Annotated in this window: 111 protein-coding genes and 1 tRNA gene (2 of these 112 cut by a window edge); 12 read left to right on the forward strand and 100 right to left on the reverse strand. The window is 39.8% G+C overall.

What is annotated here, in order from left to right; all coding sequences use genetic code 11:
* Positions 1 to 129 carry the 5' portion of a sensor domain-containing diguanylate cyclase/phosphohydrolase gene (locus tag RT761_RS00315; protein WP_218112106.1) on the reverse strand. It extends 1,518 nt beyond the left edge of the window, so the window shows 129 of its 1,647 coding nt (coding positions 1-129); its start codon is at positions 127 to 129; its stop codon lies off the left edge, out of view.
* Between the two features lie 329 nt (positions 130 to 458).
* Between RT761_RS00315 and RT761_RS00320 the strand changes: the two genes are divergently transcribed.
* Positions 459 to 653, forward strand: coding sequence for a hypothetical protein (locus tag RT761_RS00320; RefSeq protein WP_218112107.1), 195 nt, complete (start codon positions 459 to 461; stop codon positions 651 to 653).
* Positions 654 to 1,858: 1,205 nt separating this feature from the next.
* On the opposite strand, the gene RT761_RS00325 is transcribed toward RT761_RS00320, so the two are convergent.
* The 4 genes from RT761_RS00325 to RT761_RS14150 all read right to left on the reverse strand — a co-directional run bounded on the left by RT761_RS00325 (position 1,859) and on the right by RT761_RS14150 (position 9,005).
* Complete coding sequence (locus RT761_RS00325; RefSeq protein ID WP_218112108.1) at positions 1,859 to 3,331, reverse strand: IS1182 family transposase; 1,473 nt, start codon at positions 3,329 to 3,331, stop codon at positions 1,859 to 1,861.
* Between the two features lie 354 nt (positions 3,332 to 3,685).
* A complete protein-coding gene (dprA, locus tag RT761_RS00330) occupies positions 3,686 to 4,774 on the reverse strand; it encodes a DNA-processing protein DprA (protein ID WP_218112109.1) in 1,089 nt (362 codons plus the stop codon).
* Positions 4,775 to 4,776: 2 nt separating this feature from the next.
* Positions 4,777 to 6,309 (reverse strand): YifB family Mg chelatase-like AAA ATPase, encoded by a 1,533-nt coding sequence (locus tag RT761_RS00335; protein ID WP_218112110.1) that lies wholly within the window; start codon positions 6,307 to 6,309, stop codon positions 4,777 to 4,779.
* Between the two features lie 1,091 nt (positions 6,310 to 7,400).
* Positions 7,401 to 9,005 (reverse strand): AAA family ATPase, encoded by a 1,605-nt coding sequence (locus RT761_RS14150; RefSeq protein WP_281388053.1) that lies wholly within the window; start codon positions 9,003 to 9,005, stop codon positions 7,401 to 7,403.
* A gap of 1,017 nt (positions 9,006 to 10,022) precedes the next feature.
* Here RT761_RS14150 and RT761_RS00345 point away from each other — a divergent pair.
* The gene (locus tag RT761_RS00345) at positions 10,023 to 10,460 is read left to right on the forward strand and encodes a hypothetical protein (RefSeq protein WP_218112112.1); all 438 of its coding nucleotides are present in this window, start codon (positions 10,023 to 10,025) and stop codon (positions 10,458 to 10,460) included.
* 90 nt (positions 10,461 to 10,550) lie between these two features.
* Here the strand turns inward: RT761_RS00345 and RT761_RS00350 are convergent, their stop codons facing one another.
* From RT761_RS00350 to recG, 24 genes are all read right to left on the reverse strand, one after another.
* On the reverse strand, positions 10,551 to 10,925 hold the full coding sequence (locus RT761_RS00350) for a YraN family protein (RefSeq protein WP_218112113.1): 375 nt from the start codon (positions 10,923 to 10,925) through the stop codon (positions 10,551 to 10,553).
* The gene (locus RT761_RS00355) at positions 10,909 to 11,502 is read right to left on the reverse strand and encodes a ribonuclease HII (protein WP_218112114.1); all 594 of its coding nucleotides are present in this window, start codon (positions 11,500 to 11,502) and stop codon (positions 10,909 to 10,911) included. Before RT761_RS00355 ends, RT761_RS00350 begins: the two co-directional genes overlap by 17 nt.
* 2 nt (positions 11,503 to 11,504) lie before the next feature.
* Positions 11,505 to 12,047, reverse strand: a complete 543-nt coding sequence (gene lepB, locus RT761_RS00360; RefSeq protein WP_218112115.1) for a signal peptidase I — start codon at positions 12,045 to 12,047, stop codon at positions 11,505 to 11,507.
* Entirely contained in the window at positions 12,025 to 12,378 is a 354-nt protein-coding gene (gene rplS, locus RT761_RS00365) for a 50S ribosomal protein L19 (protein WP_218112116.1), read from the reverse strand. Before rplS ends, lepB begins: the two co-directional genes overlap by 23 nt.
* A 141-nt stretch (positions 12,379 to 12,519) precedes the next feature.
* A complete protein-coding gene (gene trmD / locus RT761_RS00370) occupies positions 12,520 to 13,233 on the reverse strand; it encodes a tRNA (guanosine(37)-N1)-methyltransferase TrmD (RefSeq protein WP_218112117.1) in 714 nt (237 codons plus the stop codon).
* Complete coding sequence (gene rimM, locus RT761_RS00375; protein WP_218113378.1) at positions 13,230 to 13,745, reverse strand: ribosome maturation factor RimM; 516 nt, start codon at positions 13,743 to 13,745, stop codon at positions 13,230 to 13,232. Before rimM ends, trmD begins: the two co-directional genes overlap by 4 nt.
* Positions 13,736 to 13,966 carry a KH domain-containing protein gene (locus RT761_RS00380; protein ID WP_218112118.1) on the reverse strand — a complete coding sequence of 77 codons (231 nt, stop codon included), beginning with the start codon at positions 13,964 to 13,966 and terminating at the stop codon, positions 13,736 to 13,738. The genes rimM and RT761_RS00380 overlap by 10 nt, the downstream gene beginning before the upstream one ends.
* The gene (gene rpsP / locus RT761_RS00385; RefSeq protein WP_218112119.1) at positions 13,963 to 14,214 is read right to left on the reverse strand and encodes a 30S ribosomal protein S16; all 252 of its coding nucleotides are present in this window, start codon (positions 14,212 to 14,214) and stop codon (positions 13,963 to 13,965) included. Before rpsP ends, RT761_RS00380 begins: the two co-directional genes overlap by 4 nt.
* Positions 14,215 to 14,284: 70 nt before the next feature.
* The gene (gene ffh / locus RT761_RS00390; protein ID WP_218112120.1) at positions 14,285 to 15,622 is read right to left on the reverse strand and encodes a signal recognition particle protein; all 1,338 of its coding nucleotides are present in this window, start codon (positions 15,620 to 15,622) and stop codon (positions 14,285 to 14,287) included.
* A gap of 76 nt (positions 15,623 to 15,698) precedes the next feature.
* Positions 15,699 to 16,634, reverse strand: a complete 936-nt coding sequence (gene ftsY / locus RT761_RS00395; protein ID WP_218112121.1) for a signal recognition particle-docking protein FtsY — start codon at positions 16,632 to 16,634, stop codon at positions 15,699 to 15,701.
* A gap of 70 nt (positions 16,635 to 16,704) precedes the next feature.
* The gene (locus RT761_RS00400; protein WP_218112122.1) at positions 16,705 to 19,872 is read right to left on the reverse strand and encodes an AAA family ATPase; all 3,168 of its coding nucleotides are present in this window, start codon (positions 19,870 to 19,872) and stop codon (positions 16,705 to 16,707) included.
* Positions 19,863 to 20,579, reverse strand: coding sequence for a ribonuclease III (rnc, locus tag RT761_RS00405; RefSeq protein WP_218112123.1), 717 nt, complete (start codon positions 20,577 to 20,579; stop codon positions 19,863 to 19,865). Before rnc ends, RT761_RS00400 begins: the two co-directional genes overlap by 10 nt.
* 14 nt (positions 20,580 to 20,593) lie before the next feature.
* Positions 20,594 to 20,827, reverse strand: a complete 234-nt coding sequence (acpP, locus tag RT761_RS00410) for an acyl carrier protein (RefSeq protein WP_218112124.1) — start codon at positions 20,825 to 20,827, stop codon at positions 20,594 to 20,596.
* A 29-nt stretch (positions 20,828 to 20,856) separates the two neighbouring features.
* Positions 20,857 to 21,606 (reverse strand): 3-oxoacyl-ACP reductase FabG, encoded by a 750-nt coding sequence (gene fabG / locus RT761_RS00415; RefSeq protein ID WP_218112125.1) that lies wholly within the window; start codon positions 21,604 to 21,606, stop codon positions 20,857 to 20,859.
* Positions 21,607 to 22,545 (reverse strand): ACP S-malonyltransferase, encoded by a 939-nt coding sequence (fabD, locus tag RT761_RS00420; protein ID WP_218112126.1) that lies wholly within the window; start codon positions 22,543 to 22,545, stop codon positions 21,607 to 21,609.
* A 7-nt stretch (positions 22,546 to 22,552) separates the two neighbouring features.
* On the reverse strand, positions 22,553 to 23,497 hold the full coding sequence (fabK, locus tag RT761_RS00425; protein WP_218112127.1) for an enoyl-[acyl-carrier-protein] reductase FabK: 945 nt from the start codon (positions 23,495 to 23,497) through the stop codon (positions 22,553 to 22,555).
* A 557-nt stretch (positions 23,498 to 24,054) separates the two neighbouring features.
* Entirely contained in the window at positions 24,055 to 25,041 is a 987-nt protein-coding gene (plsX, locus tag RT761_RS00430; protein WP_218112128.1) for a phosphate acyltransferase PlsX, read from the reverse strand.
* Between the two features lie 12 nt (positions 25,042 to 25,053).
* The gene (gene rpmF, locus RT761_RS00435) at positions 25,054 to 25,233 is read right to left on the reverse strand and encodes a 50S ribosomal protein L32 (RefSeq protein ID WP_218112129.1); all 180 of its coding nucleotides are present in this window, start codon (positions 25,231 to 25,233) and stop codon (positions 25,054 to 25,056) included.
* A gap of 796 nt (positions 25,234 to 26,029) precedes the next feature.
* Positions 26,030 to 26,569, reverse strand: a complete 540-nt coding sequence (locus RT761_RS00440; RefSeq protein ID WP_218112130.1) for a YceD family protein — start codon at positions 26,567 to 26,569, stop codon at positions 26,030 to 26,032.
* Positions 26,570 to 26,571: 2 nt separating this feature from the next.
* The gene (locus RT761_RS00445) at positions 26,572 to 27,783 is read right to left on the reverse strand and encodes an acetate/propionate family kinase (protein ID WP_218112131.1); all 1,212 of its coding nucleotides are present in this window, start codon (positions 27,781 to 27,783) and stop codon (positions 26,572 to 26,574) included.
* A gap of 119 nt (positions 27,784 to 27,902) precedes the next feature.
* On the reverse strand, positions 27,903 to 28,898 hold the full coding sequence (pta, locus tag RT761_RS00450; RefSeq protein WP_218112132.1) for a phosphate acetyltransferase: 996 nt from the start codon (positions 28,896 to 28,898) through the stop codon (positions 27,903 to 27,905).
* Positions 28,899 to 29,052: 154 nt separating this feature from the next.
* Positions 29,053 to 29,532 carry a pantetheine-phosphate adenylyltransferase gene (gene coaD, locus RT761_RS00455; RefSeq protein ID WP_218113379.1) on the reverse strand — a complete coding sequence of 160 codons (480 nt, stop codon included), beginning with the start codon at positions 29,530 to 29,532 and terminating at the stop codon, positions 29,053 to 29,055.
* 60 nt (positions 29,533 to 29,592) lie between these two features.
* Entirely contained in the window at positions 29,593 to 30,144 is a 552-nt protein-coding gene (locus RT761_RS00460) for an RsmD family RNA methyltransferase (RefSeq protein WP_218112133.1), read from the reverse strand.
* An 85-nt stretch (positions 30,145 to 30,229) separates the two neighbouring features.
* Complete coding sequence (gene recG, locus RT761_RS00465; protein WP_218112134.1) at positions 30,230 to 32,578, reverse strand: ATP-dependent DNA helicase RecG; 2,349 nt, start codon at positions 32,576 to 32,578, stop codon at positions 30,230 to 30,232.
* Between the two features lie 152 nt (positions 32,579 to 32,730).
* On the opposite strand from recG, the gene rpmB reads away from it, so the two are divergent.
* The gene (gene rpmB, locus RT761_RS00470; RefSeq protein WP_218112135.1) at positions 32,731 to 32,916 is read left to right on the forward strand and encodes a 50S ribosomal protein L28; all 186 of its coding nucleotides are present in this window, start codon (positions 32,731 to 32,733) and stop codon (positions 32,914 to 32,916) included.
* A 53-nt stretch (positions 32,917 to 32,969) separates the two neighbouring features.
* Here the strand turns inward: rpmB and rpe are convergent, their stop codons facing one another.
* From rpe to RT761_RS00525, 11 genes are all read right to left on the reverse strand, one after another.
* Positions 32,970 to 33,635 carry a ribulose-phosphate 3-epimerase gene (gene rpe, locus RT761_RS00475; RefSeq protein WP_218112136.1) on the reverse strand — a complete coding sequence of 222 codons (666 nt, stop codon included), beginning with the start codon at positions 33,633 to 33,635 and terminating at the stop codon, positions 32,970 to 32,972.
* A gap of 22 nt (positions 33,636 to 33,657) precedes the next feature.
* Positions 33,658 to 34,695 carry a PASTA domain-containing protein gene (locus tag RT761_RS00480; RefSeq protein WP_218112137.1) on the reverse strand — a complete coding sequence of 346 codons (1,038 nt, stop codon included), beginning with the start codon at positions 34,693 to 34,695 and terminating at the stop codon, positions 33,658 to 33,660.
* Positions 34,692 to 36,035, reverse strand: a complete 1,344-nt coding sequence (locus tag RT761_RS00485; protein WP_218112138.1) for an RsmB/NOP family class I SAM-dependent RNA methyltransferase — start codon at positions 36,033 to 36,035, stop codon at positions 34,692 to 34,694. Before RT761_RS00485 ends, RT761_RS00480 begins: the two co-directional genes overlap by 4 nt.
* A 180-nt stretch (positions 36,036 to 36,215) precedes the next feature.
* Positions 36,216 to 36,896 (reverse strand): zinc metallopeptidase, encoded by a 681-nt coding sequence (locus RT761_RS00490; protein WP_218112139.1) that lies wholly within the window; start codon positions 36,894 to 36,896, stop codon positions 36,216 to 36,218.
* Between the two features lie 14 nt (positions 36,897 to 36,910).
* Complete coding sequence (gene fmt, locus RT761_RS00495) at positions 36,911 to 37,846, reverse strand: methionyl-tRNA formyltransferase (RefSeq protein WP_218112140.1); 936 nt, start codon at positions 37,844 to 37,846, stop codon at positions 36,911 to 36,913.
* Positions 37,843 to 38,352: a peptide deformylase gene (def, locus tag RT761_RS00500; RefSeq protein ID WP_218112141.1), complete on the reverse strand. Its 510-nt coding sequence runs from the start codon at positions 38,350 to 38,352 to the stop codon at positions 37,843 to 37,845. Before def ends, fmt begins: the two co-directional genes overlap by 4 nt.
* Before the next feature lie 210 nt (positions 38,353 to 38,562).
* Entirely contained in the window at positions 38,563 to 40,635 is a 2,073-nt protein-coding gene (locus RT761_RS00505; protein ID WP_246465262.1) for a primosomal protein N' family DNA-binding protein, read from the reverse strand.
* The gene (gene coaBC, locus RT761_RS00510) at positions 40,632 to 41,855 is read right to left on the reverse strand and encodes a bifunctional phosphopantothenoylcysteine decarboxylase/phosphopantothenate--cysteine ligase CoaBC (protein WP_218112143.1); all 1,224 of its coding nucleotides are present in this window, start codon (positions 41,853 to 41,855) and stop codon (positions 40,632 to 40,634) included. Before coaBC ends, RT761_RS00505 begins: the two co-directional genes overlap by 4 nt.
* Positions 41,852 to 42,046, reverse strand: a complete 195-nt coding sequence (gene rpoZ, locus RT761_RS00515) for a DNA-directed RNA polymerase subunit omega (RefSeq protein WP_218112144.1) — start codon at positions 42,044 to 42,046, stop codon at positions 41,852 to 41,854. Before rpoZ ends, coaBC begins: the two co-directional genes overlap by 4 nt.
* 313 nt (positions 42,047 to 42,359) lie before the next feature.
* Complete coding sequence (gene gmk, locus RT761_RS00520; protein WP_218112145.1) at positions 42,360 to 42,962, reverse strand: guanylate kinase; 603 nt, start codon at positions 42,960 to 42,962, stop codon at positions 42,360 to 42,362.
* Between the two features lie 9 nt (positions 42,963 to 42,971).
* On the reverse strand, positions 42,972 to 43,844 hold the full coding sequence (locus tag RT761_RS00525) for a YicC/YloC family endoribonuclease (protein WP_218112146.1): 873 nt from the start codon (positions 43,842 to 43,844) through the stop codon (positions 42,972 to 42,974).
* A 316-nt stretch (positions 43,845 to 44,160) separates the two neighbouring features.
* Between RT761_RS00525 and RT761_RS00530 the strand changes: the two genes are divergently transcribed.
* A complete protein-coding gene (locus tag RT761_RS00530) occupies positions 44,161 to 45,879 on the forward strand; it encodes an Rqc2 family fibronectin-binding protein (RefSeq protein WP_281388016.1) in 1,719 nt (572 codons plus the stop codon).
* Here the strand turns inward: RT761_RS00530 and RT761_RS00535 are convergent.
* The 21 genes from RT761_RS00535 to mraZ all read right to left on the reverse strand — a co-directional run bounded on the left by RT761_RS00535 (position 45,835) and on the right by mraZ (position 67,091).
* On the reverse strand, positions 45,835 to 46,779 hold the full coding sequence (locus tag RT761_RS00535) for an RluA family pseudouridine synthase (RefSeq protein ID WP_218112148.1): 945 nt from the start codon (positions 46,777 to 46,779) through the stop codon (positions 45,835 to 45,837). The genes RT761_RS00530 and RT761_RS00535 overlap by 45 nt on opposite strands.
* Entirely contained in the window at positions 46,751 to 47,254 is a 504-nt protein-coding gene (gene lspA, locus RT761_RS00540) for a signal peptidase II (RefSeq protein WP_218112149.1), read from the reverse strand. The genes RT761_RS00535 and lspA overlap by 29 nt, the downstream gene beginning before the upstream one ends.
* Complete coding sequence (locus tag RT761_RS00545) at positions 47,254 to 47,829, reverse strand: DivIVA domain-containing protein (protein WP_218112150.1); 576 nt, start codon at positions 47,827 to 47,829, stop codon at positions 47,254 to 47,256. Before RT761_RS00545 ends, lspA begins: the two co-directional genes overlap by 1 nt.
* A 5-nt stretch (positions 47,830 to 47,834) precedes the next feature.
* Complete coding sequence (gene proC / locus RT761_RS00550) at positions 47,835 to 48,641, reverse strand: pyrroline-5-carboxylate reductase (RefSeq protein ID WP_218112151.1); 807 nt, start codon at positions 48,639 to 48,641, stop codon at positions 47,835 to 47,837.
* Positions 48,642 to 49,346, reverse strand: a complete 705-nt coding sequence (locus tag RT761_RS00555) for a YggS family pyridoxal phosphate-dependent enzyme (protein ID WP_218112152.1) — start codon at positions 49,344 to 49,346, stop codon at positions 48,642 to 48,644.
* 27 nt (positions 49,347 to 49,373) lie between these two features.
* Positions 49,374 to 50,933, reverse strand: a complete 1,560-nt coding sequence (locus RT761_RS00560) for a radical SAM protein (RefSeq protein WP_218112153.1) — start codon at positions 50,931 to 50,933, stop codon at positions 49,374 to 49,376.
* A gap of 17 nt (positions 50,934 to 50,950) precedes the next feature.
* Positions 50,951 to 52,021 carry a cell division protein FtsZ gene (gene ftsZ, locus RT761_RS00565; protein WP_218112154.1) on the reverse strand — a complete coding sequence of 357 codons (1,071 nt, stop codon included), beginning with the start codon at positions 52,019 to 52,021 and terminating at the stop codon, positions 50,951 to 50,953.
* Positions 52,022 to 52,039: 18 nt separating this feature from the next.
* Positions 52,040 to 53,305: a cell division protein FtsA gene (gene ftsA, locus RT761_RS00570; protein ID WP_218112155.1), complete on the reverse strand. Its 1,266-nt coding sequence runs from the start codon at positions 53,303 to 53,305 to the stop codon at positions 52,040 to 52,042.
* Entirely contained in the window at positions 53,302 to 53,946 is a 645-nt protein-coding gene (locus RT761_RS00575) for a cell division protein FtsQ/DivIB (protein ID WP_218112156.1), read from the reverse strand. Before RT761_RS00575 ends, ftsA begins: the two co-directional genes overlap by 4 nt.
* Before the next feature lie 67 nt (positions 53,947 to 54,013).
* Positions 54,014 to 54,949: a UDP-N-acetylmuramate dehydrogenase gene (gene murB, locus RT761_RS00580; protein WP_218112157.1), complete on the reverse strand. Its 936-nt coding sequence runs from the start codon at positions 54,947 to 54,949 to the stop codon at positions 54,014 to 54,016.
* Complete coding sequence (gene murC, locus RT761_RS00585) at positions 54,874 to 56,295, reverse strand: UDP-N-acetylmuramate--L-alanine ligase (RefSeq protein ID WP_218112158.1); 1,422 nt, start codon at positions 56,293 to 56,295, stop codon at positions 54,874 to 54,876. The genes murB and murC overlap by 76 nt, the downstream gene beginning before the upstream one ends.
* A 1-nt stretch (position 56,296) precedes the next feature.
* A complete protein-coding gene (locus tag RT761_RS00590; RefSeq protein ID WP_218112159.1) occupies positions 56,297 to 57,379 on the reverse strand; it encodes a UDP-N-acetylglucosamine--N-acetylmuramyl-(pentapeptide) pyrophosphoryl-undecaprenol N-acetylglucosamine transferase in 1,083 nt (360 codons plus the stop codon).
* Positions 57,372 to 58,550, reverse strand: coding sequence for a putative lipid II flippase FtsW (ftsW, locus tag RT761_RS00595; RefSeq protein WP_218112160.1), 1,179 nt, complete (start codon positions 58,548 to 58,550; stop codon positions 57,372 to 57,374). Before ftsW ends, RT761_RS00590 begins: the two co-directional genes overlap by 8 nt.
* A complete protein-coding gene (gene murD, locus RT761_RS00600) occupies positions 58,537 to 59,877 on the reverse strand; it encodes a UDP-N-acetylmuramoyl-L-alanine--D-glutamate ligase (RefSeq protein WP_218112161.1) in 1,341 nt (446 codons plus the stop codon). Before murD ends, ftsW begins: the two co-directional genes overlap by 14 nt.
* A 4-nt stretch (positions 59,878 to 59,881) precedes the next feature.
* Positions 59,882 to 60,853: a phospho-N-acetylmuramoyl-pentapeptide-transferase gene (gene mraY / locus RT761_RS00605; RefSeq protein ID WP_218112162.1), complete on the reverse strand. Its 972-nt coding sequence runs from the start codon at positions 60,851 to 60,853 to the stop codon at positions 59,882 to 59,884.
* Positions 60,828 to 62,243 carry a UDP-N-acetylmuramoyl-tripeptide--D-alanyl-D-alanine ligase gene (locus RT761_RS00610; RefSeq protein ID WP_218112163.1) on the reverse strand — a complete coding sequence of 472 codons (1,416 nt, stop codon included), beginning with the start codon at positions 62,241 to 62,243 and terminating at the stop codon, positions 60,828 to 60,830. The genes mraY and RT761_RS00610 overlap by 26 nt, the downstream gene beginning before the upstream one ends.
* Positions 62,240 to 63,745, reverse strand: a complete 1,506-nt coding sequence (locus RT761_RS00615; protein ID WP_218112164.1) for a UDP-N-acetylmuramoyl-L-alanyl-D-glutamate--2,6-diaminopimelate ligase — start codon at positions 63,743 to 63,745, stop codon at positions 62,240 to 62,242. Before RT761_RS00615 ends, RT761_RS00610 begins: the two co-directional genes overlap by 4 nt.
* On the reverse strand, positions 63,742 to 65,436 hold the full coding sequence (locus RT761_RS00620) for a peptidoglycan D,D-transpeptidase FtsI family protein (protein ID WP_218112165.1): 1,695 nt from the start codon (positions 65,434 to 65,436) through the stop codon (positions 63,742 to 63,744). Before RT761_RS00620 ends, RT761_RS00615 begins: the two co-directional genes overlap by 4 nt.
* Positions 65,433 to 65,762: a hypothetical protein gene (locus tag RT761_RS00625; RefSeq protein WP_218112166.1), complete on the reverse strand. Its 330-nt coding sequence runs from the start codon at positions 65,760 to 65,762 to the stop codon at positions 65,433 to 65,435. Before RT761_RS00625 ends, RT761_RS00620 begins: the two co-directional genes overlap by 4 nt.
* Entirely contained in the window at positions 65,759 to 66,658 is a 900-nt protein-coding gene (gene rsmH / locus RT761_RS00630; RefSeq protein ID WP_218112167.1) for a 16S rRNA (cytosine(1402)-N(4))-methyltransferase RsmH, read from the reverse strand. The genes RT761_RS00625 and rsmH overlap by 4 nt, the downstream gene beginning before the upstream one ends.
* 1 nt (position 66,659) lies before the next feature.
* Positions 66,660 to 67,091: a division/cell wall cluster transcriptional repressor MraZ gene (mraZ, locus tag RT761_RS00635; protein ID WP_218112168.1), complete on the reverse strand. Its 432-nt coding sequence runs from the start codon at positions 67,089 to 67,091 to the stop codon at positions 66,660 to 66,662.
* Between the two features lie 440 nt (positions 67,092 to 67,531).
* Here mraZ and RT761_RS00640 point away from each other — a divergent pair, with 440 nt between their 5' ends.
* On the forward strand, positions 67,532 to 67,708 hold the full coding sequence (locus tag RT761_RS00640) for a hypothetical protein (protein WP_218112169.1): 177 nt from the start codon (positions 67,532 to 67,534) through the stop codon (positions 67,706 to 67,708).
* 214 nt (positions 67,709 to 67,922) lie between these two features.
* Here the strand turns inward: RT761_RS00640 and RT761_RS00645 are convergent, their stop codons facing one another.
* The 26 genes from RT761_RS00645 to RT761_RS00770 all read right to left on the reverse strand — a co-directional run bounded on the left by RT761_RS00645 (position 67,923) and on the right by RT761_RS00770 (position 93,203).
* A complete protein-coding gene (locus RT761_RS00645; RefSeq protein WP_218112170.1) occupies positions 67,923 to 68,693 on the reverse strand; it encodes a PHP domain-containing protein in 771 nt (256 codons plus the stop codon).
* Positions 68,662 to 69,015, reverse strand: a complete 354-nt coding sequence (locus RT761_RS00650; protein WP_218112171.1) for a DRTGG domain-containing protein — start codon at positions 69,013 to 69,015, stop codon at positions 68,662 to 68,664. The genes RT761_RS00645 and RT761_RS00650 overlap by 32 nt, the downstream gene beginning before the upstream one ends.
* Positions 69,002 to 70,342 (reverse strand): [Fe-Fe] hydrogenase large subunit C-terminal domain-containing protein, encoded by a 1,341-nt coding sequence (locus RT761_RS00655; protein WP_218112172.1) that lies wholly within the window; start codon positions 70,340 to 70,342, stop codon positions 69,002 to 69,004. Before RT761_RS00655 ends, RT761_RS00650 begins: the two co-directional genes overlap by 14 nt.
* A 61-nt stretch (positions 70,343 to 70,403) precedes the next feature.
* Positions 70,404 to 70,883 carry an ATP-binding protein gene (locus RT761_RS00660; RefSeq protein WP_218112173.1) on the reverse strand — a complete coding sequence of 160 codons (480 nt, stop codon included), beginning with the start codon at positions 70,881 to 70,883 and terminating at the stop codon, positions 70,404 to 70,406.
* Entirely contained in the window at positions 70,883 to 71,236 is a 354-nt protein-coding gene (locus tag RT761_RS00665) for a DRTGG domain-containing protein (protein ID WP_218112174.1), read from the reverse strand. The genes RT761_RS00660 and RT761_RS00665 overlap by 1 nt, the downstream gene beginning before the upstream one ends.
* Before the next feature lie 14 nt (positions 71,237 to 71,250).
* A complete protein-coding gene (locus RT761_RS00670; RefSeq protein ID WP_218112175.1) occupies positions 71,251 to 71,847 on the reverse strand; it encodes an SPOR domain-containing protein in 597 nt (198 codons plus the stop codon).
* Entirely contained in the window at positions 71,844 to 74,501 is a 2,658-nt protein-coding gene (locus tag RT761_RS00675; protein ID WP_218112176.1) for a valine--tRNA ligase, read from the reverse strand. The genes RT761_RS00670 and RT761_RS00675 overlap by 4 nt, the downstream gene beginning before the upstream one ends.
* Before the next feature lie 14 nt (positions 74,502 to 74,515).
* Positions 74,516 to 75,778, reverse strand: a complete 1,263-nt coding sequence (gene clpX, locus RT761_RS00680) for an ATP-dependent Clp protease ATP-binding subunit ClpX (protein WP_218112177.1) — start codon at positions 75,776 to 75,778, stop codon at positions 74,516 to 74,518.
* Positions 75,765 to 76,403 (reverse strand): ATP-dependent Clp endopeptidase proteolytic subunit ClpP, encoded by a 639-nt coding sequence (gene clpP, locus RT761_RS00685; RefSeq protein WP_218112178.1) that lies wholly within the window; start codon positions 76,401 to 76,403, stop codon positions 75,765 to 75,767. Before clpP ends, clpX begins: the two co-directional genes overlap by 14 nt.
* Entirely contained in the window at positions 76,403 to 77,713 is a 1,311-nt protein-coding gene (gene tig / locus RT761_RS00690) for a trigger factor (protein ID WP_218112179.1), read from the reverse strand. Before tig ends, clpP begins: the two co-directional genes overlap by 1 nt.
* Before the next feature lie 908 nt (positions 77,714 to 78,621).
* A complete protein-coding gene (locus RT761_RS00695) occupies positions 78,622 to 79,359 on the reverse strand; it encodes an ABC transporter permease (protein WP_218112180.1) in 738 nt (245 codons plus the stop codon).
* Positions 79,356 to 80,342: an ABC transporter ATP-binding protein gene (locus tag RT761_RS00700; protein ID WP_218112181.1), complete on the reverse strand. Its 987-nt coding sequence runs from the start codon at positions 80,340 to 80,342 to the stop codon at positions 79,356 to 79,358. Before RT761_RS00700 ends, RT761_RS00695 begins: the two co-directional genes overlap by 4 nt.
* 360 nt (positions 80,343 to 80,702) lie before the next feature.
* Positions 80,703 to 80,990, reverse strand: coding sequence for an ArsR/SmtB family transcription factor (locus RT761_RS00705; RefSeq protein WP_218112182.1), 288 nt, complete (start codon positions 80,988 to 80,990; stop codon positions 80,703 to 80,705).
* A gap of 838 nt (positions 80,991 to 81,828) precedes the next feature.
* Entirely contained in the window at positions 81,829 to 82,848 is a 1,020-nt protein-coding gene (locus tag RT761_RS00710; RefSeq protein ID WP_218112183.1) for an HNH endonuclease signature motif containing protein, read from the reverse strand.
* 84 nt (positions 82,849 to 82,932) lie between these two features.
* Positions 82,933 to 83,553, reverse strand: coding sequence for a class I SAM-dependent methyltransferase (locus RT761_RS00715; RefSeq protein WP_218112184.1), 621 nt, complete (start codon positions 83,551 to 83,553; stop codon positions 82,933 to 82,935).
* A gap of 200 nt (positions 83,554 to 83,753) precedes the next feature.
* Complete coding sequence (locus tag RT761_RS00720) at positions 83,754 to 84,542, reverse strand: TRM11 family SAM-dependent methyltransferase (RefSeq protein WP_218112185.1); 789 nt, start codon at positions 84,540 to 84,542, stop codon at positions 83,754 to 83,756.
* Positions 84,515 to 85,456, reverse strand: a complete 942-nt coding sequence (locus RT761_RS00725; protein ID WP_218112186.1) for a type II restriction endonuclease — start codon at positions 85,454 to 85,456, stop codon at positions 84,515 to 84,517. Before RT761_RS00725 ends, RT761_RS00720 begins: the two co-directional genes overlap by 28 nt.
* Entirely contained in the window at positions 85,453 to 86,397 is a 945-nt protein-coding gene (locus RT761_RS00730) for a DNA adenine methylase (RefSeq protein ID WP_218112187.1), read from the reverse strand. Before RT761_RS00730 ends, RT761_RS00725 begins: the two co-directional genes overlap by 4 nt.
* A gap of 618 nt (positions 86,398 to 87,015) precedes the next feature.
* Entirely contained in the window at positions 87,016 to 87,510 is a 495-nt protein-coding gene (locus tag RT761_RS00735; protein WP_218112188.1) for a DUF4411 family protein, read from the reverse strand.
* On the reverse strand, positions 87,510 to 88,652 hold the full coding sequence (locus RT761_RS00740; RefSeq protein WP_218112189.1) for an ImmA/IrrE family metallo-endopeptidase: 1,143 nt from the start codon (positions 88,650 to 88,652) through the stop codon (positions 87,510 to 87,512). Before RT761_RS00740 ends, RT761_RS00735 begins: the two co-directional genes overlap by 1 nt.
* Positions 88,653 to 88,954: 302 nt before the next feature.
* The gene (locus tag RT761_RS00745; protein WP_218112190.1) at positions 88,955 to 89,119 is read right to left on the reverse strand and encodes a hypothetical protein; all 165 of its coding nucleotides are present in this window, start codon (positions 89,117 to 89,119) and stop codon (positions 88,955 to 88,957) included.
* A 155-nt stretch (positions 89,120 to 89,274) separates the two neighbouring features.
* Positions 89,275 to 89,904, reverse strand: coding sequence for a hypothetical protein (locus RT761_RS00750; protein WP_218112191.1), 630 nt, complete (start codon positions 89,902 to 89,904; stop codon positions 89,275 to 89,277).
* Positions 89,905 to 89,964: 60 nt separating this feature from the next.
* Positions 89,965 to 90,402 (reverse strand): DUF4145 domain-containing protein, encoded by a 438-nt coding sequence (locus RT761_RS00755; protein WP_218112192.1) that lies wholly within the window; start codon positions 90,400 to 90,402, stop codon positions 89,965 to 89,967.
* A 68-nt stretch (positions 90,403 to 90,470) separates the two neighbouring features.
* Positions 90,471 to 91,007 (reverse strand): hypothetical protein, encoded by a 537-nt coding sequence (locus RT761_RS00760; protein ID WP_218112193.1) that lies wholly within the window; start codon positions 91,005 to 91,007, stop codon positions 90,471 to 90,473.
* 1,058 nt (positions 91,008 to 92,065) lie between these two features.
* Positions 92,066 to 92,203, reverse strand: a complete 138-nt coding sequence (locus RT761_RS00765) for a hypothetical protein (RefSeq protein ID WP_218112194.1) — start codon at positions 92,201 to 92,203, stop codon at positions 92,066 to 92,068.
* A 61-nt stretch (positions 92,204 to 92,264) separates the two neighbouring features.
* Positions 92,265 to 93,203 (reverse strand): uroporphyrinogen decarboxylase family protein, encoded by a 939-nt coding sequence (locus tag RT761_RS00770; RefSeq protein ID WP_218112195.1) that lies wholly within the window; start codon positions 93,201 to 93,203, stop codon positions 92,265 to 92,267.
* Between the two features lie 764 nt (positions 93,204 to 93,967).
* Here RT761_RS00770 and RT761_RS00775 point away from each other — a divergent pair.
* From RT761_RS00775 to RT761_RS00800, 6 genes are all read left to right on the forward strand, one after another.
* Complete coding sequence (locus RT761_RS00775) at positions 93,968 to 95,548, forward strand: tetratricopeptide repeat protein (RefSeq protein WP_218112196.1); 1,581 nt, start codon at positions 93,968 to 93,970, stop codon at positions 95,546 to 95,548.
* 271 nt (positions 95,549 to 95,819) lie between these two features.
* Positions 95,820 to 96,200, forward strand: coding sequence for an IS110 family transposase (locus tag RT761_RS00780; RefSeq protein WP_218112197.1), 381 nt, complete (start codon positions 95,820 to 95,822; stop codon positions 96,198 to 96,200).
* Positions 96,201 to 96,320: 120 nt separating this feature from the next.
* A complete protein-coding gene (locus tag RT761_RS00785) occupies positions 96,321 to 97,040 on the forward strand; it encodes a transposase (RefSeq protein ID WP_218111573.1) in 720 nt (239 codons plus the stop codon).
* A gap of 327 nt (positions 97,041 to 97,367) precedes the next feature.
* Positions 97,368 to 97,586: a type II toxin-antitoxin system HicB family antitoxin gene (locus tag RT761_RS00790; protein ID WP_218112198.1), complete on the forward strand. Its 219-nt coding sequence runs from the start codon at positions 97,368 to 97,370 to the stop codon at positions 97,584 to 97,586.
* A 61-nt stretch (positions 97,587 to 97,647) separates the two neighbouring features.
* A complete protein-coding gene (locus RT761_RS14090) occupies positions 97,648 to 97,803 on the forward strand; it encodes a type II toxin-antitoxin system HicA family toxin (protein WP_281388055.1) in 156 nt (51 codons plus the stop codon).
* Positions 97,804 to 98,044: 241 nt separating this feature from the next.
* Positions 98,045 to 98,596, forward strand: a complete 552-nt coding sequence (locus tag RT761_RS00800) for a transposase (protein ID WP_218112199.1) — start codon at positions 98,045 to 98,047, stop codon at positions 98,594 to 98,596.
* Positions 98,597 to 98,846: 250 nt separating this feature from the next.
* Here RT761_RS00800 and RT761_RS00805 read toward each other — a convergent pair whose 3' ends face one another.
* Positions 98,847 to 100,268, reverse strand: coding sequence for a DUF1254 domain-containing protein (locus RT761_RS00805; protein WP_218112200.1), 1,422 nt, complete (start codon positions 100,266 to 100,268; stop codon positions 98,847 to 98,849).
* 765 nt (positions 100,269 to 101,033) lie between these two features.
* On the reverse strand, positions 101,034 to 102,488 hold the full coding sequence (locus tag RT761_RS00810) for an IS4 family transposase (protein ID WP_218112201.1): 1,455 nt from the start codon (positions 102,486 to 102,488) through the stop codon (positions 101,034 to 101,036).
* A 255-nt stretch (positions 102,489 to 102,743) separates the two neighbouring features.
* Here RT761_RS00810 and RT761_RS00815 point away from each other — a divergent pair, with 255 nt between their 5' ends.
* Entirely contained in the window at positions 102,744 to 103,601 is an 858-nt protein-coding gene (locus RT761_RS00815; protein ID WP_218112202.1) for an MBL fold metallo-hydrolase, read from the forward strand.
* 351 nt (positions 103,602 to 103,952) lie between these two features.
* Here RT761_RS00815 and RT761_RS00820 read toward each other — a convergent pair whose 3' ends face one another.
* From RT761_RS00820 to RT761_RS00870, 11 genes are all read right to left on the reverse strand, one after another.
* Positions 103,953 to 104,495, reverse strand: a complete 543-nt coding sequence (locus RT761_RS00820) for a YtfJ family protein (RefSeq protein WP_218112203.1) — start codon at positions 104,493 to 104,495, stop codon at positions 103,953 to 103,955.
* Positions 104,496 to 105,052: 557 nt separating this feature from the next.
* Positions 105,053 to 105,226 (reverse strand): hypothetical protein, encoded by a 174-nt coding sequence (locus RT761_RS00825; protein ID WP_218112204.1) that lies wholly within the window; start codon positions 105,224 to 105,226, stop codon positions 105,053 to 105,055.
* A gap of 3 nt (positions 105,227 to 105,229) precedes the next feature.
* Positions 105,230 to 105,991, reverse strand: a complete 762-nt coding sequence (locus tag RT761_RS00830; protein WP_218112205.1) for an ABC transporter permease — start codon at positions 105,989 to 105,991, stop codon at positions 105,230 to 105,232.
* Positions 105,992 to 106,757: 766 nt separating this feature from the next.
* Positions 106,758 to 108,191 (reverse strand): FAD-dependent oxidoreductase, encoded by a 1,434-nt coding sequence (locus RT761_RS00835; RefSeq protein ID WP_218112206.1) that lies wholly within the window; start codon positions 108,189 to 108,191, stop codon positions 106,758 to 106,760.
* A gap of 209 nt (positions 108,192 to 108,400) precedes the next feature.
* Positions 108,401 to 109,717, reverse strand: coding sequence for an ABC transporter substrate-binding protein (locus tag RT761_RS00840; protein ID WP_218112207.1), 1,317 nt, complete (start codon positions 109,715 to 109,717; stop codon positions 108,401 to 108,403).
* Between the two features lie 187 nt (positions 109,718 to 109,904).
* Positions 109,905 to 111,293 (reverse strand): FAD-dependent oxidoreductase, encoded by a 1,389-nt coding sequence (locus tag RT761_RS00845; RefSeq protein WP_218112208.1) that lies wholly within the window; start codon positions 111,291 to 111,293, stop codon positions 109,905 to 109,907.
* A 37-nt stretch (positions 111,294 to 111,330) separates the two neighbouring features.
* Positions 111,331 to 112,179 (reverse strand): carbohydrate ABC transporter permease, encoded by an 849-nt coding sequence (locus RT761_RS00850; RefSeq protein WP_218112209.1) that lies wholly within the window; start codon positions 112,177 to 112,179, stop codon positions 111,331 to 111,333.
* A gap of 36 nt (positions 112,180 to 112,215) precedes the next feature.
* The gene (locus RT761_RS00855) at positions 112,216 to 113,094 is read right to left on the reverse strand and encodes a carbohydrate ABC transporter permease (protein ID WP_218112210.1); all 879 of its coding nucleotides are present in this window, start codon (positions 113,092 to 113,094) and stop codon (positions 112,216 to 112,218) included.
* Between the two features lie 239 nt (positions 113,095 to 113,333).
* Positions 113,334 to 114,395: a LacI family DNA-binding transcriptional regulator gene (locus RT761_RS00860; protein ID WP_218112211.1), complete on the reverse strand. Its 1,062-nt coding sequence runs from the start codon at positions 114,393 to 114,395 to the stop codon at positions 113,334 to 113,336.
* Positions 114,396 to 114,669: 274 nt separating this feature from the next.
* A tRNA-Leu gene (locus RT761_RS00865) sits at positions 114,670 to 114,753 on the reverse strand.
* Between the two features lie 17 nt (positions 114,754 to 114,770).
* On the reverse strand, positions 114,771 to 115,343 hold the 3' portion of the coding sequence (locus RT761_RS00870; protein WP_218112212.1) for an aspartate-semialdehyde dehydrogenase. It continues 447 nt past the right edge of the window; only the last 573 of its 1,020 coding nucleotides appear in the window; its start codon lies off the right edge, out of view — the gene reads right to left on this strand; its stop codon occupies positions 114,771 to 114,773.

The raw sequence follows: 115,343 nt of genomic DNA on the forward strand, positions 1-115,343 counted from the left end.
AGAAGGATCAATTGTCCTGGGGCTTTTTGATATATAGAGTCCCAAGTTTATGATTGAGTAAGTTGCAGCGATCAAGCCTCCCGTTAACCCCCATACCATGGTTGATAAAAAAATTAAAATGGTTCCCATGATCCCTCTCTCGGGAATACCAAAATTAACAGATAAAAAGGGGATTAAGACTCCATAGGAGACAACTACGATAATGAATAATAACTTTTTATTTTTGTTCAAAATTCTAAAAAATGGGCCCATAGAGTAAATATCGTCAAAAAAACCAATTTTATTAGTAAAATGAAGCTATTTTTAATAACAAAATTTAGTTTCTCATATTCTTAAAAATAAAATACTGTCCATTAAATTCCCAACTATTCTTAACCCAGCACCCCTGCAAAAATATTTTTGCGTATTTTCCACAAAACCAAAAAACCATTCTATGATGTTTTTAGGAGGTAAAATTTATGCCAGAACTCACTCAAACCCAAAATTATGTTGCTCGCATAAAGGCTGATCTTTATTGGATTGAAAGAACCATTGAAAAATCACAACTTAATGATATTGATTCCATAAAAGTCATTCACCGGCTTGCCAATGCAGGCTATTTATCAGCGCAAGCCATAAGTGATCTCAGCAAAGAAATGATTGGGAAGAAATAAAAAAATCCCCCGGTTTTTACACCGGAGGTTATATAGTATCTATAAAGCCACCCTCGGCAGAGGGAGCCCGTCTCCACCAAGGGCGAAGGAGGATTGCAACGAGAATTAATCGTTAGAATTTTATCACTTTGAATCCTACCAACAGAATTAAAGTTATTGCTGGTACAAATTATAACCAGAACGCAAGACTACGGGTTGTTTTGATTTGAATTATTCCTTTTTTAGTATTTAACATGTTTCCTTGTTTCATAGTTTTTTATATTTATAATATTTTATTGACTTACTAAACCAACTTTTGAATTAAAATCTCTGTTAAAATCCATTATTTCAAAGAATTTATGAATGGAAACACCTTTCTTTCTAGCCAAATTAGCATAGAAAAAAAGTAGATCTCATAAAGAGCAATATCTTCAATAGTCCTTCTTAAACTTTATAATGGAGCTTTGCAATAATGTCAGTTGGTTCATACCCTCTTTGATTGCTGGTTTAGTTTCCCACCCTTATCTTGAAATTTGCTGTTTGTTAATTATCATTCGTTAATATAATCAAAAACACACCAAATATTTACTATTCTTTGAGCGTAAGTCCCTTTCTCTTTTAACTCTTTTCAACCAAATTCAGAAAAAACCACAAAGGAATATCATTGGTTTAGACTTGAAAAACTTCATTTCCAAAAGGTAAACCTTGGTCTGTTCGGATTATCTTCTTCTGGAGTGAAAAACGAATTTTTCAATGATTGGCTTGTTTTCGGTCGATCTTATTCTTTTTTGGGACCATAATCATCACCCAATATAGAAGGTGATGGAAGTGAGGCCTCCTTCAAAATGGTAAATTCTATCCTGAAAATACCATCTTATAAATTCCCCCATTGAGGGGGGATAAAGGGGGGTGTGCCTTTAATCGGTCATCCTGAGCCCTCGCTTTTTGAGGGCGTGAGGATCTCATCTTTTAAGTTTTTTCTTCATAAATACTTTAAATGATGAGATTCTTACGTCGTCCGGCAAAAACACCGGACTCCTCAGAATGACTAAGTGGATGGTAGAGATTGCCACGTCGCACAAGACGCTCCTCGCAATCAGGCTGTGTCACATCTGTCACTATTTAGCCGTAATCTTTCGTAGATTCAAAAAATTTCAGATAAAAGTTAAGCTAAGAATAGATCTCGGCTGGTATTAGACTCGATCTTAGCTAATTCTGGTTGGTTTTTATCCGATACCCCCTAAAGAGGTGGGATATTTCCCTCCTATCTCTTTCAAGAGACTCACTAAGGTGGTTACCCCGAGGAGGGTGATCATCCGAACCAGGTTAAAACAGGTCCCAAAGAGTGACGCTTCGGCTTTGACTCCTGGCAGGCCTCTTAAGAGGAAGGCATTCACACCTAAGTTACGTTTGATATGTCCAAAGGGAAGCTCGACTTTGGCTTTTCTTTTTCGGTAAATTGCTTGGGACTCAGGCTCTTTATACTGGGCCTCGAACTTTTCTCTGAGTTCTTCATTCGCCAGTCGGATGACTTTCCTCCCGTGTTGAGAGGAAGTACAAACCCCATAATGGGGACAAGCTAAACAGATTTTCTTGGCTGAGATCAGATAGTGTTTATGACCGTTTTTTTTATTCTTATTAAGATGAGAAAAGGTGAGTGTGTGTCCTTCGGGGCAGATATAGCAATCATGGATCTTATCATAGCTAAACTGGTCTTTGGCAAAAGGAGACGGTATTTTTTCTGAGGCCTGTCTTTGGGAGGGAACGACGACTTTGATCCCTTGCTGGTCAATTTTCGCTAATTCCGTGGTCGAGGCATAACCGGAATCAGCACAGGCGACCTGGCACTTATGCTCTAAGAGTGCATTGGCTTGGTTGATCTGTCGGCTGAACTGATTGAGATCGTTATTCTCACTGACGACATCAGCGGAGAGAATCAGACCGTGCTTTTCATCAACGACACTTTGGACGCTGTAGCCGGCGTGAGTTCCAGCAAGACTATTGATCCGGGTACAGTCCGGATCAGTGGTGTTCAGGGATGTTTGCTTTTTGGTTTCCAGTTCTTTTAAGATACCCTGGACTTTGGTCTTTAAGACGTCTTGGTCTTGTAATTCCTGATCCATTTTGACCAAAGAGCCACACCCCTTTTCAGCCTCATCGACCGTCTCACACTGGTTGAGGATATCAGCAATCCGCTGATCGATCGCTTTGAGGACTTTGTGGGCTTTTTTCTTATCCCAGCTCTTTTTGATGGAGGCATTGGCTTTGAATTTGCTGCCATCGACAAAGAGGGTGTTGCCTTCGATCAGATTGAGCTGGATACACATCTTCGCACACTGTTTTAAGACCTCGGCTAACTGAGAGCGGTTTTTTCTTCTGAATTCAGCAATGGTCTTATGGTCGGGTGTGAGCCCTGAGGTCAGCCAGATAAAGGAGAGGTTATGATGGTTCGCTCGTTCCAATTTTCGGGAACTCCGGATCCCATAGGCATAGCCATAGACCACAAGTTTCAACATCACCTTGGGGTGGTATTGGGGGTTCCCGGCTTGGTGGGGATCCAGGTTCAATCCCAACTTTTCAAGATCGAGTGCTTCGACAAAGGCATCATAGGCTCTGACCGGATCATCGAGAGGAATGTAGTCTTCGATACTCGACGGGAAGAGTTGGAGTTGGTTTCTATTCGCATATCGATATGCCATGATCGGGGTATCCTTTCTTGACTCTCATACTTTTATCTTACCCTTTTATTGTACCATATTATGGGCTAAATGCCTTGTAGAATAAGGATTTTATTGAGTTTTTAGTTATTATTTTTGTTCAAAAAAACCGATAATTGTGACACAGTCTGAATGACGGATTTAGATAGGTATATTCATCTTCATCTGGTGCTGCTATGCAGCATGAGGGTCTATCCTGTAAACGAACAAGGATACCAGCTTACGACGTAAGATTGAAAAGATTAAAAAACTGAAACTGATTAGGATAGATCCTCTCCATTTTCATCGTTATGTGGCGTCACACAAGTGACACGAGGGTCAATCCTGTATTTTACATCAAACCAATCCTATCTTCCCACCGGCAAAGGTTTGAATGACTTTTTTCATCTCCAGGGATAAGAGAACTTTGTAAAAGCGGCCGGAATCCCAGCCAGTTTTGGTTAAAAGTTCTTCAAGATAACAACCGGAAATATCCAGAAAATTGAGGAGTTCTTTTTCGTCTTCATCCAAATCGGGGAGTGCTGTTTTTTTCTTCATTTTTGAGTGGGGTGAGGCTAGAAATCCCAATTCCTCAACAATATCGGCGACATTGTGGACTAAGCGCGCCCCTTGGTTGATGAGTTGGTGGGTGCCTTCGCTCTGGTAGGAAAAGATTGATCCTGGGACGGACATCACTTCTCTCCCCTGTTCCAGGGCAAAGTTAACGGTAATCATTGCTCCACTTTTTAAAGGAGCTTCAACCACCACCACTCCCAAAGAAAGACCGCTAATGAGTCGGTTTCGGACCGGAAAACTTTCCTTTTGTGGTCCAAAACCGGGAACAAATTCGCTGATCAAGGCACCCTTTTGATGAAGAATTCGCTCGGCTAATCCTCGGTTCGAGCCTGGATAGACGATATCAACTCCAGTTCCTAAAACGGCAACGGTTTTTCCCTCTCCCTCCAGGGCACCATAATGGGCTTCTCCATCAATTCCCAGAGCTAAACCACTCACAACTATCCAGCCCTCTTCAGCCAGAGAGCGAGCCAAGTACCTGGCAACTTTTTTCCCATAGGTAGTCGCTCGTCGGGTTCCAACCATAGCAATCCATTTTTTAGAGGAACGAAAATCAAAATCTCCTCGTTGATAAAGGAGATAGGGCGGATAGGTTATATCTCTCAATAAAGCCGGATATCGTTCATCGGAAATGGGGAGGATGTGGATTCCCCGCTTGAGGATTTTTTGGAAAACCTCTTCCGGCTGAAGTGACAGTTTAACCGGAAGAATTTCTTCAACGATTTTTTCTCCGAGACAGTGGATGAGGTCTTTGGGGGATGCCTTCCAGGCGTCACTTGCTGATCCAAAAGTCTCGATTATTTTCTGAAAACGAACCGGACCGATACCTGGTAAATGATTAAACGCCACCCAGAAAGGAAGGTCTTTCATCTTTAAAACTCCAGATATTTTCGATCCAGGGTTCGATACTGAATGGCTTCGGCAACGTGCTCAATATCAATTTTTTCTGAGCGGTCAAGGTCGGCGATGGTCCGGGCAACTTTTAAAATCCGATGATAGGCTCGAGCACTCAAGGCCAAGCTTTCAATGGACTTTTCAAGAAGATCGTGAGCTTCTCGGCTACAGACACAGAACTTTTTCATATGCCGGACTTTCATCTCTCCATTGAGATGAATTCCCTCTTTTTGATACCTTTCTCTTTGGATAAGCCGAACTTGCTCAACTCTTTTTCTCACCACTTCTGAATTTTCACCAGTGGCATTCGAGGAAAGATCGGAAAAATCCAATCGGGGAATCTCGACTTGGAGGTCCATCCGGTCTAAAAAAGGACCGGATAACCGGCTCCGATAGCGGATGATTTGAGAGGTGGAACAAGTACAGGTTTTCTTGGTATCACCTAGGAAGCCACAGGGACATGGATTACATGAGGCGACCAGAGTGAATTTAGCCGGATAGGTGGTGGTCATGCTAGCTCGGGAGATGGTTATCTTCCCTTCCTCAAGGGGTTCCCGCAGTGCTTCCAATACATTTCTCTTAAACTCCAGAACTTCATCCAAAAAGAGTACTCCATGATGAGAAAGACTGATTTCTCCAGGGCGCGGCCATTGACCGCCACCGATAAGAGCCACATCGGAAATGGTATGGTGGGGAGATCGAAAAGGTCGGCTAATAACCAAGGGTCGGTCACCGGATATCAGACCGGCAACGCTATGAATCTTTGTTACTTCGATTGCTTCTTCTAAGGATAATAAGGGGAGTAATCCAGGTAACCTTCTGGATAACATGGTCTTCCCTGATCCTGGTGGACCGACAAAGAGAAGGTGATGGCCACCGGCAGCTGAAATTTCTAAGGCTCGCTTTCCGTGGCGCTGCCCTTTAACCTCTGATAAATCATCATCACGGTTGGTATGGTGAAATAAACTTTGAGGATCGATAGTAACTGGATTTTTAGCTTGATTTCCATTAAGAAAATCCGCCAGTTGGTTGATGTCACGAAAACCATATACCTCAACTTTGCCAGCAATAGCCCCTTCGCGAGCATTGGCATTGGCAACAAATAAACGATAGGAACTGGCTTCTTTTGAAAGAGCATGAGCGATCGGTAGAATTCCGTGGACTGGTCGTATTTCACCGGAAAGAGATAACTCGCCAACTACTATGGTTCGATCGGAATTAAAACGTGTCTGATCGGTAGCGGTTAATATTCCCAAAGCAATAGCCAAATCAAAATCACTTCCGGTTTTTCGAAGCGATGCCGGTGCCAGGTTAACGGTTACCCGACGAGCTGGAAAAATAAAACCAGTATTTTTTAAAGCACTGCGAACTCTTTCTCGTGCCTCCTGAACTGCTGTGTCAGGTAGCCCAACAATGTTAAAGGAAGGCATACCTGGACCAACATCAATTTCGGCTTCAACTATCGTCGCATCGATTCCAATGGCAGTCGCACTTAAGATTTTCGCTAACAATTCGCATCCCCCTTCACTGGTTTAGACAGAACAACAACTTTATAATCATTATTCTTTTATTAATTAATGATTTTAATTACCTCATAATATTTATTATATAAAATATAATAAATAATGACTATCCATTAAAAAACCATTTCTCGTGACTTTTTTTGTATAATCTCATTAATTTTTTTTCTTTCCTCGCCATAGTCTCATTATTAATTTTAGATGCTACCAATCAATAAGGTTCTTTTATCTCTAAGAAAATTTCCTATAAGTTAAATGGCCTGAAATATTTATATATCAACCTGGACTATTAAAGGCAATCGATAGATTTGAGATTAAAGAAACCTCTGTTGACCAAATCTGAAGTGTAGAATTTTTTCTTTAAATGTGATATTAATTACCTATTAATTATTTTTTAAAGTTATTTAATAACTTTAAAATTTTAGTAGGAGGGGAATTTCATTATCTTTTCAACTTCTTGGATTTTATCCTACACAAACAATTTGGCCTCAATTTCATTTACACCAGAAAATCAAATAAACCTGTGTACCCTTTTCTTCTATATCTTGCTTATATCTCTTCCTTTATTATTCCTTATTCTCATCAACCACCGTATTCGCAAGATCAATAAAGAAATAAACCAGTTAAGCCAGGAAATAATCAAGGTTTCTTCAAAAAAGGTTGATAAGCCTGAGAAAGCTGGTAATAAAAAGCAGTAAAACCAATACAATTTCAATCACTTTCAACTTTCGCTATGTAACCAATATTTTCACCTTAATGGCCTTTCTTCACATCGAATTCTGACTTCAATTCCCCAGCAAGAAAAACAAGATCAAATTTACAAGCCACCCAACACTCATGAAATTGGTTAAATGAAATTTTAGGGTTATGATCCATTACTACGGGCTTATGTTAGTGGATAAACAGTGGATAATTAGTTAAAAACAAGCAGTAATTTAGGGAAAGGCTTCGTTTTTTCTTTTTGTGACGGCATTTCAAGGCACCGCTTATTTCAAGAATGAAAGGTACATCAGCGGTGTAAAACTTTTCAATTATTCATTCATTACAATATTTTCTCAACAAATTAGTCATATTATGAATTATTAGATTTCAACTTCTTTCATATCAAGAATTCGGTCGACTCGAAAATGTCTCATCTCTTTTCTTTTAAAACAATAGGCTTCGAGTCCGAAAAAGTTTTTTCCTTGGTATTCGAGTTCACCTAAATAAAATGGTTCGATTATCCGTTTTGATTTTTCATCGTTGGTTTTGAGATAGACAATTTCCAATTTTCTTTTGGCTTCAATAGCCTCTTGAAGAAAACGCAGCTTTTTCTCTAATGGCATCTTTTCATCGGATATCCGGTATTGATAGCGGGTGAGAAACTCCGATACTTTCCAGTCGGCAAAGATATGTTTTTTCTGGATAGGTTGTTTGAGTACAATACCTGTAAGTGAGGTACATCGACTCAAAGCCACATAGACCTGCCCGGGTGAAAAAGCCCCTCTCTCAAGATCAAGAACAATCCGATCAAAAGTCTTTCCCTGGCTTTTATGGATGGTGACCGCCCAAGCCAGCCGCAAGGGAAGCTGGGTGAAAGAACCCAGAGTTTGGGTTTTTATCAAAGAATCACCTTCATCATACTGGTATTCGAAGATCTCCCAGGTGTATGGCTCCACTTTAACCAGATCTCCATCGGTTAATTCAACTATCACTGAAGATGACTCATTTTTTTTATCTTGATTACACAAAACAACTTTCCCGACACTTCCATTCACCCAGCGACCAGAGGGATCATTGTTTAATAGCATGACTTGAGCGCCCTCTTTTAAACCGATAATCTCTTCGGTAGGAAAGTTCTGGGGTTCAAAATTCCCTTCGATTTGGGAATCAAAATAATAGAGCGTCCCGGAAATCTTTTCCAGTTGCTCCTGATTGATTTTATTTGCCGTACTGTTACGGGTGGTGAGGGATATGCAAAAGTCGTCCGGGTTTGGTTTATAATCCGGATTATATCTGGTATTAAGAGTATTTAAATGTTCATCGGTAACCGTTCCATTCCGTATGGCATTGAGAATTTCAATGAATTTTTCATCTTTCTGACGGAAAATCTTATCCAGTTCAATTAATGTGAGAGGAAGGTCGTTAAAGGCTTGAGCTGAGAAAAAATATCCGGTCTTATATTTGTTTCTAAAAATATCCTTTTCCCCTCTTTTGATCACCGGAGGAAGCTGATAAAGGTCTCCAATGAAAACCATTTGCTTCCCACCGAAGGGTTTTTCCCTTTTCTTGCAATTAAGCCGTAAAAATCGGTCTATGCAGTCTAAAAGGTCGGCTCTCACCATTGAGATCTCATCAATAATGATTGTGCCAACCTGTTGGTAGATGTCAATTAAATCGCTGTGTAGCTTTTCGACTTTATCCAGAGTAATATCCGGTCTAAATCGAAAAAAAGAATGGATCGTTTGTCCTTTGACATTTAAAGCGGCAACTCCGGTTGGAGCCAAAACCACTACTTTTTTTGAAGTGTTATTTCGAAAAATTTCAAGCAAGGTCGATTTTCCTGTACCAGCTTTTCCGGTGATAAACAGATGGGAGGAGGTTTTTTCTAAAAGATTTAACGCCGTATCAAATTCTGCAGTTATTTCAATCAACCGACTGGAATGGTTCCGGTTATTTAGTTTTAAATGAGAATTCGGGGGATTCATTTTTACCAAGTCAATAGCTTCTCCATATTTTAAAAATTATCTTGATTGTATCACCAAGATAGCTTATTGAGTTCCAATTGGTCAAGCTTTAGGATACTATCCTGAAAATATCATCAAATGAATTCTTTAATCGGTCATTTTGAGCCCTCTTCCCTTCTCCTTTTTCTCCCTATCTCGCCCTCTCCTCTGTATCTAAGGACGTGAGAACCCAATCTGTCATTGCGAGACCTCGTTTTTTGAGGTCATGGCAATCTCACAAGCCTTTTCCGTCATCCTGAGCCCTCGCTTTTCGAGGGCGTGAGGATCTCATCCTTTAAATGCTGTGGAACTGGTGAATTGTGGAACTGTGAAATCGGAAATGATGAGATTCTCACGTCGTCTGGCAAAAGACACCGGACTCCTTAGAATGAAAAAATGGCTAAATGAGATTGCCACGTCGCACAGGACGCTCCTCGCAATCAGACTGTGTCACAATTATTCTGTAAATTTTTTACCACCACTTAGGTTAATATTTTACAGTAATATTGGGAATAGATAACCAAAAAAATGAAGATAAATGGAATATATCCTCCACTTTCAAGCTCTTCTTGGTGTATGAAAGGGATTGTGACACAGTCTGAATGACGAAAATTAGAGTGGTTTGATAAAACAAACCACATTAAAATACTTTTTAAAAACGTAAGGGCGAGAATTTATTGCGCCCGATGATTAAAAGATGAGATTGCCACGTCGCTGCGCTTTTCGCAATGACGGAGCAGAAAAAATTCAAATCCCCCTTACCCCTTTTCTAAAGGGGGAAATTGATCAGCGAATACATATATTCATCCTCATCTGCTGCCAAAACTTAGTACCAGGTTCCAACTAGCAATAAGAGGTACGAGTTCAGTATTTTTTCTTCTTACTCACTTCAACCTTCTCCTGCCTAAAAAAATATAATAAAATAAGCCAAAGCTTATCCCTGCTCTAATATAGAAGAGGTTTAATAAGAGGGAGCAGAAAAAATTTGGAGGATTACCTATGAAAAATTATCAAAACAGGATTTTTCTATTGGTTTTCATTGCTGTGCTTTGTTTTTTTACTGGCTGTACCTCGTCGGTTCCGCAAACTGAGGAAATAACCCTCAAGCTAAAAATTCAGGAATTTGTCGATTATTTAATTAAATTAGATTATTCCAATGCTCAAGCCTGTCTGATTGTCGATGGACCCACCTATTCCCAACTGGATACTCTGTATAATAAAGTGAGATTAATTACGGTGAGTGGAGGTTTTTCTAATTGTTTTGCCAAGGGGGAAATATACGTCAAAAATATTACCATTTCGGGAAATGATGCACAATTTTCCCATCAACCAGCAAAAATTTATTTTAATTGTATTTCGAGTTCAAATCGAGTCACTTTTGAGGATTTAAATCTTACTGCAGCTCAAAAAATTGGGGATGATTGGTTTTTATGGTAGTGATCGATTTTGGTTGGGAGAAATGGATTGCCCTTCAATTAGTTCGCAAAATTCTGAAAAGGAGCTTGACGTATCGAATCCGGTTAAAGATTAGAAGGCGTTTTTATAATATTTAATACTCGGATGAGCAAAGTCATTGCCGGTGAAAGTAATAGAAACCACATCGAATCGGAAAACAATGGAATTGGGATTATATCCATGACTCATGAGGTAATAAAGAGCAACTTTGCGAATTTTCTCTTGTTTATACTGAGTAACTGAATCCTCTGGAAAGCCAGCGTTTAAGACAGCTCGCGTTTTTACCTCTATAAAGACCAAGGTATTCCGGTCCCGAGCAATAATATCGATTTCTCCTATCCGAGATCGATAATTTCTTTCAATAATTTTCATTTTGCCTCTCCGAGTAACAATTCGAGAGGCAATTTCCTCACCCATCTGACCGATTCTTTTAGAGGTACTTTCCACAAAAGCTCCTTCTATGACAATTCGCAATGCCCAGCTGAGCGATTTTATCCCGATGCAGTTTAGTACCATATCCTTTGTGATGGATAAAGCCATACTCAGGATAAAGTTCTTGATATTGGTTTTCCATAAGGGAATCACGAACCACCTTGGCTACGATTGAAGCAGCCGCAACCGAATAGCTTTTTAATTCCGCATGGGGAGTTGAAATCGAGGGTATATCTAATCCAGGAATCTTTAACCAATCAAAAATTACAAAATCGGGAGCTCTTCTTACTGTAGCTCGCATTACGGCTTCTCGAAAGGAATAAAGATTGGCGTTTTGTACTCCCAGACAATCAATCATTTTCTCCCCAACAATACTTACTCCGAGGCTAAAAGCAGTCTTACAGATAAGCTGATAATAATGGTTTCTTCCCGAGGGTCTTAAAAGTTTGGAATCAGTTAAACCAGAAGGAATGCATCCGGGAGAAAAAATAACACAACACGATACGAGAGGACCAGCTAATGGCCCTCTCCCTGCTTCATCTACTCCACCAACATATTGATAGCCTTTTAACCAAAGGTCTTTTTCCAGCATTTTCAACGTAAAATTTGAATTGACCGGGGAGGCCAATAAATTAAAAAAGCACGTCCTAAAATGTTTTTAAACGGAACATAACCCCAAAATCGACTATCATCACTATTATGACTATTATCTCCTAAAACAAAATAGGAGTTTTCCGGTATAATCTGCTCTCCTCTTCCGTAACTCCCAACGTTTACATACTCTCGATTAAATTGATCTCCTTGAATGGAAACCCCATTAATATATACCAAGCCGTTTTCTATTCGGACTGTTTCACCAGGAAGAGCAATTATTCTCTTTATTAAATTTTTCTTCTTATCAGAGGGATAACGGAAAACAATTATATCACCACGATGAGGTTGATAAAGGCCATAGTAAAATTTTGCCACGAGAACCCTATTGCCTGGTACAAGAGTCGGTTTCATTGAACCGGAAGGAATATAATATCCTTCTATTACAAAATACCGAACAACAAAAGCAATCAGGAGTGCCCAAATAACGGTTTCAACTATTTCTCTCAAGACACTGATCGAATTACCTTTCGCGTTTTTCCTCAATTCTTGATTCTTTGGTGCTTTTCCCACGGAGATAATAAAGCTTTGCTCTCCGCACCTTACCCCGACGAATTATTTCAATGGTTTCGATACGGGGCGAATGGATTGGGAATACTCTTTCTATACCAATACCAAAGGACATTTTCCGCACCGTTATGGTTCGACTAATTCCAGAGCTTTTTAGTGCGATAACCAATCCTTCAAAAACCTGAATACGTTCTTTGTCGCCTTCGACGACTTTTAAATGAACTCTCACCGTTTGTCCTGGTTCAATATCAGGAACTTCTTTCATATAAGCTGATTCAACCGAACGTAACAACCTTGCTTTATCCATTATGGACCTCCTCCTGAAAACCAACTGTTCATTCTATTGAAATGGTACAATCAGTTTCTCAAACAAGTAATCGATCAATAAATAAATTATTCTCAAAAAGCCGAACAATACTATACCATTCTGATTAAAACTTGACAACAGTTACTGTTCCTGAACCACTTCATCGTTTGATCGCTCAAGTAAATCCGGACGAACCAACCGGGTTTTTCGGAGGGCTTCCTTTCGCCTCCACTCTTCAATCAAACTATGATTCCCACTGGTTAAAACCTCCGGCACCTCTTTATCCTTAAAAATCCGAGGCCGGGTATATTGAGGTGGACCCAATATCAGATCGTAAAAGGAATCAAAATGAATCGATTCTTCGTCACCCAGAACCTCGGGAACTAAACGGGTTATCGCTTCGGTGATTATCATTGCCGGCAATTCGCCACCCGATAGGATATAATCGCCAACCGATATTTCTTCTCCCTGGCAGAGTTCAACCACCCTTTGATCAATCCCCTGGTAGCGTCCGCAAATAAGAATAACATGAGAACACAGAGAAAGATTTTCTGCCAAGGACTGGTTAAAAACTCTTCCCTGGGGACTGGTAATCAAAACCCGAGGCTGAGAATCAGTGATCCCTTTGATAAATTCAACTGCTCGGTAGATCGGTTCTGGTTTGAGTACCATTCCAGGCCCGCCACCATAGGGATAATCGTCAACAGTCCGATAACGGTCAGAAGAAAATGCTCTCAAATTATAGGCTTTGATGAATACCAGGCCTCGGTCTTGTGCTCTTTTCACAATTGCTGTTTCGGCAAAACATCGAATCAGTTCCGGAAACAGGGTAATGATATCAATCCGTAATTTCATTCCCAAAAACCCACCGGACACTCGACAGTTATGTATCCTCCCTGAAGGTCAATATGTTTAACATAAACCCGGATAAAAGGGATTAAAAACTCTCTATTTTCTCTATTTACCTGCAGGTAGTCATAGGCTGACCCTTCAACGACATCGCTAACGATACCACAAAATTGGCCATTTTCCATGATTTTCAAATCTATTAGCTGGTAAACTAAATAGGTATCTGGATTATCAGGTCTAGTAACCTTGGTCTTTTCTCTCCAGATCAACTGACCAGATAACCATTCGACTTCTTCTTTGGTGCTCAAATCTATCAGCCACAAAAGAACAAACCGGCCCATGGGTTGAAAATTCTTGACAACCAGGGCACGGTATTGATCTTTGTCTTCAATAAATAAAGTCTTTCCAGGAGAAAAACTATCTAATGTTTCTCCAAATGGAAGGGCCTTTAACCCTCCTGCTAATCCATGAGGTTTAATAAATTTTCCGACAGCAATCTTATTCTTTTCTATTCCAATATCTCAACAACCGCCTTCTTGCCGCTCTTAACGCATGCAGCTTTAACAATAGTCCGAATCGAGCGAGCGATTCTTCCTTGTTTCCCTATGACTTTTCCCATATCTTCGGGAGCAACTCGCACTTCATAAATCACCGATTGTTCGCCTTGGACCTCGGAAACCTTCACTTGTTCCGGATTGTCAACTAAAGCCTTAACCATGTATTCTACGAGATCCTTCACTCTATACCCGGCCTTTCCGTCTGTTTTAACAAAGCCTTGACCTTGTCAGACATCGTTGCTCCATTGCTAAGCCAATACTGAATTCGGTCGAAATTGACTGACCAAAGAGGTGGGTTGACTATCGGTGAATAGTTCCCCAATATTTCAACTGGTTTCCCATCTCGTGCTTTTTGTGAATCGATCGCAACTATCCGGTAATAGGGCGCATGCTTTCGCCCAATTTTAGTGAGCCTTAATTTCACTGCCATCGTTATTCTCCTTTCTTTTTATATCAGATATATTCTGCTGGATGAAATCCAAATGAGATAATGAAGTTTTCTATGCGTTCCACCCAAACCATCCTTTTCGTTTAGAAAAGGGATTTTTTCCCGTACGGTTCATCTGCTTCCAAAGTTTCCGAAAATCTTCAAACTGTTTTAATAATCGGTTAACATCTTGAATGGTCGTTCCGCTTCCCTGAGCTACTCTTCGCCGTCGGCTGGAGTTAATTAGGGATGGATTGGTTCTTTCAGCTGGCGTCATCGACTGAATAATTGCCTGAACCCGCTTAATATTTTTCTCTCCATCAATCTGAGAAATCCCGCCTCGCAGATTACCAGGTAACATTCCAACAATTTCGTCAAATGAGCCAATTTCTTTTACTCTTTTTAACTCCTCCATAAAATCATTTAAATCCAGTTCTTTCTTCCCAAATTTTTTTCCAATTTTCTGCTTTTCTTCTTCGTCAATCGACCTTTCGATCTTTTCGATGAGGGTTAGAGTATCACCCATCCCCATGATACGACTTGCCATTCTGTCGGGGTGAAAAACTTCCAGCTGATCAACTTTTTCACCCACTCCGGCAAATTTAACCGGCCATCCGGTTTGAGCAACGATAGACAATACGGCTCCACCTCGGGCATCGGTATCAACCTTTGATAAAATGAGCCCGGTAGGATTGACCCATTCTTTAAAAGATTGAGCAACCTTAACCGCTTCCTGACCGGTCGTCGCATCTAAAACCAGTAAAATTTCTTTCAATGGTATTGTATCAACTACCTCTTTGAGTTCAGCTAAAAGCTCTTCTTCAACATGAAGCCTCCCGGCAGTATCGATAAAGATGAGATCATAGCTTTTTTCCCGAGAATGAAGTATAGCACTTTGAATCATTTGTAATGGAGTCAAGGCTTTGGTATCGTCATAAAAATCAATCCCCGAATTGTGACACAGAATCGCTAACTGCTCTTTAGCAGCGGGACGGCGAGTATCAGTTGAAATCGCCAAAGGAAAAAGTCCTTGATTTTTTAAACGAACCGCCAATTTGCCAAGGGTGGTTGTTTTTCCCGATCCTTGGAGCCCAACCAACATAATCAGAACCGGCATCGCACCACCGGTTTCCAAGGAGCTGACATTACCGCCTAACACCTTACGAATTTCATCCCATAAAATCTTTATGACCATTTCCCCCGGTGTAACACTTTCTAATACTTCTTTTCCCACGGCTCGTTCTTTCACTTGAGCGATGAGGTCTTTAACCACCCGGTAATGGACATCGGATTCCAAGAGAACCATCCGTAATTCTTTTAATATTGCATCGACATCTTGTTCGTTCAGCTTTCCTTTGCTTCTTAACTTTTTAAATATTCCGGAAAATTTATTAATTAATTGTTCAAACATGCATTGACTCCATAACTGGATTTCTTTATTTAATTATGAAAGACAAATAAGATAATAATCGTCACTGCTTCGGCTGTCAAGGAACTTCTTCGTCATATACAATGGCTTTAACAAATTGATCGGGATCAAAAGGCTGAAGATCTTCGATTTTTTCACCAACTCCTAAATATTTAATCGACAACTCTAATTCTTTTTTTATACGGAAAACGATTCCTCCCTTGGCCTGACTATCCCATTTCGAAAGAATGACACCATTCAAGGGAATAGCTTTACCAATCGATTCGGCTTGAAGGAAGGCATTTTGTCCGGCCATGGCATCAATTACCAGTAAATTTTCAATATTTTCCGGAGAGAAATTCTTTTGGACAATTCTTCCCATTTTTTCCAATTCCGCCAAAAGATTCTTGTTGACATGCGATCGACCAGCCGTATCGATTATCACAAAACCTCGGTTCTTTTTTCGTGCTGCTTCGATCCCATCAAATATAATTGACCCCGGGTCGGCACCAGGAGAACCTTTAAAAAAGAAACATCCTGCTCTTTCGGCCCAGATCTCCAATTGATCGACTGCCGCAGCACGAAAAGTGTCAGCTGCGACCAAGGCAACTTCTTCGCCCAGCAGTGAATAGTATCGTGCTAATTTGCCAGCCAAGGTGGTTTTCCCTACACCATTAATCCCGGCCAATAAAATCGCTTTCATTGCTCCAGCTTGAGCAGATGAAAATAGGCTTGAATCATTTCCATCTAAAATGCTCGCTAATTTCCCATACAGCCAATCCTGCCAATTTCCATTTTCTGTTTTTTGTTTTTTTAATTCCTGAAATTCTTCGACCAACTCCATAGCTAAAATTGGCCCCAAATCCGCTTGTACCAACATCTCCTCCAAGGCTTCCCAATCTTCTTCTTGGAGTGAATCAGCTGACCATAAACGGGTAAATTGCTGTTTTACTCCTTCTTTAATTTTTTCAACACCTTTGAACCACTTATGAAAAATACCTTTCTTTTCTTCCATGTAATACCTCTCAATATTGGATAGATGGTAATTATTCGTAATGAGTTTTAAAATTTTACATCATAGTCGGTTAATTTTGAGATGATAAAAGTGATAAATTTTTGCCTGAAAGAGGAACAACTCGTGAGATACCCGGTTCATCCATAGTCACTCCTATGATCCGGTCAGATACTTCCATGATTTCTTCTTGATGGGTTACGATAATAATTTGGCACTCACGAGAAAATTCTTTCATAAGGTCCGCTAACCGGATACTGTTGAAATGATCCAGGGTCGCATCAACTTCATCAAAAAAACAAAAACGATAACCGCCGGATTTAAATAGGGCGAAAAATAGACAGAGAGCGGTAAGAGCCTTTTCTCCGCTGGATAAAAGTGACAACCTTTGTTTCTTCTTTCCGGGTATTTGAATAACGATTTCCAAATTTTGTTCTTCAATTTCGATCTTCGCCCGACCTCCATTAAATACCCGTTGAAAATTTTTCTGAAAGTGGAAATTGACCTCTATCAAAAATTCGCTAAACAATTCTTGGCACAAGAGCTCACATTCAAACCGATTCTTTTCAAATTGAACCATAGCATCCTGGAAAAAAGTTAATTTTTCGTTTAGGTAACTTTGCCGTTCTTCCAAATCACAAAGCTGCGATATAGAACCTCTGCGGATATCCCAGGTTTTTAAATGGCTCTCTTTTTCGGTAATTATCTGTTCTAAGTGATGAAGATCAGCATAAGAGGGTAAAAGGATGTCGTCGGTCTTCCATTCCTGGTATTCATCAAGTCGAGCGGTATACTCTTGAATTTCAAAATCCCATTTTTCTTTCTGTAAATACAATTTTTCCCTTTTACGAGAAAGCGAATCTTGCTGATTTTTCCACTTTTCTCTATAGAGTTCAATATCGGTACACTTTTCTCTGATTTCATCAACTTCCACCAAAGACGCTTTTTTTCTATTCAGTTCAAACTGATATTCTTCATTTAATTTCTTTACTTTAAAAATAATCTCCTTCCAGACATCCAGCGATTGCTTGCGGCTGGTTTCAATGTTTTGAAGAGAAGAAACCGATTTTTCAATGAGGGTTTCGATGGTAGCAAGCTCTCCCCGCAGTCTTTCTTCGGTTGATCGGAGCTTTTCTCTCTCAAATCGTTTGTTGTGTATTTCTCTTAGTTCATCTTCCAATTGGTTGACTTCGTTGTCTATATCCTCTTTTTCCCATCCTAACCGATCCAGTTGATCGCCAAGGACTTCTTTTTCGCTCAGAAAAGATTGCTTTTTCAGATTAATAAGTTCGATTTTTTCAATTTTCTTCTTTTTTTCCTGTTGCAAGTCATCATACCGAAGCCGCAAAATTTGCAATTCTCCTCTTATTTCGGTCAGCTCTTTTTCCAGTTGATTCTCTTTGGTAAGAAAAGCTGAAATATCTTTTTCTCCTTCTTGTATCCTCTTTTGAAGGGTAGATCCCTTTTTCTGCCAACTTCGATAAAATTGAACCCCACTCTGATTAGTAATGAGTTTTCGTGGAAATACCAACACTCCGTCTCTACGGTAAACAATATTTCCATCAGAGCTGATCATATTTACCTCTGGAACTTTCGTGTTTTCCAATGCAGCTATTATTTGCTTCTTGGTGAAAATATCCCAGCAATCCGATGGAGGCAAAACATCCAAATAGATAAAACCCTGCCCAGCCTTCGATGAAATGGCGTTCAAATTCAGATTCTCATCAGCTCTTAGAATAGCAGTATAATCCTTGAAAAGCCAATTGAATGCATAAACAACTTTCCCCGGCCAACCCTTTTGAATGAGACTTTTAGACCGGTCGGCTATATTCTGGTCGATTTTCCCCTCTGGCTCATATTCACGAAGACCATTTCGTATTTTACCCAACAAGGCTTTTTTTCTGTCTAACTTCTCTTTGAGCTGCTCTTTCTTTTTGAAAATTTTTCGGTTTTCTTCCTGAAGGGCTAACAGCTGTTTTTGTAAGCTCTCGATTTGTTGGAACAGCTTGGTTGATGACGAATCGAGAGAGCTCTTATCTCGATCGATCGATGCCAATTCTTCAGTAAGATATTCAATTGAGGTTACCAGCCGAGACCATTCCTGTTTGAGTTGGTTGATTTGCTCATTATTGGAGTCCTTGCGAATTCTAAACTCTGAAATCTTTTTCTCTAATTCTTTTTCTTTTCCTTCTAACTCATCCAAGGTCTCTAAATATAAGGGGTTATTTCGTAGATCTTCAACGTTCTTCCGAAGAAGAACTAATTTTGGCTGTAGTTCATTTAAGGCTTCTCGATTTAACAACTTGTTTTTTTCCCTATGTCGTGCTTCAGTGAGATGAAAATAAATCTGTTGCTCAAGGGAGCGTTGTTCTTCTCTTAAGCTCTCTATTCGTTCAAGGATTTGTGATTTAAATTTTTCCTTTTCTTGAAGCAAATCTTTTTGTTTATTGAACAAAAGATCAAGGTTGGTTCCTTCTTCCTCCAACCGTTTTAACTCTTTTTCAACTTCTTCTTTTTCAGTCTCTAATCCTTTTAACTTTTTTAATCGCTGTTGAATAAGAAGATTAAAATATTCTTTACGCAGAGCAATAAATAATTTTTCCTCAGAAAGGTATTTTTCTTCCTGCCGTGCATGTTCAGCAACTTTTTCAATCTGTAGATTAAGCTCATTTTCCCTTTCTTTTAAACGAAATACTTTCTCACCAATTCGAATTAAAGAAGATTTCACCGATGAGAGTTTTTCTTTGACAGCATAAGTGCCGCTGGCCATTTCAAAGAGGGAAAATTTGTCACTGGGTCGAAATTCAAACAAAGTCTGGAGTTTGGTGTTATCAACTACTGCTACACCGATACTATCAACCAAAAAACCTATCTTCCGTAATTCTTCTTTTAAATCTTTTAAGCGAAGCCGATTTTGATTTAAAAAATACTCTGACTCTCCCGACGCAAAGATCCGCCTTCCAATAGAATAAGGAGAATTTTCGCTATCTGACCATTGGGTTTCAATAAAAGCCATTCCTAGCGGTTTTGCTCCGGCTGCTCCGTGAAAGATAACTTCTTTTCCCTGGGAAACTCTCATTTCCCGAAAATGATCTCCCAACACCCAGCGGAGAGCGTCAATGACATTACTTTTTCCTGAACCATTTGGACCAACAATAACATTTAAACCGGGGTGGAACTCAATGGTAATCGGATGGGCAAATGATTTAAAACCCTGAACATTTAAATGAGTTAAAAACATGGATTATCACGATGGTCATATTTTTCTTCAATGATTTTTTCCCACGCCTTACGCGCCGCTTCCTGCTCAGCCTTTTTTTTATTGGTGCCCTCACCAATGGCTAATTCCTTCTCATTAATCAAAACAGCGATACGATAATTCTTTCGATCCAAAGATTCTTCAATTACTTGATAAAATGGGAGAGTTTCGTGTTCCTTAAGTGACCAGGTTTGTAAGAGGCTTTTATAATTAACCGAAAGGAAAACCAATTCAAGGCCGCCTTCAGAAGAAAAAATGGTATCTAATACATTCTTTGTCATATCAAAAGATTTTGAATCCAAATATACTGCACCAACCAAGGCTTCCAGCGCGCTGGAAATGATCGAACTTTTTTCCCGTCCTCGACCCTTTTCTTCTCCTTTCCCGAGAAGGATAAATCGTTCCAAGTGTATATTACGAGCTACCTGAGCCAAGCTTTCTTCGCTCGCCCATTTCGCTTTCATTGCAGAAAGCCAGCTTCGTGGTTTTTCGTACTGAGAAAAAAGGTAGTCGGCAATATATAAACCGACTACCGCATCACCTAACCACTCAAGCTTATCATTGCAATGCCCTTCTTTCCCTTCTAACGCCGACTTGTGTAATAAGGCGGTTTTTAAAAGAGAACGATTTTCAAAATGATATCCAATCCGACGTTCAAGTTCGATAAGTTCGGCTTCATTAAAAGGCATTGTCAATTCTGTAATTAGCTTAATTTTGATTCAATGTACTCAATTGCTTCTTGTACGGAAGTAATCTTTTCGGCATCTTCATCAGGAATTTCTATATCAAATTCTTCTTCAAATGCCATAATGAGCTCAACGATATCAAGAGAATCAGCACCCAGATCATCAATAAAGGAAGCATCTGGTGCAACATCATCTTCTTCAATACCGAGCTGATCAACAATTATTTCTTTAACTTTGGAATAAACATCCATTTCCAGCACCTCCAACCATTCAATTAGTTTTAATACATCACCATACCACCGTTAATATGAAGCGTTTGACCGGTAATATAAGCGGCGGCTTGTGATGAAAGAAAGGCAACGGCCTCAGCTATTTCTTCTGGTTGTCCTAATCGCCCAACCGGTATTTGATTGATCCACCCTTCCTTAATTGCTTCAGGTAAATTCCGGGTCATATCAGTATCAAAAAAACCAGGTGCAATTGCATTAACGGTGATTCCACGGGATGCAATTTCTCGGGCAAGTGATTTGGTAAAACCAATGATAGCTGCTTTGGCGGATGAGTAATTTACCTGTCCGGCATTTCCAATTACCCCCACCACTGAAGAAATATTAATGATCCGACCATACCTCCTTTTTACCATGGACTTCAAAACACTTTTGGTGCATTGATATGTACCTTGAAGACAAACATTGAGCACCAGGTGCCAATCTTCATCTTTCATCCTTAATAGGGCCGCATCTCTGGTTAAACCAGCATTATTCACCAAGATATCAATGTGACCCCATCTTTCTAAAACATCCTGTACCATTTTATCAATTTGTTCTTTGTTGGTTACATCAACCCGATAGGAAAAGGAATCAATACCATTTGATTGTAAATGATCTATCGTTTTTGAGAGTTCCGACTCCGGCAAAACATCACAGATTATGGGAGTTGCTCCATAACCACCTAATATTTTCGCCGTAGCAAAACCAATTCCTCTTCCAGCTCCGGTGATTATAGCAATTTGGTTTCTTAAGTCAACCATTTATGACGCCTCTTTCATCCATTCATTTAAAACTGATGCTGATTGAATTGAACGAGTCTCAACCTGACCGTATTCCCGTTTGAACAACTTTGATAACACATTTCCCGGTCCAATTTCAACAAATCTCCGATAACCATCTTGGTAAAGTCGATCCATTATATCTTTCCATTTTACTGGGGAAACCATTTGTTGGTTCAGTAATTCTCGTATTTTTTCTGGATCGTTTAAATAATCGGCAGTAACATTACTTAAAAACCTTACCTGAGGTTGAGCTATGGAAATTTGTGACAAAATAGTTTGAAATTCATGGGCGGCTTCCCTCATAAAAGAAGAATGAAAGGGAGCACTAACTCGCAACTCAATAATTTTTTTTGCCCCTCGCGATTTGGCATTTTCCATTACCGAAGGAACCAGGGTTTTTTCCAAGGAAAAAACCACTTGCTCTGAAGAATTATAATTGGCTATTTCAATCTTTCCGTTGTGTGAGAGTTCCTCTATCAGTGGCTTTAACTGTTGGTCTGGAAGGCCTATAACCGCAACCATCGTTCCATTCCCTGCCGGAACCGCATTCTGCATAATCTCTCCTCTTTTTCTAACTAAAAAAACGGCATCAGAAAAGTTGATCGAACCAGCGGCAACCAACGCCGAATACTCGCCCAAACTATGGCCTGCCACAGCAACCGGCGTAAATGAAATCTTTGAACTCATTATCTGATAAATGAGCGCGCTTAGAGTTAAAAGTGCTGGTTGAGTATTATAAGTCAGGTTCAATTCCTCCTCTGGACCTTCCTGAGAAAGTTTGAGGAGGTCAACACCAATTTTTTCCTGAGCAATATTAAAAAACTCTTGAGTTTGCTGAGGGTAGTGATTTAAAAAATCTTGTACCATACCCACTCGCTGCGATCCTTGTCCAGGAAAAAGAAATACCCATTGGTCCATTAAACGCCTACTCCTTCCCCAAAAGGGTGAGTCGAGCAAGGGTATTTTGAAATTCTACCAGCATATCTTGGATAATTTCAGAAACAGGCTTAATATCATGAATCAATCCAGAAATTTGACCGGCCATTACCGAACCCTCTTCAACATCGCCTTCACAGACGGCTCGCCGTAAACTCCCTGAACCTAAAGCTTCTATTTCTTCCCGGCTTGCTCGATGTGTTTCCAGTTCTTCAAACTTTCTGGTCAATCTATTTTTTAAACAACGAACTGGATGACCGGTACTCATTCCGGTCATTATTGTCGATCGATCTTGGGAATTGACTATAGCTTCTTTATAAAAAGGATGGATACTACATTCATTCGAACAAACAAAACGGGTTCCAACCTGTACTCCTTCTGCTCCCAAGGCAAATACTGCCGCCATCCCACGACCGTCACCAATGCCTCCAGCAGCAATCACCGGGATATCAAGAGCATCAACCATTTGCGGCACCAGGCACATGGTAGTAATTTCTCCGATATGACCTCCCGATTCCATTCCTTCTGCAATAATGGCTCGAATGCCATGACGTACAAGTCTTTTTGCCAATTGAACGGAAGCAACAACTGGGATGGTTATTATCCCTCTTTCGGAAAAATCATCAATTAAGCGAGAAGGGTTCCCGGCGCCGGTGGTGACGATTGGGACTCGTTCTTCTTTAACAACTTCGATTTGCTCGTTGATATGGGGAGAAAGAAGCATGAGGTTCACTCCGTAAGGTTTCTCAGTTAGAGTTCGAACCTGGTGAATATTTTCCCGAAGCTCATTCGCATCCATTCCACCAGCTCCAATAATCCCCAACCCACCTGCATTGGAAACTGCTGCTACCAGGGGTGCTGTTGAAACCCAAGCCATGCCTCCTTGCAGAATGGGATAATTTATTCCTAACACTTTGGTGACACGAGTCTCCATCCTATCTCTCCTTCGTTTCAGGTCAGCTATAATAATCAATATCCCTTATCTTTACATATGTTAATAGGTTCTAATAGAATATTTTCCTTAAAACAAAACCTCCCACTACGAGGTCACGGTTTGCATATTTAATAGTAAAGTCGTTTACCTGAACGGCGCTATTCCGAATTAAGATTTCATCTGACACAGCAGGTGTCATCCTGAACTCTCCTTATTGAGGACGCGAGGGCCTCACCTTTTAATTCTTTACTCTTTATAAAAATATTTTAAAGGATGAGATTCTCACTCGTCCGGCAAAAACAACGGACTCCTCAGAATGAGGAAATGGGCTTAAGAGATTGCCACATCGTCCAGCCAAAGAACGGTTGGACTCCTCGCAATGACGGATTTAGATAGGTATTTTTCATCCTCATTTGATACCATCAAGTGGGATGAGACCCTGTTCTCAATATCATCCGTTGTCAATATGCGTTATAAATAACTTCTCTCTCTATATATCATTATCTATCTTTTTAAGCAATGTTTTCGCATGGGAAATAGCATCTCTTTTAATCCTTTTACTGAATACAGTTAAGATGTGATAACCCGTCACGAATTCTTTCTGCCATTTTTTGCTCGACTAAATCTTTCGCCCGGAAAATAGCACTGGTGAGGTCTCGAGCTCTTGATTTTCCGTGACAAACCATACAAATACCTTCAACACCTAGCAAAGGAGCACCACCAATTTCGCTTCGATCAAATCTTTTCCATACTTCTTTCAGTCTTTTTCTGAGCTCTTCATCGACTATGTGCAAAAACAACATATTATTAATAAATTCAAGAAGTCCTTCTCCAAATTTTAACAAGGCATTTCCGGTAAAACCATCACAGACAACGACATCAGCTTTCCCATCGATAATGTCATGGCCTTCTACATTTCCAATAAATTCAAAATTGAGGAAATCGCAGCGGTTTTTAAAATATTGATAAGCACTTTTTACCAGCTCGTTCCCTTTTCCTTCTTCTTCTCCAATAGTTAAAAGCCCTACCCGAGGGCGTTCGATGTTTAAAGCCGCTTTGGCGTATTCGGCTCCCATAACACCGAAATGAAGGAGTTGCTTTGGTTTGCAATCAACATTGGCCCCAACGTCAAGCAAGACTGTGCTTGAATCGACATTCGGTATCAAAGTGGCAATCGCCGGACGCTCAATATCGGCTATCCGTTGCAGACCAAACCAAGCAGCGGCCATTAAAGCTCCACTATTCCCAGCTGATATAAAAGCATCGATTTTTTTCTGAGCTAAAAGTTGCACTCCCCGAACAATAGTTGATTGCGGTTTTTTTCGAATAGCTTCAGCTGGATGTTCTTTCATTTCAATGACTTGGGGTGTGTCTTCAATCGGGAAAAGGTCTTCGTTCATGTTTAATTCGCTATAGAGAGGAGATAATTTCTGTTTCGAGCCAATAACAATTAACTCCAAGTCATTGAAAACCGCATTTTTAATACCCTTCAATATTTCTACCGGGGCATAATCTCCTCCCCAGGCATCAACAGCTATTTTCATACTGGTCTCCGGTTACTCTTTAGATTTGATAACCTGCTTCCCCTTATAATAACCACAGGCTGGGCAAACCCGATGCGAAAGACGTAGAGCGTGACAGTGGGAACATTCAATCAGATTTGGAGCCTTTACCACCCAATGAGTTCTTCTTTTGTCACGATTTGATCGTGAAGTTTTATTAGTAAGATTTGCCATGTATATGTCCTCCCTTAAACGTATACCTTTTGAGTTCTGGTAATCGTTTTATTCTAAAATCATCCACATATTATAAGCAATCTATTCTATCCTGAAAATCCACTAATGCTTAAAAATGCCGTCATCCTGAGCGGTGCTTTTCCGCGTGAGGATCTCATCTGACACCTCGGGTGTCATCCTGAGCCCTCGCTTTTCAAGGACGTGAGGATCTCATCTTTTATTTATTTTAAAAAAATTCTAAATGAGATTGCCACGTCGCACAGGACACTCCTCGCAATGACGGAGCGAAAAAAATCAAATCCCCCCTTACCCCCTTTTCTAAAGGGGGAAATTGATCAGCGTATACATATTTTCAATTTTCATCTGGTGCCACGAAAGTGGCATTAGGGTTTATCCTGAAAACACCGGAATGATTTTTTATTGGTAAACCATATTGAACAATTAACCAGGATCACATTCTGGGCTTTCACCCTCATCCTCACCTTCCCATCAAGGGAGAAGGAACTCTGAATTCTTTTGTTCTTTTTTCCCTCGCCCCTCCGTGGGAGAGGGTCAGGGTGAGGGGGGCAACTCATTTTCATCCTCATCTGGTGCGGATAACGACACCAAGTTTACCCTTTTATATTAAAAATGAAAACTCATTATAATAGAATACCCTTCCAATAATCAAGAGTAACTAATTATGGGAAAATACACATCTCAAATTGGGGTCGGTTTTGATTGCCCCATAGTATAAAATACTTTATTCTATATTGCAAACTATGGTAAATAGTTATGATATCAGTTCATTTAAACTTTATTTTTCAAGTTTAATTTTTCTTAAAGCTGCCAGGCGCGGATCGATATTGGTTTTTTTGCAATCACAATGACTTTGATTGAGATTTATTCCACAGATTGGACACAATCCCTGACACTCTTCAGCACAAATCGGTTTCATTGGAAAATAAACCAACAAAGCATCGATAACTCCTCTTTCTATATCTATTTCCGCATCCTCTTCATGATAATAATACATATCATCAGCACTTTTGGCTTCTGCTTCGAAATCCGATTCTCGGGTAATCCGGTCAAGATTACGAAATTCAAGTTTTAGAGGAGCTTCCATTTTATGGATAAAAGGTTCGAGACATCGAGAACAAGGAAAAATCAAAGCAGTTTCAATTTTTCCTTCCAGCAACAGTCCCGGACCAAAATTGGTTACTGTCAAATCCACTCGAACTGGCTGAGCAAAGGGAATTTTTTCTTCACCAAAAGAAAGCGGCGGAAAGTTTTTACTGAGACTTTCTTTGCTTGTCCATCCCACCTCTTTCTTTACATCACCGATATAAACCTTCATAATCATCTCTCCAAATCATGAACTAACTGGTAGGTATCCAAGGCAATCATGAACTCCTCATTGGTTGGAATAACCATAAGTTTAACCTTCGATTGTTCAGAGTTTATGAAAGCCTCCCTCCTCCTTACGGTATTTTTATCTTTATCTATAGAAATTCCTAAAGGTTCAAGACCCTCACAAATGGTTTTTCTAATATAAGATGAATTTTCTCCTATGCCAGCTGTGAAAACAATTCCATCCAGATCTCCAAGAATAGCATAATAAGCTCCAATATATTTTTTGGCTCGATAGGCTATGATATCGAGCGTTAGCTGGGCACGATGATTGGTTGGAGCTGCAGCTTCGATATCACGAGTATCGCTTGAAATTCCCGATATCCCAACTACACCACTTTTCTTATTTAAGATCTGATCCATTTCTTTCGTCGAAAGGTTCTCCTTCTCCATCAAATAGAGGAGAATATAGGGGTCTAAATCTCCGGAACGAGTTCCCATAACTAAACCTTCCAAGGGAGTAAAACCCATTGATGTATCAATTGATTTCCCGTTTTTAATCGCGGTAAAACTAACTCCGCTACCCATATGACAGGTTATCAAACGCAGCTTGGAAGGGTCTTTATCCATCATCTTAGCTGCTCTTCCAGCCACATATCGATGCGAAGTACCGTGGAAACCATAACGACGGATACCAAATTTTTCATAATATTCATAGGGTATAGCATAGATATAGGCATACTCAGGAATAGTGCCATGAAAAGCAGTATCAAATACGGCTATCTGAGGGGCTTTTGGCATAAGAGCCTGACAGGCTTCAATTCCAGAAATATTTGGTGGGTTATGAAGGGGTGCTAACTCTGAACAGGCTCGAATGGTTTTCAAAACCTCATCATCAATAAGAATTGAAGCAGTAAACTTTTCTCCCCCATGGACAACCCGATGACCAACAGCATCAATTTCTGATGGATCCTTAATAACCCCAATTTCAGGATCGGTCATCACTTCGATAATCCATTCCAATGCAATCCGGTGGTTCGGAACCTCCCTCTCTTTGGAATAGGATACTTGATGGTTGGTTTTATATTCGAGACGAGAACCTGGAATGCCGATCCTCTCTACTAATCCTTTGGCAATAACTTGATTATCGGTATTATCATTCATGCTGAGCAACTCATATTTAACCGTTGAACTCCCGCAATTTACCACTAAAATATTCAATTTCAATCATCCCTTTTCTTCGAATTATTTTCCTTCAAATTTATTCCAAAGATGAATTCTAATCAATAAATGTCCTTCCCCTCACAAAAATGAAATACCTTCTTTGAAAAAAAAATAACCTAAAATTGCGTTTGCAAAACCGTCACGGCAATTTGATCAACGATGTCTTGCGCTTTACATCCTCGCGACAAATCATTAACCGGTTTAGCCAACCCTTGCAATATTGGTCCTATGGCAGTTGCTCGAGCCAAGCGTTCGGTTAGTTTGTAACAAATATTTCCAGCATTGAGATCGGGGAAAATAAGAACATTCGCTTTCCCTGCTACCTTACTTCCAGGAGCTTTTTTGTCCCCGACTGAGGGAACCAAAGCAGCATCTCCTTGCAGCTCACCGTCGATAAGCAGTTCGGGTTTTAAAGAATGAGCAATTGCCGTCGCTTCGATAACCTTATCAACCAACTCGTGTCGGGCGCTTCCTTTGGTAGAAAAAGAAAGCATGGCGACTATCGGCTCAACACCTAAGAGCTGAATTGCCGAACGAGCGGTCGTGAGGGCAATATGAGCAAGTTCTTCCGAGTTAGGGTTAGGATTGAATCCAGAATCAGCATAGAGAAATACTCCATTTGACCCATATGGACAATCAGGAACAACCATCAGGAAGCAGCTTGAGGCCAATTTTACTCCAGGAGTAGTTTTAATGATCTGCAAAGCCGGACGGATAACATCGGGACTGGAAAGTGATGCTCCCGATACAATCCCATCTATGCGATCATGGTAAAGCATCATGCACGCATAATACATGCTGCTTTCTAGCCATTGCTCAGCCTGTTCTTGGGTAAGACCCTTTCCCTTACGCAACTCGTAAAGTGATTGAACGTATTCGGATCTTTGTTGGTCTTTTTTATGATCGATTATTTCAACTCCGGATAGAGAAATTCCTAAACTTTTTGATTTTTGTTCGATAATGGTTGGATCACCAACTAATTGAATAGCTGCGACTTGATCTCGGGTTGCGATTTCTGCCGCCTGAAGAACTCTTTCGTCGTCATATTCGGGAAGCGCTATGGTTTTTTTAAGGCTTTTCGCACGGTTACGGATTTCTTCCAAAACATTCATTCCATCCTTGTCTCCCTTCTCAATCCCCTATTGGGTTTTTATTAAATCTCTAACCTAAAAAAACCTTAATTTTCTAAAAAAGAATATGAAACAAGCTTTTTAGTTTACCATAAAAAGACTCATTTCTCTAAGAACTGTCATGCAACCACCTGCCCTAAACTCGGAATTTCTTCCTTAAATTTTTTTCCACGATCTCCGGGACCAACCCTCGAATACATCCCCCGAACTGGGCAATTTCTTTAACGACGGTTGAGTTCAAGTAGGAATATTCAGTACTGGTTGGGAGAAGAAATGTTTCTACCTCTGGGCATATTTTGCGATTAGTAATGGCAATTTGAGTTTCATATTCGTAATCAGATATTGCTCTCAAACCACGTAGAATAATACGGCAATTTTTTTGTCGCGCAAATTGCACCAAAAGACCCTGAAATATCTCAACCGTAACATTATTTAGGCCTTTGGTTGCTTCCAACATCATAGCTTCCCGTTCTTCCACGGTAAACAGAGGCTTTTTGTTAGGATTTTTTAAAAGACCCACAATCAAGCTATCAAATATTTTACTTCCACGAATGATAATATCAAGGTGTCCATTGGTCACCGGATCAAAACTACCAGGATAAATCGCTATCAATATACCTCTTCCTTTCTATAAGTTTCCCAAGTTTCCTCAACCTGATGGCAGCCCTCCCATTTATCAAAAACTACCAAACATTAAAACACTGTCGCCGTAGGTTCGGCGATTAGCCTGATAAAAAGAACATTCAAATAATGCGCTGGATTTTTTTGAAAAACGGATAACAATTAAACTGTTTTTTACCAACTCAAATAAATTATACATTTTTTCCAATACTTCAACAGGATTAGTCGAAAAGGGAGGGTCAAGGAAGACGATATTTGGAGGATCAACTTTGGGAACCCAGCGTTTTAAGTTGAAAAAATCTGCATAGAGAACTTGGGTTTGGTCCCGAAAACCACACAGCTCAACATTTCTTCGAATCACGGTAGTCATTTTCAAATCCTTTTCAACAAAAAAAACCTTGCCAGCTCCTCGGCTTAAGGCTTCAAGGCCTATCACCCCTGATCCGGCGAATATATCCCATACAATAGAATTTTCTAACGATAAAGGAGGTATTAAATCAAACAAGGTTTTTCGAAGAAATGACTGCATCGGACGAGTCTTTTGATTCCGAGGTCCGATAATTTTTCGATTTTTGATTAACCCTCCGGTTATATGCAGATACCCCATGCTAAACCTACCCGTCTTTTTAGATTAACACGATGAGTGACGAATAAATACATACCCACTCCTTTCCTTAAAATATTGGTTTCGTTCAAGCTTCGATCAGTAATTCATCTGATGAAATCTGGAAAAACCGTCTTTCAATTTCTTTTTTGAGAATTTGATTTTCCGGTTTCTGTAGTCGGGGATCATCTTGGAGAATAAAATTCGCTTCTTCATGAGCTTTTTCCAAAATTTTCCAATCCCGAAAAGGGTCGGCTAAATGAAATTCCAAAATTCCCGATTGCCTAACCCCATAAAATTCTCCCGGTCCTCTCATTTTGAGGTCTTCCTCAGCAATTAGAAACCCATCATCGGTATTGACCATTATTTCCATTCGTTTTTGTATATCTTGACTCTTCCCCTGGTAGAGCAAAACACACAAACCAACTTGATCTCCTCGACCAATTCTCCCCCGCAGTTGATGAAGTTGCGCCAAACCAAAGCGTTCGGCGTTTTCAATGACCATTACATTGGCATTGGGCACATCAATTCCCACTTCAATCACCGATGTAGCAACCAAGATTTGAATTCCTCCCCGAGAAAATCGAATCATGATATCATCCTTCTCTTTTGAAGGAAGTTTTCCATGTATCAACTCAACTCGGGAACGAGGAAACCATTTATTCTTAAGCTGTCCATAAACCTCATTCACATTGCTTAACTCGAGATCGCTTTCCTCAATTGCCGGACAAACCACGAAAGCTTGCTGTCCCTTCTCTAAAAAAGAGCCTACCTGTTGAAAGGCTTGAGCCTGTTCTTTCATAGAAAAAGCGACGGTTTCAACCGGTTTCCTCCCCACTGGTTTTTCATCAAGAACCGAAATATCCAGGTCTCCATAAAGAGTTAAGGCTAAAGTTCGGGGAATGGGCGTTGCCGACATCACCAAAAGATGAGGAACGACAGCTTTTTCTTTTAATCGGGAGCGTTGCTTTACACCAAAACGATGCTGCTCATCGACAATGACCAATCCCAATTGATTAAATTGAACATAATCCTCCAACAGAGCATGAGTCCCGATAACCAAATGTACCTTCCCCTCACTGATTTTCTCTATTATTTCATCTTTTTCTTTGCTTTGACCACCAGTTAATAAACCTACTTCGATCCCAAAATCCTTTAATACTTGGCTCCAACGCAGATAATGTTGATCAGCGAGGATTTCGGTTGGTGCCATCATAGCAACCTGCTGTCCGGCTTTTACAATATACAAAGCCCCTATGATAGCGACCAAGGTTTTCCCAGAACCAACATCTCCCTGGAGCAACCGATTCATGAGGCTGCCACTGGTCAGATTATTTTCTATTTGTTTTATTACTTTTTTCTGAGCGAAAGTCAACTCGAAAGGAAGTTTTTGAACAAAATGATCAATGAATTTCCGATCGAGAACAATAGGTTGGACTCGACAAGCTTGAATTTGATGTCGTCGAACCTTAAGACTTAAAGCAAAAAGAAGAAATTCCTCAAAAATGAGGGCAATTTGTGATCGAGATCGATGCTTATTCAATTCAGAAAATGAAGATCGGCTCGGATGGTGAAGCTCTAAAATTGCTTCGGGTTTTCTTTGAAGATGATATTTTTCTCGAATAGGCTGAGGAATAGTATCTTGAAAAACGGACAATGTTGTCTTAAGCGCTGTATCGATTAAAGAACGTAATTTTTTAGTAGTAAGCCCATCGGTTAAACCATAAACCGGTAGGATGGATTCAAATTGAATATCTTCAGAATCGATAATTTCATACTCAAAACGACTGGTTTCTTTCTTTCCATAAGCCATTTGAAAAAAACCGGTGAGGAGGATTTTTTTCCCCGGTGTGAGAATTCGAGCCAAAAAATCTCGGTTAAAACAAACCAAAGAGACTTGCCCAGTTTTGTCTTGAATCACTATTTTCAATAATCGCCCTCTCCGGGTCGCTATTCGTTCGTGTCGAACCACCATTCCCATTACTGTCTGTAAAACTGAGCTTCCTACCTTGGCAATAGGAATAATCTGTCCTCGGTCTTGGTAAAGACGAGGAAAATAAAAAATGAGGTCTTCTCGGGTATAAATATTCAATCGATTGAGCTGTTTTTCAACAACTGGTCCAACTCCATTTATGGTTCGAACCGAAAGCTGAGAATCCACCGACTTGGTGGGTGGCGAAGGTTGGGGTGTAAAAGGTTGTGATTGATGACCATCTTTGAGGTAGGTTTCCAGATCTCTCAGAAAAATACTCTTGGCTGAGTTCGACATTTGGGGATACCTATCGACATCGATTAATAGTTCTTCAGGAACTGAAATAGAGAGCTTTTGGATCATTTTTTTTAGGTATTGATCAAATCCACCAAATACAGTTTGATTATCCAGTCGTTGAGATTCTTGTTCGATGATTTTTTTTAGTCGTTCTCTATCCATCTCCATTTTGATTGCACCCGATGGTATTGTAACCTGATATGAGAGCTAAGACAACGGAAAGATTTTTATCACTTGGTAAGAATGAGTTGAATTTACCATTTCCTTTGTGCTATATTACTCGTCGAAACGTGAAAATGACGAGAAAGGGTGAATTCAAAATGGCAACCTGCGAAGTTTGTGGGAAAAAACCGGTTTTTGGTAATAAGATCAGCCACTCCCACCGAGTTACAAGAAAAATGTGGAGACCAAATATTCAGAAAGTCCGAGTACGTTTGAATGGTCATTCGGTAAAAATGAACATCTGCACCTCTTGTTTAAAGGCTGGAAAAATAAAAAAAGCGTAAGTTTGCTTACGCTTTTTTTATTACAAAAAACTTTGCTTTCCTCTAAACCCATATTAAAACCTCTTGATTTTATCCGATATTTCGCGTACTTTTTGGGTAATTTTGTCTTCTTGGGAAAATATCAATGAACCAGCAGCAATAATCGATGCACCGCAAGATGCTAAATACTCAATATTGTTTTCATGAATACCACCATCAATTTCAATTAAAGTATTCAACCCTCGCAATTTAATTTTTTTCTTCAATTGAATAATTTTCTGGTCCATACCGGGGATGATTTTCTGTCCTCCAAATCCCGGATTAACGGTCATCAGCAACACCATATATAATTTCGGGAGAATCTGGTCGAGCATGTGTACTGGTGTTCCAGGAGCAACAGCCAATGAAGCTTTGGCACCAGCTTTTAGAATAAGATTGATTAAAAAATCAAAATCGGGAACAACTTCCAAATGAAAACTAATATTGTCAGCACCAGCATGAATAAAATCAAGGTAACAATCCTGGGGGTTTTGGATCATGAGATGGACATCCAGAAAAGCTTTCGGTAGTATTTTCCGAACTGCTTCGACAATTAAGGTCCCAAAGGTAATGTTGGGAACAAAATGCCCATCCATAACATCAATATGAATCACCTCTACTCCGCCCTCTTGAGCCATGAGTAATTGTTCTTTAAGACGAGAAAAATCGCAAGACAAAATTGAAGGGGCTAATAGTGCCATAAACACCACCTATTCAAGCATTTTATAATTCTTTTTCCCAATAATAATAACCGTTTAAATAAATCAGGACTTTCCCTTTCCCCTTCGTTCGTGATAAAATTTCCACCGTTTCTCCACCCTGATGTTCTTCTTCGTAAACCACCCGTTCTCCCAATTCATCATTTACTACGATTCTCACTATAATTGGGACTCTGGCATCAGGTAAAGCGAATCGAAGGCTTAAATCTTGTAAGTCTTGAACTGCCTGCACAATTTGAAGATTTATAGTTTGTCCTGGAGAAGCTTCCTGGCCGGATTCTGGAATCTGGCCGATGATAATGCCAGGATTTCTTTCCGGCATGACAACTTCTTCAATCTGACCAACCGATAAATCCATTTCAGCCAAAAGCCGCCTGGCTTCTTCAACTTTTAATCCAATTAAATCTGGAACCAGTATTTTTGCCGGTGGAGTTGCAACAATTGCCTCGGTACCACCTTTGCTAATCAAAAGACTGACTTGATTTCCTAATGGAAGTGTGCTCTCGGCGGGCGGATCCTGAGATATAACCGTACCTTTTAATACATCTTCATGGGTCACTTCCACCACTCGACCCAGTCGATATCCATTGGTTTCTAAAAGGTTCTGGGCTTCGCTTAAGCTTAAATCCCGGACATCCGGTACTCTGCTCATCGTGACTTCTTGAGTTACCGCTGGAGTGACAGCCACTCCTCCAGTTTGTGCTTGTCCAATATAACCGTTTATTACAACCCTAACCTTTCTTCCTCTTTTGGCTTCAGCCCCCGGAAGCGGATCTTGTTCCAATACCTGGTTCGCAATCCGATCAGAGCGATTTTCTATTCGGGCTACTTCAACCTGTAAACCCATTTTTGATGCTAAATTCACCGCAGTCACCAAGTCTTGGTTGCGGAAATCCGGCACCGCTAGTGATGTCGCACTAACCGAATACTGCAAAAGCATTAACCCAAAAAAGCCGCTAAGAACCACTCCTAAACCGAAGGCAATTACTGTTAGCAGTATTCGTAAAAAAAGGTTTGGTGTTTTTCCCTTTTTCGCCGTCACAGTTTCCTCCAAGCCCTCCCAAAAAAACCATCGGAATTAAAATAATGAGGCCATATTACATATGATTTATCATCGGATAAGATAGTTGGTTTCAATTCAGGTTGTAACAAACTATTTCCAGGTAAATTTACTTCCCATTCTCCAGGATTCAGTTTTTCAAAGGCTCCAACTACTCCCTCGGTTTCTTCCGGTGTCAAAGTACAAACACAATACAATATAATACCACTTTTTTTTATTAATGCAGAGGCATGGCATAAAAGTTGAAACTGCTTTTCAGCAAAAGGTCGGTTATCAGATTTTTTTCTAATAATTCCAATTTCAGGATTTCTTCGTAGTGTTCCCCAGCCGGAACAGGGAGCGTCCACAAAAACCCGATTGGCATCAATTAGTTCTTGAGGAAGGGACTGGGTTGCATCAACTGCAATGGTTCGGATAATATCAATTCCTTGGCGATGAGCCAAAGTTTCAAGAGTCTTTAATTTTTCCGGGTAAATGTCAACCGCATATATGCAACCCTTATTTTTCATCATCTGAGCCATCATTAAGGTTTTTCCTCCTGAGCCGCAACCAATATCAACAATCTTCTCACCTGGTTGAGGATCAAAAAGATGGACCATGACCTGAGAGCTTAAATCGTGGATAGAAAAATATCCTTTTTGATATTCGTCAGTTTCAACTAATTGAGTGTAATCCAAACCAGTATTAAGAGCATTGGGCAGCAAGGGCAGTGAATTTGAGACGATAGAATACTTTTTTAATAAAATCGTAATGAGTTTTTGTGAATCCGTTTTTAAAGGATTCACTCGAAGATAAAGAACTGGAGGAAGAACCAGGGATTTTTTCAGTTGGTTCATTTCGCCCTCGGTCAAAAACCTTCTCCAATATCCTTCTAACCATTGAGGAAGAACCATGCCCCACTGTTCCGCTTGTTTGCACCAACGGACTCTTTCCGATGCCGCCTTGCGTAAGACAGCGTTGACCAGTTTAATCCAAGGATGGGAATGAGTATGACGAGCTAATTCGACAGTCTCCGACACCACCGCATAATCCGGAATGCGGGTATCCACCGCCAGTTGAAAAAGCCCCAAATACAATATGATTTGAACCTTTTTGGGAAGACCCTTGGGTTTTTGAAGATAGACTGAGGCAATTTCCTGAAGTTGGGGATAAAATTTCACGATTCCTCGAACCAAGTGAACTAAAAAGGAACGGTCGGGAATTGAAAGCTCACCAGTTTTTATTGATAATGAATAGTGTTTATCTAAAAAAATGGGTTCTCCTCGAAAAAGTCGGTTCAAGATAAGAAAAGCTTCTAAACGAACGTTCACAGTTATGGGCATAAATCCTTTCGGCACTTTTTAAAAACTATTTGGTTCAATTCTCCTATTCCTCTTTGCCGCTGGTGAAGATGAAAATACCGATCCCCTCGCCTTAGATAAAATGAAACCAGGAAGAAAAGAAAGCAAGGTGGAGTTCGTCTTTTGGCTTCCCTCACATAATATTTTCACCAGTCAATACTTTTAGTCTCGGCTTTGACGAAGAAGAATTAAACGTAATAATTGTAAAGCAGCCATGGCGGTTGCAGCTACATAGGTTAACGCTGCCGCATTTAGCATTTTTTTAATATCCGGCTGTTCGTCCCCGGCAACTATACCAGAATTGGTTAAGGCTGCATAGGCTCGACGGCTCGCATCGTATTCCACTGGGAGAGTAACCACCTGGAATAAAACTGCCGCGCTAAAGAAGATAATCCCAATATCCATGAGAAATCGAAAAGAAAAGATTAATCCTACAAAAAAGAGCGGAAAAGCGGCTCGTGAACCGATACTGGCCACAGGAACCAAAATCGAACGCAAGGCAAAAGCCCCGTATTTCTCGCGCTTTTGCAATGCATGCCCAACTTCGTGCGCAGCAATACTATAATCAGCTATTGAACCACCCCGAGCTACACCGGTAGAAAGTCTGAGTATTTCTCGAGATGGATCATAGTGATCGGTTAGCTGTCCTGGGGTCTCTTCAACCCGCAGGGAAAGATTATTTTGTTGAATAAGCTGTTGGGCAACTTCTAATCCACTCAAACCTGCCCGAGAACGTTTCTGTGAAAGAGTTGCATAGGTGTTCTTTACTTTTGATTGGGCATAAAAAGCCAGGATGAGTGCCGGAATCAATAAAATAAACGTATAATCAAAAGGATAAAACATATTCCGTGTACCTCCTAATAAAATTCATCTCCCGGTTGAATATGATATCCACAACAAAATTCTTGCCCGGATTGAAGTTTCCTATTTTCTGGATGCAACTCTTCTATCGCTAATATTCCCCTTCCGGTTCCCACTAATAGCCCAACATCGGGTTCATACCGAATGATTTGACCAGCTTTTACTTTTTCCTCTGGTTTGTAAACGTGTGCTTTAATAATTTTCAGGCGTTTTTGATGAAAATACCCAAAAGCACCTGGGCATGGAGCAAAAGCCCTAATTTGGCGAACGATTTCTTCAGCTGAACGATCCCAATTGATTTGATAAAGATCTTTCGGAATTTTTCCTGCATAACTCGCTCGATCATCCGATTGTGGAATCGGTTTGATCTTCCCGGCAATCCAGTCGGGAAGAATTTCCACTAACAATTCTCCACCAATTTCCCCTAATTTTTTTTCCAAGGTATTGCTATCATCAGAACTTTCAATCTCTACTTCACGAACCGCCAAAACTGGACCAGTATCTATTCCTTCGTCCATCAACATGATGCTGACGCCAGTCTTTTTTTCGCCATTCAGAATCGCCCATCGAATTGGATCAGCACCACGATAACGAGGAAGGAGCGAGGCATGTACGTTTATGCATCCAAAGGGAGCAATCTCTAATAGCGATGAACGTAATATTTGTCCAAAGGCAGCTACTATCATAACATCTGGAGCAACATCATTCATTACTTCTAAAAATTCTTTCCGATTCACTTTATCCGGTTGTAAAACTGTGAGATCATGATCTTGGGACCAAACCTTGACCGGTGGAGGGGTTAATCTTCTGCCTCTTCCACATTCGCGGTCAGGTTGGGTAATAACTGCAGCAATATTATACTGGGCATCGAAAAGAGAGCGTAAAACTCCAATCGATAAGGGAGTTGTTCCTAAAAAAACGACTTTTGTCATCCATTATCACCATTCGAATTTATTCTTGATAATTTACTGGCTAAAACCAAACGACGAGTCGGACTCAATCGGTCAATAAAAAGAATTCCATTGAGATGATCGACTTCATGCTGAACGATCCGTGCCAATAAACCATCAGCTAAAAAATCCAGTTGCTTCCCTTGAACATCTTGAGCTGTAACCTGAATTTTCCGGAATCGGTTGACCTTTGAATATATTCCAGGAACACTTAAACACCCTTCTTCTCCCGTTTCTTTTTCGGTATCGACTTCTTTCCATTCGGGGTTAATTAAAGCCATATCTTCATTGATGTTTGGATTGTTTAAAACAACCAATCGTCGAAGAATCCCCACTTGATTGGCAGCTAATCCCAAACCAGACTTTTCATGAAGAGTGTCATACATATCCTGTATGATTTTTTTGACTTTAGCATCAATATTTTGAACAGGTTCGGCTTTTTGCCTCAAAACTTGGCTTCCATATATCTCAATATTTAAATCCGCCATTTATACCACCTTTTTTCTAATATTTCTTATCAACAAGACCATAATTTATCAATCTTATTCTAAAAACATCAAACCTGTTTTTAATCAGAACTTTCACCCTCATCCCACCCTTCCATCAAGGGAGAAGGAGCAAACGAATCTACGAAGAAAGAAGTTAACCAAACTACTCAGTCTTTACCATCGGTTGTCATAAATTGATACCAAGCCCTATCAGAGGTCATCCGTTACCTTATGCGGCAGAGTATTATAAACTTTAAAATCAACCTCAACCCCAGTGCTTTTTCTGGCTTGAACTACAGCTGTAACTTTATCATAAAGAATGCTCAAAACCGCTGGTTCAAATTTTATCACCAGTTGGTCACTCCATCCTGCTTTCTTAAGATAGCTGTCTCCCGGAAAAGGACCATCTATTATAAACGACTTCTCATCCAATTCATTTTTTACCTTATTTAGAACCATCTCACGGTTTAACTTATTCCTTGAACGAGCTATCACCTGAAGAAGGCCCTGACTGGGAGGATATCTATATTTTTTCCTTTTTTCCAATTCTTGTTTATAAAATTCTGCAGGGGGATGGAAAAATGGATCAATATATTTTTGATACTGATTGGAGGTTTCGATAATAACTCTTGTCTTGGTTGGTTTTGATGCACCCAAAAAATAAAGTGCTCGCTGGATGTTTTGGTAAAATTTTTCCCGTACTTGAAATTCCGGTAAAAATAACCAATCTTCAAAGGAATGGATGATAAAAAGAGTCGAGTGAGCTAAAAGTTCTTCATGCAAAGCTGCTGAAGTTCCAACAATAATCATCGGCTCCTCTTCTTTCACATTTAGTTCACTTCTTTCTTGATCCGAAGCGATTTTTACAATGTGTACTCCGGAAAATATTCTTTTTAAAAATTGATACACTTTCTCAATACCATCACCCCAAGTTTTCATCCAAGGCCCGTGACATTCCGGGCAAAAGCTCTCCGGGACAACCTTCTTCCCGCACCGAGGGCACCGAAGAATTCTCTCTTTCTGGTAAAATCTCAATGCCACATCGCAATCGGAACAGGAGTAATAAAAACCGCAATCGGAACAACCCAAAGCTACCGAATATCCGGTTTTTTGGACCCAGATAATGCTATTTTGCTGACTGGTGATATTTTGAGCAATGGCTTTTTGTATCAATTGCGGGAGAATCGTTTTTCTCTGTTCATAGGTTACTAACTCCAACTTGTGTTCTTTGGTAAATCGTTTTATTTGTCCCGTTTGGGATTCAAAATACCCCTCCTGCAATCCAAAATAAATGGTTAAATCGGGTATAGTTCCAATAATATGCAGGTCCCCACCGGTAATATTAACTTTCTCTATTAAAGAATGGAAAGAATGATAATGCGGCTGCTGATCAGAATAATGGCCAAAGTCGTTGGGATCAAACAAGACTTGAACACCAATTTGGTGAATCGGTAAAAACTGAGCTAAACGAGTCCCCAGTAAAACGTCATAATATCCTTCTCTTATCATTTGATAGGCTAGCATCCTCTTCCGAGCTGTTAATCTTCCATCAAATGAAAGAAAACGAACCAAGGGATATAGAGTTTTTAAATTTTCCAAAAAATAATCTAAAACTTTCGGACCGGGAAGCAAAATGAAGACTTTCAAGCCCCGACTGAAGCTATCTTCAATCAGCTTTCCCAAAAGATTCAAGCTTTCGGTTATAGTTCCCCTTTGCCACCATTTTTTTGCCCATTTTTGAGGAGGCAAACGATATTGATTTTTCTGAAAGTCTTCATCAACAATTGTGATCCGATTTTTTTTTATCAATTGGTCGATTTTTTTTGAAGTGATACCCAATAAATCTTTAAAAATAAATAAATTCATTCCTTGGGAAAAGTGATCGACACCATATTTTTTTAAATCAAGAAAATATTCGTCATCCTCATTTGCTAAAAATATTCGTCGACTGGTCCATTTTTCCCATGACCTATGATACTTGGGAATAAATAGCTCCAGTGCCTCTCCCAAACTTGAAAAGGTTTGATTAGCAATTCTTTTGGCCCATTCCAACTGCCAGTCGGCTAAAGGTTCAAGCGGAAGACAAGATAGAATACTTTTTAATTCATATTCTTTATCCTTTTCAATCGAATTAACCGACCAAACACACCCAAAACGATGGGATCCGTGAAATTCAACTTCAACCATTGTTCCTGGTTGAATTTTTTCGCTAATATTTTGTGGCACATCATAATCGAACACTTTGTAAATCGGAAGTGGGAGGGCAACTGACACAGACTTCATTTTAAACAAGATAAAAGAACAACCAGATGATCGATGATCGTTTCAGCCAAATCCATTTTATCCATTAAAGGAAAATCAAGCGTTACACCATTCTTATCGAGAACCCAGGCTTTATTGTTATTTACTTCGAAACCACTTTCTCCTGGTAAAATATGATTGGCAACCATCACATCACAATCCTTTTGCCGCAATTTTCGACGAGCTTCTGAAACAATATCTCTATCTTCAGCACAAAACCCGACTAATAATTGAGAAACCTTTCTGCGTCCTAGTTCAGAAAGAATATCGGGATTTTGGGTTAAATTAAGAACCAGTTCATTTTTTCCTTGTTTTTTTATCTTTGCAGGAGAGGGAATTGACGGTCGATAATCAGCTACAGCGGCATTCATGATACAGATATCTGCCTTATCAAATTGTTCAAGAGTTGCTTTTTCCAAATCCTGGGTTGAAATGATGGGAAGGTAATCTACGCCCGATGGAATTCTCACCGACATTGGACCGCCAATCAACATCACAGAAGCTCCACGAGCCCGAGCAGCAGCCGCCAGCGAACATCCCATCAAACCGCTGGAAGAATTGGTTAGATAACGGATGGGGTCAAGGTATTCACGAGTTGGACCAGAAGTAATTAATACTCTTTTTCCTTCTAAAGATCGATTCGAACCAAGGAAATAGTAAAGAGCTTCTAAAAACTCCTCTTGTTCGGGAAGCCGGCCTGTTCCTCTTTCTCCACAAGCTAAATTTCCCGATGAAGGATCCATGACTCTGACCCCAATCGCAATAAGTTTTTTTATGTTTTCTTGCACGATTGGATTATTCCACATATCAACGTTCATCGCCGGAACCAAAATGACCTTTTTCGGGTCAACCAAAAAACAGCTGCTTAATAGGTCATCACCTATTCCCCCTGCCATTTTACCGATGATATTCGCTGTAGCTGGTGCTACCACCAGGTTGTCATATTCTCTCATCAAATGAATATGGAGAATTTTTTCGCCGTAATCAAATAGATTGGAATAAACCGGCTTACGGGTTAATGCGTTGATGGTAATTTCTCCAATAAATTTTTTTGCAGCTTCGGTCATAATGACTTGGATTTCCGCTCCTACCTGAACTAGGTGACTGATAAATCCAGCAACTTTATAAGCAGAAATCCCCCCGGTCATTCCAAAAAGTATTTTTTTATCTTTCCAGAACTGCGGAGGATAATAAATATTCATGTCGTCTCCTTTGACCACTTAATTTTATCTTCAGCAACTTCATTTAAGGCAATAAAAAGCGGCTTGTCTGGTTCTTGAATTTCGATCAACGGTTTGGCGCCTTGATTAAGTTGTTTAGAGCGCTTCGCCACTATTGTAGTTAAATAATAACGGTTTTCAGTTTTCTTTATCAATTCATCAATGGACAGCATAATCTCACTCCAATCTATCAATTTTATTCTGTAATAACAGGGGCTTGATCAATCAAGCTTCTACAAATAAGATAAAATGTAGGAGCGCAATTTATTATGCCCTATTAACAGTGCGACATACCATGGCATGTCAAATCCCGGGTTTTCATCCCCATCCTGGCTTTCTCCCATCAAGGGAGGAGGAGCGAAAAAACCAAAGGGAAAAGGTATTAAAATCATCATTACCAGGATCGAAGCGTTAAATTCAAAGGACCTCCAGACTTAGTCATTATTGGATACCACTCAATAACATCGAATTTATTGAAAGAAAAAATCATTCCGATAAAAATTCCTGATTCTCATTATCTCCATAACGAATACGGCAGCGCTCGGCAATAATAACCGAATGGAATTTATGAACAGTTTCTTCAAGTATATTATTAATAATCAAATAATCATAATCCCGAATCGATTTCATCTCACCCAAAGCATTCATCATCCTAAGATAGATAACGTCTTCTCTGTCAGTTTTACGATTGCGAAGTCGTTCTCCAAGAGTTTCTAAGGATGGAGGAGCAATAAAAACAAATATACCCTGAGGATAATTTCTTTTTACTTGGAAAGCTCCCTGTACGTCAATTTCTAATATGACATCAAATCCGCTTTGTAACCATTCTTCCATTTTCAAACGAGGAGTTCCATAAAAGTTACCATGAACCTTAGCCCACTCAATAAACATATGATTCTCTTTCATATGCTTAAAGGTATCATCATCAACAAAATAGTAATCGATGGCCTCTCTCTCTCCTTCTCGTCTTAACCGGGTCGTGTAAGATATAGAATATTTCAGCCCCTTGCATTGTTTCATTACCGCCTTTCTCACCGTACTTTTTCCAGCACCAGAGGGTCCAGAAAGAACAAAAAGGAGGCCGGACATAACTATTTTTTACTCCACATTCTGAATTTGCTCTCTCATTTTTTCTAAAACCGTTTTTAAATCAATAATGATTGAAGAGATTTCAACATCTGAAGTTTTTGAACCAATTGTATTCACTTCACGATTCATTTCCTGCAGTACAAACTCGAGTTCACGTCCTATCGAACCTTGATGGGAAAGAATGTCATCAAAGCGACAAATATGTGCCTTCAGGCGGATAATTTCCTCATGGACATCACTTCGATCAACATAAAATACAATTTCTTGCGCTAATAGGTTTTCGTTAATGGGAACGGTTGGAATAACTTCTTTTAATCTCTGGTTAAGTTTTTCTCGATAATATTCCGGAATATTCTTTGATTTTTCCTCAACCAAAGCCACCAACTCTCGAAATATTTCCATCTGCTTTAAAAGATCGTGAAGTAATTTTTCTCCTTCGCGGAGTCGATACTGCAAAAAGGCTTCCACGGCCTCTTGAAATACCGGAAAAAACCGTTGGTATTCATCAAGCCAGCGGTGATCGTCTTCTTTCAGTTTGATTATTTCCGGAACTTGCATTAAATCTCGCAGGTCAGCTTCATAGGGAATGTTCAAGTCACCACTCAATTTGTGAAGCGCTTTCAAATAGGCTTTGGCTAAAAGTGAATTGGCTTCGACCGAAAAAGCTTCTTCGCTCGGTTCAAAATTGAGTTTTAGCTCAACCTTTCCTCGAGACACTCGTTCTTTGAGATAGGATACTAAATTTTCTTCCCAAACACTTAATTCACGGGGTAGCCGTAAATTAATATCTGAAAAGCGATGGTTAAAGCTTTTTATGGATATTCGATAAAATCCAATCGAACCCTCACCTTCAGCATGTCCAAATCCTGTCATACTTTTCATTTTTTCACCTTTTCTTAACCTTTTTAAATATATCGTCATGTTTCTAAATATTATCATTATAAGGAAAGATAAAATGATTATTGGGGAAAATAATTTTTATCAGTACTCTCTCCAACGCAATGCGGCATTTCTCCAAAAGAACAACTATTCTGCCTGTAGCCACCTTCTTTGTTTTTATACTCATGACTCAACTTGGTATTTCTACCTTTCACTTAAACCGCATTCGCTGGAAATTAAACAAAGCTTGCAATTGTGCAACTGGAATAATATTATTTAATATTATTGAACGTGTCAACAAAGTCAGGACTCTGAATCGATGAGAATATTGGAAGGAATTCCCTTACGCTACCAAATTGAGGCTGTTTCCCCTCTTGTGCAAGGAGCTCGGGTGCAAAAAATTATCCTTACAGAAAATCGAGAAACTTGTTTAGAGATACGCTCTCAAAACCAACCGGGCTTTTTAATCCTATCCACCCATCCGGAAATTTGTTTTTTTTACTATTCGCAGAAAAAACCGATCATGAAAAAAATCAAAGAATCGGCCTGGGGGCAAATCCTCAATAAATACTTGTTAGGAGCTAAAATTATCGGGTTCGAACAAATAGGATGGGACCGAGTAATCCGTTTAGCCGTCCAGAACCAAAAAATCTGGGAAGAAAAAAACTTCTTTTATCTTTATTGTGAGCTAACCGGAAGAAATGCCAATTGTATTTTAACGACTGCCGACCACCCTTCTTCTATACTCGGTTGTCAAAAGATAGTGAGTCCTCAGCAGAATCGTTTTCGCACTATTATGGTTGGAGAACCTTACCAACTTCCTCCTCTAAAAATGAATGCTGTTGACCCGCTCCTTTTCATTCAAGAAAAAGCCGAACTCCCAATCCCAAATCGGGATGATGATTTACCAAAATGGCTTTTAAAAAATATCGATGGTGTTGGGCCATTCCTAACCTCAGTCTTAGGAGAAAACTTAGCCAATCGAGAGATGAATTGGGAGAATATGCAGTCGATAATCAGAACCCGCCTTCAAGATATTTTTCGACCACTGCAAAACCTCAATTCTTCTATTACCGTCTATATCTCCCCGAAGGACAATTTCCCTCTCGGATTATTTTGGTCGCCAACATCGCATTATGCTCAACTTCCACACCGTGATTTCCCCAACCTCAATGATGCAGTGAAATATTTTGTTCAAACCCACTGGAATTTACAAACTTTTCTCAGTCTAAAAAATAAAAGGAAGAGCTATCTTGAAAAAGAACTCTCATTTATAGAAGAAGAATTATTTAAAGTGGATCAATCTCTGGTCAGTGAGAATCAGCTGGCGGAGTTGTTGACTCGGGGGAATCTTTTGAAACTATACCCACAATTGAATATCATCGAAAAACAACCGCAAGGAATCTTGGTAACCAACCTTCTCAGCGGTAATTCAGAAGAAATTTTTATTGAGATTGACCCTCTCCTTTCTGTGAATCAAAACATGCAACTCTTCTTTCGAAAATATCGTAAATCAAAAACCCGCAATCAAATACTTGAAAAGAAAAAAGAAAAATTGGAATTCCGCAAAAAAATCCTTAAAAGGGAACTCTTGAGCCTTGATCAAGCTCAGCTCTGCCAAGAACAGGATGAGAGTAGTTCAACTCAATCAGGATTTTTTGAACCGGGTATAATAAAATTTCTCACTCCCTCGAAAAATATAATTTTGGTCGGGAAAAATGAAAAAGCCAATCATTTATTAGTTACCCGTTTTTCATCACGAGACGATTATTGGCTTCATGTAAGGGATTTTCCTGGTTCGCATGTTTTACTGAGAATTTCCAACCAGCCCAATAATCTTGTTGGAGAGCTGTTTTTGGCAGCTCAAATTGCCGGTTATTATTCTTCTCTTCGGAATGAAAAATCGGTAATTGTTATGTATGCCCCCATTAAAAACGTAAAAACCCTTCCCCATGCCGGCTTAGGAAAAATGACCTTCCGCAACGAAAAAAATTTAACCGTGATACCCGCTATTCCCGATAATATTCGTCAAATTTGAAATATGACTCAAGGCTTCTTGAAAATCACTGGGCAAAGCAGCGGCAAAAAACATTTGTTTTCTGGTAACCGGATGCGAAAAAACAATAAGAAAAGCATGCAAAGCTTGCCGTTTCATGATTACTTCAGAGCGATTACTTCCATAAGATTTATCTCCAACAATCGGGTACCCCTGAGAACTTAAATGGACTCGTATCTGGTGAGTTCGTCCGGTCCGCGGTTTGACTTGCAAAAGTGAATAGGAATCTCCGATCCACAGAGGTTCTATTTCAGTCAATGCCGGCTTTCCCCCACTTGAAGAAATCTTCATAAGACAAGGCGTCCGTGGATTCCTCTGAATAGCCAAATCGACTTGTCTTTTCCCCTTCCAGTGTCCTTCGACGAGAGCTAAGTAAAATTTCATAACTAATCTATTTTTAAACATGTGGATCAGTTCGAGATAGGCACGATCGGTTTTGGCAACCACCAGAACACCCGAGGTATCCCGGTCCAAGCGATGAACAATCCCAGGACGAAGCGGACTTCCATAACGAGGCAGTTGAATCCCATGAAAAAGCAAACTATTGATGAGAGTGTCTTTTTGGAAGGGACGAACCGGGTGAACGATCATACCGGCTCTTTTGTTTACTACCACAATGTGATCGTCTTGATAAATGATATCCAAGGGGAGGTTTTGGGGTTCTAAGGTATGCGGGGTGTCAACTGGCCAAGTGATTTCAAGAATATCACCCGGGTGGATTTCGCTGCTGGGTTTATAAATAACTTCCTGGTTTTTTTGTACTAAACCTTGTTTTATAAGCCTTGAGAATGCCGATCGGGAAAAATCCGGAAAATTTCTGTGCAGCCAGACATCAATCCGGCAAAACTCATTATCATATACCTTGATTTTTTGTTTCTTCAATTTCTGAACCCTGAATCCATATTTGAAAAAATACCAATACTAAACCAGCGATGATTGCTACATCGGCAACATTAAAAGTCGCCCAGATTGATGGCTCAAAAAAATCGATTACAAATCCCCAACGTAAACGATCAATGAGATTTCCCCAAGCTCCGGACAAAAACAAGCCAGCTCCCAAAAAGAACCACCATTTCCAGTTGCCAAGAAATCGGAGCATAAAATAAAGAAAAGCGATGGTTATCGCCGAAGTAATGATTAAATGGGCGGGTGGATTTAAGAGACGAATTCCAAAAGCGCTTCCCACATTCCTTCGCAGAGTGAGATCAAAAAAACCAGGAATGATTTGGATGGTTCGATTGGATAAATTATTCAGAGCCCACCATTTGGTTATCCGATCTAATAATAAAAAACAAAAATAACTAATTAGAAAAATAATGAAACAATTCCCTGGACAACTTCTTCCTTTAAACTCCATTACTTTTGGTCTTCTTCCAAATCCCGAAAAGAAAATGAGGTTACATCTTCGGGAGAATGAATCGGATTTTGATCGATTCCTTCCGGTTCAGGAGTGTCCATATCCATTGGTTGTTCTTTCCAGTCAATACTATCAATAAAAGTCTGAAGGAGAGATTTAAAGCGAATCTGAAACAACCGATATTTTTCTTGGAGCTCAGAGTAACTAACTTCGATTTCTTTCTTTTTTTTCAAAGCTTCATCAACAATTCGATTTCCCCGAATCTGAGCTTCCTTTAAATGCATTTGTGATTCTCGACGAGTCAGTTCTTTCTCAATATCTAATTGTTTTTTCCATTCTTCTAAAGTTCCCTCTAAGCGTTTTGCATATTGGGACAATTCGTTCACTTTCCGCTTGTATTCGTCATTTTCCTGTAGCAATCTTTCATTATCCTGCTGTAATTTTTCTCTTTCTTTTTGCACCACTTCAATTGCTTCGGCAATTTCCTCAATAAATTCGTTTACTTCGTCTTCATTATACCCGCGGAAAGAACGACTGAATTCAACCTCCAAAATATTTTCCGGTTTCAAATCCATTCCCGTCACTCCTCGGCCATGTTATTTTTTGCTCGCCTATTGGCAGTTTCAATCCCGTCCATAACTATACCTCTAAAACCTGACAATTCCAGTCGTTTTATTCCGGCAATGGTTGTTCCACCAGGAGAACAAACCATATTTTTTAATAATCCAGGGTGACAGTTTTTTTTCTTCAACCAGGTTGCCGTTCCTAGCATGGTCTGCACAACCATTTTTAAACTTTTTTCCCACGGCAAACCAATATTCACTCCAGCATCCATCATCGCTTCCAAAAAAACCGCCACTAATCCTGGACCACTCCCACTCAAGGCAGTAATCTGATCGAACTCCTTTTCTTCGGCTTCAAAAATCCACCCGAGAGAAGAAAATACAAACAGTAAGTCCTCGCGATTCTCTTCGTTCACCAGAGAGTTATAATGAAGAGCAACAACGCCCTCCCCAACTTCTACGCCCAAGTTCGGCATCATTCTGATAATAGGCCGGCCTTCTCCTAAATATTTCTGCAATTGTTCCTGATTAACTCCCGCTGCCAAAGAAACAAATATTGAGTTTCTAAATTGAGAAAGGCTTTGACAAGCTGATTCGATTTGATTGGGTTTTACCGCTAAAAAAATGAGGTAGGGTTCCGACTTCACCTCATTTATATCAGCTACATAAGATAAATCGAGTTCATTGGCTATCTGTATCGCCTTGGGCAATACTTTATCATAAAGGCAGAATTCATACTTGTTATGCCATTTGTCAAGACAAAGTCCTCGTGTCAGAGCACTCCCCATATTACCACAACCTACCACCAAAATGGATTGTTTCACCTAATTGCTCCTTTCTCCAAATAGACAACGTCCTAACCGAAGATAGGTTGCACCCTCTTCTACCGCTATTGGATAATCATCACTCATTCCCATTGACAAAGCCAAAGTTGGTGTAATCCAACTATACTTTTTACTCTCAACTTCTTCCTTGATTTGATAAAGCTCACGAAAAACTCGTCGAATTTCATCAAGACTTCCCTGAGGCCCAATGGTCATTAGCCCACTGACTCGAATACGTCGATAAAGGTGCAAAGATTCAAAAAAAGGGATGACATCTTGTTTCTCAAGCCCAGCTTGGGTTTCTTTGCCAGTCAAATTCACCTGTACCATAACCGGATAGCAATCCTCCTTTGACAGTTCCAAACGTTTTTCTAAGGCTTGAAATTGATTTATCCGGTCTAAAGAATGAATATACTGAAAATATTCTACCACTTTTGGGATTTTGTTCCTTTGAAGCTGTCCAATAAAATGCCACTCAATTGGTTCTTCTTGAAAAGAAGTTCTTTTTTGCTCGGTTTCTTGAATCCGATTTTCGCCAAAGCGATTTAACCCGCAGGATAAAGCTTCCTGCATTTTTTCAACGTTGATTCCTTTAGTCACGGCGATGATTTTAATCTCTTCGCTCTTTCTCCCCGATTTTTGGCAGGAACGTATAATATTTTCTTGAATCATTTCTAACCGTTTTTGAATGTATTTATTCATCATTTTCGATCCGGTTCTTCCTCACTTTCCTCACTGATTTCTCGCTTCATTGTCAATTATTGACCAGGGAAACAAACCATCTTCCCAGGGATGTCTTGGCCATTCATCAAAATCCCGTCCCATTTTTTCCATTACCGTTCTCCATTGATTAAATACCAAACCATTTTTTTGCCCCACCAGTTTTGGAATCTCCTGAGCCAAGAAACGATCAGCCCGAGCTAAAAGAAGCTCTATCCAAGCAACTCGAAGACTTTCACCGGAAAAACGAATTTTCATTTTTTTCAATCCGGTCTCGAAAAGCTCTCTCTCTTTCCTCCAAGCGAGGAAAGAGAGAGTTTTCATGTTCTCCAAATTGGTATGAGGCTTCGGAACCAAAAAGCTGTAAGAAATAGATAATTGATGGTTAGAATTAATTTTACGACATAATTTATGAATAAAATCCAAATCTTTTTCGGCAGAATGAAAAGTCTTCCCTATCATAAAATAGAGTTTCACTTTCGGTATTCCCAACCGGATAATATTTTCGATGAGATCAGTCCACTCCTCGTCATCCAAACCCTTCCCAAAATACTGACGAGTCTTAACTTCTCCGCTTTCTGGTGCCAAGGTCAAAGTTTTTATTCCACATTTTACCAAATAGGGAAGATATTCCCTATGGCGAGAAAGAGTGATCGCGGAGAGAGATGAAAAATTAACGGTAAACTGGTTTTTTATTGCATATTTTATAATATCCTCCCATTGGGGATGAGAGAGCACATCCGACCCAATGATCCCCAAATGAGAAGTCCATTTTTTTAAATTATTGATCATCTTCAAAACCATTTCAATCGGTCGCTGGCGTAGGGGGCGGTAGATAGCTCCACCAGCACAAAAACGACAGCGATAACTGCACCCCCGGTTGATTTCCATCAATCCCATATTTTTAAAATAGGATTGAGGAGTATAAATATGAGAAAAGACCTCAAAACGGCTAATATCAACTCTTTGTTGTTGGATCTGTTCTGGAACGGTGTCAATTTTTTTAAAACCTTTAAAAAATGTGCCCGAAACTTGAGGAAAATAAAACCGTGGAACATAGACGCCGGGGAAACGGCTTAAATAAAGCAGTGTTTCTTGGCGGTTTAAACCGAAGTCTTGTGCTTCTTCCCAAGCAGCTAATAAATCAGGAAGGCTTTCTTCGCTTTCACCAACAAAAATGACATCGGCAAAAGGGGCAATAATTTCCGGGTTCAAGGAGGCCAGTGGACCTCCAACTAAAACTAAGGGTTGATTTTCTTCCCGTTCATTGGCATAAACCTCAAATCCCGAAACCAAAAGCAACTGTACCAATGAGAAAATTTCAATTTCAAAACCAAGGGTCAATCCGACGATATCAGCTTCAGCTACGGGGGTACTTTTCTCGAAAGTTCGAATCCCGGTGTCGGTAAATAATCTTTCGACCCTCCATTGAGGACAATCAAAGACGGTCTTTAAAACCGATTGATACCCGAGATTCGCCATTCCCATTTCATAAGAGCCGGGAAAACACCCAACAAAAAGATACTTCCCCATCTTGTTGTTGAGGGATAAGCCCCGTTCAATGTTTTTCAAATGGGTGACATCCAAAATCATTTCATTTTTTTTCTCATAAAAGCAGGCACGTCCAAGTCATCGAAGGTAAAAGAATCAGCGACCTCTCCTTGAAATATCTCCTGCGTCTCCTCACTATCCTTTTCTCCACCATGATCAAATCCAGTGGCAATCAGAGTAATTTTTAATTCGTCTTTGATGTTTTTATCTATAACAGCACCAAAAATTATATTGGTCTCTTCCGAGGCAGCACTACAAATAATCTCCGCTGCTTTATGTATTTCCAGGATTCCCAAATTCGGTCCTCCCGTTACATTAAAGAGTATGCCTTTGGCCCCCTTAAAAGATGTTTCCAAAAGCGGGCTGGATATTGCCACTTTTGCTGCTTCAGTCGCTTTATTTTCTCCGCTAGCTTTCCCGATACCCATTAAAGAAGTGCCAGCATTGGCCATTATCGTCCGGATATCAGCAAAATCTAAATTGATAATGCCCGGAACATTGATTAAATCAGAAATGCTCTGTACTCCCTGGAGAAGAATATCATCTACCATCTGAAAAGCTTCGACAATTGAGGTCGTTTTCTCGGTAACTTGAAGCAAGCGGTCATTGGGAATAACAATCAGAGCATCCACTACTTTTCTGAGTTGCTCTATCCCCTCTTCAGCTTGACGGTTTCTTTTCCGTCCTTCAAAAGAAAAGGGTTTGGTAACAACTGCAATCGTTAATATTCCTAACTCGCGAGCAATGTTCGCTACCACTGGAGCTCCACCGGTTCCGGTTCCACCGCCCATACCAGCCGTTACAAAAACCATATCGGTATTTTCCAACGCTTCGTAAATTTTATTTCTATCTTCTTCGGCAGCTCTTCGACCAATCTCCGGGTTAGCTCCAGCTCCAAGACCACGAGTCAATTTCGAGCCGATTTGGAGCTTAACGGCAGCCAGAGAACGTGATAACACCTGGGCATCGGTATTGAGTGCAACAAATGATACACCCATTAATCCTGACTTGACCATTCGGTTAACGGCATTCCCTCCACCGCCTCCAATACCGAAAACCTTGATCACAACGTTGTTATTTTCTCCGGCATTTCCTTTCACCTTAGACATCTCTGTAACCCCCAGTAATTATCCCATCATGAAGAAATCCTTTAATTTATTAACCATTCCATGAATTTTTCCAGAAGATCCCTCGTTAAAGCGATGATCTGATTTTCTTTCCTGGCCTTCAGTAAGTGCCATTTGTAATAGCCCACAAGAAGTTGAAAATATTGGGCTCGATATGACTTGCACTTGCCCTAAGTAATTTTTACTTTCTGGAAATCCAATCCGAACCGGCATATTTAAGAGCGTTGTAGCAAATTCATTGAGCCCTCCCAAAAGCGAAGACCCGCCAGTAATAACTATTCCTCCCCGTAATACCGACGACATGCCTGAAGCTCGAATTTCCCTTCTAATCATTAGTATCATTTCCTTCACTCGCGCTTCAATTATCTCACAGGCAAACTTCCTCTTTACCGACCGCAGAGACTTCATGCTAATATCCTTGACTTCAATCATTTCATCATCAGGAACATATTTACTATAAACACTTCCATATTGGAGTTTTATTCTTTCTGCCTCGTCGCGGGATGTCCGGAGACCAATTGCCAAATCAGAAGTAATCAGCTCTCCTCCAACCGGTAAAATATTAGAATAATAGATAGAATCATTATAGAATACCGCAATATCCGTTGTCCCTCCGCCGATATCTATTAAAACCGTTCCCGCTTCCTGCTCACCAGTGGTCAATACTGCCAACGCCGAGGCATAGGGTTGAAATACTGTTCGGTAAACTTCATACCCTACGCTTTGAAAACATTCAACCAAATTGTGGAGATGGTTTTCTTCAGCGGTAACCACATGGGCATTCACCTTTAAACGAGTTCCCACCAGTTTGCGAGGTTGAGCAATTCCCCGTTGATCGTCCAACGAAAACTCCTGAGGGATAACATGAATGACCGCCTGACCGTCACTGGTTATCTGAGTTCGAGTTCCCTCTATGACTTTTTCAATATCTTTTTCATATACCTCCCGACTGACTTTTCCGAGAAGTATTTCATTTTCAGCATTCCTGGAAGTAACGTAATCACCTGCAATCCCAGTATATAAAAAATTCGGTTCTTCTTTGGCAACGCTCAAGGAATTGAGAACCGACTCTTTTATCGAATGGGAAGCTTTTTCAACATCAACAACTTTTCCTTTTTTTATCCCAGACGAAGCACTCAACCCAATACCTAATATTTCGATTCCATTGGATCGAATCTTCCCGATTAACGTACAAATTTTGCTGGTTCCTACATCAACCGCTGCAATAGTTGGGTTTGATGTCTCAATATATTTAAATAATTTCAAAAAATTTCCTCCTCGTCCTGGATAAGAACAATGTCTTTTTTCATGCGTAGATCAAAACCAACAACCTTGAGAGCTTTTACCTGGACTTCTCTCAACAAGGGTTTCAAAACCGGGATTTTTTCTTTCAAGTTTTGAACACTCTCACACTTGATAAATATATCATTTTGAAGTTGTAAAATAAACAGATTGTTATGAACCATTTTCGTCATCTTCAAATGCGTATCAAAATCGCTCAGCCAAGCACGAATAACCTCTAAAGTCATTTTAATCGAATCATTTTCGAGGGATGGAACATAAAGAGAAATTAAAAGATCGGGGTTGTCAGATGGGGTATTTACTCTTACCCCTTGATCATCGACATAAAACCAGGTATCTCCAACCACAACTTTTGCCAAGGGAGCTCTTTCCACAATCTCGATTCGAATTAAATGAGGAAAAACCTTTTGAACTCTTACGCTTTTTACGTCGTTAATTTTTTTGATCCGGTTTTCAATTTCCCAAGTTCTTAAACCAAAAATACTCTGTCCAATTTGAATACCCGAGGCGCTTTCGATATATTTTACCGATATGCTCCGATTACCGCTCACCTCAATTTGGTTTACTGCAAACAAATTCCCTCTCATGAAGAGGCTAAAAACCAACCAGGCGATAACTCCCAGAACTAGATAAAAAAAAAGAGTTTCAAAAAAAATTGTGACTTATAATATTTCATTGCCATACCTCGATTTCATTTTCCAGAAAAATATTTCTTTCTCGTTGTACTTCTTGGCGAATCCAATCTATCAGTACCATTACATCTCGAGCTTTCGCCGCTCCACGATTGATTATAAAATTGGAATGTTTCTCAGAAATTTGGGCGAAACCGGTTCTTAACCCCTTGAATCCCATTTGATCGATGATTTTAGCCGCATAGTCACCAGGTGGATTTTTAAATACACAACCGGCCGACGGCCAACCCACCGGCTGAAATTGCTTACGGAGGAGGCTATTTCGACGAATATTATTCTTAATATTTTCGGTTTTATCGGGAAAAAGCTGAAAAATGACTTTCAAAATCGTCAACCTATCTTTCTTTAATGATGACCCTCGATAAAAAAAATCCACCTTATTCCTTTCCAACCACTCTATATTACCATTATTATCCATGACTAAGATTTCTTGGATTAAATTTTTGATTTCCTGTCCGAAACAACCGGCATTAATCCGCACCGCTCCTCCCACCGTTCCCGGAATACCAACGAGAAATTCAAATCCTCCCATACTGTGGCATAGAGCAAAACTCACTAAATGCGAAAGAGGAACTCCGGCTCCACTTTCAATACGATGGTTTCCAATACATTTCATTTCAGCATATTCGCCAGCAAGACGAACCACCACTCCTGGAAAACCTTGATCATGAACCAGAATATTTGATCCTCGTCCCAGAATTTTCCAGGGACAGTTTAAATCCTGCATTTTTAAAATTAATTTCGGGAAAACCACACCTCTTAAAACATCAACTAAAGCGACTACCCGACCACCAATTTTCCAGGTCGTATAAAGCTTCATTTCAGCCTGTGGTATTACAATCAAGTCCGAAGAACCGGCATACTCTTTCTCAACTGATTTCCATTTTTCCTGCACATACTGTCGGCTACCTTCCATACATCTCCGGCCCCCATGGTAATCAAAATATTTCCTGGACCTATCAGATTCTCGGTAATGTCAAGAGCTTCATCTATGGTTGAAACCATATGAACACCATCATAACCGGCTTTTTTTAACTCATCATAAATTAAACTTGAGGTAATGCCTTCAATCGGCTTTTCACCAGCCGAATAAATGGGAAAGAGGATAACTTGATGGGCTTTCTTTAGTATTTCAGCCATTTCTCTATAAAGACGCTTGGTTCTGGTATACCGATGAGGTTGAAAAACAACAATCACCTTGCCTAATGTCCGGCTCAGCGCTGTTCTCAATACTACACTCATTTCAGTTGGATGGTGAGCATAATCGTCAACCACCAGGGTTCCATCAATATAACCAATTCGCTCATAACGTCTCTTCACTCCTTTAAACATCTCTAAAGCACTGGCAATTGATTTTTTATCAATTCCCAGCTTTACCCCAACCGCTACACAGGCTAAGGAATTAATAACGTTATGGAGCCCAGGAATATTCAAGATAAAAGAACCTAAGTTCTGGTTGAGATAGGTCACTCGAAACAAAGACCCTTCCGCCCTTTCTTCAACCATCGATCCGTGAACATCAACTCTATCATTGATCATTCCATAAGTCATTAAATTAGTCTGGGGGTGTTGGTTGAACATTGCCTGTACATTAGGGTGGTCTCCGCAGGCTACTATAAATCCCCCCTCTTTAACACCATTAGTAAAGGAAACAAAAGCATTCATTTCATTTTCTTGACTTCCGTAATATTCCAAATGGTCATCTTCGATATTGGTTATCACCGCGCAGTAGGGGCTGAGCCTTAAAAAAGATCCGTCACTCTCGTCAGCTTCGGATACAAAATATTCTCCATCACCAAAGCGAGCGTTCCCCCCGATATCTTCGACTTCTCCACCTACCAAGACCGTAGGATCCAGGCCGGCGACTTCCAACAAGAGTGAAATCATCGAGGTCGTAGTGGTTTTTCCGTGGGTTCCTGCAATTGCTATACCCTTTTTCTGATTGAGAAAAAAGGCCAACATCTCTCCCCGATGAATAATTGGTATGTTTCTTTGAATGGCTTCTTGGAGTTCGACATTTTCTGGGGGGATAGCGGAAGAAATAACCACTGCAGAAATATTTTTAATTCTTTCTCTTGAGTGACCGATAAATACCTGAATGCCTTTTTCCTGAAGTCGACAAGTGTTTTCTCCACAAAAAATATCAGAGCCACTAACCTGATATCCCATTTCAAAAGCGATGGTTGCCAAGGCACTCATGCCAGTGCCGCCAATACCAATAAAATAGAGTTCGTTAGGTAATGAGACGAGATGAGCGTTCAATTCAATTCCTCCTACGGATCTCATTGACAATCATACCAGCAATTCGTGTTGCTGAAAATCGAAAATCTTCAATTTTTTTATATTTTTTTTCTGACTGCTCAGATAGACCTCGAATTGCCTGAGCTAAGCCTTCTGAATGAAGACTTTTTTCGTCTATAATGATGACCGGTAACTTTTCACCCAGCCATTGGGCATTGTAAAACTGGTGTTCTTCAGTTGCCTCTCCATAAGGAATCAAGACCGCCGGAAGACCAAAACAAAACAATTCATAAGTAACATTGGCACCAGATCGACTGATTACCAAATCGGCCGCCGCATAAAAAATACCTGGATTTGGGTAAAAATCATAAACCAAATAAGGAAATGGATAGCGCGCCGCCCTTTCCTTGGCTTCTTGATAAGATTCATCTCCAGTGATATGAATGACTTGTAAATTCAATTTTTCTATAAAAGGCAATGCTTGCCAAAATACCTGGTTAATCAGCTGAGAACCTCTACTTCCTCCTATGATGAGCAAAGTTTTCTTATGAGAATCGAGACCGAGTTTTCCCCTTGCTTCCTTATCTTTTCCCTGCCAATCAAGAACCTCTCCCCGCAAGGGATTACCGGTTACAACCACCCGACTTGTATCACGAAAACCTTCAACTGCTTCCGCAACCGGTACAAAGGTTTTTTTTGACCAACGGGAGATGATCCGGTTGGCAAAACCCGGATGGATATTCTGTTCCTGAACGAATATCGGAATCCGAAATATTTTTGCCCAAAAAGCGATCAGCAAAGATACATAGCTGCCAAAAACCAAGACCGCCCGAGGCCGAAATTTGATAAAAAGATAACAGCTTTGAAACAATCCTACTATATTATCACCAAAGGCACGTAGAAAATCTACAGTTGATGTTCGATTCCATCCTCGCGCTCGAATAAAAGAAAGCGCAAAACCAGCTTCAGGAACTAATTTTTTTTCCATGCCTCTTTTGGTTCCAATAAAGCGAATCAAAAAGTCGTGAGAAAGATGTTGAGCAATGCTGAGCGCTGGAAAAATATGACCGCCGGTTCCACCAGCTGCAATAAATATTTCATTCAAAATGATTCACCTTTGACTGTCGTGCGATATTGAACAACAAACCGATTTCGATCATGGTAATCAGTATTGATGAGTTTCCATAACTCACCAATGGTAATGGTACGCCTGATACTGGGAGGATTTTGAGAACTGCGCTCATGTTAACAATGACCTGCATGAGGATACTCAGGATAATTCCCATTGCCAACAGAGCTTGAAAGTCATCACCAGAACGAATCGCTATTTGCCATCCCCGCCAAAAAAGAATACAAAATAAAACAACCACTCCCATTGTTCCTATAAAACCTAACTCTTCGCCAATAATGGCAAAAATAAAATCGGTATGCCGATCAGGAAGATAGAAAAATTTTTGTCGGCTTTCCCCCAATCCCCGACCAAATAAGCCTCCCGAACCAATGGCAATGAGAGATTGAATAATTTGAAAGCCCTTCCCCAAGGGTTCTTTCCAAGGGTCGATAAAAGCCTCAAGCCGTGCCTTCCAGTATTGATTCCCACTAGCAAAAATCAAGAAGAGCAGGATGGGAATTCCGGCAAAAATTGGATAGAGCAGGTGAATTATTTTTCGCCCTCCTAAAAAAAGCATGACAAAGGTGATACCAGCCAAAAATAGAGTGGTACCCAGATCTGGTTCCATAATGACCAATACTCCCATAATTCCAACCACCAAGAGGAAAGGTACGACTCCATACCAAAAATCCTGTGCTCGATGACGGTGGGTTACCAAGGAATCAGCCATATAAATGATTAAACTCAATTTTGCCAATTCCGAAGGCTGAAAACGCATCATGCCAAAATCTAACCACCGATAGGATCCGCCCACCATTCTACCAATATAGGGGAAGAAAACAAGGGTAAGCAAAAGAACCGAAAGAAGAAGTAATTTGGAGCTCATTTTCCGAACAAAATCCAGTCGGATAAAGGAGGCAATAATGAAAAAAAAGAAAGACAAAGCAACACCAACCACCTGCTTTTTAAAAAAATAATAAGGATCGCTATAGGACATGATCGAGGTGGTCATGCTGGCACTGAAAACCATTATCAAACCAATGCAAAGCAAGAGGATCGTCGCCCAAAATAGAAAAGGATCGATTTCCCACCACCAGCGTTTTAAATGATTTTCATTTGAATTGACTGATGACCATTGGTTTAAAAAATCTTCATTGGTTCCCATAGACTAAACGAAAAAAATGTTCACCTCTTTCCTGGTAGTTGGCATATTGGTCCCAGCTAGTGCAGGCTGGAGATAAAAGAACGCAATCACCGGACACAGTCAAAGAACGGATTTTTAAAAAAATTTCGTCTAAATCAGAGAATAAAAAGGTGGGTATGGATTCTGGTATAAATTTTTGAATCAGCTCTCGGTCTTCCCCAAAGAGAAGAACCATTTTAATTTTATCCGGGGAAAAATACCGGGTGAATTCAGAAAAATCTTTTATTTTACTTCTCCCCCCTAAGAGCAAAATAATAGGTCCATTTAAGGAATTGATTGCTGCACAGGTGGATGCTGGTGTCGTCGATTTGGAATCATCATAAAATACAACACCGTTTATTTCGGCAATCTTCTGAATTCGATGACTCAATCCTTGAAAGCTTGAAAGAGACTCTTCAATCTGATCAACCCTAACTCCCACAACTCGGCAAACTGCAGAAGCAAATAATAAGTTTTCCCGATTATGCCCCCCGGGGAGTTGCCAATTGCGACAATCAATATTTCTTTCCTTACCCTCGAATCGTTCAACAATTTTTTGTTTCTCCCAATAAAATCCCTCATGTAATTGCCCAAAACTTGTCACGGGAACGATAGAGCTGCGGACCATTTGACATAGTTGGGCATGCCAGTTGGGAATGGAAAAATTGATGATCGCCCGATCGTCTTTTTTCTGATTGATAAAAATATTCCGTTTTTGAAAAAAATAATCTCGAAAAGTATTATGCCGATCCAAATGGTTGGGTGACAGATTCAGGATACCAGCAATGTGAAACCTTGCATTTACAATCCTCTCCAATTGGAAGCTACTCAGTTCCACTACTCCCCAATGGTATGAAGCTGGAAAAGCAATTGAATCAATTAAAGGTGTCCCAAAATTCCCTCCCACAAAGGCCGAAAAACCCGCCCTATTTAGTATATGGCCGATCAGGGCCACGGTGGTACTCTTCCCATTGGAACCAGTAATACCGATGAGAGGAAAATCCAGCATGCTGCAGGCTAATTCCACTTCGCTCAAAATCGGGATCTGCTCTTGGTCACATTTGACCAAGACCGGATGATGGGAAGGAACCCCTGGACTTACTATGCATTCCTGGATATTTTTCCAATTCAGTTTAGGCAGATCAGCTGGCATAAGATGAGAATAAGTTGGGTGGTTGAGAATGTTCGGCAATAAATCACTTCTCTTTTTGTGATCGTCATACCCCAACACCTTCTCGCCATGATCAAGCAAAAAACCAGTGGTACTTTCTCCAGTTTTTCCCATTCCTACAACTAAGTAATTCCTCATGACCCTATTGAACCCGTCCTAACCATGCTACTGTAATTCCAATGGCTTGAATGATCCAGAAACGCACGGTAATTTGCGTTTCTTTTATTCCTTTTAATTCAAAATGATGATGAATTGGACTCATTAAAAAAAGTCTCCGACCTAAAATTTTAAAAGAAAAAACCTGCAATATCACTGAAAGAGTATCAACAAAAAAAACCAGCGCCGAAAAAATAATCAAAAGAGACTGCCCGGAAATAAGTGCCATAAAGCCGATAAGAGCTCCCAAGCCTAATGATCCGGAATCACCCATAAAAATACCCGCTGGCCAGATATTAAACCATAAAAAGGCGGTTAATCCTCCAATTACTCCAAAGGCTAACCAGGAAAGCTGAGTTTTCCCTAAGGTTAATAAAAGCAAACCCCAAAAAAGAAAGGTAAGAATACCCGAACCCCCCGCTAACCCATCCAAGCCATCGGCAATATTAAATGCATTTGATGTAGCAACGATAATAAATATCCCGTACCAAAAAAAAAGTGGACGAGAAACTGGAATCACATTATGGCTAAATGGGATGGTAATCTGAGTTGGGATCCAATCCATAGCCAGCCAAAGAATTATTCCGGCAAGGACAATCTGGAACAAAAACTTATAACGAGCTTTTATTCCCCAGGGTTTCTCCAAATAGCTCTTATACCAGTCATCAACCAACCCTAAAAGGGTATAGCCGGTAAGGAGTATTATTGGGAGTAGATTGTCTAACCAATACCGTTTTCCAACTCCAAATACCACCAAAAGGGCTGTAAAAATGACTACACCGCCCATGCTGGGAGTATTCTCTTTGTGAAGATGGAGATTAGGTCCTTCTTTCTTTATTTTTTGACCAAGATGGCGTTGCTGCTGCCATCGAATAAACAGCGGAAAAAAAACCATTCCAATTCCAAAAGCCAAAAGAAAAGCAAAGAATAGATTATTGGGAATAATTCCAGGTTTCATGCTCGATCCACTCCGTCGGTATGGCTTCTTCTAATTTCATTGCTCTTGACCCTTTAAATAAAACAATAAGTCGAGAAAAAGGGAAAGGAATTTGATCGAGAAGAATTTTTTTGATTTCTTCATGGGAAGAAGCCAAATAATATTCTCCGTCCACCGAGTTTTTCGATAACACCTTTTCAGCTGCCCCATGCATCAAGGAACCATAAAGAATGACATTCTTGATATTGTGTTCTTCCAAAGAACGGATACTTTCTTGATGAACTGCCTCGGAAAAACTCCCCATCTCCAGCATATCTCCCAAAACCACCCAGGTTTGATACCCTTGATGGTTGAATCTTTTCAATAAATTGAGAGCTTTATGCAAAGAAATTGGATTGGCATTATAGCTGTCGTCGATCACGTACCCCTCTCCGACATGATAGATCTTTTCTCTTCCCTCAGGAAGGAGAATTTCATTCAGAACCATTTGGATTTCCTCCTCTTGGATGCCCAGTTGGAATGCTTGATGAAGGACTGGAAGGAGTAAGATGATCAGTTCCGGCGAAAAAATCGGAGCTTGGAACCGATAAACTTGACCCTCACACTGGAAACGGAATCTGGTAATACCTTCGGTTGGATTCAATTGATAATCAAGAAGTGAGAGTTGTGAGGTGATATGATTTTGAAGGCCGAAAAGAATGACTTCCTTTCCCTGATGGGAAAAATCCTCTTTGAGTTTTAAGGCATAAATATTATCCCCGTTTAAATAAATCGTTTTGGCATTTTCAGCCAGTAAAATTTTTTCTTGAATAATAGTCTCGATATTTCCAAAACCCTCTAAATGAGCTTTTCCGAAAGCAGTGAAAACAACTATTTCCGGATCAATGATTTCGGAAAGTTCATCCATCTCACCTTTCTTATTGATTCCGGCTTCAATGATAAAAAAGTCGTCTTGAGGAGAAAAATTGCAGAAAGAAGCTGATACCCCGATATTGGTATTATAACTGAAAGGAGTCGCAGCCACTCGAAAGCGAAGGCCAAGTATTTTTTGGAAATAAAATTTTGTAGTCGTTTTCCCCACCGTTCCGGTTATGGCAATTTTCTTCCCAGTGACACGTTTTGAGCAGAATATCCCGAGGTTTTTTAGTGCTTCAACGGTATCATCAACCAAGAAAAGGCCAAAATCTTGGGGAGATTTGACCTTTTGACTAATCAAAGCCCCTCGAGCGCCATGATCCCAAGCATCATTTAAATAAGAATGACCATCGGCATTTTTCCCTTTTATAGCTACAAATAAACCGCATTCGGTATTTTGCCGGCTATCGATCATAATCTTATCAAATTTTTCTTGTTTTCCTGGAGCGACCAGCTTGGCTCCGGTTGCTTGAATAATATCCGGCCTTGTAATCATGATGAATTTCTCTCTTTGAGGAGTTCTAATGCCACATCATAATCATTATGGCAAATGATTCTATCGTGATATACTTGATAACGTTCTGGTCCTTTTCCGGCTAAAAAAACCACATCACCAGCTTGAGCTAAAGAAAATGCCTGGCTTATTGCTTCTCGTCGGTCAAGAATAATACAAGATTCCACAGGAACTTCTTTTTTACATTTACTGACTCCCTGCATGGCGTCTTCAGCGGTTTGTCGAGGATCCTCATGGCGAGGATTATCGCTGGTAATTATACAAATATCGCTCCAGCGAGCAACAGTTTCCCCCATCATCGGCCTCTTGTTCCGATCTCGCTCACCACCGCAACCAAATACTGTAATGACTTTTCCTCGAACCATTTTTTTAATGAAAGAAAGGGTGCTATCGAGTCCGTGCCAGTTATGAGCAAAATCAACGATAACCATAAAATCCTGACCGGCATTGACTACCTCCCACCTCCCAGGAACTCGGTGAGTGTGCTCCAGGCCTTGAGCAACTTTTTCACCCTCTATTCCAGAGAAAATAGCCATAGCCGTAGCCGCTAAAGCATTGTAAACCGCATGCTGGCCGGGGAGGGAAAGCTGAACTGATTCATTTCCTTTTGGAGTTTTTATTTTCATTTCTGTCCGGTCAACGAAATATTCAATATCTTCAGCGAAAACATCGTTTTCTGGCCGTAATCCAAAAGTAAAAGTCGGAAGGTGGCTTTCAGTAATAATTTTTCGGCAGTTTTCATCATCGCCATTCACAATCACAAAACGAGGATAAGATTTTTTGGTATTTTGTTCCACCATTTCGATGAGTTTCTTTTTACTGGAAAAGTAATGTTCAAAACTTTTATGAAACTCCAAGTGTTCAGCTACCAAGTTGGTGATCACTGCTGCATCGAAAAATAATCCATCGACTCGCCCTAAAGCCAGACCATGAGAAGAAACTTCTAAAACCGCCTGACGAATTCCTTTATTTAGCATGCTTTTCAAGCAGGCTTGTATCTGCAGCGACTCTTCGGTGGTATTAATCGCTTCATAGACGTCTGGACCAATGATATTTTTTGGCGTCGTCATCAAACCACAGGCATGGCCATCGTCTTCAAGAATGTTACGCAGAAAAAAACAGGTGCTGGTTTTTCCATTGGTGCCAGTAACACCAAACAACCTCATTTCTCGGGAAGGATGATCGTAAAATTGAGCAGAAATTTGAGCCATGGTCTTTCTCACGTCAACAACTCGAATCCAGGTTTGTTCCCGATGAGGAGGAAATGAAATTTCGGGATCAGAATAGACAATGACTGCCGCTCCCCTTTTAATGGCATCTTCAATATAGAGATGTCCATCGGTATTAATCCCAGGAATGGCAAAAAACAAATAACCTGGACGAACCAATCGAGAATCAAAAGCTAACCCGCTGATTTTGAGTTGGTCATCAACAATATTTTTATAACCATATTCATTTAAATTGAATAATTTTTTTAAGATCAATAGACCGTTACCTCGGCATTCTCGGACATAATACCAGCATAATGAATAATGTTTTGAACGATTTCTCGAAAAACCGGGGCTGCGATATCGCCTCCATAGTATTCACCTTGGGCTTCATCTAAAACTACCAATATTCCGAAACAGGGCTCGGGAACCGGAAAGAATCCGATAAAAGAAGAATAAAACCGATTGATAGTATAGCGGCCGTCCTCTCCAATTTTCTGTCCGGTTCCGGTTTTCCCCGCAATAGAATATCCTGGGATAGCGGCTTTTTTACCGGTTCCCTGGTCAACGACTTTCCTCATCATGTTTAAAACTATATCAGCGGTTTCTTCGTCAACGACCCTATGAATTGGTGAGGGAAGAACTTCCCGAACGACCTTTCCATTTTCATCGGTGACCTTTTTTACTAAACGGGCTTTCATAAGAATCCCGCGATTAGCTATGGATGAAACTGATCTTAAAAGCTGAATTGGGGTAACCAGCATCTCCTGACCAATGGGGATGGCACCGATAGATAGCGCCGACCAGTTTCGAGGCTTCCGCAATAAACCAATCTCCTCTCCATTCAAACCGGTCTCACAGGATTCTCCGATACCAAAATTTTTCAAGTAGCGATAGAGCGTTTCTTCTCCCAGTCGTTGGGCGATTTGTATTGTACCCACATTGCAGGAATTAATAAGAATGTCTTCGAGTGTTTCTTGCCCATGACTTTTTATATCCCGCACCCGATGATTATACACCATTATGGAACCACCGCAATAGAAACTTTCTCCCAGATAAACCTTATTTTCCTGGAGGGCTGTAGCCATAATCATTGGTTTCACGGTAGAGCCCGGTTCAAATAGCATAGATACTGCTAAGTTTCTCCAGGATTCTGGTGAATAGTCATTAAAATGATTATTATCATAAAAAGGACGCGAAGCCATAGCTAAGATATCACCGGTTCTTGGATCGTTCACTATTACCACGCCACCTTTGGCTTTGGTTTTTTCGATGGCTTCATCGAGGGCTTTTTCAACATAAAACTGAATGGTTCGGTCGATAGTGAGGTTTATGTTGTAACCACGTTGAGGACTTAAGTATACTAAGCTTCCCGGTATTTCTTTCCCGGTTCCATCCCTCTCAAAAGTCATATAACCCATCTTTCCAGTCAATTCCTCATTTAAAGTAAACTCGAGTCCTTCCAGCCCTTGATGATCAATACCGACAAACCCAAGGATGTGACTGAGGTGAGGAGCATGGGGATAATATCTTTTATATTCCTTATTCCATTCAATACCGACTATTTTGTCTTTTTCTAAGTCTTCTTTGAGATGGAGGGGAACCTGACGTTTTAACCATACGAAAGATTTTCGGCTTTCAAATTTCTCTCGAGTTTCTCCCGTGTCAAGCCCCAATATAGGAGCAATTCTCTGAGCAGCTTTTTCGGGGTTTTCTATCATTCTGGGGACACAATATACTGATATGGCTTCAGTATCGCGAGCTAAGACTTCGCCATTTCGATCTAAAATTTGTCCACGAGCAGGAAGTAGATCCTCCATCCGAAAGCGAACCATGTTGGCTTTTTCCCGATATTCGTTCCCTTCAACAACTTGCAGGACGAACATTCGAAAAACGATGTATCCTAAAATCAAAAAAAATATCATCACCAGAAAATTTGCCCGATGGACAAATCTTCTGGAACTCACCTTATCAACCCCGTTTCATTTCTATATTCTGCAACCGCTGCCTCACTCCCCATAAGTTGAACTTTTCGATCGGCAGCAGCGAGAAATATCGTCCTCTCGGGTAAAACCATTCCTAACTTATTAGTGGCGATTTCTTTAATTCGTTCCATTGATGATAGATGAGAAATTTCGATTTCAACGCGTTCTTTATTGGCAACCAGGCTTTCTATCCGTTCTTTCTTTAAACTTAAAACAAATCCTTTTTCGACAATTTCAGCTTGCAGCAATAAATACAAAAAAGACATGCTTACCATGAATATTAAGAAAAATACGGCTATATTTTTCAAATTAGAGTCCCCTCCTCTCTTATCATCTTCTGAGCGACTCTCATCCTGGCACTGCGAGCACGAGGATTCACCTGAATTTCTTGTAGAGAAGGCGTCATGGGCTTGCGATTGATGACCGCAAGCTGATCATTATTTCGAAAGAAGTTTTTAACGATTCGGTCTTCAAGAGAATGATAACTAAGAACCACCAGTCGAGCCCCTTCTTTCATAAATTGGAGAACACTTTCTAAAGCTTTCGGTAATTCATCTAACTCATGATTAATATAAATCCGTAAAGCCATAAAAACCCGAGTTGCTGGGTGAATGCCCCCTCTTCGTCCCGGATTACAATTCCAAATAATTTTTTCTAACTCTTTAGTGGTAGTAATTGGTTTTCTCTGACGCGAATTTACAATCGAACGAGCAATTTTACGCGACTTTCGCTCTTCACCGTAATAAAAGAAAATATCCGCCAACTCTTTTTCAGAAAAGGTGTTAACAACCTGACAGGCATCCATTTTCTGGCTTTGATTCATTCTCATATCCAATGGTCCATCCTGACTAAAGCTAAAACCTCTTTCTGGAATATCTAACTGTCGAGAAGAAACGCCAAGATCAAACAAAACTCCATGAATAGTTACAACTTCTTCTTGATGAAGAATTTCTGCTATCGCCGAAAAAGATCCGTGAACCAGTTTTACCCGGCTTCCAAAATCGGCCAATACTTGCCCTGCTGCATCAATAGCTTCTCGGTCACGATCGATTCCAATTAAAACTGCCTGCTGAGTAGTTTTTTCCAATATTGCTTTGGCGTGACCTCCACCACCAACCGTTGCATCGACATAAACACCCTTGGGGTCGGTAATCAAGTACTGAATAACTTCGGCAACCATTACCGGTTGATGATAGTGAAACACCTCAGATCCCCGTATCCATAATTTCTTCAGTTATATCTTCATATTTTCCTTCGACTTCTGCGGCATGTTGATCCCAAAGCGATTCCGACCAAATTTCCATTCTTTCTCCAATTCCAACCGTGACCACTTTTTTATCAATTTCTGCATATTCTCTTAAATGACGGGGAATAGTAATACGTCCTTGAGCGTCTATGGTTTCTTCACTGGCATTGGCTAAGAAAATCCGGGCAAACTCTCTTCCTGCCTTCTTTGCCATAGGAAGAGATGCAATTTTCCCAGCTAAAACCTGCCAGGTTGTTTCTGAAAAAACAAATACACAATTTTCTATCCCTTTGGTAACATAGAGGGTATTGGATAAATCTTTTCTGAATTCATTGGGAATGATGAGCCTTCCCTTATTGTCAACTGAATGTCGATATTGTCCTAAGAGCAATCGGACCCCTCCTGACTACCACTTTTCTCCACTTTCCCCCACAATTTACCACAAATATACCACTCTTTTTCTTTTTTGTAAATGCAATTCACTATTTTTTAAAAAAAATTTAAATTTTTTACAACTATTTGCTGGCTTCTGGTTTTTTTTGTGGGAGTTATTGCACAGGAAAAAGGCTGAGGGGGATTTTGGCGAAAAGCGCCGAGGGGGAGACTTTTTGGTTCCTTCTCCCTTGATGGGAGAAGGTCAGGATGAGGGTGAAACCCAAGATTCGACATGCCATGGCATGTCGCTACATTAAAATTCTTTAGTAAGGGCTGGATTTATCATGCCCGTGGATTTTTAGAATAGACCTTCATGATACTATGCAGCGCTAGATGTGGATGAAAATATATATTCAAGAACCAATTTCCCCCTTTAGCAAAGGGGGTTAGGGGGATTTGAATTTTTTACTGCTCCGTCATTGCGAGGAATCCAACCGTTTTTTGGTTGGACGACGTGGCAATCTCATCCGGTATCTCTGTCATTCTGAGGAGTCCGGTGTTTTTGCCGGACGACGTAAGAATCTCATCATTTTCAACACCACAATTCAACACATAATAAAAAATGAATCATGAGATTGCCACGACCTCAAAAAACCAGGTCTCGCAATGACAGATTGAGCTGATGAGATCCTCACGGCTTCAAAAAACGAAATTTCAGGATGGCACAACATTTTTTAAATTCTTTGGTAGGGGCTTAATTGAACGAGCCTGTAAACATTTTAAACAGACAATTAAAAAAGGGAAAATAAAGAGGGCTTGAAAACCTCAGGAGCAAAACATTCTCAAATTACTCTTTAGGGAAAAAATCTCTCCCATCCATATGATAAATCGCTTTTTTAAACTCCGCCCAACAGGGACGGTTCATACGAAATTCGGTATACACCAAGCCGACTTGAGGTAAGACATGAGCATCCGAAAAGCGAACCAAGCGATAGTCATCTAACTTCAACTTCGAACGGGCATTGGAAGTTGATGTAGCCGATGAAATTTCCAAAACTGGAAAAGGGGGATAAGGCGGGAGAAAGCCCAGTACTCCAATAATGCTGTAAGCACTTCGATCGACATGGGATGGAATAATGACCCCATCCTGGATTACCACCAACTGATATAGCTCTTCAACAGTCAGCGAAAGAGGAAAAGTTAAAAGTTCTTTTTTCTTTTCCACAATCTGCCCGGCAACGTTAATGACCCACTCTTCACCCCAAAGATTTTCATCAAGAGGTATTGGCTGAAAAAACTGCTGTAGAACTTGATAGAAGGAAAAAATTTTTTGATAAGAGGGGAAAAAAGTAAGAAAATGAATCTCTTCTCGAGTTTCAACCTCCATGCCCGGGATGACCCAAATCCCAAATTGCTCGCCTAAAGAAATAGTGACTTGTACATTCTCACACGAGTTGTGATCGGTAATTGCTATGATGTCTAAGTGTTTTTCTAAGGCCTCCAAAATAATACAATGGGGCAACATGTCCCGCTCAGCGCAAGGAGATAATACGCTGTGGATATGAAGATCGGCACGGTAGAACCTTTCAGGCATGTTTTTTGGTTCCGTGAATACCAAACTTGGTTAACACCTCCACTGCTTGATAACTGGTTAATGTAGTTCGCAAAAGGGTAATTTTTTCCTTTTTGGCTTTCTCAATCGTCTGGGGATCAACTTCTTGAAAATTACTGATAACAATGCAAGGCATACCCACCAATACGGCAACGGCAATGATGTTTGGATGAGAGTGAATAGTCACCCAAACACTCCCTTCACTGGCATTGGCAATACAATCACTGAGTAAATCGCTACAATATCCTCCGGTGATTTCACTGTTAATGAGGTCACCCTCACAGAGAACTTCAGCTTCGAGTGGTTTTACAATTTCACTGACTTTCAATTTTCTTTTTTCCTCCTTCTTCGCTCATGGTTTGGGGAACACGATTAGCTAAATCAAAAATTTCTTTGGATATTTCACATAATTTTTCTCGTAACAGGAAGGGACAATCAATCTCTTGGGCTTTCCCCCTGACAATATCTTCGGCAAGTGATCGGCAGGTTGGACAGCCACAGGCACCGCAATCAAGGGCGGGAAGTTTTTCCAGTATTTTTTCAATTTGCTGGTATTTTTCAATTGCCTTCCGATAGTCATTATCCAGCTTCAACACATCCCGAATCTCATAGGGTTGAATTCGCTGGAAAGCTTTCTCCTTTCTCCACTCTTCTAACTGATGTTGTTCTGGAGGTCGAGAAGTTGAATACTTTTTGATCAAATGATTGACGTTGACTTTAGCAATAAAGGGATTCTGAACGGCAAAAACTCCTCCAATACAGCCTCCCACACAGGCTTGGGCTTCACAATAGATAACCTTTTTGAGTTCTCCCATTTCTATCTTTTCAAAAACTGAAATCACGTTATGAATCCCATCCACTGCCATATATTCCCCTTCCCCCAGGGATTCTTGTTCTCCTCCCGAGCGGGCCCACCCAATACCCTTCCAGGAAGCCAGTTGGCAAGATGACTCTTCGGGAAGATTGTCGATATCGTTGATCAAGCGTGGATAAATGCTCGACATCGATATAGCGCCATCAATCCGTTCTAAGGTTCCGCTTGAGCGTCGGACTTCCATAACCTTGGCCGGACAGGGAGTAATGAAAAAGACTCCAATTTCTTCAGGTTTAAGGCCCTTTTCCATAGCTTGCTTTCGAGCTATTTTAGCCGCTAAGCCCAAAGGCGAATCGAGAGGAAGGAGATTGTCGATCAGTGAGGGAAATTGGACCTCTACCAACCGTACTACGGCTGGGCATGCCGATGAGATAACTGGTAGAGCTAACTTGGGTTTCTTGAGGTATCGATCTATTTCATCAGCCAAAATCTCAGCTGCCCAAGCCACTTCAAATACTTCATCAAACCCCAGCCTTACCAAACCGCCCAACAACTTATTGAGTGATAGATTTCCTTTAAACTGGGCATAAAAAGCCGGCGCTGGTAAGGCTATTGTATATTTAAAATCTTTTAACAATTCCAGTGAATCTGTTTGGCCGTATTTAGCGTGATTCGGACAAGTTCGGATGCACTCACCACAATCGATACAGCGATCTTCATCGATTCGAGCTTTCCCCCTCTTCACTCGAATGGCCTCAGTCGGACATCTTCGAATACAATGAGTACAGCCCTTACATTTTTCTTCATCTAAAAGGACTGAATGAAAAATTTCTGGATTCATTGCTATCACCCTCTTTTCTTTTGTCGGAGAAAATATGGGTGTGAATTCCCCCTAAATAAATTTATGACATTTCTTTTTGATCAGGAAGAGACGAACTCAATCGGGATGAATCAAGCCAAAAAGTCATCATCACCTTGGTCCCTTTCCCCACCTGAGTTTGAATGTCTATTTGGTTTGAACACTTCCTCATATTCGATAGACCATACCCTGCTCCGAAACCCATCTCTCGAATATGAGCTGGTGCTGTTGAAAACCCCTCTTGAAAGGCTAAATCAACATCAGGGATCCCCGGTCCTTCATCCTCAAGAACCACCTGAACGTGGTCAGGATAAATCGATGTAAAAAATGTTCCCCGATAGGCATGGATCACCACATTCATCTCAGCTTCATAGGTTGCAATTACCACCCGTCGGATGAACTGAGGAGGTAAGCCAGCTTGTTGGAGGATGTTTTTAAGCTCACTGGATATCCCTCCAGCGGTCGAAAAATCGCCTCCAGTTATTTCCTTTTTAATTTCAATATGGGGTTGGTGTGGGTTCATTACTTTACTTCGCTACAGCCTCGAGCTCCTCCCCGGTATAATCTCCCACAGGATTCAAACATAGGGAGTCGAGTGGTTAAAAGGGGTATTTTTTTGATGGTTGCTAATTCAATGGTTGCATTATCCGGTCTTTTACCACGAACAAAAACAATACCAATGAGATCACTCATTTCAGCCGTCCGGATAACTTGTGAGTTGGTAAGACCGGTGAGAAGGAGTGACTTTTCTTTAGTAAAAGCCAGAACATCGCTTAAAAGATCACTCCCGCAAAACGAGGTCGGTACAATATCTAATAATTCTTCTCCAGTTAATACTTCAGCCTGTAGAAGGTCCTTGATTTCACGTAGGGTCATCGGAATACCTCTCCTTACTGACCGATAAAGGCATCAATTCCTTGTGACTTTACTCTTTGTGCTGCTTCAGATGCCTCCTGTTTGGTTTTAAAGCCGTAAATTTTTACTTTATACAAATTTGCTGATTTTTCAACGGTTGCCCCAAACCCCATCTCTCGAAGAGAATTCACCATATTATTGGCATTCGCTTCGCTGGAAAATGCTCCCGCCTGTAAATAAAAACTTCCAGCTGGAGGCGGCGTCGACTGAGGAGGAACCTCTGTTGGTTCCGGTTGGGATGGGGGTAGTGCTGGTGTTGCTAAAGCCTCTCCTTGTGCAGCTGTTACTAATGGCTTTTCTTGGATCAATTCTCTCTCTTCTTCTATTATCAACCCCTCTTGAATTTGACTAGTTGCTGTCATGTCTTCAAATTCTTCAGGATAATCGCTTTCAACGAAAGGTCTTTCCACTATTTGAGTTGTTTCTTCTTTGACTCCTCCATGAAGGAGAAGCTGAGTATAGGCATCCAAGTCTCCCCGTGCCATAAAAAAAGCCAGCATTACCACTAAAAAACCACCGAGAAGAAGAACAATCAACTCAACTGGGTCGCGCCTTTTTCGAAATTGTTTCATTGGTTCATTATCCCCTCTATTAATTTCTGGAGGCGTTGAGCCTCGATTAATAATTTCTCTAATCGAATCTGGTCTTTCTCTATTACTTCTTGGGGAGCTTTCTCCAAGAAATCGGGTTTTTCAAAACGTTTTTGAATTCTTTCCACATCCTCACAAAGAACTTTATGCTTTTTATTTAACCGCTGGAGCTCACGATCAACATCAACTAACCCTTCGATCATTAAAAAGATATCTATCCCATCAACTTGTCCCGTCACGGCCCCATCTGGTTTGAATAATTCAACGTCCGTTTTTATTATCTCACATTTTGCCAGTTGTTCAATGTATCCTAAATGTTTCTCAATAATTTCTCGGTTATCCGATTGATGAAAACCGAGCTGAACCCGGCAGGTTTCAGCGGGAGAAATCTCCAGTTCTGCTCTTAAAAATCGTATCTCTCGTATTAAATTCTGGATTGACCTGATGACTTTCTCACTCTGATCGTTGAACCACAATTTTTCTGAAACTGGCCAGTCGGATACGATAAGGGCATCATTTTCATTTCTCATCGGGAGAGAGTGCCAAATCTCTTCAGTAATAAACGGTGCAACTGGATGAAGAAGCTGAATAATTCCCGAAAGCACTTGGACTAAAACCGACTGAGTCTTTCTTTTTTCTTCTGGACTCCCTTGGTAGAGGTCTTTTTTGCTCCACTCGATATACCAATCACAGAACTCACCCCAAATAAAATCATAAATGATTTGCACATATTCACCAAATCGATAATCATCAAGAGCGAGACTGGCCTGTTCGACGGTTTGTTGAAATCTGGACATTATCCAGCGATCTTTCAAACTGAGATGAGTTTCATTATTCAATTCGATTGGAGCAAAGTCCTCTTCAAGGTTCATCAAAACAAAGCGGGAAGCATTCCAGATTTTATTCATGAAATTTCTCGAGGCTTCGATTCTTTCCATGGAGAGATGAATATCCCGACCCTGGACCGTCAACCAAGCAAGAGCAAAGCGCAAAGAATCCGAACCCAGCTGGCGAGCAACCTCGAGGGGATCAATGGCATTGCCTGATGATTTACTCATTTTCTTCCCATAGGCATCCCGGACCAAAGGAGTGATGTAAACCTTCTGAAAAGGAACATCCTTCATAAACTTCAAACCCATCATAATCATCCGAGCAACCCAGAAAAAGATAATATCGAATGCCGTGATTAAAACCGAGGTGGGATAAAAGGTTTTGAGATCGGAAGTTACTTCCGGCCATCCCAAGGTTGAAAAAGGCCAAAGAGCCGAACTAAACCAGGTATCGAGAACATCTTCATCCTGAACCACCTTTCCGTTGCATTTCGGACAATAATCGGGTTGCCCTCGGTCGGCAAAATAATGACCACATTCCTGGCAATAAAAAACTGGGACTCGATGCCCCCACCATATCTGCCGTGATATGCACCAATCTCGAATATTATTCATCCATTCAAAATATATTTTATTCCATCGTTCCGGGATAAATTCAACCCGACCTTCTTCAACTGCCTGAATCGCCGGTTGAGCTAAATCTTTCATTTTCACAAACCACTGTTTGGAGACTAACGGTTCCACCTGAGTATTGCATCGATAACAGTGACCAACTGAATGAGAATATTCTTCAATTTTTTCAATGAGGTCCAAGCTCTTCAGCTTTTCGACAATTGCCTCTCGGCATTGCTCTCGGGTCATACCGGCAAAAATACCAGCATTTTGGTTCATCACCCCGTGAGGATCGATAACCGCAATTGCTGGAAGGTGATGTTTTTTCCCTAAATCAAAATCATTCATATCATGGGCTGGTGTTACTTTGAGAACCCCGGTTCCAAACTGCGGGTCAACATATTCATCCTGGATGATACCCATATCTCTTCCGATAATAGGAAGGATGACGGTTAAATTGGCCACTTGGCGGTATCTTTCATCATCGGGATGAATAGCTAAAGCCACATCTCCCAAAATGGTTTCCGGCCGGGTGGTGGCAACCACCAAGTACTCACCAGGATGCCCTTTGATCGGATAACGGACATAATACAAAAATGATGGAACATCTCGGTAATCAACCTCAATATCAGAAATAGCTGTTTCGCAACGGGGACACCAGTTAACGATATACTCTCCTCGATAAATCAACCCTTCATCAAAAAGTTGCACGAACACTTCTTTTACAGCTGCCGATAATCCCTCATCAAAGGTAAACCGTTCTCGGGTCCAATCACAGGAAGCACCCATGCTTTTCAGCTGTTTGACAATCCGGTCGTGATATTGGTCTTTCCACTGCCAAACCCGCTGAATAAATTCTTCTCGCCCTAACTGATGGCGGTCTAACCCTTCCTTAGCCAGCTGTTTTTCAACCACATTTTGAGTAGCTATGCCGGCGTGATCGGTCCCTGGCAACCAGAGAGCTTGATCGCCTTTCATCCTCCGGTAACGAGTGATAATATCATGAAGAGTCAGGTTGAGAGCATGACCCATATGGAGAAAACCGGTCACATTGGGAGGTGGAATAACCATACAAAAAGGCTTGGAACGCTGTGGATCGGGAGAGAAATAACCGTTTTTTTCCCAATATTCATACCATTTTGTCTCAGTGTGAGAAGCGTCATATACCTGCGGAATTGGTGTTCGATTATTCATTTTCATTCCTTTCTTTATGCTGGCTTATCTTGAATGAGTTGATTATCCACATCAATATCGGCGGTTTGATTTTTTAAAACCGTGTCTTTATCAATTGTTACTTTTTTAATATCTTTCCGATCAGGACATTCAAACATTACTTTGGTCATGAGCTTTTCCATGATAGCCCGTAAACCACGGGCCCCGGTCTTTTTTTCCATGGCCGCAGTGGCTATTTGCTTTAAAGCACCATCAGTAAAACGGAGGTCAACCCCATCGAGATGGAGAAGGTGCTGATATTGTTTTAGCAGGGAATTTTTTGGCACGGTTAAAATCCGAACTAAATCTTCTCCATTGAGCTCATCCAAAGCACAGATAATGGGAATTCTCCCTACCAATTCAGGAATCAAACCAAACTTCATTAGGTCATGCGGTTGGACATCGATTAATGGATTTTCTTGAAGTTTTGCCTGATTGGCCTCAAACGCTCCAAAACCGATTTTCTTTTCCTTCATCCGAGCCTCAACGATCCGATCCAATCCTACGAAAGCTCCACCACATATAAATAAAATATTGGTGGTATTCATCGGAATAAATTCTTGATGAGGATGTTTTCTCCCTCCTTGGGGAGGGATGTTGGCAATGGTACCCTCCAAAATTTTTAGCAGAGCTTGCTGCACTCCTTCTCCCGAGACGTCGCGGGTAATGGAGGGATTCTCGGATTTCCGAGCAATTTTATCAATCTCATCGATATAGATTATTCCCTTTTCGGCCTTTTTCAAGTTAAAATCAGCATTTTGCAGAAGCCGAAGCAGGATATTTTCAACATCTTCGCCGACATAACCTGCCTCAGTAAGGGTGGTAGCATCAGCAATTGCAAAGGGGACATTCAGCATCTTGGCTAAGGTTTGGGCTAAAAGAGTTTTCCCCGAACCAGTTGGTCCAATCATTAGAATATTACTTTTTTCTATTTCAACTTCATTCTCATTCTGGGAAAAAAGAATTCTCTTGTAATGATTATAAACTCCAACCGAGAGGGTTATCTTGGCTCTTTCCTGGCCGATGACATACTGATCCAAGAATTTTTTCATCTCCATCGGTGTCGGCAGTTTTCCCATATTGAATTCCGGTTGCTTTTTGTTATTCTTGGTTTCTTCGCGAATCACATCATTACAGAGATCAATGCATTCATTACAAATAAAGACTCCGGGGCCGGCAATCAGTTTTTTTACATCCGCCTGCGGTTTCCCGCAAAAAGAACAGCGGATTTTTCCTTTTTCATCATCATAACGTGCCATTCCCGCTTGCATCTCCTTTTTTCTCTTTTTTTGGTAGGATAACTTGGTCTACCAAACCATATTGTTGTGCCTCTTCTGCCGACATGAAGTAATCCCGTTCAGTGTCTTTTTTTACTCTATCTAATGGTTGGCCGGTGTGGCTAGCCAAAATGCTATTGAGTTTTTCCTTAATTTTGATCATCTCACGGGCTTGAATTTCAATATCAGTCACCTGACCTTGGGCACCGCCTAATGGTTGGTGAATCATCACCCGTGAATTAGGTAAAGCCATTCTCTTTCCCTTGGTACCGGCAGCTAAAATCACTGCTCCGCCGCTGGCAGCCATTCCAATGCATATTGTCGATATATCCGATTTGAGGTACTGCATCGTATCATAAATAGCCAGTGTTGAAGATACCGACCCTCCTGGACTATTAATGTAAAGATTAATATCTTTTTCGGCACTTTGAGCATCGAGAAACAGCAGCTGGGCGATGATGAGATTGGCAATCACATCATCGATCTCTGTCCCGAGAAAAACAATCCGATCAATTAACAAGCGGGAATAAATATCATAGGACCTTTCTCCCCGTGGGGTTTGTTCAACAACAATAGGAACCAAGTAATTATTTTTTAAATCCTGCATTATTCCATCATCTCCTCTTCTGGATCTTCAAGGGCTTTCCACTGATCGATATTGAGCGGTTCTTCCATCTCCTTAACCTTCACTTTTTGCAGGATATCTAAAATCAATTTTTGCTGGAGCTTTTGGTCCATCAAGTCATCCATCTTGTTATTCTTCTCTAAAATCTGTTTGACATCCTCTACTTCTTTTCCGGCTCTCTGAGCAATTCTTCCCAGTTCTTCTTTCATTTCTTCTTCGCCGACCGAAATACTATTTTTATCGGCATACTCCTGAAGAACAAACATTTTTTTCAATTGCCAAAGAGCCTGTTTCCGGAAATCCTTTTCAATACTCTCAAAATCGGTATTGGTAATTTCCATATACCTCTCGAGAGTCATTCCATCTTTTTTGATATGTTCAATAAAATGATCAATTTGGTGCTTGGCTTCATGGTCAACCAATACACTGGGAACCGCTATTTCGGATTTTTTAGCGAGAACCGCTACTGCTTCCTTCTCCATGCGAATCTGCACCAAATCCTCAGCCCATTTCTCCAAGGATTCTCTGGTTTTCAAACGCAACTCATCAATAGTTTTCAACTCAGGATTGAGTTGGGTTAAGAATTCTTCATTCAATTCAGGAATTTCTTTTCTCATAACCTCGGTTACAGTAAATTCCATCTCTTCGGCTGGCTTGCCGACTTCGGTTTCCTGGGGGCGAAATTTTCCCGTTTCACTCTTTTTCAATCCGATGACTGCCCGACTCAATACCGATTCGCTCTCTGCAAAACCTGCCATGACCGCATACTCTTTATCATCAATTTTTACCTTGACCATATCACCGGTTTCAGCCGGAAGGTCTTCTTTTTCTTTCCAGGTCCCTCTTGATTTTTGGATGCCTTCGATTTCTTTATCAACGTCGGAATCGCGAATAACTACTTTGTGCTTGCGGATTTCAATATCTTCCAGGTTAGCGAGGGTGGTCTGGGGTTTTTCTAATATTAATGCTTTAAATACTAACGGTTGCACTTCATCCACTGTTACTAGGTCAATATCCGGTTCGCCAAAAAGAGTGAGTTTTTCTTCTTTGATTACCTCACTCAAAGCGTCGGGAACTAAGCTTCGAGCTAATTCATCCTTGATAAAATTCTGATTGAGATGACCCTTGAGAATAGCCCGTGGGGCTTTCCCCTTCCGGAAACCAGGAACCGCTACTCGAAGGCTCGCCTCTTTATAAATATTTTCCAGTTTCTCCTGGACTTTTTCCTCTTCAATGGTTATTTCGTATTCATAAAGATGTTTTTCCTTTTCTTCCTTTTTAAATTGAACCATGATACTTCCACCTTTCCAATCTGAAAATCGAATTAAATTATCCCTCTGAGGGCAGAGAACTGATCTCTCTATGTGAACTCAAAAGAAGGACGATCATCACATTTAATCTGAAGATTTTACCATTATTTACCAATTATGTGAAATGCACTTTGGGATGGGTTTATTCCCTACTCGCATCATCCTGCAAATAAACAGAAAAAATATACCTCGATTTCCATCATCGAGGTATAAAATCCAGCACAATTCCTCACTATAATTTTCTGACGACTTTCAGAGATATTATAAATATATTCATTCCGCCATGCAACTCAAGCTGGTAAATTGCTTCCTTTTCATTTTCTATGCTCCCCCTCCCCCCTCCCCCCCTCTCCCCCTCGTTCCTTTGACCGTGAGAATCTCATCTGACATTGAGGGTGTCATCCTGAGCCCTCGCTTTTCGAGGGCGTGAGGTTCTCATCAACCAAATCCGTCATTGCGAGGAGGCTAACCGTCTTTTGGTTAGACGACGTGGCAATCTCATCCGGATCATCTTTATTATTTTTTTTCTCTCCTCCTCGCCCCATCTCCCCCTCGCCCTCTCGTTTCTTTAGCCGTGAGGATCTCATCTTTTCGTTTTATTCTTAATTCCTCTAAACCGTAGCTTTTTAATAAATTCGAGAATCAAGACCTGGCCCCAATTTTGGTTATCATTGTAGGGGCAGACCTATGTGTCTGCCCTAATTAGGTTTTCCCCATTGTCTATCCATCAATTGCACCTAGCTTCATTCCAAACGATTACACATTGTTAAAACCCATTCGGGTTATATTGGTAACAAAAGGATATGATTTGATATGGGGGAGGAAAAGCAATTTTCTCCTTTTCTCCGCTTATATATGGATCAAGACCTAATCCCAAGATTTGCGCTATGTTACATAATCCAACGTCGCTTAATATTACGGAGGCTTAATATAAACAAACCAACACAAAATAAACCAAGCAGTATCAAATCGAATGAATACGGGATAGAATGAATTCCTCGAATCGCCCCATGAAGCAGGTCGGCTCCGTAGGTAAGAGGAAGTAAATAGGAAAGAGGCTGTAAAAAAAGAGGTAATTTGTCAATCGGGAAAAAGAGTCCACAAAGGAAAATCATGGGAAAACGGAAGAAGTTTGAAAATGTTTGAGCTTCGAATACCTCACTGACTGCTACTGCAATAAATAAACCAAGAAAGGTTGATGCCACTGCAATTAAGAATATTGCCGGTATAAAAATTACCCACATAACCTGAGTGAGGTCAGTGATAAAAGCAGCCATTATTACCGGAACGAAAGCATTAGCCATTCCAAATAAAATTGCTCCACTGGTTTTTGCGAGCATCAGAACCTCAAATGGAATAGGAGCAAGAAGAAGACGGTCAAATGAACGGTTCTTTTTCTCAAAAGTAACAGTCACGGCTAACATGGATGTCGTTCCAAAAAGAATGGAGAGGGCCACCACACCAGGAAGGAGGGTTATAATCTCTTCTAATCCACTACCCGATCTTAAGAAAAACATTGATGTCCATGCTAAAGGAAAAATTATACCCCAGCTAATATTAGGTGGCTTTAAATAGTAGGTCCGCATATCTTTTAACAAAATATTCCAAAAAGCTGTCCAGAACTTCATTGGCTTCCACCCTCTATTTTTTCCTTTTCTTTGCGCATGGCGCCTGCTTCAATCCCGGTTATTTTTACGAATATATCTTCAAGAGAAGGTCGAATCTTACGAGCTTCGGTGACTTCGGTACCATGATCTTCCAGAAAGCGAATTAAAGGACCAACTCGAATTGGTTGGTTGGACTCTACCCGGATTACACTTTGATTCAGGAAAGAGAATTCCAGTTCCGGAAAAGCATGAGACAGTTCATCTATCATCGAAATTAAGGTGTTTGAACAGGAAACCTCCATAATTTGTTTCTCTTTAAAGGGTTGGAGCAGGTTTTTTACGGAATTAATTCGTACAATTTTTCCAGATACAATAAAGGCAATTCGGTCACACAGCCTTTCGGCTTCTTCTATATAATGAGTAGTGAGGAAGATTGTTGTTCCTGCTGAGTGGAGATTAGCTATCAATTGACGAATTTGTCGAGCACTGGCTACATCAATTCCAGTGGTAGGTTCATCGAGAAAAAGAATTTGTGGGTGGTGGATTATCCCTGCCGCTATGGTGAGCTTTCTCTTCATCCCTTTCGAATATGTTCCAAATTTTCTTTGACCTGCCTCAGCAAGGTTGAACTCTTCCAAGAGTTTTTGAGCACGAACTTCTCGTTCAACTTTTCCCAAACCATAGAGTGCAGCACAAAAACAAAGATTTTCAAATCCGGTGAGCTCGGGATAGAGATTACTCTCATCGGGAACAACACCAATCAGATATTGAGCAGCTTTTGGATTATGGGTACAGTCAATATTGTTGATTATAATTGTTCCCGAATCAAGACGAGCTAAGCCGGTGAGTATATTAATGGTAGTTGTTTTACCAGCTCCGTTTGGTCCAAGGAAACCAAAGAGCTCTCCCTTGAAAATGTTGAACGAGACTGAATCAACAGCTTTAATATCACCAAAATATTTAGTCATATTTTGCACTTCAATGATCGGAGCGCCTTTAATCATACATTCCCCTCCAAGTTATCCTATTCAAGGGCTCTTGGTTTTTATTTAAGATAAAAATATCTGCACCCAATGTCCCCTTTCAACCACCGACCCTTAAGCTGCCAACTAAGTGGTTAGACACATCTCAACTCCGAAATGAATTCAGCTTTTCTTCCGTATGTTTTGTTCCATCGTACTTTTTTGTCTCAGTATCAAATATTCGATTTCTATTAAATATCCTTCCCCAAATGGATTTAGGTAATTTCTAACCCAATGGAATCTCGCACAATAGCATCAGGGTCTTTCAAAATCTTCATGTTATTTTATAAAATCTCTTCCTTTCAAATTAAGTTATGAACCACATGCTGAATCGGTTAAAATCTACTCATCTTCTTTTGAGGTGCTTTTTTTAAAAAGATTTTTTGCAATTACTTCCCATTCTGATAAAGTTTCTTCGTTAATATGGTAATGGACAAAATAGCCCTTTTTTTCTCCAATGACAAGATTAGCGTCGCGTAGAATCCGAAGGTGCTGCGAGATGGCTGCGTTAGTAACTCCAAGAAAGTGAGCCAGTGCATTAACGCACAAAGATTGGTTTTTTAGCAAATCGATTATGCGAAGACGAGTTTCATCTGAAAGTACTTTAAATATTCGTGCCGCTTTATCCATCTAAAATGTACCTTAATATATATTTAAGTATTTACGCAAATACTATAATAAATAAATAGAAAAATCAAGTTTAAATGATAATCTTTAAATTTCTCTTGCCAGGTTTTCACAAATCATCATTAGTCGGTTATTTTTACAGTATAATCAAGAATGAAACCATCTTCTCACCGCTAATCTACCCTACTTACCTCCCTGCTCTTTCTCCCATTTGCTTCTTCGATATTATGCTCCCCCCTCGGCGCTTTCCGCCAATACCCTCTCGTTCCTTTGGCCGTGAGCATCTCATCTTTTTCTTTTCTTTCCTCTCCCCTGGTGGGAGAGGATTAAGGTGAGGGGGGGGAACCTGAGCATCTCTTCAAGGCTTAATGAAAAAACACCTAACCTGGATTTCATCCTGGGCTTTTCACCCTCATCCTGACCTTCTCCCATCAAGGGAGAAGGAATCTAAATCCGTTATTGCGAGACCTCGTTTTTTGAGGTCGTGGCAATCTCATTCATAAAAATTGTGAAGCGTGAGCCGTGGATCGTAAGCAGAATAAAAAAATCCCTCTTTCCCATCTTGCTAAAGAGGGAGATTGATTTTTATCGAGATAATACTGTAAACAGTAAAAAAATAATCAAATATTGAACCGGATTTGAAAAACGACGTGCCTGATAAATCAATCCCCTACAAGAGATTTAAAAATGCCGTCATCCTGAGCCCTCGCTTTTCGAGGGCGTGAGGATCTCATTCTTTATCATTTAATAGTTTTTTCATTTTACTTATTACACAACACCAATGCTTTATAAAATTCAAGAATCAAGACCTGGCCCCTGAAGTTTTTGTAATCCTTATATTTCACAGTATTTCCCATCTCTCGACTCCTCTTTGCAGAGCTATCGTTTCAACTGCTTCAGATAGAGTTGAAAAAGCACGAGTTTCCCAGTTTTCAAGTGACGGTCTGCTCCCCAGTAGAGTTCGTCTCAACTCGGTTTGAAACCTCTGTGGTGCCTCCTGATATAATATTTTCCAATAATGAATGATTCTATCTTTACTGGAACGAAGAATTGGAAGGGTGACAATTCGATCTCTCTTTTGGTGGTTAATTTTGGGATCAGATGGTAAAAGGTTCCAAAGATCGTTATTATTCCAGATAGAAAAAGGGATGACATGATCAACATCAAAACGAGTTTGAGATAAAGGAATTCCGCTCCACACACAGGTTAGGCCAATGACTTTTTTATAGACATTTTTTGCCAAAGAAACATTTCTCTCATTTTTAGGTTGAATAATTAATAGGGCAAGAATTTCAGGGATTGAAACTTCACGCTTGGCAAATTCATAACTCAGTTCAGCCCATCTTAAAATAATGGCTTCTCCAATCCAGTGTCCGACCAGACACATTTCACGCCACAAGCTGGCTGGGAAAATAACTCTTCCCAAACTATTAATCAAATCAGTTGATATCAGGCATTGTTTCATTCTTTTGTTTCCTTCAAATTTAAAGACTCGTTCGATATCTTTCAATGAACCTCCCGAATATTCGACCGGACCCTTGACGATGGTATTTGCAACACTATTCACCGTCTCAGCTAAGTAATGAATCTGCATTGGATTCAATGTCCCGTTTTGGAAACAGGCAAAAAAGGCATCTAATCCTCCTGGTTGGAAAGAACCAATCAATTCAAATAAATCAGACCGGAAAGCCGTCCCTTTCGCTCGCGATCCAATTCTCATTTCTGGTAAAGGAAGAGATGTATTGACTATCGACCAATAGTAATAAATCCATCTCTCAACAATCAAGCCCAAAGGTATACTTATTCGATTATTGGAAATAAAACGAGCATGATGGAAAGAAGATTGGGATATTTCACACAAAGCCCGCAGCAAAGCTAATTTGTATGAAGCAGTCTTTTTATCACGATTTATTATTGATTCTATTTGATCTATTGGACGGCTACCCTAGTCTCCACCAGAACAAAAGATCGATGTGGTCCAATTGATAGCTCGACCTAAGCCGTCTTGGCTTTTTTCATTTTTTAACAGATGAAATCTAAGCCTCTCAAATAGAAGGGATATTTCGGCAGGTTCCCGATCCACATATAGGCGTTGGTCATCGTGGCTTTGTCCCCCATCAGCTGGAAAAGAACAGATAAAAATTCCTTGGTTCTTGAGCATAGAGCGAATTTGATAGGCAAAATCAAAAAGCTCATTATCTGGAATATGCATTAGTGTGGCAATACATACAATTACATCAAATTGTTCTTTCAATAAAGGGTTTTCTGGTTCCAGGGGAAAAACAGCTCTTTTGAAGAGAATACTGTGAGACATTCCATGCTTTTCTATGATTCGCTTTGCTTGGTGCAGCATTTCATCACTTGCATCAGTAGCGGTTACCTTATCGGCTATACTCGCCATAAAAACAGCATCCAGACCACATCCACAACCAATTTCCAATACACTACCACCGAGTGGGATCCATTGTCGTAAAATTCTTTGTAACTCAGATCTATCAGCTCGAAGATACCGAGCAGTTAATTCTTCAGCATTTTGATTGTAAAAATCAATGGTTTCAAGATGCATAAGAAGATCCAAAATTTTTAATAAAACTGTAATACTATTTTAAACTATAATTTGAAATCTTGTTATTCGTGAAAATACTCTCTCCTTTGGCGTTTCATCGTTCATAGTCATTATCATTCTTATAAATTCATGAATAAAGACTTTATTCTAAAAGATTAACGCTATTATAGGCTATTGATTATTATACTGTTATCTTAGCATCACCTATTATTCCATTTCATACTATAACGAATTCTTCTTAAATCCTCCCCCTTAGTAGGTTTACGAAATACAAACATATGTTCATGCATTATCATCAGAAAATTATAATCTCCAACTTTTCTTTTCCAATAGGGTGTTGATTGACAATTGTGTTGTACCTTGATTATATCTTCTTTTAGGGCAAAGCCATTTTTTAAGAATAATTCCAGTACATAATAAGAAAGAGGGATATAGTGCTGGGCTTTCCTAGTATCCCCAATTAGTATGGCGCAATAAGTGTTTTCTTTTAATACCCTATAGAATTCTTTAATACCTTGTTCTAATTCTTGGCAAAATTTATCAACACTACTAATGTTAGAAAGGTCATCAGATATTTTTCCCTCAGAATACTTAATGATGTTAAGGTATGGTGGGTGAGTGAGAATTAGGTCAATACTATCATCATTGATTCCATTTAAACTTCGTACGTCTCCTAAATCAACTGTTTGTGGGAAAGAATTCGGATATTCAAACTGTAAATTATCAGTGGTAATACGAATAGATTCTGGATTAATATCTCTACCAATTCCTCGGCGATGTAAGACTTTAGTTTCAATAAGAGTTGTTCCCCCACCAACCATAGGGTCAAGAACTGTATCTCCTTCTTGAGAATAACGTAGGATAATATTACGAGCTATTTGTGGAGCAAAATTACCCCGAAAGCTTGGATTATGAGTATACCAAGTACCTCTTTCTGGAACAGACCAAACCGTAGTGTTTTCTAATTGGAAACTTGTAATATCTGACATAGGATTTTCTCTAAAAGCCCCTTTCTTGCAAAATGTAAATTGAGTGGATAATCTATCATTTCTAATCCCTTTCGGATTTGATTTTTTTGACCTTTCCAGCCAAAACCATCGGTTATCCAAATAAAATAAAAACCATTTTCAAGTAATTCATTCTGCCGGTTAATATATGAGTCAACAATTTCTTGAGGTTTTGAACCCGTTCCGGAAAAGAAGTTAACTTCAATATTGACAATTTTATTCTTATCCCCGACTAGAATGAAATCGGCTTTTCGATTAAGAAGTGAAGTTGAAATCTCAAGATCATAATGATCTTTAAGATATCTGAAATATTTTTGATTTTCAATCTGAAAGGGTAAGTTTCTTCGTTTTACTATTTCCTGGATAATAGGACCCACAACAAGTTCCATTGCTTCTCCGCTTCGATTCTTACGAGCATGGGTATCTAAGCCCACCTCTACTCCGGTCACATAATCTTGAATATTTTGACAACTCATGTTTTGAAAATAGTCTTTGAGTCCAGTTCTTTCAAAAAATGTTATCAACTCTTCTATCTCTTGGTTTGATAGCGATCGTTTTTTAAAATTATGCACAACTGTATCAGAATCAGCATCGGTAAAATCTTTAATGACTTTTATCTTTATATCACGTATAGCAAGCAGTAATGGAATAACAGGGAGTACTTCCGGATAATCAGTTACCACTTTACGAAGAGTCAAATTAAAATTAGGACAATGAACGAGGGAATTTAAAAGATTTAATTCAATTCTATATTTTTCTACATTTTGTTTGATCTTTTCCCAGTTAACAAAAAATTTATATCCTCGGTTAGTATCAACAAGAGTATCATGAAAATAATCCACTAAATCATCGAAGGATTTATTGCTGAAGAAACTCTGATAGAGAGATAAATTCATCCTACTTTTTCTCCATAGTTGCGAATAATCAATTCATTGATTTCTCCACGTCGATTTGCATTACAGTTAATAAATCTCTTTGCAGGAACTCTTTCTATAAAATATCCTTTATAAAGTTCATCAAAAAAAATATCTTCTGGTTTTTCGTTTTTTGGATCGGAATTACTTTGGATAAGGAATGCACCACGCTTATCCATTTCTCGAAAATACTGAGCTAGTCGCTTCTGATCGTTTTCAGAAAAACCTTCTTTAGAATAGGATGTAAAACTGGAAGTTGAATTAATTGGTCGATAAGGAGGATCAAGGTACACTAAGGTTCCATTTTGAATAAATTGAGTAGAAAGGAAAAAGTCTCCACAAATAATTTCTGTATCTTGAAGAGCATAACTTGCTTCATTTATGGTTTTTTTATCACATATCGCTGGATTTTTGTAACGACCAAAAGGCACATTAAAGTCACCTTTCTTATTCAAACGGAAAAGGCCATTATAACAGGTTTTATTAAGGAAGATCAGCCAGGATGCTCTTTCTATCCAATTCTGATTGAAGTGAATATAGTCTAAGGATTTTCTCTGAGTATTATATTGGTTCCGAATTTGATAGAAATATTTACTCCTATTTTCCTCAGAAAGCTTGAGATAGTCATTTTGTAATTGTTCAAGCCTTTTGATAAGTAACAAAGGTTCTTTTTGAACAACTCGATAGCCTAAGATAAGTTCGGGATTAGAATCGATTAGATACGACTCGTTGATATGAAAGTGTTTCTTGAGAAAGAAAAACACTGCTCCACTTCCAATAAAAGGCTCAACATATCTATCGATCTGGAGACTTAAGAGTATGTGTATTGGGAGGCGTGTAACTATAGCATTTAAAAGTTGAGTCTTCCCTCCTGCCCATTTTAAAAAGGGCTTGGATTGTATTCTTCCCTCAATAACTTTCATGTTTTATTCACCGAGGTTATTTATCCTCTTTTATTTTAAATCATTTATTATGAGTAAAACTTATTTATCAATGTTTTTTAAATTGCGGTTAGAAAAATAGGGTTATGGCAACTCTCTTTCAGAAAACTTATTACAACTATTTAAATTATACCTGTAAATTTTTCTGGAACAACCCATTTACGAACATTTACAACATAACAGTTAAGTCCAAATAATCACAGGGCGGGGTCTATTATACAATTTAAAGAGGATAACGAGACATCCTCCGATAAAATGTAAGATGTTTTAAACAAAATTGTGGCTGTTGGGGTTGGTTATCCAGGGAACTGGGTTCACTTGACTCTAAAATTCCAACTTCGTTTTTTTATTGTTTCAGTCAATAATATAGGAACGAGGTACATGTCATGATACACAACCTCCTCCCCCTCATACCTCATAAAGAAAAAGAATCCGTTGCCGTTCCACTCTCACAGATCTGACAATATCCTAACCAAGAATGAGCATGAGGTTATTCTATTTTTATAAAACAGTAGAACCGAGATCATCTTCCTCAAGCCACGTCTATTATTTTTTATACAATTCAGGAATCAAGATCCAGCCTTCAGATTCTCACTTGTTTTATCTATATGGCTCTAATATAAATCGAGCTCTCTCTAATCTCAAAATCTCAAATGGATTAATACACTTAATGCCTAGACCGATGCAGGCATTGGGAATCTTAATCTTCTTGTATGAAGTTGATGCAATCTCATGGGTAACTATAGTATGCTTGTGGGCCAATGCATAAGCTACTAAATAATAATCAGCAACCTGGAAAAAGGTATTTACAGCGGTAGGCTCATAATTTTGACTGGTAGCCCAATCGCTGACTTTGCTGAGAACAGATAACATAGCGTTATCTGGCTTGAGGAAGAAATCTGGACTGCATTTCGCTACCCAATCTGTAAGTTCATCGTCACCTGCTTTGATTTCATCACTAACTCTTTCGATACTAAAAACTTTTCTTGAAACATTGTTAAACGTAAGCCAGTCCCAAAAAGCTGGACAGAAATCGAGACCATAGTGAAGGTTTTTTGCCTGTATGAAAACATTGGCATCAAGTAAATATGCCATTATAGTACTCCTAAAAAGTGTCCGAGTTCATGAAAGGTTGATATCTTCGATAAACCCAGCATACGGAAGGCGTCACGATAAAGTGTTTGTCCTTCAAGAGTATTTGCGATAAGGGCACGGGCAAAACGTTTTCCTACCCTTGCTACTTGGGTTCGATAAAAATCACCACCACTTGTTTTTGGAATCCCTTGAAATTTTTTCAATTCCTCATTATATGTTTTCTTAAATTGTTCCCAGGTTAAACCACCAATATCATAGATTCGGCGTAAGATAACCAGAGTACTCACCTTATAAATTCGAGCCAGACGGTTCGTTTCTGTTGTTAAATCAGCATCTTTTTGGTATTCAATTTTTAGCGATTCAAATGGCACTAAAAACTCAGCAGCAACTTGGTTACACCAAACTTCGATTTCATGTGAAGGAGATGAGGCTAAGCTTACATCTGACAATGCACTTTCACCAAGCCAAAGATGTGCAAGCTCATGTGCCAGGGTAAACATCTGTGCTGACTTGCTATCCGCGCTGTTGATGAATATCAGAGGTGCAAGGTTGTCCACTAGTGCAAAACCTCGAAATTCTTGGGGATCTAGCTTTCTCCTTGTATTACTTCCAACGATACCGCTCATCATAACCAGCACACCAAGATTTTCAGCCTTTTCGCTGAAATAGTGAAGGGCTTCAGTCCAACTTGTCATTTGTCGGCGCTCCTCAACATCAAACCTAAGCATCTGTCTCATGTTAGCTGCAGTAATCTCAATATTACTTATAAGATTTGATGATGCTACGAACTTACAACCCCTCTCGCCAACAGAACGCGCATAATCTCGATACCATTCTTGACGTTGCTGGCAGATATATATGACATCGAGTAAATCAGGGCTGGGGTGGGTTTTGCGTTCTTGATACATGGTACGAAAATCGGGAATTGGAATCCGCTCTACAGGAGTTTTGGCTAGGAAGAAAAACCCAATCGGGGTACGAGTAGCTTTGGCATAATCCTCCAATTGTTTGAGCGTTGGACTCAACTCTCCCTTTTCCCAAAGATCGAGTTTTGGAAATAATTTTTTCAAACTTTCTAGGCTCCGACCGGTTCGTTCGCGTGCCCAGAGCAGTATTTCGGGCTTAACCGTTACGCGGTTCATGGATCCTCCAACTTGACATTGCCTTTTCTACTAACGATGTAAAACATTATTTCAATTTTAATTAGTTTTTCGATCCTCGCTATCTTTTAGATAAGATAAGAAATATTATTTCTTGCTACTCTATGGCAAAATTTCAGATCTAGATCGTAATTCTATTATATCTTAATAACCAAACAATGACAGATATAAATCACCCTAAAATCTCATTACCAATCCAGCTGGATTGGTTATCCAGAAAACTGGGTTCACTCTGGCTCTTGAATTGCCACCCTTATATTTAGCTCCATTTTTCTGGATATATTTTATGAAAATAAAAAAAAGAGAATCCCACCTAAAAAAAGAGCAGGATAAATTCCAAAAATACTTAACGGGATTAACCAATCATAATCGGGTTTTGAAACTCCAACTGCAAACATGATGAATGGGATAGCCAGGATAAAATGAATAATATAATCAACTATTCCCATTTTTAACCTCCTTGATAAATATATCGATCCTTAATTTCTTTTTTTATTCTTCATGTAGAGTTACAAATTAAAGGGGTTAGGTCTTGGTTTTATGTTCACTCATTTCCCAACCCCTTATCATTTTAATGTGAATATAACTCAACTGCTGCTATGATTTATCTTCCATAAGTCCAAAGAATCATATCAATTTTTCTCGGTGTCCACGTTTCAGTTTTAAAAGTGCTATTTAATTCACTTGCTTTAAGACGCATAATTTTAATGAGAATTAACCCATCTTTCAAATTTAAAGATCCTGGATTCATCTTTTGAACTATTGAACATTGTGGTAGGTCATCTATACCACAAAGAGCTTTTACGACAAATTGGTCTACAGTACCAAAATATTTTGGAAAAAGAAGGGATAATAATCCAGATGCACCAGCTATTCCCAAACCTTTAATTTCACTTGTAATTCTGAGCCCTTCTTCAATATTATTTAAATTAAATGAAAACAAATTCTTCTTAATGTTTTCTAAAGACTTCATACCATTTATTTTATATTGCTTAAAAAATTTAGTTGTTGAAGCATATCGATTTGGAGCTGTGTATTTCCATTTGAAATATTTGTTTAAAAGAAAATTGTAAAATTCATCAGTGTTCATGTTTTTCACAACATCAGGATTTAATTCATCGAGTTCTTTTTCTAAATTTATATTGGTAGGTTTAACGAATTTCCAGTAATTATCTAATGCTTGCATCCATTCGTCTTGTGATTGACATTCCCATAGCTTATCAACTTTTAACATCCTTTGTCCTCCTTTTCTTGGGTCATGAACTTAGGCACTTATTCCTTATAGAATAGTTAATTAAATTTCTGTGAACCATTGTATTGAAACTACTTTTAGCGATAAAATTCCCTTAAGAAGGATATCTAAAGCCCGGAAGGAATCTGTGGCTTCCTGTCTTCCTGGCAGTATTTCAGAATGAGCGCTTAGGTTTCCATTCATGTATATAGTTAACATAGCATCCCTCTCTTTATGTTTTAGAAAACGACCGCACCCATTTATAAGCTCCATTAAACTTTTGTTGGAATTAATATAGTTTCTTCCGGTCAATTTTTTATCCACCTCTTTTAATGCTACTTCCAGAACAACCCGACACATGATGCAACAAGAATTATAAAGATCACTATGGTAACTAACATAAACTTCTCTATAACGTTTTTTTAACCAATTCGGTAAATTAACAAATCCAAAAATTTCTTTGTTTTCTCTTTTTGTTTTTACTGCATACATCGGATTCATATCCCCTTTCTTGGTTGAACTTGAAAAAATGGATATTACCTCACGATAATGCTTATTTAACCTCCTTTCTATTTTTTTTGTTTTCTTTTTGTTTTAGTTTGCTTTGGTTGTTCTTTTTTCGATTTTGTTGGTTTTTCACTAGACATTATTCCAAAGGTTTCCATTAACTTTTTCTTTCCCTCTTTTTGCCTTCTCTCGTGCTCAGACCAACCTTGTTTTACTAGTTCTTTTCCTTTTTCAAACCAGGTTGGATCATCAGCCCACATTGTTTTTAATATCTGTAGTCCAGTTTCTCCTTTCAAAGAGAAATATTCAGGATCTTCCTGTCGAATGACCATGATCATTATTTCTGCTTTTTCGAGAGCACTACCAGGAAGAATTTGTAGATAATGGTTTAAAGCTCTTTCTACATATCTGTTAAGACCGGTTTCTACTAACATACTTAGTTCATAAGCTTCATTTTCCAGTTCATTCATATTTTGCATCTTTTCTTTCAATGCTGTAACAATGATAGAGCCCATACCCTCCCCATCACCCAATGTTTCCATAGCTTTATTAAATACTTCTTCGTCCTCATCACGTATGTAAATAGTCTTTTTTCCCATGGTTGTCTCCTTTCTATTAGCCGTATATGGCTATTATATCATTTTTATACGTATACTGTCAAGTAGCTTTATATTTTATTTTTATTCAATCTCGCAAGATCAAACCTTGATTCTTGTTTTGCCATCATCATCGAGGATGTAAATAGGTTTTTTTCCAATGGTTATCTCCTTGAGTATGTATATGTATATGTGTACTTTTCTACCATTTTTCTAATGTATTGTCAAGTAGCGGTATAAAAAAATATAAAAACTTTTTTTGTCTTTAAAAATTATAAGAAGCAATGGTGAGGTACTGAATAATTAGGCAAGAATATGCGGGGATTAGGCCTTGATTCTTGAATTTCGGAGTATTGGGATTCTGGGAAAAGATGGAAAGATGAGATTCTCACGTCATTCGAGAGTATGCTGGGGTCTATTATACAATTTAAAGAGGATAACGAGGCATTCCCGGATAAAAAGGACGATGTTTCAGAGTAGTCAGAGGGGGTCAGGTCTTGATTCTTGAATTTTCTGGGGAATTGGAACATTAGGGAAAGATAAAAGATGAGATCCTCATGCAGGAAAGCACCACATAGAATGACGGATTAAAGGCACGCTCCCCTAACCACCCTCAATGGGGGAATAGACTGAACATTTCCTCTCCTTAGGAGGGGTGGCGCTTCGCAACGGGGATGATGCCTTTCGTTTTTTCCTGATTTTTTTTAGAAAATAATATAGAAAAAGAGGAGATCCTCATGCCCCCCCCCTCGACGTCTTCCTCTATTGATATATGGGAGTCTGGACGTGAGTTTAGAATTTTAGTTTTTTTCTCACTTCTTTTTGATAATCATATAGTTATGTTGAAACATAAGGGATGGAGATTTCGTCTCAATAGCATGGACTAAGAAAAGAATAATTGATAAATAATTGGAGATGAAGAAAAAGCAATAGCAATGACAAGAACAGCTGGAATGGTTTTAAGCAACTCGACTTAATACCTGGATGTATTCACCGAATCCCTAATCCTACCCAATCAATGATTTTATATGACTTTTTTAACTTCAAAGATTATTAATCAATTAACATTGAATCGGATAATCGCCACACTCTTTTAAGGCATTCGAAATTGCTCCAAAAGCCATTTCCCATCTTTCCATGGGATAGCTCTCGGTGCAGCCAATCATGAAGTTATCGCCAGGAGCAACGCTTTTAAGCATTTCTATGGTATATTCCTTTATTTCCTTGGCATCGGCAGTAGCTAGTAACGTACCAGGAAAATTAATCCAAATTATCTTTATCTTTCCACATTTTCATGGCGTCAGTAACCGATAGATCACCCATTGGGGGAGGAGTAAATGCCTCAATGATGTCAATTTTTGTTTCCTTTATCAGGTGAACAAGATTTTGTAAATTGCCATCCATATGCACTGCATAAACTTTTCCCTTTTTGTGCAGAATCTCAGCCATTTCATTATAAAAAGGAATATAAAATTCTTGAAATAAATCAGGAGGAGTAAGCATGCTGGTGAGATTTTCAGCAGACCAAAAGAGTTGGGCTGGCGCCTCAGCTGCTAATCGGTATTTCCTTCTTAAATTTTCATACAACACTTCGTAGAGTCTTCGAAATTTCTTTGGATTGCTATCATATTCAAGATAGCACCTTTCAATTCCCATCAGTTGGTACAGGAGGGTTTGAAAGGGAGATTGACCCAGGTTAGCCATTATAAAGCCATCTGAACCGATTAATTTCTCGGTTTTTATAAATTCTTCAAAGTTCGGACTAAATTGCATATTTTTATAAATAAATTCCAAAATCTCATAATCAGATTCAGACTGAAATGGAAAACCAGTTACCCATGAAAGCATTTCTTGGTCAATCTCGCTCCCAAACTTCTGAATGAGATCACCAGGAGTAGGAAGACTGTTTATAAAAAGTTCATGCTTTGTCGAGACCTCTCCACGAGGTGTACTAAACTTTCTGATTATTACATTTCTTCCATTGTCACTTCCAAGAAGATAGTGACTCTCCTCAGTCACTTTGACCTCCGGCATTGTCACTTTACAAATCGGAAAGTGCTGGTAAATCAAGGTTAATTCCTCGTTCCTGAATCTCCGTTCAGTTTCACCCCAGGGTGGATAGGATGCATACATTGTCCAGGGTATTTTATCAATTTTTTTATGATGAATAACAGCAGCAATTCTTTCCTTCTTATTCATATATTTCTCCTTAATTTATATAAAATAACAATCCTAGGGATCAAGTCTTGATTCTTGAATTTTCCTCCTCTCCACAAAAGAAGGTAATGCCTAATAACCTCATTATTCCCAGATCAATATTTTAATTTTGGAAAGATAGGGATTTTTTTAATTGAGGAAGATCTAATTTGATTATAGGGAGATGAGATTCATGCCTGTACCCTTCACCCTGGTATTCTTGAAAAAATAGAGAATGAGAAATGAATGAAAAGCCGAGTTTCTCGAGAGTATGCTGGGGTCAGGTCTTGATTCTTAAATTATTTATGTTTAGTGAATTGATGAAATGGAGAAATATTGGTATCTTTGATCAGCAAATCTTTTAAAGGTTAGTTTTTATAATTGGTTTTTCCCATTGAAGATTGGCAGCTTTCCATCCCTCCTAATTTGTGGCAAATACTCCCCTCTTTCGGTTAGCCAAATTTAATAGGTTTGTTATAAGTTTCTACACTGTTATTTTAACAAATTAATATTTATTACAATTTCTTAAATATTTGAAATAAAAATACGCTATAAATTATAATATCGGTAAGGTGGGTTGATAAATTAATAAAAAATTGGTTGAATTCCTAAAAGACGTATCAAGGAATTCATCTTAATGGATTCTCAAATCCGTATTTATGAATTTGTTTTTTTTAATAATTTTTTCATCAACTGAATCTGAAGTTAAAGTTATTGGAAATGTCGATAATTGATAGATAAATACCTTTAAAAGGTGGAAAAATAAGATGAGTAGTCCAGGATTTTGGTTCCGCTCACCTCAGCTTGCCAATAGAAATCTTTTAGGCTTGAAGGCTAAGAATATTGAAGAAGCCCTGGCTCTGCCTGATGACCAGATTGATCTTGCCACTGCTGCTCTATTGCTATCTCAGGAAGCATCTTTAAATCTATATCACCTCACTTTTAACCTTGAGAGTTATCGAAACCGTATCGACGAGTTGGCTCAGGTTTTGATAAAAAAAATTGGCAAAGAAAAAGATCCGCTGAAGAGCATTGAAACTATCAACCACTATCTTTTTCAAGAATTAGGTTTTGAAACCGCAGGAGAAGATGAGGAAGATCCAAAAGTCAATTTTTTGAATGTGGTCTTGGATGAGAAAAAAGGAAATGATCTTGGGCTGTCGGTTCTCTATCTGGCTCTTGCCGAGCGGATTGGCATTCCATTATTTGGTGTATACCAAAGAAGGCATTTTGCTGTTTTCAAAGATTTTACTCATCGATCTCATCCTCAACCCCAGAAAAGGCGAATGCCTTGGTATATTTTAGTCAAACCCGATTTATTCTATGTCCGCTCCGATGATGGTCAAAAACCGATCAACTTCGATCCTGCTCAAAAAGGAACGGTTCTGGCTGATGAATATGATTGTCGAGTTTTCAAGAACGACTATTTGAAAAACCAGGTTTATCTGAAAAGTCTAGGGAAGAAGGAAACCATCGGTATTCTTCTTGTCCAGCGGGGAGCGGTTTATTGGGAAAAAGAATGGTATGATCAGGCCATTGCTGATTGCAGTCTGGCTCTGACAATAAATCCAATGGATGACAGGGCCTACTATATTCGAGGAGTGTCTTACCATGATAAAGACCTCTCCGATCAGGCCATGGCTGACTATACTATGGCAGTGGAATTAAACCCCAGATATCCAGAAGCTTTTCATTACCGGGGAATGGCCTATGCCAATCAAGGTCTTTTTGATAAAGCAATTATCGATTACACTGAAGTTATAAAATATGACCCGTCAAATACCCAGTTCTATATTGAACGGGGAAGGATTTATTACAGCCAAGATCGCTTTGATGAAGCGATTGTCGATTTTACCAGCGCTTTGGAGCTCAATCCAGAATTGTTTGAGATATATAGTTTCCGGGGAGTCACCTATACTAAAATAGATCGCTTTGATGAAGCGATTGCTGATTTCAACCAGTCACTGGAAGTTAATCCTCATTTTGCCGATGCTTATAACAATCGTGGCTTAGCTCATTATGAGAAGGATTGCTATGATCAAGCCATCGTTGATTTTAATCAGGCTTTGAGGTTCAGTCCACAGAATGATGGATATTATTATAACCGAGGCCTTGCCTTCTCCATGAAAGGATTTTTAGATCAGGCTTTAGCTGATTTCAATACAGTTCTGGAGCTCAACCCAAGATTTATTATGGCTTTCTATTCCCGTGCTGAGATCTATGAAAAGATGAGTTACTGGAAAGAAGCTATTGGCGATTATAAGGTATTTCTTCGCTTTGCTTCAATGCAACATGGCCCCTATATTGAGCAAGCCAAAGAAAGAATACAAGCCTTAAAGGAAAAATAGACAATCCTAGGGTCTATCATACAATTTTGAGAGGATAACGAGGCATCCCCGGATAAAATATGCTATGCTATTTGAGACGGGGGTGTGGCTGTTGGGGTTCGTTATCCAGGAAACTGGGTTCACTCGACTCTGAAATGCCGCCCTCGTTTTTTTATTGTCCCGTAACATCTGCTGGGATGGTGCCGGTCGTGTGACTGTGGCTCTGTTAATAGACGCGATGTGGGACAATAAAGAATACATCCTCAATATATCAAGCTTGGAGGCTCCGCTCATGAACGAACACCTTCTGGTTGGCATCGATGTTGGATGTCATTCACATCAGGTTGCCATTGCAGAATCAAATGGCACACTTCTCAAAGAATTTGGGATTTCTCATAATGCCAGTGGTTTTAACTCTCTTTTTTCTGAAATTAATCATTATGAATCAACTTTGAAATGTCCAGTCATAATCGGAATGGAAGGGTTTAATGGGTATGCTCGACCTCTTGATCAATTGATTCAACAGAAAGGCTATATCCTGTATAACATCAATAATTTAAAACTGGCTCGATTCAAAGAGCTGTTCTCTGGTCCTGCAAAAACTGATGTGATTGTGCCCAAAAAGATTGTCGAGTTCATGCGGATTGCTCCTTCTTTCCAAGGAGAGCGTTGAGCCATCACTCAAAATCAAACCAGGAAACGGAGTGAATCAGACCCTCAAACGGCTCACTCGACGACGTCGACAGTTGGTGAATGAAAAGATCAGCATCCAGAATCGAATGCAAGGCTCTCCTTGCAATCAGTCGCTCCGGGGTTAGTTGATTTGGTGAAAAATGTTGATAGTCGCTGGTATCTCCATTTTCTCACCTGCCGTCCTTCACTCCGAAATCTCGCTACCATGCGGAAAGAGAGTCTCCTCAAGATTAAAGGAGTCGGGAAAAAGTATGCTGCAGTAATCGCTTCCTGGCAAAAAGAAGCTCATTTTTCTACTGATGTTGACTTGGTCAGTTCCATGATCATTGAGGATGCCAAACGCATACTAGCGCTTATGGAAGCCATTGCAACCATTGAAAACGAATTCGAGCCTCTCTGCGAACAATCAGATCTGGCTAGAACCATCGGAAGTATTCCTGGTTTTGGACCAATTTCTTCAGCTGAACTAGCTGGTGAAATTGACGATCTCAGTCGTTTTCCGCAAGATATGAGCTTAGCTTTGTACCTAGGAATGGCACCACTTGATAATAGTTCAGGGAAAAAAGAAGGCTGTAAAGTTGCCAAATCAGTGAATACTCGAACTAAAGCAGCAATGATGGTTGCGGTGGCTCATCATTCTTGGCAAGTCGAAGAATCAAAGCGATACTATGAGAAAAAACGATTAGAAGGGAAAAAGCATAATCAGGCTATCCGATCACTGGGGAGACATCTGGTGAGGGTTATTTGGTCACTCATAAAAGAAAAGCGCTTCTATGAAATCCGAGAAGAAAACGAGAGAAATATTTTAAAAATGGCTTGAAATTTGTAGTGGGATGTTCAGGTCTTGATTCTTGAATTTGTTACGTTTTTCTTTTTTAAAGATGATAGTGGAAAATGAGTATTTTGCTTAAATCAGTATTTAAATTTGTCGTAAAAATTAAATTTATAAATTTTGATGGTCGATTTCTTTAGAAAGATGAATCTTGAGAGGTTTTTGTCTTTAGACAAGGAAACGATGCTTCCCACACCTCTCTCTTACGTCACTTTTATATCCCTCTGTCATTTACCTTTCTTTTCTTTATTATTACTGCTCTAAGTTTTATGCTATTATTGGTTTGGGTAATTTAATTTAGGAGCGTGAAAAGCTTTGAAATACAAGTATCGAATTCTCATTGAAAAAGACGAAAACGGTATATATATTGCTTCTTGCCCTGCTCTACAAGGATGTTATTCCCAAGGTGATACTGTCGATGAAGCGTTACAGAATATCAAAGACGCTATCCAACTCCATATCGAAGCTCGCCAAGCACTTGGTGAACCAATACCTATTGAAATACTCATAGAAGAGGTTGAGGTTGTTGTCTAAAATTAAACCTGCCAAGCCTTTAGATGTTATACGTACTCTTGAAAAGCTTGGTTTTTAAAAAATTCGCCAGAGTGGAAGCCATGCCATTTTTCATCATCTCGACGGGAGGTGGACAACGGTTCCTATTCACAAAGGGAAAGATGTTGCGATAGGAACTCTTCGAAAAATTTTAAAAGATGCTAATCTAACTTACGATGAATTTAAAAAAATGAGTTGATAACATCCTGTAGGGGTCAGGTCTTGATTCTTGAATGTTTAAAGGCTGTGTGGCTTGGAAAGGATAAGATTCTTACTTCGCACAATGTGCTCCCTGCAATCAGACTATGTTACAAATACCAATTTGTATCAATAAAAAAAGACCTAAATATCGAATATAATTCTTGTTTTACAAGACTTAGAGTTACTTTTTTTTGTTATAAAATTAAGAGAATAATGGCCTAAGAAAGGATACTCTTATTATGGCTTATCGACCTGAGAATAGAAACCACCTGCAATTCTTGCCCCCGAGTATCGAAGAATACGTCACTCCCGATGATCCGGTTAGAGTTTATGATACCTTTGTAGAGGCTCTTGATTTAGAAAATTTAGGATTTAACCTGGATCCCCACCAAGCTGGGAATCCCGCCTATCACCCCAAGATGATGTTAAAACTCTTAGTCTATGGTTATGCCTATGGGATCCGGAGTTCTCGAAAATTAGAAGAGGCTATCCATTATAATCTCTCCTTTATCTGGCTGACCTCAGGGCTCAAGCCCGACCATAAGACCATCGCTGAATTCAGGAGAAAAAACCGCTCACAATTAGCCGAAGTCTTAAAACAATCTGCTTATCTCTGTATAAAGCTGAACCTGATTGGGGGGAACGCCTTATTCCTTGATGACAGTAATCTTAAAGCGAATTCCTCGATCAAAAAGAAGTGGGATAAGAACAATACCCAAAAAGTCCTCAAGCAGATCGATCAACGGATCGCGGATCTCCTCAGTGAATGTGATGAGCAAGATGAGGCTTAATGAGATAGCGAATCCGACGGGTTCGGGTCTTGATTCTTGAATTTCGGGGAATCGGACCACTAGGAAAAAATAAATGATGAGATTCTCACGTCATCCAGTGAAAGACCGGACACCTCAGAATGATTGAATGGACAAATCAGGTTGCCAAGTCATCCCATTAAAAAGCGGTTGGATTCCTCGCAATGCGTTTTTATATAAGTATTTTCATCCTCATCTGGTGACGTGAAATTGACATGAATACCTATACTTACTATCGAGGGCAGACTTTAGGCAATTTCCAGGTTCCATCCAAAACTCCCCTTTTTGGCCAGTAGATTCGTAAAGTGAGATCGAATCTTCCACTGGCAGGAACCGGAAGCCAATTCGGCTCCCATTCTGGCCCAGGTGAAGTGCTCTGTAAATAGATATCCAGCGATCCATCGGGATTGAGCTTCAATTCATTTTGCTTGCTGTTTAAATTATATCGTTTCATGGGATTCTCAACCAAATACCCCGATGAGTCATACACCGTAAGCGACCAAAATGAATAAGTCGGTGGGATTTGCCCTGGTTCAAAATGGACAACATAGTTTTTGCTGCCATCGAGGACGTCAGAGTTGCAATCTATATGAGTCACTGGGTATACAGCATCTTCAGGAAGATTGGCTCCAAGCCCAATATAAGCAATGGCAGCCCGGAACAAGTAAGACGTTCCATAAGATCCGGAATGTTGGGTCATAAATCGCCAATTATCAACAACCGGGAAGGGTATTTGGACTTGGATATTTTTTTGAGCATCCTGAGCCGCTTGACGGATGGTATCCTGGACATTCTGCTCTACACTGTGAAAGTCAAACTGTTTGCCCGGCTGGATGCCGATCTGACTCATTAATGCGACGATCGGCCAGTCTTGAATATGGGGAGGATTATCAATCATCAGTTCCGCAAAGGTTTCAAAAAAGGTTCCAGCATCCATCTGGGCTATGATTTGGGGTGGAATCATTTTACTGTTTTCTATCATTTGAGTTAGGGCAAGAAAACGAGGATCTTCCCGAGGGGCGAGTTCGGCTTGAGCGGGCAGATCCGTGGGATTTCCAATTTGCTCCAAGCGATAGCCATCTTGTATGGCGTGAAGGTCAGAATAGTCTTCTTCATTCCCTATTTCATCCCGACAGACAATCCAGACTTGATTGGTTGGTGATTTGATTAACCTGAAATCATTGATGAATTCCTTGATTTTTGGATCGGTGGCATCAGGAAGCTGGCCATTCCAATTGGGACCAACGATAAGGAATTGTCCTCCTTCTGAGCCGGTGGTTCGAGAACCGGGGCTGGCGAAGGTATCGGTCCACATATCCATCAATTGAACGAGATAGTAGTGACCTCGGGTCTGAGGAACGGTTAAGAGAATGGGACCTTCATTGAGGTTGAGCCAGGCTAACGAATACATCGTATCCCGATTCGGTCGGACGACATCACGGTTACTGGGGGATGGAACATCTCGATAATGGAGAAACTGATTATCAGGAATATTCTGGGTGAGTTGAGTCGCTTTGGTCAAAACCATTGGATAGGCATAGATATATGTCTGGTAAGCAATGTCATAGAGACTTTCAGTAGCTCCTACGATAGAACTTAAACCGAGAAAACAAAGACAGATTATCAATAGAATTTGAACCCTTAAATTTTTCAAACTACTCCCCTCCACTTCTTTGATCATTTATTTTTATTACGGAACTTATGTTGCCAGGTTTTGATTCTTGAATTGTTTTCATTTGAGAAACCGGTACGCTGGAGAAACTTCAGCAATCTCTTAAAAGGTGGTTTTTTCGTTGACTTTTATCTTTTGAAGATCGGAAATGTTCACTTCCACACAATTGTATTCAAATTCCTCCCTTTTTAAGAACAGCTAATTTAAAATAAACTTACCAAAAGGTATCACAAGGTTATTTAAACTGATTAATCTATAACACACTGTGTCAAAGATTGAAATAGAAATACACCATACATTAACATATCGGCAATGAGATTTAAAAAATCATAAAAATTTGAAAATTTGGAATCAGGCCTTGATTCTTGAATTTTTGGGGGGATATGGATTCTGGATAAAGTTGGAAAGATAAGACCCACACGTCGTCCGGCAAAAACACCGGACTCCTCAGAATGACGGGGAAAATTTCACCTCTTCGCCCTCTCTCCCTCGGCGTCTTCCACCAATTACGAATAGGAGTATATCAAACAATTTAAATGGATAACGAGGCATTCCCGGATAAAAAGGACGATATTTCAGAGCGGGAATGTGGTTATTGGGTTTGGTTATCCAGGGGACTGGATTGAGTTGGACTCTCGAAATGCCACCCGGGTTTTTTTATTGTCCCTAACAAAGGCATGGGAACGGGGCAACGGAAAACATGTTATGTTATAATATACAATCTCTTCATCCATTTTCCTTATAAACTCAACTTTCGCAGTTCAATAATAGTACTTTTCCTTTCAACCACGCTGGAAGACTATTCACAAAATAAGCAACTAGCTCTTTGACTCTTTCTTCTGAAAGAACGAAAATCTGTTTGATGGTCGTCTTCAGGAGCTCAAGAAGAAGAGTGAGTGCTTCCATAAGAGTGATATCCTGAATTTCATCATAGCAGGCATAGAAAAGCTCGCCAAAGGTTCGGGGATCGGTGTTTCTCCGGGCAATAACCGCGAGCATGATATAGCGGATAAAGACGATACTGGTATGGGATACCAGAGCATCATAGGATCGAACCTGAAATTCTCGAGTGAGTTTCAAGAAGGATTTCACCATCTTGAAGAAAACCTCGATATCCCAGCGTTTCCCATAGAGGGTGACGATCTCGTCTTCAGAAAGAGACAGATCGGTTGAAAGAAGTGCCAGCCACTGGTTTTTTTGTTTTTCACTTCGGACCAAGACGATGCGGGCATACAGGGGGTTATCAGTCAAATTGAGATTAATCACACAAGATCCAAGGATCGGACCCTGTGGTCTTTTCTGAATCCGGTTGAAAAGAGAGGAAAGAGAAAGAACTTTTCCACCAAAAGAATAGTAAATTTTTGGGGTGTTTTTGAGCATGCACACCACTGATAATCCGCGAAGAGCACATTTGCGGATGAGGGCTGGAAAACTGAACCAACTATCAAAGAGAATAGTTGAGACCAAAGGACAGTGTTTCAAGGCTCCATCCAGGAGGTTGAAGAAGACATCTGGAGCTTTTTCTTGGGATTCTTTCCGAAGGTGAGCTCTTTTGCTCCGCCCATCAATGGAGGCATCCATGGGACAGAGCTGGTTTTCTTTTTGGTGAGAACTTAACAATGAAAAAGCAAAGGGAATGAATGTAGCACCATCGGTGAGTCCTAAAGTGAGCATTCTGAAACCCCGACTGAACCGTCCTTGGGCGTGATCATAGAATCGAGAGAGCCCTTCAACTTTCAAGCTCCGAGGCCGTTCATAGGGGGAATCATCCACCACCCAGGTGTAGCGTTTCAAACTGGTAAAAGGAAGGAGCGCTTCAGAGACCACTTTGGTGCTCAAGAGGAAAAGGAATTTACGCCAGTTCCCACCAGTCTTGTGGAGGAAACGGTAAAGAGTGTCTTTCTTTCCTTGAAAAATGGGATTCTTGGAGCAAAATATCCCAGAGACGTTTTTTCCGGTAAAGACAAGGAGAAAGATCATCTGAAAGACGTCTTTGACTGGGAACCCTTTCTCTTTCCGGATGGAACATTTCCGGAAAAGCTGGTTCAATTTGAACTCCTTCATAAAGGAGGAAAACATTGGGAATAGAGTCCTTTCATTTTCCAAATTTTCTGGTAGGATAGTCATGAAGACACCTCTCTCTTTGTGGTGATTGGTTTTTTTTCCTAAGTCAATTCTACCAGAAAGGAGGGGTGTTTTCATTAAAAAACCCTTTATAATCAAGGATTTTTAGCATTTATTTATGTGCGAAAGTTGAGTTATAAAGAAAAAGAATCTTTTGAAACTTCACTCTCACAGATCTGGCTATATCCTAACCAAGATTAGGAATAAGAGTAAATTCTTGGGATGATCCAGGAGTGCAGAGATCGTCTTCCTCTAACAACGTCCATAATTTTTTATAAATTCAAGAATCAAGATCTGGCCCCAGATTTTTAACCAAATGGGAGTTGATCCCGTATGAATAATAAGTTGCTAGTTATTGCCAGAGTGATTATTTTCATAAGTATTGGGTTGTGGTTTTTTACTCATAATCAAAATGCTAGCCTCCAAGAAATCGACTTAGAATCGGTAAATAATAAAAAACCAGACATTATCATAACTTCAGTTTATGATAACTACCGCGTTGATTCAGATTTGAAAACTGCCTGGGGGTTTAGCTGTCTAATCGAGACACCTGCAGAAAGAATCTTATTTGACACCGGAGGGAGCTCCGATATTCTGCCCTTTAACTTAGAGAAAATGAACATTGACCCACGATCGATTCAAAAAATCGTCCTTTCCCATATACACGGAGACCACGTAGGTGGATTAAATGGTTTTTTGGAACAAAATAATCAAGTAACGGTTTATATCCCTCATACCTTTCCTTCTTCTATACGAGAAATGATCATAAACCACCACGCAAAAATCCATGAAATATCCGAACCTATGAAAATTTCCGATTTTGTGTATTCTACTGGAGAGCTTCCCGGCCCACCAAATGAGCAATCTCTCCTTATTGATTCTCAAAAAGGCGCTGTATTGATAACCGGCTGTGCTCACCCTGGAATAGTAAACATCGTTCTAAAGGCTAAAGATATTATAAAAAAAGAAACCATTTATCTTGCTTTAGGGGGATTTCATCAGCCTCCTTTATCCGTTGTCAAGGAACTGAGAAAAATCGGTGTCAAAAAAGTCGCTCCGTCCCATTGTACTGGTGATTCGGTTCGAGAAATATTTGCTGAAGAATACCAGGAAGATTTTATTGAATTTGGAGTTGGTCAAGTTATCAAGATTAAAAAAATAGCACATCGAGGCTCAGATTTTGATTCTTGAATTTTCCTCCTCTCCACAAAAGAAGGTAATGCCTAATAACCTCATTATTCCCAGATCAATATTTTAATTTTGGAAAGATAGGGATTTTTTTAATTGAGGAAGATCTAATTTAATTATAGGGAGATGAGATTCATGCCGGTACCCTTCACCCTGGTATTCTTGAAAAAATAGAGAATTAGAAATGAATGAAAAGCCGAGTTTCTCGTATCAGGATTAATAATGACTCAAATTGAGCAAAATGACTAAACCAGAAGGCATTACCAGTAATCCAGTTGGCAGATCTCAGGGAACCGTTGAAAAGAATAAAATCATTCTTGGGAAAGGTATAAGAAAAGGACGGTTAATTGATCTTTATCGTGATTCATGTGCAACGCTCAATAAAAGATCTTCTATGATTTTTAGCTCTTGGTCATTGACTTTCCCTGAAAAGAGATAGCGGATTATCCCAGCCTGATCAATGAAGATGAGATTCGATTCTCTGCTTTTTAATTGGTAATCCCGCAGCATATCTCCGGTCCAATCGGCATAGATAACTATATTGTTTTTTCGGGAATTTTGTAGGAGTTTTCTCTTCCATATGGTTTTGGTCAAGAAATTGGCACTTGATGCATTAACGACTTGGATGATTTGAAAATTTTGAAGGAGAGACAAATTGTTATCCCTAAATTGAGAGAGTTGGTGTTTTATGTCGTTATTTTTTTCGACTGCTGATCGATCCTCACAAAAAATCAAGCTCAGGGTACCGTGGATCATTTCTAAATATAATTTTTTCCCATCAGCCGATTCAATAAAAAAAGGAGGAGCCTCCTCTCCAACTTGCCAAGAGCCAGCAGTGAAAGGAAAGATGAGAATAGCAATCTGAATAAATAGGAAAACCCAAAAAGCCTTTCTCATTGTTACTGTGCTCTCCTTTGGTTATGAAAGTATCTTTCAAATCAAGTTCGCAATTTACTCATAACTAATACCAAAGATCCTTATTGACTCCTACGATCATTTCTTGAGAAATGGTGTTTGGTTTTAATTAACCAGGGGATGATATCAGATATTCCTTCTCGATGAAGTTTTTTTTCACGCAACTTTTTTGGGGAGTTACAGAAGGTTTTTTATCGTACGAAGGCCCAAACTGAAATAAACGTTATTCAAAATTTTAGGTGATTTGATCCACATAATTTACATTTCTTCGCCATTTGTTGAGCAGCGAGAATTAAACCTTGATTCTTGAATTTTCCCCCTCTTCACAAAAGAAAGTAATGCCGTATGTTCTCTTTTTTCAATCAACGATCCTGTGGAGTCTTTCATGCAATTTTGAGAGGACAAAGAGGTACTTACGGATAAAATTGACTCTCCTCTTTTAGACGGCGGTTCAAAAGCAGAATTACCGAGTTCGTTTTCCTCAAGTTATGTCCAAAATGTTTTATAAAATTCAAGAATCAAGACCTGACCCCAGATTTTTACTCCCCAAACCAATGATCATCTAAAGTTGGAATATTCCCAACCGGTGCCGGAAGGATAATTAGCTGGCTTATTTGAGTTCCAATTTTAAAAATTCCACCTCGTGAATAGTCAAAGACAAAAAGCAATGTCAGTAAGATCAATACCAGCAGTAACACTCTACTCGCTCTCATGTTTTACTCTCCTGCCGGCATGACGGTATATTTTTCTAAGATCCAGGAACCGAAAAGAAAAAGGAAGAAAAAACTCAAAAAGAACGCCGTTGCGGTTGGGCCGTGAATATTGATAGTTTGAATAGCAGTAACATCTCCTAAATACTGCCAAATTCCAGAAAGAAACCAGCCATTTAACTGCAAGTTGGGAATAAAGGAAAGGTATGGGACAAGCAGTCCAGAATAACGAATAATAACCCAACCAAAAACAAGAAAAGTCCAGATACTGATTAACCAACCTCCGGAGCGAAACACTCGACCAACCAGATAGGAAAATTGGCTTAAAATTGCCACTAAAATTGATAGTATCGATAAAAGTATCCCGAGCTGCCACAAAACTTGATTGGGAATGGGCTCCAAAAGGGCAATTTTACTAAAGGTGATGACTCCGATAAAAATGACCACTATAAAAATTACCGTTTCTATCCATATGATAAGAAGTTTGACGCTGGTCAGGGTAATCCCTCTCACCGGAAGGGAAAGAAGGTGCGCAATGGTTTTTTTCCGCCATTCTTCTCGAAGCAAATAAAATCCGCTCGCCAAGGCATAAAAGGGAAGGAAAATAATGGGAAGAAAACTTAATATAAAGACCAGGGTAATATCCCAAATATCCCTCCGGGTATAGAGAAAAAGATCCCAGACAACAACCAACGCAAGGAGCAGAATAATGCTTCCCAAGGAGTTCTTCAGTTCATCTTTGAGCAATGAGCTAAACTTTGATTTCATTTCTTCACCTAGTGTTTTAAAACCATACCTTCACTATTTTTTCTCATTTTTTAAGCTGCCGGTTTTGATTAACCAAACCGTCTGACAAGTAAGTTTAAAATAGGGGTGCTAGGATAAAAACACCCCCTATTCCTTTTTTATCTTTAACTCAAGGTAATAGTTTAACCTATTTTGAAAAATTTCTGAATAAGTGATCCGATAAATATGGAAATTTTTCCTCTCTTTCCATAACTCTTTCTGGAAAAAAGGCCCTTATTTTGCTTCACAATACTAGATGATAATGAAAAATATTTTTCTCAAAACTGCCATTACGAGGAGGCCAACCGTTTTTTGGCCAGACGAAGTGGCAATCTCATCCACCCACTCCTTCATTCTGAGGAGCGTAGCGACGTGAGAATCTCATCCTTCACAGTATTTTAAAACTAAGACATGGGAAAATGAGATCCTCACGCCCTCAAAAGACGAGGGCTCAGGATGACCGATTAAAGGCACACCCCCCTTTATCCCCCCTCAATGGGGGAATTTATAAGATGGTATTTTCAGGATAGACCTTCATGTTGTTCAACAGCACCAAATGAGGATGAAAATGAGTTGCCCCCTCACCTTAATCCTCTCCCACCAGGGGAGAGGAAAAAAGGAGAAAGTGTTTTTCCTCCAAGGAAGAAAACTGAAGGGGCGAGTGTGAGAGGGGATGATGAGGATGAACAAGTTGCTTCTCACAACTCACGGCTCACCCCTTACTTCATTTTTAAAAAACTATTATTGGTTACAAAATGACGTTTTGTTGTTTTAAAGTATTTTGTAACAGCTTGATATCAACATTGGGAAGTTTTTCAACTCCGTCTTTCAACGAAAGAGCAGCGGCAGTTCCTGCTGCTTGCCCAATGGCCATGCTGGTTGGCATTACTCGGGTTGATGCCTGGGCATCGTGAGTTGCCGAAATACATCGGCCAGCCACCAACAAATTATTTGCCCCCTTAGGAATAAGCGACCGATAGGGAATGGTATAGGCATCATCAAGCTCGACCCAGGTTCCCTTATCTCCAAAAGGATCGTGAATATCAATAGGAAATGATCCTTTACAAATCGAATCAGTAAATTTTCTTCCTTCAATAATATCTTCACGGGTAAGAACGTACTCACCGATTATCTTTCGGCTTTCCCTCACTCCGATCACACTCGATGAAGCAAGAATAAAACAATTTTCAAAACCAGGAATATACTTTCTTAAGGTTTCGGTGAGAGAAAACACCTGCTTTCGTGCCGACTTCTCAGCTTGAGTCAAATCTTCAACTAAATTCCCATTAATTCCATTCACTCTGGTTGCATTTATCGTCCATTCCCCTCTTCTTAAATCAGTAAAAAAGGTCACTTGATTCCGACCTAATTCCAGCTCTCCTTTACTCTTTGCCTCGGCAATAATATTAAAAAATCCCGATCCGGCCATGGGCTTCGACTCGTAGGTAGATAAAACCGGTTCATTGAGGACGGGCATTGACAACCATTCAAACTGGTCTTGATTTTGTAAAATATATTTTCGTGCCTTATCGGTATCAATTCCACCCAATGTGTACATAACACTAACTGGCTGGCACACTCCATCTACCTCTCGGCCGAGAACGTAATCGTAACCTGCTGCCGCAGCAACATCACCATCTCCACTGGCATCAATGACGATTTTGGAGGTAAAGATATAACGTCCCGATTTGGTTTCAGCAACAATATTTTTTATACTCTGGTTTTCCAGGGTAGCATCAGTGACCAAAGTATGAAGAAGCATTTCAACTCCAGCTTTCTCGGTCTCTACAATGAGCAAATATTTCAATATTTCCGGATCAAATACGGTGACATATCCACCCGTCCCATGGGTGTCTTGCTGACTCACCTTTCTGACAACAAGATCTCTTTTATTGTGATTTTCAAAATTAGGACAAGCAAAGGGGCCAAGAGCAGCATTGAGCGAATGCATGGTTTGAACTATTTCCCCATAAATACCATCGATAACCTTTTTATTCCCAACATAACTGGTCATAAATGGTTTCACCATACCAGCAGTCGCCATACCACCTAAGATGCCGTTTTTTTCCAGTAAAAGAGTTTGAGCGCCGTTCCGTGCACTGGCAATGGCTGCTGCACAACCGGCAGGTCCTGCACCAACTACTATTACATCTTTTGATATTGTGTAGGTTTTTCTTGGCACTAATTTTTCCTCCCTTTAGAATCTGAGCTCATTTTGGAAATTGATTTATCAATTTCCTTTTTCTTTCATGATAAAGTCTTTTCCTAAATTTTTTTCTAACGCATCATATTTATAATCATTCACTAACATAATTTTTAACGTTTAATAAAAATTATCCCCGCCTTTATAAATAAGACGGGGATAGGAATGACTACATGACTAAAACAGTATTACGGTAACATCGCTTCTAATTCTTTAGCAAGCCGATCCATGCTTTCTTGAACCGGTTGGCCTCTAAAGATTACATCGTGGCAGTAATTTCCAATTAAATCAATGGCTTCATTTGATCGATCAAAGGGTGGCCAATAAACTTCAGCATAGGGCGCAACTAAAGCTTCCATTTCGGCAGCTGGATTGTTCTGGACATATTCCTCTGAATTTAAGGTTGAAACCCGAACTGGGGTATTTCCAGAAAGACCCATGCTCAAAGCACCTTTTTTAGAAGCCAAGAAACGAATATATTCCCAGGCCAAATCTTTTTTCTGAGAACCTTTTAAAATTGCCATCGACCACAGAGCTGCTGAACCATGATGAGGACCCTGAGCTTGTAGGTCGGGAGGCAGCTCCGACTTGGTCAAAACCGCCGATCCGGCAATGTTGGATTTGGATGGATCATTAAAGGTAACACCATAGCTGGTGTTCCCGTCATAAACTGTTGATCGATTTTCCATAAACAGCTTTACTTCTTCGGCGTATTCATAAGTATGGACATCCGGCGGAACGATTCCTTCCTGATAAAATTTCTGCATATAGGATAGTCCTTCGACGGTTCCTGGTGAATTCACGGCTGGTTTTAAATCTTCGGTTATCAATCGAGATCCAAAATATCGTGCCCAGCGATCGAATATTTCAAAAATACTACCAATAACACCTCTCCAAGCATACCCAAAAACTTTTTCTCCATTGGAGCGGGTAAATGTACCCTTCTTGGCAATATCATAAAGCTCTGGTCCAGTTACTGTTGGTTGATAAGCCACTCCAATTTCATCCAATATCTTCTGATTGAACCATTGTATCCCGTTATAAACTACCCGGACTGGAATAGCATAGGGAACATCTTTAATTTTGGTGACCGAAAGAAGACCTTCCGGATAATCATTGGGATAATCTTCCAGCGGTTTTTCAGCTAAATATTTATCCAATGGTTCGAGGAAATTGGCTACCCGGGGTACAAACCAGGGATCAAGAACATGAATGATATCTTCTTCGGTCCGGTTAAGAGGACCAAGAAGATTCAACTTTTCCTGGGTTTTGGGGTTGGGATAGGTTTGATAGACAACTTTCACATTTGGATGAAGAGCTTCAAACTCTTCGATCAAATTATCTCCTTTAGCACTCGCTTCTTGAGATGAAGCAGCATTTAAATGAACTTGATGTCCGATAACGATCAGCTCGATTTTTTCTTGCGCTACCGCCCCGAGAGAAACAATTAATAATAGAGAAAAAACAACCAATAAACAGCTAAATATCCTTTTACTATACATCATTTATCCTTCCTTTCCTTGGTCTGAATACCAAAAAAAACCAAATGGTATTATCACGATGAATCAAAAAACATTATTCCCATCGACTACTTTCCAAAACACCCCCTTCTAGCTTATTTTTGTATATTTCCCCCTCCTTGAAAAAACAACCCTCATTCCATATAGCATAAAAATACTCATAAAAATTTGATTATTGACTGATCCTTGGGATGTAGGCACCCTGCTCTACCAAGATTTTTTGTAATTTTTTCGTATCAACTTTTTTGGGAATAACACCATCTTGAAGGGATAACGCGGCGGCCGTTCCCGCTGCTTCGCCCATACCAAAGCAAAAAGGCATCACTCGAATGGCACCCAGAGCCTCATGAGTTGCCGAAACACATCGACCGGCTACCAAAAGATTATCAACTTTGAGAGGGAGCAAACACCGATAGGGAATTTCATAATGGTGCCCTCGAGGTGGTTCAAATAAACCAAAAGAACCAGCCGGATCATGAATATCAACCGGGAACCCGGCAGCAACCACACAGTCATCGAAAGGCACGCAATTATAGACATCTTCCACTTTCAATACATATTCACCCTGGATACGTCGACTTTCTCTGACACCAACTTGATCGGCTACCTCGATGATTTCAGCGTTTTCACACCCTGGAATAAAGCGCTGCATAAATTCCAAGGCTTCAAAAACTTGCCTTTGTCCTTCCATATGAGCTCGGGTTAAATCTCCGACGTTGGTGCCATCAACTCCCAGCATTCGGGTGTGGTTGATAAGCCATTCATCCCATCGGACCGTTTGATAAAAGCCAATCCGATCGTGAGGTACCGAGTAATTCATTTCTATTCTGCCTTTTTTGATTATTTCTAAAAAACCATCTTCATCTTTCCCCACTGGAAAGCTTTTGCGAACAAAAGTAATCAACTTTTGAGAATCGACATTCCCAATCCGAAAGAAAAGCGATGATGGCTGCATTTTCTTATCCATATCTCTTCCTTTTTCCATAGGAACACCACTTTGAGCAGCAACATCGCCATCACCGGTGCAATCAATATATCTTTTGGCTCGAATAGCCTGAATTCCTGATTTATTGGCAATAAAAGCTTCTTGAATGCCGGTAATTCCGTTCGAAGACGCCGCCGTGGTTCCTAAAAAACGAGAGTATAACTTTAAATTCACTCCGACTTCCTGGCACAATTCAAAAGCGACCAATTTGAAAACATTTGGATCAAAAGGCGTAACGTGGTCATGCCCAATTTGGTGAAAGCTAGAATAAGGACTGGAAGCTGGAATATTAGCTGGGTGGATGGCTCCTCCCTTTTTCTCCATTTTGCGAACTACCTCATCAAAAATCCCTTTTACGATTTGATCCTTCCCATCACTGCTAAAACAAGTCATAAAAGGACCAACCAATCCAATCGTTGCCATACCCCCTAAGTTGCCGCTATTTTCCACAAGAGTTGTTTTCATCCCTTTTCTGGCTGAGGATATCGCACTGGCTAAACCTGCTGTCCCTCCTCCAACCACCAAAACATCGGTTTCTTCAATCGCTGCTTCTTGTGAAAATGTAACCTTCTCCATGAATACTCCCTCCAGTTAAATGAAATATTTTCTCTTTTTATTGTTTTACTGCTCCAAAACTCATTCCTTTAATTAAATAGCTTTGCATCATCCAGGTAAGAATCATCATGGGAATTAGGTGAATGACTGCGGCTGCCAATAACATCCCCCACTGAACACCCATGAAAGATCCCATAAATTCTGACAAAATGAGCGGTGCGGTTGCCGCTCTCCTGCTGGTAAATATAAAAGCAAACAAATATTCATTCCAGGCAAAAATTGCTGTGAAAATAATTGCTGCCACAATGCCAGGTGCCGACAGAGGAATAGTTATTTTAAAGAAGGCTTGAAAGCGTGAACATCCGTCGATGAGTGCTGCCTCTTCCAAGGCAACCGGAACATCGTCAACAAAGGTTTTCATCAACAAAGTGGTAATACTCACCATAAAAGCAGCATAAAGCATAATAAGGGTAAACTGTTTATCAACCAAACCTAAGGCATTAAAAATTGGAAATAATGGGATGACGACAATGATGGGAGGAATCATTCTGATGATGATGGTGAAGAGGGTGGACATCCTCACCAGACGATGGGAAAAACGAGAAAATGCATAAGCGCCCAATATCGAACAAAGTATCACGACTAAAGCTGTTCCTCCAGTAACAATAAGGCTATTCACCAAATTGCCGAAATATTGAGGCCAATCCCGGATTAGCTCCTGATAATTGGTCAAAGAGTAAATACGACCAAAAAACCTTGGGGGAAAATCCCAAATATGGAGAGGCATTTTAAAAGAACCTATTATCGCATTCACTATGGGGAAAAAAGCCCACAATACTACAATTGCCAATAAAATGCCGGGAAGAATTTTATCTACAAGCAAGTTTCTTCTCTTGTGGGTTAGCATTTTTTTTCACTCCTTGCATCGAAAATCCGACAGGTATCAATAAATTTTTTCATACATCCCCTTATAGATCCTTCTCACCAGAGGAACTGAAATCAAAATGGTAATAATCAACATGATGGTTGTTGTTGCTGCTCCTCTTCCAAATTCATAGTATCGAAAGGTTTGCCGGTAAAGATAAATGGGTAAAATTTCGGTTCCTCCCGCTGGGCCACCCTCGGTAAGAATCCAGATTATTCCAAATTCACGAAGGGCAAATATTATTCTGAAGGTTAAACCGACCAACAGAGCGGGTTTAATGAGTTGATATACAACGAACCGAAAGGTTTGCAGGCGATTTGCTCCATCAATTTTTGTAGCCTCAATTACTTCTTGCGGCATGGCGGTGAGAGCAGAATAGGCAATAATCATAATAAAAGGGAAGTTTTTCCAAACTGTAACGATAATGACGCCGATAAAAGAGGAAACAGCCGTTCCAAACCAGGCAATTGGTCCCAATCCAAGAAAAGAAAGAGCATAATTCACAAATCCGTAACTGGGATCTAGCATATACCTCCACATTACGCAAGCCACGACTTCGCTGATACAATAAGGGGCAATAAGCAATGAAACCCAAAGTTTTTGGAGAGGAAACTTTCGATTTAATAATAAAGCGCTTCCCAAACCAATTATAAATTCTAAAGCGACTACTGCCACGACAAAGATTAAATTATTAACCAAAGCGTTCTTAAAAAACCGATCACGAATAATTTGAACATAATTTTGTATGCCGTTAAAAACTGGCGTGCTACCTGGCGTGTATTGGGAAAAACTCAGAATTATAGCCCATATTCCTGGAATAACAATAATGACTACCAATAATGTTATGATAGGAACCAACATTAACATCGGGATATTCAATTTCGATTTGATTCTCATCAATCGCTCTCACCCACTCTGTTCTTTTTCATCTTGTGACTCAATCGGCTCAATATTATTCAGATAAATGAAAGTTAAAAAAGTGATTCGGATTTTCAATTATAAAATAATACAGTTTCTTACTTAAAAAATTCTTTTTTCTTCGAGGATCAAATTTTCATTCTATAGCCGATTAATTGTATAAAAACTGCCAATTTATTTTCTCTCGTATTCACTTTTTTATATGGAAAAAACCAATTTTATAATTCAATTCTCACCTCCCTATTATTCATTCTTTTGCAGGTGTCACCAATAATCAGCTCGGTGGAAAGAGTGATATCCATACGAGGTCCAATCAAATTGTTAAAAACATCGTAAAGCATTCGCGCAGCTACTCTTCCGATGTTTCTTTCACCTATTCTTATCCGGGTTACACTTTTAGGAAAAATTGAATTAATATCTTCACCCCTATATCCAGCAATGGAAATATCTTCGGGAACACGAATTTTCTTTTCACCGAGGTAGCGAAATACACCAGCCATCTGATTCATGTCGGTAGCTATAACTGCTGAAGGCCTTTCTTTTAAAGAAAGGATTTTCTCCATCCCCCGATAGCCACCTTGAGTGGGATCTCCTTGTTCTTCAACAATAAACTCCGGTTCGATGGCTATCCCATGTTTTTTTAAAGAATCTTTAAAACCTAATAATTTATCATGGAAAGAATAAAACTCGAGAGGCCCAACTATGATGGCAATTTTGATATGACCTAAACTGATCAGATAGTCGGTAACTTTATATAAACCACCATAATTATCGACTAAAATACGATAGGGAGCGCTACGGTATCTTCCAACCACAACAACAGTGTGACCCTTTAAAATCAGGTCTTTTATCAGCTGCTCACGAACCGGTATCCCAGCAATAATAATCCCATCGACTATTCTCTGATTGCTATAAAAAGGAAAACCTTTTCCATCTCTTATCCCTTGATAATCAGTGTGATTGATCGTTTTCAGCAATAAACTTTCATTTTGTTCATCTACTACTTCTCCGATTCCTTTTAATATTTCAAATAAAAGGAAATTGTCGAACAAAGATCCATAGTAGGATTCAGAAATAAGGGCACCAACAATGCCCAGGCGTTCGCTATGGCTCCCCAGCCGTTTGGCAAATTCGCTTGGTGAAAAGTTTAGCTTTTTAATAATTTCTAAAACCATCTGACGAGTTTCTGGGGAAACCCAAGATTTGTTGTTCAGAACTCTCGAGACCGTTGCCTTGGAAACCCCGGCTTTTTTGGCTACTTCTTCAATAGTTATTTTCATATTCTTTCCTGTAACACCCTGTTATAATTCCTGAAAACGCTTTCAGTATTTTTATTGTAATTATTCTTTAGAAAAAATCAAGGGCAGGTTGAAGTCGGTTTTGATAAAGAAAATTTTAGGAGGGTAGACATTCAAGTCATTTGGTAGCACTAGATGAAGATGAAAACAAAGATTCGACATGCCATGGCATGTCGCTACATTAAATGAAGATCTGGCTAGGTTAATCCTGCCTGTGGATTTACAGGGTAAATTACTAAAGATCTTTGGTTTCAGCTGGTGCGAGAGAGGGGAGTTGAACCCCTACGGATCTCTCCACTGGATCCTAAGTCCAGCGCGTCTGCCATTCCGCCACTCTCGCACTTTTTCACTCAACTATTATACTAATTTTTTTTCAATCAGCAATTCAGCAATTTGAATAGCGTTAAGAGCTGCCCCTTTGCGGATTTGATCGCCTACTGACCAGAGAGTTAACCCGTTCGGGCAGGAAATATCTTCTCGAATTCGCCCCACATAACAATTATCTTTTCCGGATACCAACCAGGGCATGGGATAGACTCGATTGGCTGGATCGTCCTGTACGGTGACACCCGGAAAAGCCGAAAGAAGCTCGATTGCCTTATCTCGGGTAATCTTCTTCTCAGTTTCAATATTCACCGATACCGAATGGGCACGGAGCACCGGAACCCGGACACAGGTCGCTGTTATCTGTAAATCAGGTTCGCCCATGATTTTTCGAGTTTCCCAAACCATTTTCATTTCCTCTTTGCTATAAAAATTATCTAGAAATACGTCTACCTGAGGTATGAGATTAAAAGCAATTTGATAAGGAAAAACTCCCGCTACCATTTCTCGACCAAAAGCGTACTCTTTTACTTGATCTTCTAGTTCCTGCATCGCTTTAGCACCAGCGCCCGAAGCCGCTTGATAGCTCGATGCTACCACTCTTTT

The sequence above is a fragment of the Atribacter laminatus genome (genome assembly GCF_015775515.1).
Lineage (GTDB): Bacteria > Atribacterota > Atribacteria > Atribacterales > Atribacteraceae > Atribacter > Atribacter laminatus.

Bases quoted from the DNA above. Each gene is read 5' to 3' on its own strand.
- RT761_RS00320 (WP_218112107.1), top strand. From the start codon at position 459: ATGCCAGAACTCACTCAAACCCAAAATTATGTTGCTCGCATAAAGGCT.
- RT761_RS00325 (WP_218112108.1), bottom strand. From the start codon at position 3,331: ATGGCATATCGATATGCGAATAGAAACCAACTCCAACTCTTCCCGTCG.
- dprA (WP_218112109.1), bottom strand. From the start codon at position 4,774: ATGAAAGACCTTCCTTTCTGGGTGGCGTTTAATCATTTACCAGGTATC.
- RT761_RS14150 (WP_281388053.1), bottom strand. From the start codon at position 9,005: ATGAATCCCCCGAATTCTCATTTAAAACTAAATAACCGGAACCATTCC.
- RT761_RS00345 (WP_218112112.1), top strand. From the start codon at position 10,023: ATGAAAAATTATCAAAACAGGATTTTTCTATTGGTTTTCATTGCTGTG.
- RT761_RS00355 (WP_218112114.1), bottom strand. From the start codon at position 11,502: ATGCTGGAAAAAGACCTTTGGTTAAAAGGCTATCAATATGTTGGTGGA.
- rplS (WP_218112116.1), bottom strand. From the start codon at position 12,378: ATGGATAAAGCAAGGTTGTTACGTTCGGTTGAATCAGCTTATATGAAA.
- trmD (WP_218112117.1), bottom strand. From the start codon at position 13,233: ATGAAATTACGGATTGATATCATTACCCTGTTTCCGGAACTGATTCGA.
- rpsP (WP_218112119.1), bottom strand. From the start codon at position 14,214: ATGGCAGTGAAATTAAGGCTCACTAAAATTGGGCGAAAGCATGCGCCC.
- ffh (WP_218112120.1), bottom strand. From the start codon at position 15,622: ATGTTTGAACAATTAATTAATAAATTTTCCGGAATATTTAAAAAGTTA.
- ftsY (WP_218112121.1), bottom strand. From the start codon at position 16,634: ATGGAAGAAAAGAAAGGTATTTTTCATAAGTGGTTCAAAGGTGTTGAA.
- RT761_RS00400 (WP_218112122.1), bottom strand. From the start codon at position 19,872: ATGTTTTTAACTCATTTAAATGTTCAGGGTTTTAAATCATTTGCCCAT.
- rnc (WP_218112123.1), bottom strand. From the start codon at position 20,579: ATGCCTTTTAATGAAGCCGAACTTATCGAACTTGAACGTCGGATTGGA.
- acpP (WP_218112124.1), bottom strand. From the start codon at position 20,827: ATGGATGTTTATTCCAAAGTTAAAGAAATAATTGTTGATCAGCTCGGT.
- fabG (WP_218112125.1), bottom strand. From the start codon at position 21,606: ATGGTTGACTTAAGAAACCAAATTGCTATAATCACCGGAGCTGGAAGA.
- fabD (WP_218112126.1), bottom strand. From the start codon at position 22,545: ATGGACCAATGGGTATTTCTTTTTCCTGGACAAGGATCGCAGCGAGTG.
- fabK (WP_218112127.1), bottom strand. From the start codon at position 23,497: ATGGAGACTCGTGTCACCAAAGTGTTAGGAATAAATTATCCCATTCTG.
- plsX (WP_218112128.1), bottom strand. From the start codon at position 25,041: ATGAAAATAGCTGTTGATGCCTGGGGAGGAGATTATGCCCCGGTAGAA.
- rpmF (WP_218112129.1), bottom strand. From the start codon at position 25,233: ATGGCAAATCTTACTAATAAAACTTCACGATCAAATCGTGACAAAAGA.
- RT761_RS00440 (WP_218112130.1), bottom strand. From the start codon at position 26,569: ATGAAGGTTTATATCGGTGATGTAAAGAAAGAGGTGGGATGGACAAGC.
- pta (WP_218112132.1), bottom strand. From the start codon at position 28,898: ATGAATGTTTTGGAAGAAATCCGTAACCGTGCGAAAAGCCTTAAAAAA.
- RT761_RS00460 (WP_218112133.1), bottom strand. From the start codon at position 30,144: ATGGGGTATCTGCATATAACCGGAGGGTTAATCAAAAATCGAAAAATT.
- recG (WP_218112134.1), bottom strand. From the start codon at position 32,578: ATGGAGATGGATAGAGAACGACTAAAAAAAATCATCGAACAAGAATCT.
- rpmB (WP_218112135.1), top strand. From the start codon at position 32,731: ATGGCAACCTGCGAAGTTTGTGGGAAAAAACCGGTTTTTGGTAATAAG.
- rpe (WP_218112136.1), bottom strand. From the start codon at position 33,635: ATGGCACTATTAGCCCCTTCAATTTTGTCTTGCGATTTTTCTCGTCTT.
- RT761_RS00485 (WP_218112138.1), bottom strand. From the start codon at position 36,035: ATGCCCATAACTGTGAACGTTCGTTTAGAAGCTTTTCTTATCTTGAAC.
- RT761_RS00490 (WP_218112139.1), bottom strand. From the start codon at position 36,896: ATGTTTTATCCTTTTGATTATACGTTTATTTTATTGATTCCGGCACTC.
- fmt (WP_218112140.1), bottom strand. From the start codon at position 37,846: ATGACAAAAGTCGTTTTTTTAGGAACAACTCCCTTATCGATTGGAGTT.
- def (WP_218112141.1), bottom strand. From the start codon at position 38,352: ATGGCGGATTTAAATATTGAGATATATGGAAGCCAAGTTTTGAGGCAA.
- RT761_RS00505 (WP_246465262.1), bottom strand. From the start codon at position 40,635: ATGAAGTCTGTGTCAGTTGCCCTCCCACTTCCGATTTACAAAGTGTTC.
- coaBC (WP_218112143.1), bottom strand. From the start codon at position 41,855: ATGAATATTTATTATCCTCCGCAGTTCTGGAAAGATAAAAAAATACTT.
- rpoZ (WP_218112144.1), bottom strand. From the start codon at position 42,046: ATGCTGTCCATTGATGAATTGATAAAGAAAACTGAAAACCGTTATTAT.
- gmk (WP_218112145.1), bottom strand. From the start codon at position 42,962: ATGTCCGGCCTCCTTTTTGTTCTTTCTGGACCCTCTGGTGCTGGAAAA.
- RT761_RS00525 (WP_218112146.1), bottom strand. From the start codon at position 43,844: ATGAAAAGTATGACAGGATTTGGACATGCTGAAGGTGAGGGTTCGATT.
- RT761_RS00530 (WP_281388016.1), top strand. From the start codon at position 44,161: ATGAGAATATTGGAAGGAATTCCCTTACGCTACCAAATTGAGGCTGTT.
- lspA (WP_218112149.1), bottom strand. From the start codon at position 47,254: ATGGAGTTTAAAGGAAGAAGTTGTCCAGGGAATTGTTTCATTATTTTT.
- RT761_RS00545 (WP_218112150.1), bottom strand. From the start codon at position 47,829: ATGGATTTGAAACCGGAAAATATTTTGGAGGTTGAATTCAGTCGTTCT.
- RT761_RS00555 (WP_218112152.1), bottom strand. From the start codon at position 49,346: ATGATGAATAAATACATTCAAAAACGGTTAGAAATGATTCAAGAAAAT.
- ftsZ (WP_218112154.1), bottom strand. From the start codon at position 52,021: ATGTCTAAGGTGAAAGGAAATGCCGGAGAAAATAACAACGTTGTGATC.
- murB (WP_218112157.1), bottom strand. From the start codon at position 54,949: ATGGAAGGTAGCCGACAGTATGTGCAGGAAAAATGGAAATCAGTTGAG.
- ftsW (WP_218112160.1), bottom strand. From the start codon at position 58,550: ATGGGAACCAATGAAGATTTTTTAAACCAATGGTCATCAGTCAATTCA.
- murD (WP_218112161.1), bottom strand. From the start codon at position 59,877: ATGAGGAATTACTTAGTTGTAGGAATGGGAAAAACTGGAGAAAGTACC.
- mraY (WP_218112162.1), bottom strand. From the start codon at position 60,853: ATGAAACCTGGAATTATTCCCAATAATCTATTCTTTGCTTTTCTTTTG.
- RT761_RS00610 (WP_218112163.1), bottom strand. From the start codon at position 62,243: ATGATTACAAGGCCGGATATTATTCAAGCAACCGGAGCCAAGCTGGTC.
- RT761_RS00655 (WP_218112172.1), bottom strand. From the start codon at position 70,342: ATGAATCCAGAAATTTTTCATTCAGTCCTTTTAGATGAAGAAAAATGT.
- RT761_RS00660 (WP_218112173.1), bottom strand. From the start codon at position 70,883: ATGAACCCACACCAACCCCATATTGAAATTAAAAAGGAAATAACTGGA.
- RT761_RS00665 (WP_218112174.1), bottom strand. From the start codon at position 71,236: ATGACCCTACGTGAAATCAAGGACCTTCTACAGGCTGAAGTATTAACT.
- RT761_RS00670 (WP_218112175.1), bottom strand. From the start codon at position 71,847: ATGAAACAATTTCGAAAAAGGCGCGACCCAGTTGAGTTGATTGTTCTT.
- RT761_RS00675 (WP_218112176.1), bottom strand. From the start codon at position 74,501: ATGAATAATCGAACACCAATTCCGCAGGTATATGACGCTTCTCACACT.
- clpX (WP_218112177.1), bottom strand. From the start codon at position 75,778: ATGGCACGTTATGATGATGAAAAAGGAAAAATCCGCTGTTCTTTTTGC.
- clpP (WP_218112178.1), bottom strand. From the start codon at position 76,403: ATGCAGGATTTAAAAAATAATTACTTGGTTCCTATTGTTGTTGAACAA.
- tig (WP_218112179.1), bottom strand. From the start codon at position 77,713: ATGGTTCAATTTAAAAAGGAAGAAAAGGAAAAACATCTTTATGAATAC.
- RT761_RS00695 (WP_218112180.1), bottom strand. From the start codon at position 79,359: ATGAAGTTCTGGACAGCTTTTTGGAATATTTTGTTAAAAGATATGCGG.
- RT761_RS00700 (WP_218112181.1), bottom strand. From the start codon at position 80,342: ATGATTAAAGGCGCTCCGATCATTGAAGTGCAAAATATGACTAAATAT.
- RT761_RS00705 (WP_218112182.1), bottom strand. From the start codon at position 80,990: ATGGATAAAGCGGCACGAATATTTAAAGTACTTTCAGATGAAACTCGT.
- RT761_RS00715 (WP_218112184.1), bottom strand. From the start codon at position 83,553: ATGCATCTTGAAACCATTGATTTTTACAATCAAAATGCTGAAGAATTA.
- RT761_RS00720 (WP_218112185.1), bottom strand. From the start codon at position 84,542: ATGTCAGATATTACAAGTTTCCAATTAGAAAACACTACGGTTTGGTCT.
- RT761_RS00725 (WP_218112186.1), bottom strand. From the start codon at position 85,456: ATGAATTTATCTCTCTATCAGAGTTTCTTCAGCAATAAATCCTTCGAT.
- RT761_RS00730 (WP_218112187.1), bottom strand. From the start codon at position 86,397: ATGAAAGTTATTGAGGGAAGAATACAATCCAAGCCCTTTTTAAAATGG.
- RT761_RS00735 (WP_218112188.1), bottom strand. From the start codon at position 87,510: ATGGCATATTTACTTGATGCCAATGTTTTCATACAGGCAAAAAACCTT.
- RT761_RS00740 (WP_218112189.1), bottom strand. From the start codon at position 88,652: ATGAACCGCGTAACGGTTAAGCCCGAAATACTGCTCTGGGCACGCGAA.
- RT761_RS00745 (WP_218112190.1), bottom strand. From the start codon at position 89,119: ATGGGAATAGTTGATTATATTATTCATTTTATCCTGGCTATCCCATTC.
- RT761_RS00750 (WP_218112191.1), bottom strand. From the start codon at position 89,904: ATGTTAAAAGTTGATAAGCTATGGGAATGTCAATCACAAGACGAATGG.
- RT761_RS00755 (WP_218112192.1), bottom strand. From the start codon at position 90,402: ATGAATCCGATGTATGCAGTAAAAACAAAAAGAGAAAACAAAGAAATT.
- RT761_RS00760 (WP_218112193.1), bottom strand. From the start codon at position 91,007: ATGGGAAAAAAGACTATTTACATACGTGATGAGGACGAAGAAGTATTT.
- RT761_RS00765 (WP_218112194.1), bottom strand. From the start codon at position 92,203: ATGCTTAAAAGCGTTGCTCCTGGCGATAACTTCATGATTGGCTGCACC.
- RT761_RS00770 (WP_218112195.1), bottom strand. From the start codon at position 93,203: ATGAATAAGAAGGAAAGAATTGCTGCTGTTATTCATCATAAAAAAATT.
- RT761_RS00775 (WP_218112196.1), top strand. From the start codon at position 93,968: ATGAGTAGTCCAGGATTTTGGTTCCGCTCACCTCAGCTTGCCAATAGA.
- RT761_RS00780 (WP_218112197.1), top strand. From the start codon at position 95,820: ATGAACGAACACCTTCTGGTTGGCATCGATGTTGGATGTCATTCACAT.
- RT761_RS00800 (WP_218112199.1), top strand. From the start codon at position 98,045: ATGGCTTATCGACCTGAGAATAGAAACCACCTGCAATTCTTGCCCCCG.
- RT761_RS00810 (WP_218112201.1), bottom strand. From the start codon at position 102,488: ATGAAAACACCCCTCCTTTCTGGTAGAATTGACTTAGGAAAAAAAACC.
- RT761_RS00815 (WP_218112202.1), top strand. From the start codon at position 102,744: ATGAATAATAAGTTGCTAGTTATTGCCAGAGTGATTATTTTCATAAGT.
- RT761_RS00820 (WP_218112203.1), bottom strand. From the start codon at position 104,495: ATGAGAAAGGCTTTTTGGGTTTTCCTATTTATTCAGATTGCTATTCTC.
- RT761_RS00825 (WP_218112204.1), bottom strand. From the start codon at position 105,226: ATGAGAGCGAGTAGAGTGTTACTGCTGGTATTGATCTTACTGACATTG.
- RT761_RS00830 (WP_218112205.1), bottom strand. From the start codon at position 105,991: ATGAAATCAAAGTTTAGCTCATTGCTCAAAGATGAACTGAAGAACTCC.
- RT761_RS00840 (WP_218112207.1), bottom strand. From the start codon at position 109,717: ATGATGTATAGTAAAAGGATATTTAGCTGTTTATTGGTTGTTTTTTCT.
- RT761_RS00845 (WP_218112208.1), bottom strand. From the start codon at position 111,293: ATGGAGAAGGTTACATTTTCACAAGAAGCAGCGATTGAAGAAACCGAT.
- RT761_RS00850 (WP_218112209.1), bottom strand. From the start codon at position 112,179: ATGCTAACCCACAAGAGAAGAAACTTGCTTGTAGATAAAATTCTTCCC.
- RT761_RS00855 (WP_218112210.1), bottom strand. From the start codon at position 113,094: ATGAGAATCAAATCGAAATTGAATATCCCGATGTTAATGTTGGTTCCT.
- RT761_RS00860 (WP_218112211.1), bottom strand. From the start codon at position 114,395: ATGAAAATAACTATTGAAGAAGTAGCCAAAAAAGCCGGGGTTTCCAAG.